This is a genomic window from Liquorilactobacillus nagelii DSM 13675 (genome assembly GCF_019444005.1).
Lineage (GTDB): Bacteria > Bacillota > Bacilli > Lactobacillales > Lactobacillaceae > Liquorilactobacillus > Liquorilactobacillus nagelii.
Genome location: NZ_CP049304.1, coordinates 2,248,523 through 2,363,865 on the forward strand (window position 1 = coordinate 2,248,523; position 115,343 = coordinate 2,363,865).

114 protein-coding genes, 2 pseudogenes, 1 CRISPR repeat array and 1 riboswitch (2 of these 118 running past the window's edge) are annotated in these 115,343 nt (G+C 36.4%); of the genes and pseudogenes, 85 read left to right on the forward strand and 31 right to left on the reverse strand.

Annotated features, from left to right (window positions below; translation table 11 throughout):
* Positions 1 to 179: the 3' end of a DUF1002 domain-containing protein gene (locus G6O73_RS11190; protein WP_083478473.1), read on the forward strand. 817 nt of this gene lie to the left of the window's left edge; the window shows 179 of its 996 coding nt (coding positions 818–996); its start codon lies off the left edge, out of view; its stop codon occupies positions 177 to 179.
* Between the two features lie 507 nt (positions 180 to 686).
* Here the strand turns inward: G6O73_RS11190 and G6O73_RS11195 are convergent.
* The 8 genes from G6O73_RS11195 to G6O73_RS11230 form a co-directional block, all read right to left on the reverse strand.
* Positions 687 to 1,166 (reverse strand): hypothetical protein, encoded by a 480-nt coding sequence (locus G6O73_RS11195; RefSeq protein WP_057885180.1) that lies wholly within the window; start codon positions 1,164 to 1,166, stop codon positions 687 to 689.
* Positions 1,156 to 1,809, reverse strand: coding sequence for an ABC transporter ATP-binding protein (locus G6O73_RS11200; protein WP_057885181.1), 654 nt, complete (start codon positions 1,807 to 1,809; stop codon positions 1,156 to 1,158). The genes G6O73_RS11195 and G6O73_RS11200 overlap by 11 nt, the downstream gene beginning before the upstream one ends.
* 23 nt (positions 1,810 to 1,832) lie before the next feature.
* On the reverse strand, positions 1,833 to 2,513 hold the full coding sequence (locus G6O73_RS11205; protein ID WP_157056649.1) for a hypothetical protein: 681 nt from the start codon (positions 2,511 to 2,513) through the stop codon (positions 1,833 to 1,835).
* Positions 2,488 to 3,195, reverse strand: a complete 708-nt coding sequence (locus tag G6O73_RS11210; RefSeq protein ID WP_057885183.1) for a hypothetical protein — start codon at positions 3,193 to 3,195, stop codon at positions 2,488 to 2,490. Before G6O73_RS11210 ends, G6O73_RS11205 begins: the two co-directional genes overlap by 26 nt.
* The gene (locus tag G6O73_RS11215) at positions 3,182 to 3,985 is read right to left on the reverse strand and encodes a hypothetical protein (RefSeq protein ID WP_057885184.1); all 804 of its coding nucleotides are present in this window, start codon (positions 3,983 to 3,985) and stop codon (positions 3,182 to 3,184) included. Before G6O73_RS11215 ends, G6O73_RS11210 begins: the two co-directional genes overlap by 14 nt.
* Positions 3,986 to 4,043: 58 nt before the next feature.
* Complete coding sequence (locus G6O73_RS11220) at positions 4,044 to 4,343, reverse strand: hypothetical protein (protein ID WP_157056650.1); 300 nt, start codon at positions 4,341 to 4,343, stop codon at positions 4,044 to 4,046.
* A 1,377-nt stretch (positions 4,344 to 5,720) separates the two neighbouring features.
* A complete protein-coding gene (gnd, locus tag G6O73_RS11225; protein ID WP_057885186.1) occupies positions 5,721 to 6,617 on the reverse strand; it encodes a phosphogluconate dehydrogenase (NAD(+)-dependent, decarboxylating) in 897 nt (298 codons plus the stop codon).
* A 30-nt stretch (positions 6,618 to 6,647) separates the two neighbouring features.
* Positions 6,648 to 8,183: a gluconokinase gene (locus G6O73_RS11230; RefSeq protein WP_057885187.1), complete on the reverse strand. Its 1,536-nt coding sequence runs from the start codon at positions 8,181 to 8,183 to the stop codon at positions 6,648 to 6,650.
* 147 nt (positions 8,184 to 8,330) lie between these two features.
* Here G6O73_RS11230 and G6O73_RS11235 point away from each other — a divergent pair, with 147 nt between their 5' ends.
* Positions 8,331 to 9,176, forward strand: coding sequence for a MurR/RpiR family transcriptional regulator (locus tag G6O73_RS11235; RefSeq protein WP_057885188.1), 846 nt, complete (start codon positions 8,331 to 8,333; stop codon positions 9,174 to 9,176).
* A gap of 66 nt (positions 9,177 to 9,242) precedes the next feature.
* On the opposite strand, the gene budA is transcribed toward G6O73_RS11235, so the two are convergent.
* The 10 genes from budA to G6O73_RS11280 form a co-directional block, all read right to left on the reverse strand.
* Entirely contained in the window at positions 9,243 to 9,956 is a 714-nt protein-coding gene (gene budA, locus G6O73_RS11240; RefSeq protein ID WP_235805050.1) for an acetolactate decarboxylase, read from the reverse strand.
* Between the two features lie 84 nt (positions 9,957 to 10,040).
* Entirely contained in the window at positions 10,041 to 10,634 is a 594-nt protein-coding gene (locus G6O73_RS11245; protein ID WP_057885190.1) for a DNA-3-methyladenine glycosylase I, read from the reverse strand.
* Positions 10,624 to 10,956 carry an ArsR/SmtB family transcription factor gene (locus tag G6O73_RS11250; protein WP_057885191.1) on the reverse strand — a complete coding sequence of 111 codons (333 nt, stop codon included), beginning with the start codon at positions 10,954 to 10,956 and terminating at the stop codon, positions 10,624 to 10,626. Before G6O73_RS11250 ends, G6O73_RS11245 begins: the two co-directional genes overlap by 11 nt.
* Positions 10,957 to 10,976: 20 nt before the next feature.
* Positions 10,977 to 11,540: a cadmium resistance transporter gene (locus G6O73_RS11255; protein ID WP_057885192.1), complete on the reverse strand. Its 564-nt coding sequence runs from the start codon at positions 11,538 to 11,540 to the stop codon at positions 10,977 to 10,979.
* A 193-nt stretch (positions 11,541 to 11,733) separates the two neighbouring features.
* On the reverse strand, positions 11,734 to 14,016 hold the full coding sequence (locus G6O73_RS11260) for an FAD-dependent oxidoreductase (protein ID WP_245002959.1): 2,283 nt from the start codon (positions 14,014 to 14,016) through the stop codon (positions 11,734 to 11,736).
* Positions 13,979 to 14,113: an NAD(P)H-dependent oxidoreductase gene (locus tag G6O73_RS12845; protein WP_235805052.1), complete on the reverse strand. Its 135-nt coding sequence runs from the start codon at positions 14,111 to 14,113 to the stop codon at positions 13,979 to 13,981. Before G6O73_RS12845 ends, G6O73_RS11260 begins: the two co-directional genes overlap by 38 nt.
* Positions 14,114 to 14,210: 97 nt before the next feature.
* A complete protein-coding gene (locus G6O73_RS11265; protein WP_057885193.1) occupies positions 14,211 to 15,554 on the reverse strand; it encodes an MFS transporter in 1,344 nt (447 codons plus the stop codon).
* Between the two features lie 6 nt (positions 15,555 to 15,560).
* Positions 15,561 to 16,016 (reverse strand): MarR family winged helix-turn-helix transcriptional regulator, encoded by a 456-nt coding sequence (locus G6O73_RS11270; RefSeq protein ID WP_057885194.1) that lies wholly within the window; start codon positions 16,014 to 16,016, stop codon positions 15,561 to 15,563.
* Positions 16,017 to 16,124: 108 nt separating this feature from the next.
* The gene (locus G6O73_RS11275) at positions 16,125 to 16,634 is read right to left on the reverse strand and encodes a hypothetical protein (RefSeq protein ID WP_057885195.1); all 510 of its coding nucleotides are present in this window, start codon (positions 16,632 to 16,634) and stop codon (positions 16,125 to 16,127) included.
* Positions 16,600 to 17,814 carry an AraC family transcriptional regulator gene (locus tag G6O73_RS11280; RefSeq protein WP_057885196.1) on the reverse strand — a complete coding sequence of 405 codons (1,215 nt, stop codon included), beginning with the start codon at positions 17,812 to 17,814 and terminating at the stop codon, positions 16,600 to 16,602. Before G6O73_RS11280 ends, G6O73_RS11275 begins: the two co-directional genes overlap by 35 nt.
* A gap of 116 nt (positions 17,815 to 17,930) precedes the next feature.
* On the opposite strand from G6O73_RS11280, the gene G6O73_RS11285 reads away from it, so the two are divergent.
* From G6O73_RS11285 to G6O73_RS11340, 12 genes are all read left to right on the forward strand, one after another.
* Positions 17,931 to 18,908 (forward strand): NAD-dependent epimerase/dehydratase family protein, encoded by a 978-nt coding sequence (locus G6O73_RS11285; protein ID WP_057885197.1) that lies wholly within the window; start codon positions 17,931 to 17,933, stop codon positions 18,906 to 18,908.
* Between the two features lie 442 nt (positions 18,909 to 19,350).
* On the forward strand, positions 19,351 to 20,040 hold the full coding sequence (croR, locus tag G6O73_RS11290; protein WP_057885198.1) for a response regulator transcription factor CroR: 690 nt from the start codon (positions 19,351 to 19,353) through the stop codon (positions 20,038 to 20,040).
* A gap of 19 nt (positions 20,041 to 20,059) precedes the next feature.
* The gene (locus G6O73_RS11295) at positions 20,060 to 21,226 is read left to right on the forward strand and encodes a sensor histidine kinase (RefSeq protein WP_057885199.1); all 1,167 of its coding nucleotides are present in this window, start codon (positions 20,060 to 20,062) and stop codon (positions 21,224 to 21,226) included.
* A 71-nt stretch (positions 21,227 to 21,297) separates the two neighbouring features.
* On the forward strand, positions 21,298 to 22,641 hold the full coding sequence (locus G6O73_RS11300; protein WP_057885200.1) for a serine hydrolase: 1,344 nt from the start codon (positions 21,298 to 21,300) through the stop codon (positions 22,639 to 22,641).
* Positions 22,642 to 22,829: 188 nt separating this feature from the next.
* Positions 22,830 to 23,327, forward strand: coding sequence for a DoxX family membrane protein (locus G6O73_RS11305; protein ID WP_057885201.1), 498 nt, complete (start codon positions 22,830 to 22,832; stop codon positions 23,325 to 23,327).
* Between the two features lie 274 nt (positions 23,328 to 23,601).
* Positions 23,602 to 24,225, forward strand: coding sequence for a TetR/AcrR family transcriptional regulator (locus tag G6O73_RS11310; RefSeq protein ID WP_057885202.1), 624 nt, complete (start codon positions 23,602 to 23,604; stop codon positions 24,223 to 24,225).
* Between the two features lie 114 nt (positions 24,226 to 24,339).
* Complete coding sequence (locus G6O73_RS11315) at positions 24,340 to 27,294, forward strand: YhgE/Pip domain-containing protein (RefSeq protein WP_057885367.1); 2,955 nt, start codon at positions 24,340 to 24,342, stop codon at positions 27,292 to 27,294.
* A gap of 81 nt (positions 27,295 to 27,375) precedes the next feature.
* Positions 27,376 to 27,436: riboswitch (Fluoride riboswitch) on the forward strand.
* A 68-nt stretch (positions 27,437 to 27,504) separates the two neighbouring features.
* Positions 27,505 to 28,350 (forward strand): metallophosphoesterase family protein, encoded by an 846-nt coding sequence (locus G6O73_RS11320; RefSeq protein WP_057885203.1) that lies wholly within the window; start codon positions 27,505 to 27,507, stop codon positions 28,348 to 28,350.
* Positions 28,351 to 28,425: 75 nt separating this feature from the next.
* Positions 28,426 to 29,958, forward strand: coding sequence for a MutS-related protein (locus G6O73_RS11325; protein ID WP_057885204.1), 1,533 nt, complete (start codon positions 28,426 to 28,428; stop codon positions 29,956 to 29,958).
* Positions 29,955 to 31,448, forward strand: a complete 1,494-nt coding sequence (locus tag G6O73_RS11330) for a MutS-related protein (protein WP_057885205.1) — start codon at positions 29,955 to 29,957, stop codon at positions 31,446 to 31,448. The genes G6O73_RS11325 and G6O73_RS11330 overlap by 4 nt, the downstream gene beginning before the upstream one ends.
* 247 nt (positions 31,449 to 31,695) lie before the next feature.
* A complete protein-coding gene (locus G6O73_RS11335; RefSeq protein ID WP_057885206.1) occupies positions 31,696 to 32,202 on the forward strand; it encodes a methylated-DNA--[protein]-cysteine S-methyltransferase in 507 nt (168 codons plus the stop codon).
* A 30-nt stretch (positions 32,203 to 32,232) separates the two neighbouring features.
* A complete protein-coding gene (locus G6O73_RS11340) occupies positions 32,233 to 32,889 on the forward strand; it encodes an endonuclease III domain-containing protein (RefSeq protein WP_057885207.1) in 657 nt (218 codons plus the stop codon).
* Between the two features lie 116 nt (positions 32,890 to 33,005).
* On the opposite strand, the gene G6O73_RS11345 is transcribed toward G6O73_RS11340, so the two are convergent.
* Positions 33,006 to 33,455 carry a cupin domain-containing protein gene (locus G6O73_RS11345; RefSeq protein ID WP_057885208.1) on the reverse strand — a complete coding sequence of 150 codons (450 nt, stop codon included), beginning with the start codon at positions 33,453 to 33,455 and terminating at the stop codon, positions 33,006 to 33,008.
* 197 nt (positions 33,456 to 33,652) lie between these two features.
* Entirely contained in the window at positions 33,653 to 34,186 is a 534-nt protein-coding gene (locus G6O73_RS11350; protein ID WP_057885209.1) for a hypothetical protein, read from the reverse strand.
* A 207-nt stretch (positions 34,187 to 34,393) separates the two neighbouring features.
* Between G6O73_RS11350 and G6O73_RS11355 the strand changes: the two genes are divergently transcribed.
* The 12 genes and pseudogenes from G6O73_RS11355 to G6O73_RS11410 all read left to right on the forward strand — a co-directional run bounded on the left by G6O73_RS11355 (position 34,394) and on the right by G6O73_RS11410 (position 45,014).
* On the forward strand, positions 34,394 to 34,705 hold the full coding sequence (locus tag G6O73_RS11355) for a PTS sugar transporter subunit IIB (RefSeq protein WP_057885210.1): 312 nt from the start codon (positions 34,394 to 34,396) through the stop codon (positions 34,703 to 34,705).
* Positions 34,706 to 34,721: 16 nt separating this feature from the next.
* Positions 34,722 to 35,963, forward strand: coding sequence for a PTS sugar transporter subunit IIC (locus G6O73_RS11360; RefSeq protein ID WP_057885211.1), 1,242 nt, complete (start codon positions 34,722 to 34,724; stop codon positions 35,961 to 35,963).
* Between the two features lie 25 nt (positions 35,964 to 35,988).
* Entirely contained in the window at positions 35,989 to 36,315 is a 327-nt protein-coding gene (locus G6O73_RS11365) for a PTS lactose/cellobiose transporter subunit IIA (RefSeq protein WP_057885212.1), read from the forward strand.
* A gap of 11 nt (positions 36,316 to 36,326) precedes the next feature.
* A complete protein-coding gene (locus G6O73_RS11370) occupies positions 36,327 to 37,793 on the forward strand; it encodes a glycoside hydrolase family 1 protein (protein ID WP_057885213.1) in 1,467 nt (488 codons plus the stop codon).
* 31 nt (positions 37,794 to 37,824) lie between these two features.
* Entirely contained in the window at positions 37,825 to 39,687 is a 1,863-nt protein-coding gene (locus G6O73_RS11375) for a BglG family transcription antiterminator (protein WP_057885214.1), read from the forward strand.
* A gap of 164 nt (positions 39,688 to 39,851) precedes the next feature.
* A pseudogene (locus G6O73_RS11380) lies at positions 39,852 to 40,843 on the forward strand (3-hydroxyacyl-CoA dehydrogenase).
* A gap of 204 nt (positions 40,844 to 41,047) precedes the next feature.
* Positions 41,048 to 42,457, forward strand: coding sequence for a C69 family dipeptidase (locus G6O73_RS11385; protein WP_057885215.1), 1,410 nt, complete (start codon positions 41,048 to 41,050; stop codon positions 42,455 to 42,457).
* Between the two features lie 440 nt (positions 42,458 to 42,897).
* Complete coding sequence (locus G6O73_RS11390; RefSeq protein ID WP_057885217.1) at positions 42,898 to 43,185, forward strand: hypothetical protein; 288 nt, start codon at positions 42,898 to 42,900, stop codon at positions 43,183 to 43,185.
* 372 nt (positions 43,186 to 43,557) lie between these two features.
* A complete protein-coding gene (locus tag G6O73_RS11395) occupies positions 43,558 to 44,085 on the forward strand; it encodes a nucleoside/nucleotide kinase family protein (RefSeq protein ID WP_083478455.1) in 528 nt (175 codons plus the stop codon).
* Positions 44,086 to 44,251: 166 nt separating this feature from the next.
* The gene (gene mazE, locus G6O73_RS11400) at positions 44,252 to 44,494 is read left to right on the forward strand and encodes a type II toxin-antitoxin system PemI/MazE family antitoxin (RefSeq protein WP_057885218.1); all 243 of its coding nucleotides are present in this window, start codon (positions 44,252 to 44,254) and stop codon (positions 44,492 to 44,494) included.
* Positions 44,487 to 44,855 (forward strand): type II toxin-antitoxin system PemK/MazF family toxin, encoded by a 369-nt coding sequence (locus G6O73_RS11405; RefSeq protein ID WP_057885219.1) that lies wholly within the window; start codon positions 44,487 to 44,489, stop codon positions 44,853 to 44,855. The genes mazE and G6O73_RS11405 overlap by 8 nt, the downstream gene beginning before the upstream one ends.
* Positions 44,856 to 44,864: 9 nt before the next feature.
* A complete protein-coding gene (locus G6O73_RS11410) occupies positions 44,865 to 45,014 on the forward strand; it encodes a hypothetical protein (RefSeq protein ID WP_157056651.1) in 150 nt (49 codons plus the stop codon).
* Positions 45,015 to 45,352: 338 nt separating this feature from the next.
* Here the strand turns inward: G6O73_RS11410 and G6O73_RS11415 are convergent, their stop codons facing one another.
* Together G6O73_RS11415 and G6O73_RS11420 are read right to left on the reverse strand one after the other, a co-directional pair.
* Positions 45,353 to 45,535 (reverse strand): hypothetical protein, encoded by a 183-nt coding sequence (locus G6O73_RS11415; protein WP_057885220.1) that lies wholly within the window; start codon positions 45,533 to 45,535, stop codon positions 45,353 to 45,355.
* A 14-nt stretch (positions 45,536 to 45,549) separates the two neighbouring features.
* Positions 45,550 to 46,111 (reverse strand): annotated as a pseudogene (locus G6O73_RS11420) (recombinase family protein).
* Between the two features lie 78 nt (positions 46,112 to 46,189).
* Here G6O73_RS11420 and G6O73_RS11425 point away from each other — a divergent pair.
* From G6O73_RS11425 to G6O73_RS11495, 16 genes are all read left to right on the forward strand, one after another.
* Positions 46,190 to 47,566, forward strand: coding sequence for an MFS transporter (locus G6O73_RS11425; protein ID WP_057885221.1), 1,377 nt, complete (start codon positions 46,190 to 46,192; stop codon positions 47,564 to 47,566).
* 9 nt (positions 47,567 to 47,575) lie between these two features.
* Positions 47,576 to 48,436, forward strand: a complete 861-nt coding sequence (locus G6O73_RS11430) for a Cof-type HAD-IIB family hydrolase (protein ID WP_235805053.1) — start codon at positions 47,576 to 47,578, stop codon at positions 48,434 to 48,436.
* A gap of 185 nt (positions 48,437 to 48,621) precedes the next feature.
* Positions 48,622 to 49,587 carry a S66 family peptidase gene (locus tag G6O73_RS11435; protein ID WP_057885222.1) on the forward strand — a complete coding sequence of 322 codons (966 nt, stop codon included), beginning with the start codon at positions 48,622 to 48,624 and terminating at the stop codon, positions 49,585 to 49,587.
* Between the two features lie 17 nt (positions 49,588 to 49,604).
* Entirely contained in the window at positions 49,605 to 50,099 is a 495-nt protein-coding gene (locus G6O73_RS11440) for a cysteine hydrolase family protein (RefSeq protein WP_057885223.1), read from the forward strand.
* Positions 50,100 to 50,122: 23 nt separating this feature from the next.
* A complete protein-coding gene (locus tag G6O73_RS12850) occupies positions 50,123 to 50,260 on the forward strand; it encodes an SAP domain-containing protein (RefSeq protein ID WP_235805054.1) in 138 nt (45 codons plus the stop codon).
* 26 nt (positions 50,261 to 50,286) lie between these two features.
* Positions 50,287 to 50,700 carry a hypothetical protein gene (locus G6O73_RS11445; protein ID WP_235805055.1) on the forward strand — a complete coding sequence of 138 codons (414 nt, stop codon included), beginning with the start codon at positions 50,287 to 50,289 and terminating at the stop codon, positions 50,698 to 50,700.
* 2 nt (positions 50,701 to 50,702) lie between these two features.
* On the forward strand, positions 50,703 to 51,062 hold the full coding sequence (locus G6O73_RS11450; RefSeq protein WP_057885224.1) for an HIT family protein: 360 nt from the start codon (positions 50,703 to 50,705) through the stop codon (positions 51,060 to 51,062).
* 129 nt (positions 51,063 to 51,191) lie between these two features.
* Positions 51,192 to 52,643, forward strand: a complete 1,452-nt coding sequence (locus G6O73_RS11455) for a glycoside hydrolase family 1 protein (RefSeq protein WP_057885225.1) — start codon at positions 51,192 to 51,194, stop codon at positions 52,641 to 52,643.
* Positions 52,644 to 52,695: 52 nt separating this feature from the next.
* Complete coding sequence (locus G6O73_RS11460; protein WP_057885226.1) at positions 52,696 to 53,616, forward strand: alpha/beta hydrolase; 921 nt, start codon at positions 52,696 to 52,698, stop codon at positions 53,614 to 53,616.
* A gap of 150 nt (positions 53,617 to 53,766) precedes the next feature.
* Positions 53,767 to 54,042: a hypothetical protein gene (locus tag G6O73_RS11465; RefSeq protein WP_057885227.1), complete on the forward strand. Its 276-nt coding sequence runs from the start codon at positions 53,767 to 53,769 to the stop codon at positions 54,040 to 54,042.
* Positions 54,043 to 54,166: 124 nt separating this feature from the next.
* Complete coding sequence (locus tag G6O73_RS11470; protein WP_057885228.1) at positions 54,167 to 55,126, forward strand: D-2-hydroxyacid dehydrogenase; 960 nt, start codon at positions 54,167 to 54,169, stop codon at positions 55,124 to 55,126.
* 29 nt (positions 55,127 to 55,155) lie between these two features.
* Positions 55,156 to 55,425, forward strand: coding sequence for a hypothetical protein (locus G6O73_RS11475; protein ID WP_057885229.1), 270 nt, complete (start codon positions 55,156 to 55,158; stop codon positions 55,423 to 55,425).
* A 381-nt stretch (positions 55,426 to 55,806) separates the two neighbouring features.
* Positions 55,807 to 56,703, forward strand: coding sequence for an ABC transporter ATP-binding protein (locus tag G6O73_RS11480; protein WP_057885230.1), 897 nt, complete (start codon positions 55,807 to 55,809; stop codon positions 56,701 to 56,703).
* Complete coding sequence (locus G6O73_RS11485; protein WP_057885231.1) at positions 56,696 to 57,955, forward strand: ABC transporter permease; 1,260 nt, start codon at positions 56,696 to 56,698, stop codon at positions 57,953 to 57,955. Before G6O73_RS11480 ends, G6O73_RS11485 begins: the two co-directional genes overlap by 8 nt.
* A gap of 173 nt (positions 57,956 to 58,128) precedes the next feature.
* On the forward strand, positions 58,129 to 59,088 hold the full coding sequence (locus G6O73_RS11490) for a Dyp-type peroxidase (protein ID WP_057885232.1): 960 nt from the start codon (positions 58,129 to 58,131) through the stop codon (positions 59,086 to 59,088).
* 183 nt (positions 59,089 to 59,271) lie between these two features.
* Positions 59,272 to 59,811, forward strand: coding sequence for a YagU family protein (locus tag G6O73_RS11495; protein ID WP_057885233.1), 540 nt, complete (start codon positions 59,272 to 59,274; stop codon positions 59,809 to 59,811).
* A 355-nt stretch (positions 59,812 to 60,166) separates the two neighbouring features.
* On the opposite strand, the gene G6O73_RS11500 is transcribed toward G6O73_RS11495, so the two are convergent.
* Positions 60,167 to 61,354: a metal-dependent hydrolase family protein gene (locus G6O73_RS11500; protein WP_057885234.1), complete on the reverse strand. Its 1,188-nt coding sequence runs from the start codon at positions 61,352 to 61,354 to the stop codon at positions 60,167 to 60,169.
* Positions 61,355 to 61,783: 429 nt separating this feature from the next.
* Between G6O73_RS11500 and G6O73_RS11505 the strand changes: the two genes are divergently transcribed.
* The 6 genes from G6O73_RS11505 (at position 61,784) to G6O73_RS11530 (ending at position 68,315) form a co-directional block, all read left to right on the forward strand.
* Positions 61,784 to 62,524, forward strand: coding sequence for a gamma-glutamyl-gamma-aminobutyrate hydrolase family protein (locus G6O73_RS11505; RefSeq protein ID WP_057885235.1), 741 nt, complete (start codon positions 61,784 to 61,786; stop codon positions 62,522 to 62,524).
* Positions 62,525 to 62,542: 18 nt separating this feature from the next.
* Positions 62,543 to 63,862 (forward strand): APC family permease, encoded by a 1,320-nt coding sequence (locus G6O73_RS11510; RefSeq protein ID WP_083478456.1) that lies wholly within the window; start codon positions 62,543 to 62,545, stop codon positions 63,860 to 63,862.
* 349 nt (positions 63,863 to 64,211) lie between these two features.
* Positions 64,212 to 65,120 carry a ribokinase gene (gene rbsK / locus G6O73_RS11515; RefSeq protein ID WP_057885236.1) on the forward strand — a complete coding sequence of 303 codons (909 nt, stop codon included), beginning with the start codon at positions 64,212 to 64,214 and terminating at the stop codon, positions 65,118 to 65,120.
* 15 nt (positions 65,121 to 65,135) lie between these two features.
* A complete protein-coding gene (locus G6O73_RS11520; protein ID WP_057885237.1) occupies positions 65,136 to 66,371 on the forward strand; it encodes a NupC/NupG family nucleoside CNT transporter in 1,236 nt (411 codons plus the stop codon).
* Positions 66,372 to 66,409: 38 nt separating this feature from the next.
* On the forward strand, positions 66,410 to 67,333 hold the full coding sequence (gene rihC, locus G6O73_RS11525; RefSeq protein WP_083478457.1) for a ribonucleoside hydrolase RihC: 924 nt from the start codon (positions 66,410 to 66,412) through the stop codon (positions 67,331 to 67,333).
* A gap of 25 nt (positions 67,334 to 67,358) precedes the next feature.
* Complete coding sequence (locus tag G6O73_RS11530) at positions 67,359 to 68,315, forward strand: nucleoside hydrolase (protein WP_057885238.1); 957 nt, start codon at positions 67,359 to 67,361, stop codon at positions 68,313 to 68,315.
* Positions 68,316 to 68,390: 75 nt separating this feature from the next.
* Here the strand turns inward: G6O73_RS11530 and G6O73_RS11535 are convergent, their stop codons facing one another.
* On the reverse strand, positions 68,391 to 69,062 hold the full coding sequence (locus tag G6O73_RS11535; RefSeq protein WP_057885239.1) for a Crp/Fnr family transcriptional regulator: 672 nt from the start codon (positions 69,060 to 69,062) through the stop codon (positions 68,391 to 68,393).
* Between the two features lie 320 nt (positions 69,063 to 69,382).
* On the opposite strand from G6O73_RS11535, the gene larA reads away from it, so the two are divergent.
* From larA to G6O73_RS11565, 6 genes are read left to right on the forward strand one after another with little or no spacing between them, the layout of a single operon-like run.
* On the forward strand, positions 69,383 to 70,666 hold the full coding sequence (larA, locus tag G6O73_RS11540) for a nickel-dependent lactate racemase (RefSeq protein ID WP_057885240.1): 1,284 nt from the start codon (positions 69,383 to 69,385) through the stop codon (positions 70,664 to 70,666).
* Between the two features lie 2 nt (positions 70,667 to 70,668).
* On the forward strand, positions 70,669 to 71,430 hold the full coding sequence (gene larB, locus G6O73_RS11545) for a nickel pincer cofactor biosynthesis protein LarB (protein ID WP_057885241.1): 762 nt from the start codon (positions 70,669 to 70,671) through the stop codon (positions 71,428 to 71,430).
* Positions 71,427 to 72,665 (forward strand): nickel pincer cofactor biosynthesis protein LarC, encoded by a 1,239-nt coding sequence (gene larC / locus G6O73_RS11550; protein WP_057885242.1) that lies wholly within the window; start codon positions 71,427 to 71,429, stop codon positions 72,663 to 72,665. Before larB ends, larC begins: the two co-directional genes overlap by 4 nt.
* Positions 72,666 to 73,370: a D/L-lactic acid transporter LarD gene (larD, locus tag G6O73_RS11555; protein ID WP_057885243.1), complete on the forward strand. Its 705-nt coding sequence runs from the start codon at positions 72,666 to 72,668 to the stop codon at positions 73,368 to 73,370. It begins immediately after the preceding gene.
* Between the two features lie 39 nt (positions 73,371 to 73,409).
* A complete protein-coding gene (gene larE / locus G6O73_RS11560; RefSeq protein WP_057885244.1) occupies positions 73,410 to 74,243 on the forward strand; it encodes an ATP-dependent sacrificial sulfur transferase LarE in 834 nt (277 codons plus the stop codon).
* Positions 74,244 to 74,285: 42 nt separating this feature from the next.
* Entirely contained in the window at positions 74,286 to 75,299 is a 1,014-nt protein-coding gene (locus tag G6O73_RS11565) for a HoxN/HupN/NixA family nickel/cobalt transporter (protein WP_057885245.1), read from the forward strand.
* A gap of 131 nt (positions 75,300 to 75,430) precedes the next feature.
* Here G6O73_RS11565 and lrgB read toward each other — a convergent pair whose 3' ends face one another.
* From lrgB to G6O73_RS11585, 4 genes are all read right to left on the reverse strand, one after another.
* A complete protein-coding gene (gene lrgB, locus G6O73_RS11570) occupies positions 75,431 to 76,156 on the reverse strand; it encodes an antiholin-like protein LrgB (RefSeq protein WP_057885246.1) in 726 nt (241 codons plus the stop codon).
* Between the two features lies 1 nt (position 76,157).
* The gene (locus G6O73_RS11575; protein ID WP_148127091.1) at positions 76,158 to 76,643 is read right to left on the reverse strand and encodes a CidA/LrgA family protein; all 486 of its coding nucleotides are present in this window, start codon (positions 76,641 to 76,643) and stop codon (positions 76,158 to 76,160) included.
* Positions 76,644 to 76,766: 123 nt separating this feature from the next.
* Positions 76,767 to 77,492, reverse strand: coding sequence for a LytTR family transcriptional regulator DNA-binding domain-containing protein (locus tag G6O73_RS11580; RefSeq protein WP_057885247.1), 726 nt, complete (start codon positions 77,490 to 77,492; stop codon positions 76,767 to 76,769).
* An 11-nt stretch (positions 77,493 to 77,503) separates the two neighbouring features.
* A complete protein-coding gene (locus tag G6O73_RS11585) occupies positions 77,504 to 79,249 on the reverse strand; it encodes a sensor histidine kinase (RefSeq protein ID WP_057885248.1) in 1,746 nt (581 codons plus the stop codon).
* A 245-nt stretch (positions 79,250 to 79,494) separates the two neighbouring features.
* Between G6O73_RS11585 and G6O73_RS11590 the strand changes: the two genes are divergently transcribed.
* The 21 genes from G6O73_RS11590 (at position 79,495) to cas2 (ending at position 99,188) form a co-directional block, all read left to right on the forward strand.
* Entirely contained in the window at positions 79,495 to 79,899 is a 405-nt protein-coding gene (locus G6O73_RS11590; protein ID WP_148127089.1) for a hypothetical protein, read from the forward strand.
* 292 nt (positions 79,900 to 80,191) lie between these two features.
* Positions 80,192 to 80,629: a PTS sugar transporter subunit IIA gene (locus G6O73_RS11595; protein WP_057885250.1), complete on the forward strand. Its 438-nt coding sequence runs from the start codon at positions 80,192 to 80,194 to the stop codon at positions 80,627 to 80,629.
* Positions 80,630 to 80,648: 19 nt separating this feature from the next.
* Complete coding sequence (locus G6O73_RS11600; RefSeq protein WP_057885251.1) at positions 80,649 to 81,143, forward strand: PTS sugar transporter subunit IIB; 495 nt, start codon at positions 80,649 to 80,651, stop codon at positions 81,141 to 81,143.
* 24 nt (positions 81,144 to 81,167) lie between these two features.
* The gene (locus G6O73_RS11605) at positions 81,168 to 82,025 is read left to right on the forward strand and encodes a PTS mannose/fructose/sorbose/N-acetylgalactosamine transporter subunit IIC (RefSeq protein ID WP_057885252.1); all 858 of its coding nucleotides are present in this window, start codon (positions 81,168 to 81,170) and stop codon (positions 82,023 to 82,025) included.
* A gap of 1 nt (position 82,026) precedes the next feature.
* Positions 82,027 to 82,863 carry a PTS system mannose/fructose/sorbose family transporter subunit IID gene (locus tag G6O73_RS11610; RefSeq protein ID WP_057885253.1) on the forward strand — a complete coding sequence of 279 codons (837 nt, stop codon included), beginning with the start codon at positions 82,027 to 82,029 and terminating at the stop codon, positions 82,861 to 82,863.
* 18 nt (positions 82,864 to 82,881) lie between these two features.
* Positions 82,882 to 83,193 (forward strand): hypothetical protein, encoded by a 312-nt coding sequence (locus G6O73_RS11615; RefSeq protein WP_057885254.1) that lies wholly within the window; start codon positions 82,882 to 82,884, stop codon positions 83,191 to 83,193.
* 5 nt (positions 83,194 to 83,198) lie between these two features.
* Positions 83,199 to 83,996, forward strand: a complete 798-nt coding sequence (locus G6O73_RS11620; RefSeq protein ID WP_057885255.1) for a Cof-type HAD-IIB family hydrolase — start codon at positions 83,199 to 83,201, stop codon at positions 83,994 to 83,996.
* A 207-nt stretch (positions 83,997 to 84,203) separates the two neighbouring features.
* On the forward strand, positions 84,204 to 84,863 hold the full coding sequence (locus G6O73_RS11625; protein ID WP_057885256.1) for a response regulator transcription factor: 660 nt from the start codon (positions 84,204 to 84,206) through the stop codon (positions 84,861 to 84,863).
* Positions 84,864 to 85,061: 198 nt separating this feature from the next.
* A complete protein-coding gene (locus G6O73_RS11630; protein ID WP_057885257.1) occupies positions 85,062 to 87,845 on the forward strand; it encodes a sigma-54-dependent transcriptional regulator in 2,784 nt (927 codons plus the stop codon).
* Positions 87,846 to 87,889: 44 nt separating this feature from the next.
* Positions 87,890 to 88,339: a PTS sugar transporter subunit IIA gene (locus G6O73_RS11635; RefSeq protein ID WP_057885258.1), complete on the forward strand. Its 450-nt coding sequence runs from the start codon at positions 87,890 to 87,892 to the stop codon at positions 88,337 to 88,339.
* Positions 88,336 to 88,824, forward strand: a complete 489-nt coding sequence (locus G6O73_RS11640) for a PTS sugar transporter subunit IIB (RefSeq protein WP_057885259.1) — start codon at positions 88,336 to 88,338, stop codon at positions 88,822 to 88,824. Before G6O73_RS11635 ends, G6O73_RS11640 begins: the two co-directional genes overlap by 4 nt.
* A gap of 24 nt (positions 88,825 to 88,848) precedes the next feature.
* A complete protein-coding gene (locus G6O73_RS11645) occupies positions 88,849 to 89,655 on the forward strand; it encodes a PTS mannose/fructose/sorbose transporter subunit IIC (RefSeq protein ID WP_057885260.1) in 807 nt (268 codons plus the stop codon).
* 18 nt (positions 89,656 to 89,673) lie between these two features.
* Positions 89,674 to 90,504, forward strand: coding sequence for a PTS system mannose/fructose/sorbose family transporter subunit IID (locus G6O73_RS11650; RefSeq protein WP_083478459.1), 831 nt, complete (start codon positions 89,674 to 89,676; stop codon positions 90,502 to 90,504).
* Between the two features lie 395 nt (positions 90,505 to 90,899).
* On the forward strand, positions 90,900 to 91,655 hold the full coding sequence (gene cas6 / locus G6O73_RS11655) for a CRISPR-associated endoribonuclease Cas6 (RefSeq protein WP_157056653.1): 756 nt from the start codon (positions 90,900 to 90,902) through the stop codon (positions 91,653 to 91,655).
* A 16-nt stretch (positions 91,656 to 91,671) separates the two neighbouring features.
* Positions 91,672 to 93,393, forward strand: a complete 1,722-nt coding sequence (gene cas8a1, locus G6O73_RS11660) for a type I-B CRISPR-associated protein Cas8b1/Cst1 (protein ID WP_057885262.1) — start codon at positions 91,672 to 91,674, stop codon at positions 93,391 to 93,393.
* Complete coding sequence (gene cas7i / locus G6O73_RS11665; RefSeq protein WP_057885263.1) at positions 93,394 to 94,287, forward strand: type I-B CRISPR-associated protein Cas7/Cst2/DevR; 894 nt, start codon at positions 93,394 to 93,396, stop codon at positions 94,285 to 94,287.
* Positions 94,274 to 95,056 carry a CRISPR-associated protein Cas5 gene (gene cas5, locus G6O73_RS11670; RefSeq protein ID WP_057885264.1) on the forward strand — a complete coding sequence of 261 codons (783 nt, stop codon included), beginning with the start codon at positions 94,274 to 94,276 and terminating at the stop codon, positions 95,054 to 95,056. The genes cas7i and cas5 overlap by 14 nt, the downstream gene beginning before the upstream one ends.
* Before the next feature lie 44 nt (positions 95,057 to 95,100).
* A complete protein-coding gene (locus tag G6O73_RS11675) occupies positions 95,101 to 97,389 on the forward strand; it encodes a CRISPR-associated helicase/endonuclease Cas3 (protein ID WP_057885265.1) in 2,289 nt (762 codons plus the stop codon).
* A 12-nt stretch (positions 97,390 to 97,401) separates the two neighbouring features.
* Positions 97,402 to 97,890 (forward strand): CRISPR-associated protein Cas4, encoded by a 489-nt coding sequence (gene cas4 / locus G6O73_RS11680; RefSeq protein ID WP_057885266.1) that lies wholly within the window; start codon positions 97,402 to 97,404, stop codon positions 97,888 to 97,890.
* A gap of 191 nt (positions 97,891 to 98,081) precedes the next feature.
* The gene (cas1b, locus tag G6O73_RS11685) at positions 98,082 to 98,900 is read left to right on the forward strand and encodes a type I-B CRISPR-associated endonuclease Cas1b (protein ID WP_235805056.1); all 819 of its coding nucleotides are present in this window, start codon (positions 98,082 to 98,084) and stop codon (positions 98,898 to 98,900) included.
* A gap of 6 nt (positions 98,901 to 98,906) precedes the next feature.
* On the forward strand, positions 98,907 to 99,188 hold the full coding sequence (gene cas2, locus G6O73_RS11690; RefSeq protein WP_057885267.1) for a CRISPR-associated endonuclease Cas2: 282 nt from the start codon (positions 98,907 to 98,909) through the stop codon (positions 99,186 to 99,188).
* Between the two features lie 187 nt (positions 99,189 to 99,375).
* Positions 99,376 to 100,660: direct repeats of the CRISPR family, unit length 30 nt; unit sequence GATTCTATTTAACTTAAGAGGAATGTAAAG.
* A gap of 298 nt (positions 100,661 to 100,958) precedes the next feature.
* Here cas2 and G6O73_RS11695 read toward each other — a convergent pair.
* Both G6O73_RS11695 and G6O73_RS11700 read right to left on the reverse strand, forming a co-directional pair.
* Positions 100,959 to 101,939, reverse strand: coding sequence for a Gfo/Idh/MocA family protein (locus G6O73_RS11695; RefSeq protein ID WP_057885268.1), 981 nt, complete (start codon positions 101,937 to 101,939; stop codon positions 100,959 to 100,961).
* Positions 101,940 to 101,941: 2 nt separating this feature from the next.
* A complete protein-coding gene (locus G6O73_RS11700) occupies positions 101,942 to 102,610 on the reverse strand; it encodes a ribose-5-phosphate isomerase A (protein WP_057885269.1) in 669 nt (222 codons plus the stop codon).
* Positions 102,611 to 102,798: 188 nt separating this feature from the next.
* On the opposite strand from G6O73_RS11700, the gene G6O73_RS11705 reads away from it, so the two are divergent.
* The 3 genes from G6O73_RS11705 (at position 102,799) to G6O73_RS11715 (ending at position 106,237) form a co-directional block, all read left to right on the forward strand.
* Positions 102,799 to 104,703, forward strand: coding sequence for a PTS fructose transporter subunit IIABC (locus tag G6O73_RS11705; RefSeq protein WP_057885270.1), 1,905 nt, complete (start codon positions 102,799 to 102,801; stop codon positions 104,701 to 104,703).
* Positions 104,704 to 104,757: 54 nt separating this feature from the next.
* A complete protein-coding gene (locus G6O73_RS11710) occupies positions 104,758 to 105,597 on the forward strand; it encodes a MurR/RpiR family transcriptional regulator (RefSeq protein ID WP_057885271.1) in 840 nt (279 codons plus the stop codon).
* 112 nt (positions 105,598 to 105,709) lie between these two features.
* Positions 105,710 to 106,237, forward strand: coding sequence for a GNAT family N-acetyltransferase (locus G6O73_RS11715; protein ID WP_057885272.1), 528 nt, complete (start codon positions 105,710 to 105,712; stop codon positions 106,235 to 106,237).
* Between the two features lie 159 nt (positions 106,238 to 106,396).
* Here G6O73_RS11715 and G6O73_RS11720 read toward each other — a convergent pair whose 3' ends face one another.
* Positions 106,397 to 107,524: an NAD(P)-dependent alcohol dehydrogenase gene (locus G6O73_RS11720; RefSeq protein WP_057885273.1), complete on the reverse strand. Its 1,128-nt coding sequence runs from the start codon at positions 107,522 to 107,524 to the stop codon at positions 106,397 to 106,399.
* Positions 107,525 to 107,939: 415 nt separating this feature from the next.
* Here G6O73_RS11720 and G6O73_RS11725 point away from each other — a divergent pair, with 415 nt between their 5' ends.
* From G6O73_RS11725 to G6O73_RS11755, 7 genes are all read left to right on the forward strand, one after another.
* Complete coding sequence (locus G6O73_RS11725) at positions 107,940 to 108,443, forward strand: phosphatidylglycerophosphatase A family protein (protein WP_057885274.1); 504 nt, start codon at positions 107,940 to 107,942, stop codon at positions 108,441 to 108,443.
* A gap of 150 nt (positions 108,444 to 108,593) precedes the next feature.
* A complete protein-coding gene (gene yjeM / locus G6O73_RS11730; RefSeq protein ID WP_235805057.1) occupies positions 108,594 to 110,093 on the forward strand; it encodes a glutamate/gamma-aminobutyrate family transporter YjeM in 1,500 nt (499 codons plus the stop codon).
* A 414-nt stretch (positions 110,094 to 110,507) separates the two neighbouring features.
* Positions 110,508 to 111,638: a 5-methyltetrahydropteroyltriglutamate--homocysteine S-methyltransferase gene (locus G6O73_RS11735; protein WP_057885275.1), complete on the forward strand. Its 1,131-nt coding sequence runs from the start codon at positions 110,508 to 110,510 to the stop codon at positions 111,636 to 111,638.
* Between the two features lie 462 nt (positions 111,639 to 112,100).
* A complete protein-coding gene (locus G6O73_RS11740; protein ID WP_057885276.1) occupies positions 112,101 to 113,762 on the forward strand; it encodes a peptide ABC transporter substrate-binding protein in 1,662 nt (553 codons plus the stop codon).
* A 413-nt stretch (positions 113,763 to 114,175) separates the two neighbouring features.
* Entirely contained in the window at positions 114,176 to 114,901 is a 726-nt protein-coding gene (locus G6O73_RS11745; protein WP_057885277.1) for a hypothetical protein, read from the forward strand.
* Between the two features lie 60 nt (positions 114,902 to 114,961).
* On the forward strand, positions 114,962 to 115,204 hold the full coding sequence (locus G6O73_RS11750) for a hypothetical protein (RefSeq protein WP_157056654.1): 243 nt from the start codon (positions 114,962 to 114,964) through the stop codon (positions 115,202 to 115,204).
* Positions 115,205 to 115,247: 43 nt separating this feature from the next.
* Positions 115,248 to 115,343, forward strand: partial view of a hypothetical protein gene (locus G6O73_RS11755; RefSeq protein WP_057885279.1) — the 5' end (the start) only. The gene runs 174 nt beyond the window's last position; the window shows 96 of its 270 coding nt (coding positions 1–96); the start codon lies at positions 115,248 to 115,250; the stop codon falls past the right edge of the window.

Here is a 115,343-nt window from a genome sequence, read left to right on the forward strand (position 1 = left end):
TTGCTGCTTCTGGAGTTATGAACCGTCAATCATTTAAAGATCAGGCAAGCAAATTATCACAAAATATTCAAGACAATGCTAAAAATATTTTTAATAAATTAAAAAACAATAAAGGCTTATGGGCTAAAGTTAAACAATTCTTCAGTGATATTGTAACTGATTTACAAAATTTATTTTAACTAATTCTAATGTAAAAATCTCTTGGTTTTAATTAGGCAAATGCTTGCCCTAAATTAACTTCGCAAGGGATTTTTTAGTTTGCTTATCGATATACGCTCTATGACATCTTTTTTCAGGTTGACTAATAGCGGTGTAAAAACATAAATGATCGTTCTAGAATTTCTTGCTGTTTTATTTCGGGGTGCTTTTTGAAAAATATTCGGGCAGGTTCATTCTTGAAAGCTTTAACTTGGTTAGCATATCTACTTTTGAAGTTAGGTGTACATGGTCTGGCTGATTTTCAGATATTCTAAGCTGCTTCATGGAAATCGGCAATTTGCTGAATAATTTTATGTTTATTTAGAGGCGATGATATTTTTATTACAATCAAGGAGGAAAATAATTTAGTAAACCGATGGAGACAGATTTGGTGTTGAAAACCTTGGATTAAGTGTCTTGAGATCAGGCAATAGGTGCTCAAACCACTTGAGCCAAGACGATATATAAACTTTTTATTAGTTATATATCTAGAAATTATTTTTAAAAATATAGTTTTTGTACGTTAAATCACCACTTCTAGTTTTGATTACTAAAAAAAGTGGACCGTCGTAAGTAGGGTCCTTCTGAGTATCGCCACTAAGGGTATTGATTCCTTTATGTAATTTTACGAGCCCTTTCTCTTTTTGATTGTTAACAATAAGATTTTCAAATTGGTTACTTGGCTTCTTATATCCTTCCAATAAATAAAAGTTATCTGCTGATAATGTAATTTCTTTGTCGGTTTTTAACTTAAGGCAAAATTGATATCCAGCTAGACGATGCTTTTGTGTGAATGAAACCGTTTCACAATTTCCAAGTATTTTTTCTTTTTTTGTCACAGCTATACTAGCTACCGTAAAATGTTGATACTTTTTTTGATTGTCATTATTAATACAGATAAGGCCAACTAAGAGAAAAACACAGCAAATTAGTACTCCATAGAATATTAACCTCCTTTTATTTTTCACTGATCTCTTCCTCTCGTATGATACTCCCGTCGCTATAAACAAAAATCTTATCTGCAATTTCTGTCAGAAAATTTTTATCATGGCTAGAAATTAAAATGGTTTTTCCAAGCTTTTTTTGATCTTTAAGCATTGAAAGAAGAAATTGTTGACCTTCCTCGTCTAAAGCATTAGTAGGCTCGTCAAATATTAGAATGTCTGCATCTCCGATTAGAGCCATCGCTATTGAGAGACGCTGTTTCATGCCTAAAGAGAACTCTTTCACCTTACGCTTATCATCAGGTTTCAGTCCAACGTATGAAAGTAATTGCGGAATTTTTTCGGAGTTATGCTTTCCTAAAAGTGCTAAAAGTTCAAGATTTTCTTGGGCTGTTTTATGAATTAATGGTCCGTACTCAGTAATTGAAAATCCGACATCTTGTGCGAATAGAGTGTCTTTCCTAATTTCTTCATTATTTACAACTATTTTCCCACTGGTAGGGCGAACAAAGCCTAAAATCACTTTAAAAGTCATGGTTTTACCAGAACCATTTGGCCCACTAAATCCGTAAATTTTATTTTTATTAATAGTTAAATTAATGTTTTGTAAAATTACTTTCTTTTTGATTTTTTTATAGAGGTTTTTTATTTGAATAACATTTTCCATTAACTAGTACTCCCTTTAATAATTTAGTAAAAATCAATCCGTGATAGTTGTTTTAACAAAAGCACTGCCACGACTGCTATGACTAACAAACTTAACAAATCTAAGAGACTAAAACTATTAAAACGACAAGTCATTAATCTATCAAGCACTGGTATTCCTTTCTTTGTGACACTTAATATAAATAAAGAAAAAAATATTAACTGGACTAAGGTATTTTCAAAAAAAAGTGTACAAATGCTAAAAAAAAGTGTCAAAATAATAAATGTTATTACCAAGTAGAAAAAATAACTCAAGTTCACACCTTTATATAAAGTTAGCAACAGCCATAAGAAGGGCAAAGTGCAGGCAATACTACTGACTAGAAAAAATCCAATGAACAGATATATTTTAAGTGGAACTGAACTAACCAAAGGATAATGTTTTTTCACCAATTCTTGAAAACCATCCCCTATTATTAAAAAAGGTGAAAAGATAAAGAAAAGCCATACAAAAGGGAAACTAGAAATCTGTGACAGCTCAGTAACACCACGTAATAAAGTCATAAAACTCCAGTCACTCCCAGGAGAAAGAAAAGATTCAATCAGAATCAATTGAATAAGCAGAACAAAGATAAGTCTATACTTGATATTGCCGAAAAAGAGATAGCTATTCCTTTTAAAAATTCCCCAGAATAAGTTATTATGCATAGATTTTCCTTCTTTCAATTGTATCGACAAAAAACTGCTGTGTGATATATAGAAAAAAGCTATACAATATGATGTCGAAGGCCCAAGAAATAGGACCTATTTTGATTGACGTTAGTTGCCCTATGCCATGAAAGAAATAAAGCGAAACATTGTAATGTATGGAAATGTAATTATCACCAAAACTCAAAAGGGTAAGTAGAAAGAAGGCATATATTTTATTTAAGAAAAAAGCTGTAAATGCCAAAACAAAATAATATGAAAAAAATCCCATAATGAAGGTACTTCCTAAAAGTAGGGTTACCGTTAAATTTTTAGAATCAAAAAAGAGATTTTGTTTTGAATAAAAAAAGAAAAGCAGACCCCCAAGTAAAATGCCGGATAACAACAGTAGCACATTAAAAGTAATTGAACACATAATAAATTTAACAATTTTATTAGAATCGTTTAAACTGTATACTTCACGGATAGTAGGCATTTTCCAGTTAATCAAAAATAATATTGAGGATAGTGGTAAAATGACGTTTAAAGTATTTGAGGGCTGTAAAATACTAACAGTTATTAGTTGCATAATACCTTTGATATCATTAGCTGTATTTAAAGATAAAGAGGTAGTCAATGTAGTATAAATTAAAAGTGCTACTAAATATCCGAAACAATTGCCCAGCTCTTGTTTTTTTAAAAAATATTTACAATATCGCATTTTTACGCACTCCTAAAACGAAGATCATTTCAACTATTGCCAGTATGATAAAATACATTAACACAACCAAAGTTATTGGTGGGTTATAAACGGGGCTAAAACCAATTATTAGCAACAATGGTGAATAGATTTGGTTAAAAAAAACAGTTGCTAACACGGATATAACAAATCCTACAACAAAACCAGTTGAAATAACTGCAAACTTTTTGTGAATGTAAAAAGATAACATACCTGAAAACAATGAAAAAAGTCCGGCGATAAATCCAGAAAGAATAATATAAAAAACAAAAAGATATAATGGATGTGTGTAGTATAATTTTGAAAAATAAGTAAAGTCTGGCAGGACAGCAGTATTTGAATTTAAAATGAAGTTTGGAATTATATTAGGCAAAAGCAAAAATGTGATTCCAAGATCAATTGATAATAGTGCAGTACATACTACGAAACCATTCAAAAAGCTCAAAAATGACGTTTCTAGTGCATACCGAACTATACTACTGTGTGGCAATTTATAGTGCCAAAAGCCACTTTTTAAGTCATCGTAAACAAGCTGATTTAGCCCAAGTGAACAAAAAAGAGGTAAAGCTAATACGAAAAGAATTGAATATGTTCCATTGGTATCGAAAGTAATCCATTTTGTATAAGGAGTAAAAAGAAAAACAGTATTAATATTTAAATATTCTCTCGTGGGTATAACCGAAAATACAATATGTAAGAAAATAATCAGTAATCCTAGTAAAAAACCGTAGTAATAGCGAAAGTCATTCACTCTTTTAAAATAATATCTCACAAAAATTCCCTTCTAAAAAAAACCATTCTAGTTGAATGGCTTTTTTAATTACAAATTGTCAATCCGCATGCCAAGTTCCATAGGAAGAACCATAACCATAAGAATTAGCCATTATATACGCATTATTTCCAGCCCCATATCTTTCAACTAAATAATTTGTTAGCCTATATGTATGATAGGGATATACGTGATATTTAACTCCTCCAGACACATCAATATTTCCAGTCCTTCCAGCTTTATAAGATTGACCCCAAGCGGTGGCAGTATGCCATGGCCGGCTTGAACTAGTAGATTTTAAATAATAACTAGATTTAGTCCACTTTTGCTGACGATAAGTTTGGTCATTTGGGCTAGTCATTCGAAATTCGAAATGCACATACGAAGTATTAACAGCCAAAGCCATACTGGCTGAGAGACCCATTAATAATAATGAAAAAATAGCCAGAATAAAAAAACTTTTTTATTTCTTTTTCCACTCATTTAGATTACTCCTTTTACTTGACTAACAATACAGGACACAAATATATTTGTCAACTTTTTTTAATAAATTAAACAATTTTAATTTATTAAACTCTTAAATAATATATATCTATTATGAACTATTTTGTGCTTTTCACCTCCTTATGTATCAAATGGTTGTAACATTGAAGATGTTAGTTATGACTAGTCAGGTGCATTTCAGAGTGGGTGATAAAGAAAAAGGAATTTGAAATTGGCCTCCGTTGTGTAGGGCTAATTCCTGGAGATATATTTTGTATCTTTAAAAAATCATTGAAGTCGGTAGATTTTCTTTTGAGGTATATCAACTTATTCTAAGATAAGAAAAAGTTCAAGATTTAATGGTCTTAAGGCGAGATTGGATTGGTTAATCGAAAAACGGAGTGAAATACAAGTTAAGCCAGACTTATCTAAAAATCTCGTTAATTTGAGATTCTTTCGCATATAAACTAGATGTTAGGGACAAGTATAAAAAAATAAGAAGAGTGTCTCAATGAGATGTTCTTCCTATTGTTTCTCTAGATATGCTATTTTTCCTAACAACTAAAATAAAACAGTCTTTCTCAGTCATAACTGATCCAAAACTTTTGATCGCTTGATCAAGTTGGTTTAAGCAATTATCAACGTTGAATTGAGGAATTGCGGATGATCAAAGGGTAGTAAACAATGGCGCCAACGTCAAAAAAAGCCATATCAGGTTGATATGTTTTAGCCACTATGATTTCAAAATCTAAGTTTTGAAATTTTACGCTGATAATTAACAAGGTATTATCTGGATATGCCTGTATATAATTACTATTAAAAAAGTGTGATAATGAATATTTGTTTAAAGAACTAACTTTCTGGCTTATAAAATAATCACCAATTTTTAAGTTGTTTTTGATTATTTTGGAATCAAAGTCGGCATGACTGTTGGTAATGATATCTAAAGGATTATTCTTTACAGGTAAATCAGCTTCATGATCTTCTTAGAACTCATGAGGCCTTATTCCGTGCCTAGCAATTGTTTGCTTTAAAAACTCAATATTAGGGGTCCGTATTTCGGCCATTTGAATCTTATTATTTGAATAATAAAAGGTTTTTAACAGTTTGTCGTCTCTAGTCCCCATATCTAGTAACTGCATATTAGTTGTTAAATAACTTAGAACTATTTTTTGACAATTTCAAGGAAGTATCTCGTTTTTTCAACGACTATCAAAATGTGAAAAGTTCCAATCTTTAATACCATATTTCTTCATTAATTTTTTTCCACTGCATGACCACCAAAACCATTACGCAAAGCAGCAACAACTTTGCCATTTAAGGTGTCTGCTTCTTCTGAACGATAACGCATCATTAAAGCAGCGCTAATAACTGGAGCAGCAACATGCAAGCGAATTGCTTCTTCACTAGTCCAAGCACCTTCACCTGAGGAATGCATGACACCTTTAATTTGTGATAGTTGCGGATCGTGAGCGAATTGCTGCTGAGCAAGTTCCATCAGCCAGCTGCGAATTACTGAACCATGATTCCAGACTTGGGCCACGGCGGCATTGTCGTAAGCATAAGGGGACTTTTGTAAAATCTCAAAGCCTTCACCGATAGCCTGCATCATTCCATATTCAATTCCATTATGGACCATTTTTAAGTAGTGCCCCGAACCAGTTGGCCCAGTGTAGAGATAACCATTTTGAGCAGCAATTTTTTTAAATAATGGTTCAATTCGTGGGAAAACTTCTTTTGGACCACCGATCATAAAATTACCATTGTGTCGTGCTCCAGCCATCCCACCAGAAGTTCCCACATCAAAAAAGTGAATCTTGGCTGTTGCTAGTTGTTTGCCGTGACGAATCGAGTCTTGATAAAATGAATTTCCACCATCAATCACGATATCGTCGGCATCAAGCAGTTTTTCCAACTGATTAATTGTGGTATCGGTTGGCTTGCCAGCAGGGACCATGATCCAAATTAATCTCGGACGTGTTAACTGAGCCACCAGTTTAGCCAAGTTATCCGCAGTTCGCGCACCGTTGCTTTGCGCAACTGATCGAGCAGTAGCACTCAAATCAAACGCAGTGACGTCCACTTGCTGATCAAGCAAATTTTTAACCAAATTAAGCCCCATTTTACCTAAACCAATCATTCCAATTTCCATGAAGATCATCCTTTCTTTTTCACGTTAATATTAATTGAATTTTCGCTGCCAAGCAGTTAAAGCTGTTGTTTCATGGCCTAAGTGGTCTTGCAAGCGTTGATAAATAGTAAATAATTCAGTATAGGATTTTGCGGCTGCTGGATTCGGTTGATAGGTAGTTACCGTTCCACTAAGGGCAGCTGCACTTTGCGCTAAGTCGTCGGTTAAGCCAAGCGCATCCATTCCCAATAAGATTGCCCCAAGACAAGAAGCTTCAATTTGAGCGGGTACTTGAACAGGACAATTGAAAATGTCAGCAATCAATTGGCGTAAGAAGGGCGACTTGGCGAAACCACCACTGAGTACTAATTGTTTTTGACTAAAAGTGTGATTATTAAAGATTTCCCAGACACTGCGGAGGTTAAAAATGATTCCTTCAACGGCAGCTCGAGCCATTTCTGCTCGACTATGTGTTTGGGTCAAACCAATGAAACTAGCACGGATATCAGCATCCCATAAAGGTGCTCGTTCGCCATTCAGAAATGGGAAAAATAATAAGCCATTGGCCCCAGCTGGAATTGTTTGAATTATTTGTAATAACTGTTCATAAGGATCTGCACCAGCTTTTTCCCAGATAATTTTTTCATTAGTAAATAATTTTTCCAATGCCCATCGCAATACGATACCGCCATTATTAACTGGCCCGCCAATGACCCATTGCTGCTGGGAGACTGCATAGCAAAATAAGCGTCCTTGAGGGTCAAGTGCAGGTTGCTTACTGAGCAAGCGGATGGCCGCTGAAGTTCCGATTGATAAGGCGGCTGTCTTTGAGTCAAGGGCATTGACTCCTAAATTAGCTAAGGCGCCATCAAAGGCACCTTGAACAATTGGAGTTGCTTGGGGCCAATTTAATTTAGCCGCCAAGTCAGGACGCATTTTACTAAAAGTTGTGTAACTATCAACAATTGGCGGTAACTGACTTTCTTGAATGCCCGCGATTGCTAGAATTTCTGGGTCCCAATTTTGTTGTTGCCAGTTGAATAAGCCAGTTCCACTAGCAATCGAAATATCCATTTGCCATTTTCCAAATAGCTTCCACAAAATATATTCTTTAATTCCACAAAAATAAGTTGCTTGTTTAAAAATTTTAGGTTGACTAGTTTTTAACCAAATTAATTTGGCTAAAAGTGACATTGGGTGTAGTGGTGTTCCAGTTCTTTGATAAAGCTCATCAGCAAACTCACTTTTTTTCAATTTCGCTGCTGCAGGTGCTGCTCGTGTATCAGCCCAGGTAAGCAAGTTGGTTAGTGGACGATGTAGGTTATCCAAAGCAATTAGACTTTGATTGGCACTGGAAAAACTTAAACCAGCTAAAGTTAATTGTTGTTGTTGGACTGTTCGGAGAATTGCTTGCAATCCAGAAGTAACTGCCATTAGAATTGCTTGTGGATTTTCTTCAGCAGTTCCGGCAACGGATTGCTGTAATGGGTAAGAATGATTGAATTGGGCAACAATCTGGCCATTGGTGCGACATAAAAGTCCTTTAGTACTAGTAGTGCCAATATCAATTCCCAGCATAACGTTCATTTGGTGACCTCCAAGAAAAATTAATCCATTTATGAAAAAAGCAGTCATGATTATATTGATTTTAATGACAAATAATTTCATTTACATTATAATTGAATTGGATAGGATTGCAAGCGCTAAATTTATAAAAAATTGGGTGAAGAAAAAATGGAAGTTAAAATTAGAAAGCGAATTCAGCAACTATATTCCCAGCTTGGAGGCAGCAGTCGACGATTAGCGGATTATTTGTTGCAACATGCTTTAGTAGCGGAAGATTCAGTTAATCAATTAGCTGCTGTTGCCCAAGTATCGCCAGCTACGATTTCGCGGTTTGCTCGCATGTTGGGATTTAAAAGTTTCTCTCAGTTAAAATGGGCCTTAATTCATCAGCTTAATCAAGCTCCAGTTACCAGTAGTGAGGTCAAACCGAATGATTCGCCGCAGCAAGTAGCTCAAAAAGTTTTGCGCGCGAATACGGCTACTTTAGAACAAACATTTGAGTTACTGCAAACAGCTGATTTAAAACAGGCAGTTAAACTAATTGTTCAGTCACAGCGCCTCGGCTTTTTTGGAATGGGTGGTTCCAATATTGTTGCTCAAGATGCATATCATAAATTTTTGAGGGTGCCGCTAACGGTACTTTACGACAGTGAATATCATTTGGCATTAATGCAGGCATCAAGGATGACCAGTAAAGACTGTGCTATTTTAATTTCGCATACTGGAGATAATCGAGATACGTTATTATTAGCGGATGTTTTGAAAAAACAGCAAGTACCGCTGATTGTTATTACCAGTACTCCGCATTCACAATTGACACAAGCCGGGGATGTTTGTTTCTTTTCAATTGCTGAAGGGCTGCATTTTGATTCGCGGGCATTTTTCTCGATGACTTCCCAGTTAGCAATTACTGACTGTCTCTATTTGTTAACAGCTCAGCATTTTGGCTCGCAAGCAGCAGATGTTTTTGAAGAATTACAGCGAACGGTGGCATTACGGCATCAAATTAAATAAAAAAACAGCGATTGCGGAGAATCTAAGAAAACTTCACCGTAATCGTTGTTTTATCTAAACATTTAGTTATTCGGCATTGGCGATGACTGAGGCAATATCTTCGTCCTTATCGAAGTCATGATCCATAAATTCGGCATTATTTACCGGAAAATGCTGTTCTAAGGTATCAAAAACTTGTTTTTCTAAAGTTCCCTGTTTGACTCGGAAGTCAAGAATATGGCCGCCAATCGACAGATCATCAGCCACAAAATGGTTATGAAAACCACCGACTGCTGCTCCATGGAACAACATTGGTGAGTAATAGCTTAATAGGGTTCCCTTAACATCATGAGCTTCAAAAATACTTTGCTTCTTAGCAGTTGTAGCTAAGGTATCAAATGGTTTGGTTGATTTGACAACAGCTCGAGTCTTCATGTAGCTGAAAGTTCCTCTAACTAAAATCGAAAAGAAAGTATTGCAGTTGGGCTTTCCTTCAAGGCTAGCCGCCTCAAAGGCTGCTGGATCGGCGTCATTTAAGCTCCCAATTTTTTGATAATCAGCAAAATGCGAGTTAGCGAAAGGCAAAGTGAAGTCATCCTTCAATAAATTAGCCTTACCAAAACTGTCAAATTGATAAGGTTTGCCATCGACAATTACTACTTCGCCGTCTAAGCCTTCACCGGTGCCAATGCCGGTATCACCGTGAGCCATCAGTTCCTTGAGGGTTAGGGTTCCAGTTAATAAACCGGGAACCAACAATGCTAAAGTACCATGTTGGTAAAGTGCTTTTGTGTTTTTCACGTTTATACCTCCAAAATATATATAGATGCTTTCATTGAAAATCATACCACAATGTAAAATCTTGTGGTGTACAACATAAGATGTTCAGACTTTTTTGATTGCTAAGAAGCAATCAGCTTGGTGATCATTAACTAACCCAGCGGCCTGCATGAAAGAATAGACGACTACTGGACCAGTGAATTTAAAGCCAGCTTTTTTTAAAGTCTGACTAATTTTGATGGCTGTTGGGTCCGTTGCTGGAACTTCGGCAGCAGTCTGGTAATGATGGACAATTGGCTGGTAGTCAATCATTTGCCAAAGATAGTTATTAAAAGTTTGTCCGGATTTGTTAATTTGCGCAGCGATTTTAGCATTATTGATAATTGCTGTTAACTTAGCTTGATTGCGAACAATTTTAGGATTGGCAAGTAGCTGTGGCAGTTTAGGCGCCATCGCTTGAACTTGATAAAAATCAAAATTTGCCAGAGCTTGCCGGAAAGCAGCTCGCTTATTCAAAATTGTTTGCCAGCTTAAGCCAGCTTGCATAATTTCTAGTGAGAGTAATTCAAATAAATGCTGATCATTATGGCAGGGAGTACCCCATTCGTAATCGTGATAAGCTTGCATTAATTGATCTGCTGATTCGGCCCAGCTGCAGCGCTTGATCGGTGCTGCTTGTGGTCTAAATTTATTCTCCATGGCGTTTTCCTCGAATGACATGATCGGCATGAGCCAATGTTTCGTTAACGATATCTAAAATATGTGGATCGTCCAGTTGATAGTAGTTAGCTTTTCCTTGCCGTTTAGCTGAAACTAATTGATGTTGCCGTAAAATGGCCAATTGATGCGAAACGGCAGATTGTTCTAATTTTAAAATTTGCCCCAATTCGCTGACATTTAATGCGCGCTGTTCCAGTAGCTGTAGCATTTGCAAGCGAATCGGATTGCTTAACAGTTTAAAAATTCGCTGTGCTTCTTGCAATTGCTGTTGTTCAATTAATTTAAGCTTGGCTGTTGTGATAATTGTAACCCCCTAGTGAGTTAAAAAAGTCCTAGGATGTGACGAATTAATCCGCTATCCCAGAAAACATAAAAACCAATTACAATATAGCAGATTTTCATCAGCTTGTCCCCATCAGATTCAATGAAATCAGCAACTGCGGGTAAGTCAGCTAGTAAATGAATTAACCAAACGGCAAGCAAGGATAAGCCGCCAATAAAGATTAAGGTAATTAAGAAATTATTGAAACTTTGTCCAACTAGAACTGGTAAAAAAATGGCTAAATTACACCCAGCGCAGACCGAAAGATAGGTTAGAAAAACGTTTAAGACAGGGGAAGACAGCTGTTTTGCTCCATCATCATCGTCATCATCATGAAAAGCCAGGTAAATAGGTAATAATCCTAGGATACCTAATAGCCATTCAGGCAAAAAAACTGCCAATGCTTGTCCAATGAAGTAACTGGCACTCAGTAGAACTAAGTTTCCTAACAAATATCCAAGCATTACTTGTGGTAGCCGATACTTTTTTAACAAGAACAATAACATAAAGAAAAAGTCTAAATTGACACTGATAAAAGTTAATCCCAAAATCCCATAGTTCATACACAATTACTCCCCAGTATATTTATATTAGTTCATATGACTATTTTTTCATATGAACTTTATATCATATATCATACACGGCGGAAATTATTTTGCAATAAGCATAAAAGCCAAATAAAAAGGCCGAACCAAACGATTATTGGCTTAGCCTAATAAACATAACTTATCAGCAAAAATTTCAGGAACTACAAGATTATTTAGCAGTAGCTTTAGCCAATGCCTGCTTAACGACTTGAATCAAAGCATGGCTAGAAACGGTTGCACCGGAGACAGCATCGACATCAGCAGTATTGCCGGCAATCATTTTTTGTGGTAATTCACGTAAGGCCTTCAGACCAATATCACCACTTTCACTTTGTTTTAAGATTTCAATATTTTGGATTTGTTGGTTCGAATAAGTCACACGGACAATAACCTCATTGCCTATCCCAGCATTACTACGTCCCAGATACTGGTTTGTCCCAGTAGTGAAGCCAGTTTCTTTGGTAATATCCGATTGTAAGGAAAAAGAAGTTGCCGAGGAATTTAACTGACTGCTAGACTCGCTAGCAGGTTGATTGGCAATCATTGTTGGTTGCTTTGTTCGAGCGGCATTCTCACCAGCAATTTTTCCAAAGATCAAACATTCAGCTAAGTTATTGCCACCTTGATATAAATTAGCGCTGCAGCCACCAAGTTCTCCAGCTGAGTATAAATGCGGAATTGGTTGTCCAGCTGGACTTAAGACTTCTGAGCGAACATTGCGTCGTGGACCGCCTTGTGTATTCAGCATTGTTTGCTGTAATGCCAGAGCATAATAAGGCCCAGCAGTTAATTTTTTCATTGTCTCTGGCTGGCGTTGGAATTGATCATCACAGTTTTGGTCTACAAAATGGTCAAAAAGCTGATTAGTTTTGACTAAACTGTTGGTTGGTAAATGCAGCAGTTGGGCTAAGTCTTCTAAATTATCAGCTTTAATTAATAAGTCAGCAAAATTATCGACTGGTAGTAGTTTGGCAGCTTGTAAATCGGTAAATTTTTGTTGATCAAAAATTAAATAGGGATGAACATTGTGGACCGGAATGCGCCAAGTACCATGACTAGCTAGGTGACCGTGCCGATTAGGTTCAGTTTCGTTAAAGTAGCGGTTGCCATCGTCACCAATTACGAAAGCACTGCCACTGGCTAAATCGGTCCAAGCAAATAAAATTCGTCCACGTTTTCCAGTTGGCATTTTCAACGTTAAACCAAGTGATTCATAATTATACATATGCCATAAATCAGCACCAACTTCTTGCGCCAAATGAATTCCAGCGCCTTTGTTATAAAGCGTTCCTAATGGCACTAATGATTCGGCAGCCAAGTAATCCTGAATCATTTGTTGGTTGTTTTCAAATCCACCGGTGGCTAAAACAACACCATTTAAAGCCTGAATTTTTAAAGGAACATGTTGGTGATCGATCTCGACACCGAGAATAGTTTGAGTTACTGGATCTTGCAGCAAGTGTTTGGCAGGAGAACTAAACCAAACATCAATTTGTTTTTGCCGTTGAAGAACTTGCTGACGTAGATTTTTCCAAAAAGCACTATCAAAAGTTCCTTGGTGAACTAATAAAAGATCATAGGCTTTTGACCCGGAATATTCTGGATATTCGGGAACCATTCCATGTAACATACCAATTTCTTGCCAATGCGCTTTAACGCTATAAGGTTCTTTGACGTTTAAATATTGTTTGAAGTAGGCGGGCATCTTAGTCATGCCCTCGACATAGGCATCGATAATTTCTTCATCAAGTTCTAACGGATAAGTTAGCTGCTGGTAATAGCTTTTCATTTGATCAAAATCAGTTGCTGATCCAATTACTTGACCAGCATAACGAGTATTTCCACCTTCATGACCTTCAGGAGCAGCATCAACGAGCAGAACCTTTGCTCCAGCATCAGCGGCAAAGCGGGCAGCGGTAGCGCCCGCACCACCAAAACCAAGGACAACCACATCATAAGTTGCATCCCAATTATAGCCAGCGGTTGAACTTTTAGCAGAATTATTGTTGCTTAGGAGCTCGATATACTGTAGAAAATTGTTAAAACAAGTTTCCAAAAAGGCAACCGTTTTCGGGTTTTTCAATTGCAGTTTATTAGTAAATGCACTTTGACAATGCGGTAGCATAAATTCATTTCCCGTTAGAACGTAAGCTTCAACACCAGGAGCATCAAGTACATGGCGCAAGTCCATTTGCGCTCGAACTGTTCCTTGAGCACCAAAAGAAGCACCAACAATCATGATTGGCTTTCTTCTTAAAGTGTGATAACTGGCTGAGAGCCACTCAAGCATACTTTTTAAAGCTGCGGGCATCGAGTGATCATATTCCGGGGTGGCAATGATTAGCCCATCAGCAGCTTCAACTTTAGCAATCAAAGATTTAACTGTAGTTGGAAAATCTTTTAATAAATCTTCATTAAATAAAGGCAATTGTCCGATTTTCTTGCAATTCAATTTCAGCTTGAGAAACAAAATGCTGTTGCATATACTGCAGTAAGTAACGATTATACGAACGTCGATTATTATTACCAACGATTGCGACTAGCTTCATTATAAATTCCTCCAATCATAGGATACTTACATTGATATAATCCATGGATTAGTATAACGCTTCCATACAAATGTTAACAGTTGAGCAAATACATTAACTAATTTTTTCGTTGAAATGCAGTCCAAATAGCAATTAAATCAACTACTAGAATTATTAAAGCGAAAATTAAGCCATGATGGAAACCATTAATTTGACCGCTGCTTGATGCAACAACAATGGTTGAGATAATGGCAGTTCCAGCAGCTCCAGCAAATTGCTGGAAGGTGTTGAATAAGGCATTACCGTCAGCTTGCAGCTTGACCGGCAATTGTTGTAAACCATGAGTCATAATTCCCGGCATACTTAGTGATTGGCCAGTAGCAGCAATTACAAAAATCAGAGTAATTATTAAAACATTTAAGTGATTGAAGAAAAGGCTCAATAATAAGACTGCTGTAAATTGCAATGAAATACCGCAAATAACCGGTCGCTTAGCTCCTAAATGATCGAGCAAGATTCCGCCAAAAGGTGTCAGCAAGGCCCCAACTAAGGCTCCGGGTGCCATCGCCATGCCCGCTTGAAAAGAAGATTGATGAAAAGCTAATTGAATCAGATTGGGAATTAGGAATGAAAGCCCGAGAACAACAAATTGTCCAATGAAGTAACTGCTTAAATGCAAACTAAAGCTAAGACTTTTCAAACTGTTCCAATTAAGAATTGGCGCAGTCGATTTTTGGTAATGAAATAACATAACAGCCAGAAAAATTAGTGCTAGGATGGAGTAAACAACGAATTTTAATAGACTAGTACTTAGAAAACTAAAAGCGGTAATTGAAAGTGAGAAAACGGCTGCAGTTGTTATCCAGCCCCAAAGATCAAATTTGGTTGGATGGAGGGGATGGTGTTGTTCAATCGACCAGCAACCAACCAATAAAGCTACTAAAATCAGTGGAATCATTAAAATGAAAATCATCCGCCAACCCCAAGTATCCGTTAAAACACCACCATAAATTGGCCCAATTGCCGGAGCGGTAGCTGTGACAAAATTGCCTAATCCCATCAATAAACCAAGTTTGTTGGCGGGTGCCTGTTCCAAAATGATATTAAACATTAATGGTAAGCTGATGCCAGTTCCGATTCCTTGGAAAGCCCGACCGAGAATTAGCCAACTTAAGCTGGGGGCAGCAGCATCGATTATTACCCCAAGTAAAAAGCAAGCAACCGAAGTCACGAAAAGTTTTTTAGCTGAAAAGCTGCGTTTTAGAAAAGCTGATAACGGAATCATAGCGGTCAAAACCAAGAGATAGGCAGTTGTTACCCATTGGATTTGAGCTAAAGAAACATTAAAAAGCTTCATTAACTGTGGAAAAGTAATATTCATAGCTGTTTCGATGACGACCCCACCAAATGATAGAATACCGGTGGCAAAAATTGCTGCAGGAAGTTTATAACGTTGTTTCAAAATAAATTACTCCTTATTTGAATTGATGTTTTTGAGATTTTGTTTTAGTTGTTGAATTAATTGAAAAAGTTCTGTTAAGCGGTTATTCGTCAACCCATTTGTCAGTCGTTTTTCAACCGCACTGATTGATTGGTTGACGACAGCTGCCTTTTGCAAACTAGTGGTTGTTAATAAAACTTGTTTTCGTCGATGATCTTTAGCCGATTGTTTCAACCGGATTAAATCATTTTTTTGCATTCGGGCTAAAAGTTCGCTGATGGTTGATTTTCCAAAGCCCAGAGCTTGTTGGAGATCAGATTGGAATATTTCTTTTGTTTGATGATCATACAGATAACTTAGCACCCATTGCTGAGTTTCTGGAATATTACTTAATTCTGCTGCTGTAATTTGTTGACGGGCAACACGGTTTAGTTGATTGGTTAATTGTTTGATTTGAAATCCGATAGTTTGCTGGATGTCCATAGCTAAAAAATCCTCCCAATTAGTTCGTATACGAACTATTCTAGGAGGGCGAAAAAGCAAAGTCAAATATTATTTTTAAGATAGCAACGATTATCATTTTTTAGACACTCAAAGATTGTTAGCCTGCCAGTTTTTGAATAGTGGTTGGCAGGCGTAGATCAAGAAAGGGAGCAAAATAGTACTGCTGGCTTGCGATTCTAATTTTAAATAATTAGTCAAATTGGCTAACAGAGATTGTTGTGTCGGTTTAAATGAGATGATTTCAGGAAATTGATCTCGTAATTGCAGCAAAGAAAAAAATTTATGCTGTTGCTGAGCAGGTAAGATTAAATCAGTAAGCGAAAATTGAAATTGGTAGAATTTAAATTTTCCAATAGGTTGCAAGCGGAAACTTCGCTGTGGCAAAATAATTGCTAGTTGAAATTGACAGATATCGGCAAAATGCTGGTTAATTTGCAGCTTTGCGCGTCCCTGAGTAACATAAATAAAAATTAATTGATCTGACAGTTGGACAGCGGGGGTTGTTTTAAGTATTTGTTCAACAAAAAATTCTTTTGTTGGGACATCATCAGTTAAGTCATAATCACTGCGGGTGTATGGATAGTTTGGCTGTTGCATAGCTAGCACCTCTTTTTTGAATTGCTTTTTTTTGAGTCAAACTGGGGGTACACTGGAATTTTTTTTGGTAGTTTCGGGTAAAGGTATTTAAATCTTGAAAACCAGATTTAAGGCAGATTTGGTTTACTGTTAAATCTGAGTTAATTAAATAATTTTGAGCTAAATTCAAGCTAAGATCAGTTATCAAGCTCTTAAAAGTACAGTTAAAGTCTTTTTTTACTAATTGTTGAATTTTGGTTGGGGCAGTTTTTAAATCAGTGGCTGTTTGAGCTAAATTTAAATTCTCTGAATAATGTTCTAATAGATAGCCGATAATTTTTACTCCATCTAAGGAAACTAATTGATTTTGTAAATTAATTAAATACTGGCGATAGGATTGTGGGGTTTGTTGGTACTGTAAACGAAATTGTTTATAAAAATTGGCCTCAGATTGAAATCCGCAAATTCTCCCAATCGCATTAAGCGATAAATCGTCAAAAATCATCAGTGCAGCAGCATTCCGAATGCGAACTTGATTCAATTGTTGTTTTGGTGTCTGATTGGTTAATTGTTGGATATTTTGCGCAAAATCAGCAGTTGAAATTTGCAGTTTATCGGCGAGTTTTCGAATTGAGAGCTTTTCTTGATGATATATTTGTAAAAGCTGAAGACTTGATCCGGCATTAGATTTAAGTTGAACTTTTCTGGCTTGCGGAATAGCTGTTGTATAAATTGTGCTTAAAAATGCAATCAGTGAAAGATTGAGTTGAGTTAAGCTTGATTTGGTACTTTGATTTTCTGTAACAATCCATCGACAATAATTAGTGATAACCTGTAAATCAGTATCGTTGACCTTAACTATAGGAAAGAATTTTTGGAATTTTTGCATAATTGAATTATAAGCTTGTTTATTTTGAGAGAGTAGGAGAGCCAATCCTAGTGAAAAGCGAATTTCAATTAATTCCAAATGTTGGTGGGAAGTTAGTTGAAAATATCGAATATGATAGGGCTGCAATAAACAAAAATCACCTGCAGCTAGTAACAATTCAGAACCATTAAGGTTTAAAGATGCTTTTCCTTGAACTACAACCAAAAATGCCAATTCATTGGTATAATGTTTCATTCCAGTAGAAAAAAGCGTTCGATAACTAATTTCTAATTCTAATGGGGCTAGCCCAGCTGAAAAATATCTAGTTCGCAATATTAGTCCTCTTTCCAAAAAAAGTGAGTACTTATTATATTTTTGATGATTAGTTACCCTTGAAATTTAGTATACTATATGTGAACTAAAACACAATCGTAAAGGAGCGGATTGAAATGTCAAAGGTATTTGTTTTAGGTGGAACGGGATTTTTAGGTTACTATACGGTCAAAGAATTGCTACGTCGCAACTACCAAGTTAAAACAATGGCACTGCCGCCACTACCTGCCGAGGATCTTTTACCAGCAGAAGTTGATTGCTCATTAGGAAACATATTTAAAATGAAGGATGAAGAAATTATCAAGTTGTTAGATGATTGTGATGGTGTAATATATGCCGCGGGAGCTGATGAGCGAACGACACCCAAGAAGCCTGCAATGAAGTTTTTCTACGAAGCTAATGTTTTACCCACCCAACGACTAGCCCGGTTGGCGAAAAAAGCTGGAGTTAAACATTTTGTGATTTTTAACTCCTATTTTGCAGAGTTTGCGAAACGTTTACCGCAATATCACCTTGAGGAGCAAGCCTATCCTAATATGCGGTTATTGCAAGAGCAAGTAGCTTTTGCTGAAGGTGACGGGGGGATGACGGTCTGCTCGCTACGTTTGCCGTATATTTTTGGAACTATGCCAGGTAGAATGCCACTTTGGACCAGTTTTGTTGATCCTGCTCGGGGTCAAGCTGTTTATCCGGCACCTAAAGGCGGGACAGCTATGGTAACAGTTGAACAGGTAGCTGAAGCAGCTGTGGGTGCATTGGAAAAAGGTCAACATCGACAAACTTTTGCTATTTGTGCTAAAAATATGAAGTTTAAAGAGTTTTATGAATTAATTGTTGAAGCACTTGGCCAGCAAAAAACAACGCAAGTACCGTTAAGTAATTACACTGATCTGCAACCAATTTTTGAAAACATGGACCAACAAGCCGATGAAGCTGGATTGGAGCATGGGATTCATTTGGCAGTCAGCATGAAGTTACAAACAGAAGATTTATATCTTAATCCGCAAGCTACCATGCCAGTATTAGGCATTAAAGATCATGATGTTGTGGCAGCTATTCGTCAAACATTAAAAAAGTGTGTAGCTGGAAAATGATTTTAGTTTTGAGTTAATCCATTAGCTTAACGCGAAGTAATTCAAAGATTCTTTTATAATTTTGCAGGAGAAGTAAGCTAAAGGTCAGATATAGCGGACTTTTGACCATAATTTTGAGATCTCTTTGAGTCAAAGAAATTCACATTGACCCAAAGGGATTTTTTTGCTGTCATAATTTGGGCAAAATAGCAGTTTGCAACGAATAAATTGAGTAATTATGTCAATTTGAGAGTACAATAGATTATTAATTTAAAAATTATTAAATTAATTCCATCGAAATACTTGATTTTAACCAATTCTTTAGATACGATAACGGTGTAGTTTGTTACAATATTGTTATAAAGTGCAATGAGTTAGAAAGATATGATGCACGGTGCTTGGTGAATAATAACGAAGCATGGAGAAAGTTGAGTTAGACAATATTCAATTAAGGAGTAAACTTATGAAAATTTTAGTAGTCGATGATGACAAAGATATTGTAGAATTGCTCAGTATTTACATTAAAAATGAAGGCTATGAAGTTGAGAAAGCTTATAACGGCAAAGAAGCAATAACTAAGTTAAATACGCATCCAGATATTTCATTAATGATTTTGGATATTATGATGCCACAAATGGATGGCATTGAGGTCTTGAAGGAAGTCCGCAAAGATTCACAAATTCCAGTTTTAATGCTGTCAGCTAAAACTGGTGACCTTGACAAGATTCAAGGCTTAATTCAAGGAGCTGATGATTATGTTACGAAACCATTCAACCCGTTAGAAGTTATGGCGCGAGTAAAGTCACTATTGCGTCGTTCGCAGCATAATGTTACTAATGATGTTCCAGATACCTTAACAGTTGGGCCACTGATTATCAATAAAGATTCCCATGAAGTCAAAACCACAGATGGCAAGTCGATTCAATTAACGGCACTGGAATTTGGAATCCTCTATCTTTTATCCAGCCACCCGAACCGCGTCTTTTCAGCAGATGAAATTTTTGAACGTGTATGGCAGCAAGAATCGGTTGTTTCTGCTAAAACGGTGATGGTGCATGTTAGTCATTTGCGTGACAAAATTGAAGCGGCCACCAATGGTGAAAAAGTCATTCAGACAGTATGGGGTGTTGGCTATAAGGTAGAAGTCCGTTAATTATGGAGATGATAGCTAAGTGAAATTAACTGCACGCGAAAAAAGCGAGCTATTCGGTGAAGGCGTGGTCACGGTTATTTTATTGCTGCTCCTTAATTTGTCTGTCTATGTTTTGCTGGATCAAATGATTGAATCCAATCCACAGCTGGCAAATGGAATTTTCCAAATAAAAATGTCTTTATCATTCGGTCCAAATCATATTCGTTTTTGGAGTTGGGGTTGGTTATTTGTTTGTATTATGGTCATTTTAGATGTTTTTGTAGTTTATTGGCGGTTAATGCGGCGGTATCGGCAAATGCAATTGCAACATGTAATTGCGGAACTGCATTATATTGCTAATGGGCATCTTAATCATCGAATTCCTTTTCAGTTACCAGGTGAAATGCAGCGAGTCGTAACCAGTATTAATGCTTTAGTTGACAGTGCATTAAATGCTATGAAAGAAGAACGTCAGATTGAACATTCAAAAGATGAATTGATTACGAATGTTAGTCACGATATCCGGACGCCATTAACTTCAATTATTGGTTATTTAGGACTGATTGAGGATCAGCAGTATCACTCGCAAGAAGAATTGCTCAAGTACACTCATACAGCTTTTGTCAAAGCACGACAAATGAAAACTTTAGCAGATGATTTATTTGAATATACTAAGGTGCGACAATCAACCACGCCATTGAATTTGTCAACGATTGATTTAAAACAATTACTGGAACAATTGGCTGTTTCATTTGAATTGGAATCGCAGAAAAAACAAATGGTAATTTCAACTGATTTTGAAACCGGTCCAATTAAGATGGAGGCTGATTCACAAAAGCTAGTTCGCGTTTTCAACAATTTAATTACCAATGCTTTTAAATATGGGACTGGCGGTGGTCAGTTAATATTAAAGGCTCATCATGTATCAGAGACAATGATTGAAGTCGTGGTCGCAAATGATGGTCAACCAATCCCAAAAGAATCACTGAAAAAATTGTTTGATCGTTTTTATCGCGTTGAGAGTTCACGCTCAAAAGAAACCGGTGGCAGCGGTTTGGGGTTAGCAATTGCGCAAAGTATTGTTGAACTCCATCATGGTAAAATTCGTGCTGAATCAAATGAAAATTGGACCCAATTTATTATTGAATTACCAATTAGGCAAGAAAATAAAACTACAGCAAAAAAAATGGTGGGAAAGGCAGATTAGCCGTTGTCAGGCTAATCTTTTTTCGCTATGCTAGAGTAGATTGTTTAAATGAAGTGAAAGGATCGAAAAAAATGTTATTTAGTAAGGCAAAAAAATTTTTGATTGGTTTGGTAACAGCAACGACAGCGTTTGCTGCCTTGGCAACAACTGGAGCAGCAACAACTCAAGCTCAAGCAGCTACAGTTAGTGATACACCGGCATCCGGATTGAGTTTAGATGTTAAAGCTGCAATTGCAGTCGATGCCAACACTGGACAGATTATTTATAGTAAGAATGCTTCACAGCCCTTGGCAATTGCTTCAATGTCAAAGCTGATTTCAATTTATTTAGTTTTACAAGCAATTAAACAAGGAAAATTATCCTGGAATGAGAAGATTCCGGTTGATGAGGCATCATATAAAGTTAGTCAAAACACTTCATTATCAAATGTTCCTTTGCTTAAGGGTCATAAATACACGGTTAAGCAATTGTATCAAGCTAGTTTAATTTATTCAGCTAATGGGGCGGTTATGACCTTAGCTAATGCTGTTGCTGGTTCGCAAAAGGCTTTTGTTGATCAGATGCGAGTACAACTGAAAAAATGGGGCATTAATGATGGCGAGATCTATACGACCGCGGGGTTACCAAATAGCGATGTTGGCAGTGCTAAATATCCTGGAGCAGCTAACAATGCAGAAAACAAACTTTCAGCAGTTGATATGGCGACCGTTGCCCGTAATTTATTAAAAGCTTATCCAGAGGTTTTGCAAACTACCAGCATTGCCCGGATGAAATTCAACAACGGGACAACAGAAACTCAAATGGAAAACTGGAACTGGATGTTAAAAGGCTTGGCTAAGTCATATACTGAGTTGCCAGTTGATGGGTTAAAGACCGGGACTTCTGATTCAGCGGGTGCTGACTTTACTGGGACAGTCCATAAAGATGGCCATCGGATTATTACGGTTGTTTTAGGTGCACAGCATAAGAATGATCAAGACGCTTCACGTTTTGTCCAAACACAAAAATTGATGTCTTATGTTTATGATAATTTCACTTATACTAAAATTAATAAAGGCAAGAGTTCAAAAGGGGCTAATTCCTTACCGGTCTATCATGGTAAACAATTAACAGCCCAAGTGGTAACTGGTGAAAATAGTAACATTTGGATTAAACGTGGCTTAACTACCAGCAATTTACAAGTTAAACTAACTGGTAATAAGAAACTTTATAAAAATGGCGGTCTAGAAGCACCAATTGCTAAAAACAAACAAGTTGGTAACTTGGCTTTGACAATTAAAGGTCAAAAATTACAATTCTTGAATGGTGATACTAGTTTGAACTTAACAGCTACCAACCCACAAGCAATTCAAAAAGCTAATATCTTCGTTATCATGGGACGAGCAATTAAGAACTTCTTTACTAATCTTTTCTAGAATAAAATTGTTATCTTATCGGAATTGAGCGGGAACAATAACCTTGGGAAAAGGCAATTGTTCCCGCTTTTTTAGTATCAGTTATTTTTATAACAAAAAGTAAGTGAAAGCAGTTGACACACGTAATCTATGCGGTAAAATTAAATTGTGAAATAATTCATAATCTTATTCAATGGGAAGTGTTGGTTATGGTAAAGTGGTTACGTAAGTCGAAGAGTGCGATGGTAATTTTGACAATTGTCCGTATTTGGTTGGGATATATGTGGACAATGGATGGTTTCGAGAAAGTCTCTGCTGGTTTTAGTGCTAAGGGTTTTGTTGGCATGGCAATTAAGAGCCCAGTTTTGACACCTGAAAAAACGCAAGCATTTGGCTGGTATACAAGCTTTTTGAAAGAATTTGTTATGCCACATATCTCCTTGTTCAGTACCATGGTTGCATGGGGAGAATTGTTTGTTGGCTTAGGTTTAATTTTTGGAACTTTGACAACAGCAGCAGCCTTTTTCGGAATGATGATGAACTTTTGTTATTTAATGGCAGGAACTGTTTCGGTTAATCCAATGTATATCTTCTGGGAAATTTTCATTTTGGTTGCAGGATTCAATGCCGGAAAGATTGGATTGGATCGCTGGATCATTCCATTTTTACGGGAAAAGGTACCGTTTTTGAAAAAATCAGTTGAATGAATTAGTAGCGATTGATTATTGCAATTTTTTTAAAAATTTTATTTGGAGACTAACTCAGATTTGAGTTGGTTTCTTTTTTTTCCAAGAAACTGAGATTTTAGTGTTTACTTTTCGGCTTAAAGTGGTACTATATATTTGTTTCAGTACCATGGATATTAATTATCGACATTAGTTGAGCGCAAAATAGTTAAAATAACCATACAAGGAGGCGAAGCAACAGCTTGAGTAATGCGAGCTGTGAGCTCATCATCAAAAAAAATCAGCAGGAATCAAGTTGGTTTTTATAGATGGGGTAGGAATGGCGATGAAAATAAGTGATCAAGAAATGTATACGGCAATTATTAAATTAATTGAACAGCAGGGTTTAAAATTTACGATGGCTGATTTAGCACGTAAACTGCATACGAGCAAGCGAACGATTTATCAACGATTTTCCAGCAAGGAACAACTAATTTCAGCGATGATTGATTTTTTATTTAAAGATTTGACTATTCGGGGAGATAAGTTGAGAAGTGAGCTTCATTTATCAGCCTATGAAAAAATTAAACGTTACGTTGATCAATTTCCGACACTTTACCCGATTGGCTGTATTTTACAGTATTCATCTGAAATTGCTCAGCGATATCCACAGCAATGGCACAAATTTCAAGGTGAAGTTGATCAAATCAGTCAAACTTTTTATCGAATCTTGATTAATGACCCGCAAACGCGAGAACTAAGCAAGACAGAAAAGCAAATGTTGTTGTTGATGCTCCAAAAAACAACACGAAGTTTACTAAATGGACGTTTTTTGATGCAGCAGCAGTTGGACTTTTGGGAAGCAATTGATGCAATGCAGGAATTATTATTTCATGGAGTATTTGGTGGGAATCAACCAAAGATTTCGCAAGGTTTGTAAAAAATATGTTCTAATGATCACCGTTTGATTTTTCATGGATAATTAGTGTATATTATGGATTATTGATATAGATAATAAAAGAGATAATGAGAGGTTGAGGTGAGTAGCTTGAAAATGGTCAAAGAAGAATTCAAGCATATGGGAGAGCATAAATTGTTAATTGCAACGATTTGTGCAATTATGATTATTCCATTCTTGTATTCGGTATTCTTCTTGAAATCAGTTTGGGATCCCTATGGTAACTCTGGTTCTTTACCAGTTGCAGTTGTCAATGAGGACCAAACGGTATCTTATAATGGGAAGAAAATGAAAGTCGGGGAAGACTTAGTTAAAAAGTTGAAAAAAAATGATGATTTAGATTGGCATTTTGTTTCAGCAAAACAAGCTAAGTACGGAATTAGTCACAAAAAGTATTATATGGTTGTAACAATTCCTAAGAATTTCTCTAAAAATGCAACAACTGTTTTGGACAAAACGCCCAAGAAAATGCAGTTGAAATACAAGACCAACGATTCACTGAACTACATTGGTAAAGTTATCAGTGAAGAGGGTGTTAAGCAGTTAAATGCTGAAGTCCGCAAGAGTGTATCAACAGCTTATGCCAAGACGATGTTTGCAACAATCAAAAAAGTTGGCAAGGGATTCAGTACGGCAGCTAAGGGTGCTGATAAATTAAAGACCGGTTCGAATACTTTAACTGATGGAATCAATACCTACACAGCTGGAGTAAAGAAGGTCAACGATGGCGTAATTGAGTTGCAGACTGGAGTGGTTCCGTTAAGTTCAGGTGTTTTGAAGTTAACAACTGGTGCAACGGCTTTAAGCAGCGGTGTTCAAGAATACACTGCTGGAGTAGATAAAGTTAATACCGGTACTCAGAAGCTGAATAGTAGTACAGGGACCTTGGCTACTGGTGTTGGTAAATTAGCTAGTGGATCGAATAGTTTAGCTAGTGGAGTTGGAACTTACACTAATGGGGTCAGCTCACTTTCAAGTGGCTTAAATCAGTTATCTGGTAAATCAAGTGAATTAAACAGTGGAATGCAACAACTTGTTAATCAAACGAGTCAATTACCATTAGCAGCATCTAGTCTGTATGTAACAAACACTTTGCTTAATGATAATATTCAAACAATTGCCAAAGATCTGTTGACCAAAGAAAATGATATTTCAAATCAAATATCTTCTACAAAAGACAAACTTGACACTTCAAATCAACAGATAAAATCTTTGCAAGATGAAATTACTTCTATGCAAAGTGATTTAGTTTTGTTAAATAAAACTATTTCATTATTGTCACAAAATAAATCTTTAATAGAATCACTTCCTGCAAAAATAAGTAGTTTAAAAGACTTGCAAAGTAGTTATCAAAAAACTTTGCAGTCAAATTTGAGTGGAATTGCTACTAATTCATCAACTTTAGGAAGTGTTTCAAAATCGTTAGAAACTACTAACCCTGAAGCTGCTAAACAAATAGCGGAAATTGCTCAACAAAATGTACAGTATGTTTCTTCTATAAGTAGTGCTTCTACAAATTTAAACAGTAAGTTAACCGATATTCAGAGTGGATTGGAACCTTTATTAGATTTGGTCAATAATTTGGATATAGAGAAACTTGAAACTGCGAATACAGATTTGACCAATTTAATGAACAACTCTCAAAAGATGTTGTCAGAAAGTTCAAGTATGACTTCTGAGTTTAGTCAACAATTAGAAGAGCTAAGCAATGAATTACAAAGTTCTGATAATAAGGAAAAATTAAATAATTTTGTTTCTCTTTCTAGCTCAGCACAGTATGCGGCTGCGCAATTTTATGCAAAGACATTTAATTTAACAGCAAGTTCATTGCCTGCAGTTAATGCAAATTCTCTAACGACAGAAAACAGTATTAAGCAAAGAATTAGTGAGTTAACATCAAACTCACCAACTACCTCTGCAATCAATCAATTAGTTTCAGGTGTCTCTGCGTATACTTCTGGTGCTGATAAAGCTGCAACTGGAGCAAACACATTGGCTGCCAATAATAGCGCATTGAACTCTGGTGCATCGCAACTTTCTAGTGGTCTAGGAACACTCAACAGCAATGTTCCAACGTTAGTTTCGGGTGTTAGTCAGTTAGCTTCTGGGACACAGACTTTGTCTAACAATAGTTCAACTTTGAATAGTGGAGCTTCACAATTAGCTAGCGGATTAACGACTTTGAATAATAAAGTTCCGACATTAACATCTGGAATTAACCAATTAGCATCAGGAACAAGTCAATTAGCGGCTAATTCTGATAAATTATCAACTGGTTCAGCTAAGTTAACAACTGGCAATAAAGCGTTAGCTAAAGCCTTGAATAAAGGTGCTAAGCAAGTTAATGCGGTTAAAACTTCGAATAAGACAGCTAATATGTTTGCCGCTCCATCTAATTTGAAGCACAGCAACTACAGTAAAGTACCTAACTATGGTTATGCTTTAGCTCCATATATGTTATCAGTTGCTTTATTTGTTGGTTCACTGGTCTTCAACTTAGTTTACCCAATTCGGCGGATGTCGTCAGATGGCACTGGAACAGAATGGTTCTTAAGCAAAGTTACTGTAGGTTTCTTAGTAGCAACGGGTAATGCACTGATTGAAACAATCTTTATGATGATTTTTGGATTGGTCCCGATGCATCTGCCATCAATGATTATTAACGCGTTATTCTTCTCATACTCGGCAATGTTCCTAATCATGTTTATGTCGATGCTTGGCAATAATCCAGGACGATTCCTAGCAATGATTTTGCTGGTTATCCAATTAGGTGCTTGTGGGGGATCATTCCCAATTCAAATTACCAATGGGATGAATGGTTTCTTCCAGGCAATTAACCCATTCTTGCCAATGACTTATTCAGTTCTTGGCTTCCGTCAAGCTTTGAACTCAGGCCTAGGGGAACATCAAGTTATAGTTTCAGTTGGAGTGCTGTCAGCCTTCATTATTGTCTGCCTCTTCTTATTGTGGTTGACGATGACAACCTTTGTTAAAAAGGGAATTGTAACTTATGAAGAAAACAAACCAGATAGCAACTATCCGGGAAACTAGGGAATAAGGCAAATGTAAAAGTATGGTAAAGAGCTAGTTTGAAAATTGACTTTTTGAGTTAGCAATGTGATACTTGACTCAGAAATAAAACGTGATGGTGTTCACGGATAACCATTGTAAAATTAATGACACCTATCTTCTTATCGAATAAGGAAGGTAGGTGTCATTTTTTGTCGTCAAAAGGATTTTTAGGCAATGGAGATGAAAATTTTGAGTAGAAGCTTGTGTTTGATTGCTGATGTTCATGGAAATGCATCAGCTTTGGAAGCTGTTTTAAAAGATGCTGCAAAGGCAGGTTGTACTGATTATCTATCAGTTGGAGATATTGTCAAGCGGGGGCCCCGACCACAGGAATGTGTTGATTTACTGAGACAAGTCAAAACAAAATCTTGGGTAATGGGTAATCATGAAAAAACGTACCATGACATGTTGGCTGATCATGATCCTCATACGCAAGGAGCCAAGAGAATCATGGAAATAATCTTAAATGCTTACGATTATTTTTATTTAAATGATTTAACTTATCAATGGCTAGCAAACTTACCGTATTTGCAAATTTGTCAATTTGAGGGCCTTAAAATTGCAATCATGCATGCTTTGCCCAATAAACCTTGGGGAAATGAAACCAATCCTCGGAGTGACCAAGAAAACTTTGATCAAATGCTGAAAAAGTCAGCGGCAGATTTGGCAGTCTATGGTCATACACATAAACAGTTAATGCGTTATTCTACTCAAGATCGGTTGGTAATTAATCCCGGTTCGGTAGGAATGCCAACAACGAGTGGAACATGGCAGCATAATAACTTAGCGCAATATACCATTTTAAGGTTAACGGGTGCTGATGTCTTAGAGATCGACTTTAGAAGAGTGGCTTATGATATTCAATCCGAAATTATGACTGCTTGTGAAAGAAATCTGCCATATGGAGATCTCTACTGTGATTTATTACGTACTGGTGAGTACACTTATTCAGTTGAACGGATTGAAGAATACAATCAGCGGTATCAATATGATTCAATTACAAATTTCAAGGAATATTTTGCTTGGAAAAAGTGATGGTGTTCACTTAAAAAAAGATGATGACACCTAGGCTAGAATTAGTCTGGGTGTCTTTTAATTGAGGTGAAAGAGATGGCTAATAGTATTTTATTTTTAAACCCGAACCAGCGACCGCAAACATTATTAAAAACAGAAGCTTTCTATAAGGATTTAAACTTGCTTTCTTTGTTTAAACAAATTCAGAAAAAAACTGGTTATCGACTGGAACCTTTCTGTTACCAGCCACTAAATAATGAAAAAGAAATTAGATATCGGCAGCAGACTTTTCGTGATTTGCAAGTAACAAAAAATTTTAAATTATTTGCTGATTTAGTTAATGAGATTAAGCAGATTAATTATAGTTTAGAAGGATTACAGCGAATAGAGCCCTTGGAATATCGGCAACAACAGTTGCTTTTATTATTGTCGCGACAAGAACAAGTGGTGAAAAGTTTTGTTCAACAAGCAGCCCAAGTTAAATTACTTTCACCCGGCCTACGACGGTTTTTAAGCGGACTGAAAGTTTACTTAGCTGCCGAGACAACGAAAGAGTTGCAGGGACGATTGGAACAATTGAATGCACAGCTAGCAAGTATTACTTATCGTTTGATTGTCAAAGGACGGTTAGTAAAAATTCAAAAAAATCCTGAAACGACACAATCGATGAGAGAAGTTTTTGAGAAGAATTTTCAAGGTTTATTTGAAACAACGAGAGACATTGATAAGGCAGTGAAGATAGATCCAGTGGAACATGAATTTGGATTAAATAATGTTCAGTCGCAGATTTTTAGATTATTACCGCAACTTTATCCGCAAGAGTTCAAACTGTTAGCAGATTTTTACCACCGCTATCTGCACTATGCGATTCCTGAGCTAAATCAAGTCTGCCGAGAACTTGAATTTTACTTGGCTTGGATAGCAGTTGAGAGCCAACTTAGTCAGCACCAAGTAAGCTTTTGTTTGCCACAAATTAAGCAAACGGGAGCGGAACAAGTTAAGGCTAGTTTTGACTTTGAACTAGCGGCAACAAGTTGTCATAAAGAGGAATTCAAGCTAGTAACGAATGATTATTATTTGCCAGAAAAGAAATCATTTTTAATTATTTCAGGGCCTAATCAAGGGGGAAAAACAACTTATGCGAGAATGGCGGGGATTAATTATTATTTGACAGCCTTGGGAATTGCCATTCCCGGAGAAAAGGCCAGCTTAAAATTACGTCCTAAGTTGCTAACGCATTTTGAACGAGAAGAAACAGCAGCTAAATTAACTGGATTATTGGCAGCTGATGTTGAACGGATTCATCAAATAATTACGGTAGCAGAACAACGAAGCTTTGTTATTTTGAATGAATTGTTTTCTTCAACAGCAGCTAAAGATGCGGCAGTCTTGGGGAAGAAGGTTTTAGCTTTGTTGCAAGCTAAAAAAGCTGCAGGAATATATGTGACCTTTTTGGAAGAACTTGGGCAACAGCCAGCAACAGTTACGTTGATGAGTCAGGTAAATCAAAAAGCAGAGCGGAGTTTTAAAATAATTCCGGCCCCGCTTGATAATCAGGTATATGCTGATTTGTTGCTTGAGAAATATAATTTGACAATTGCGGCAATTGAAAGGAGTTTGAAAAAATGAAAGTTCAATTAATCGACTTGACTGATTCATTTGCAGTGCCGTTTAAAATGACTTCGACACAACAGCTAACTTATCAAGACTTGGAATTAGAGCCGGTTCTTTCAACTATGGCTAAAAATGATGAGCAGATCCAACAAGCTGTTTTAACTGGCTGGTTTTTATCGGTTCTCGACGAATCGCAGCTTAGGTATCGGCAGGCGGCCATTCGGGATGCACTAAGAAATGCTGAGATTATTTCAGCATTGTACCAACTTAGTGAGACCACGATTCTACAAGTCATTGATGAGGGCTGGGGATTGTTAATCGGGTCAGCGTCATATCAAGTTTCTAGCAAAGCAAATTTAATTAAGGTTTTCCTACAAGCTATTAAACAAATTAAAGAACAGGCAGCTAATCGATGGGAATCAAAGGCTTTTAAGCAATTTTTTCAACGACTAGAGCAGACATTTTCTCCAGAAAAGTTAAATCAGATGAATCGAGTGATTTCCAGTCTGGAAGCTTATTCACCTAGTTATGCTTTTTCGACTAGTTTATTGGCTGGATTGCAAGGCAATATGGCAGAACTTGATTATTATGCAAAGCAAAATCGAGCTGCGGAAATTTTTCGGGATGTTCAGACACATTTGAGTAGTAAATTTGTTAGTTTTGTAGTTGGTGACCGCGACGATAATAGTTCGCAAGCATTGGGGCGGTATGAGAATCGAGCAATGTGGAGTTTAGCAACTGAGGTCAGCAATACCTTTTTTGAATTGCGACATTTTTTCAATGAATTACGGGCACAATTAGCATTTATGCAAGGCGTAATTAATTTGAAGCGGACGTTACCAGCAAAAACTCCGACAACATTTGCAGAATATTCAACTGAAATTAAAATAACAGATTTGCGCAATGTGGTTTTATTGCTTAATCATTCTGCTGAACAGGTGATTGGAAATAGTTTTATTAGTAATGAACGGCCTTTGTGGATTATCTCTGGAGCCAATCAGGGTGGCAAGACAACCACTTTACGCAGCTTAGGGCAGGCGCAACTGATGGGTCAAAGTGGAATGTTGGTTACTGCACAAAGCTTTAATTGTAAGCACTTTAGACAGGTGGTAACTCACTTTAAGCGTGAGGAAGATACTCAATTGAGTGCTGGAAAATTGGCTGAAGAATTGCAACGAATGCAGTTAATTATTGCTGATTTGCATCAACCAGCCATGGTTTTGATGAATGAGTCTTTCTCATCTACTAATGAACATGAAGGTTCAATTATTAGTTCTCAAATCATGGCTGGATTAGTCAATAGCGGGGTAACGTTAATTGCTGTAACCCATCAATATGAATTTTCCCAGATGATTGCCAACTATTCAAAGATTAAACCGCTTTATTTTCGAGCTGAGCGACGAACTGATGGCCAACGCAGCTTTAAAATTGTTCCAGGGCAGCCACGCGAAACGAGTTACGGAATTGACATTTTTAATCGTTTTTTTAGTTCACCAACAAGTTGAGTGAATGGGTAGGTGGTAATGATGAGAGGATCCATTAAAGTTTACAAGAAAAAGATTTTTAAATGGTATTTAGAATTTTTGATTATAAAAATGTTGTTGTTTTACTAAGCTAATAGCTTCTAAAGCTCAAGCTGAACTGAAATTAATCGAAGTCTGTTATACTTAACTTGCTGAAGCTAACGCAATTAATTGTTGTCGTTTTTTTAAAGCAGTTTCGAATAGTATTAAGATTAAGGAGAGCTAACCTATGCTATATCGCAAAAAATATAACTCGATTCTAGGTGAGATTACCTTATTGGGGGATGAAAGCTATCTCTATGGTGTCTGGTTTGAACGACAACAACATTTTGGTGCTGGATATAAAATGGACGAGATTAAGACAGGTGAGACCAAATCACTTCAACAAGGTACAAATTGGCTGGATCAATATTTTGCCGGTGAACAGCCATCGACTAATGATTTGCCATTAAAACCGGAAGTGACGGCTTTTCGGAGACGAGTTTTAGCAATTTTGCAGACAATTCCTTATGGTGAGCGAATTAGCTATAAAACAATTTCTGATCTACTTCAAACAGACAAAATTTCACCGCACAATTTATCACGAGCAGTTGGCGGAGCGGTGGGTCATAATCCAATTTCAATTATCATTCCCTGTCATCGTGTGATTGGCAGTAACGGAGCCTTAACTGGTTATGCCGGCGGGATTGAGCGGAAAGAGTTTCTGTTGCAATTAGAACGAAAAATCAAGTCGTAGAGGTAAATGATGTAGCTGGTGATACAGTAGATGGCAAAAGTAAATGTAAATAAATTATATAATCGATTGTTGGCAAAGATGGGTCCACAAGGTTGGTGGCCAGCTGACACTAAACCAGAGATTGTCGTAGGAGCTATCTTGGTGCAAAATACAAATTGGAAAAATGTTGAAAAATCGTTAACTAATTTACGAAAAGCGACTGCCTTCGATCCTACTGCAATTAGTCGATTAACACTTGAAAATTTAGAGCAATTAATTAAACCAAGTGGATTTTTTACTAGTAAAGCGCGAGCAATCCATGAAACTTGTCAATTTTTCAATGAGTTTCAATGGGATTATCCACTAATAGTTAAGCAGTATGGCAAGCAACTACGTAAACGATTGTTGGATATACCGGGAATTGGTCCTGAGAGTGCAGATGTATTTTTGGTATATGTCTTTGATTTGCCAGTATTTATTGCTGATAAGTATGCTCGGAGACTTTTTGGCTTTTTACTAGGGCAATCATATGCTAATTACCAAGCACTAAAAAATAGTGTTAGTTTACCAGCCAATTTTTCACGGCTTGAAGCCAAAGAGTTGCATGGTTTAATTGACGAGTTCGGTAAAACGTATCTGAAAAATGAAGCAACATTCCAAAAAAGTTTTTTAGCATGTCAAATAACTGAACTTGTCGATAATAATTGAATATAGCTAAAAAGGTAGCTCAATAAGCCAAAAAGTTTATTGAGCTACCTTTCATGTTTTTAAAAAATTAATTTAAGAGAAGCTAAATTAGCATCGTCAAAAAAGATTTCATGACTTTATTCACCGGTGCCCTCTAGTGGGCCTTCCTGCTGAATCGCGTCATCTTTGGTCTTTTCATCAGTTCCCTTGGCGTGTTTTACTGGAGAATAAATTGAGAAGACTTTCATAGTTTTATTACCAGCGTTAATTACATTGTGCCAAGTATTATCTGGAATAATTACTGCTTCACCAGGATGAATCTCACGGTCAATCGTCAATTTGTTTTTATCTTTGCCCATTTGAACGTGACCCACACCGTCTACTAAATAAATGAATTGGTCATTGCCATGGTGAATTTCCATTCCGATATCCCCACCACCAGCTGGAATTGCCATCAAAGTGACTTGAAAATGATCACCCGTCCACAAAGTAGTTCGATAATTGTCATTAGCTAAGGCAGCGGCCTTTAAATCTGGAGCGAATGGTTGTGGGCCATAATCTTTAAGTTCTAAGTGCTTTTCAGTCATTTTACTGCTTCCTTTCTATACAAATTAAGTATAACACATTATTTGAGATGAACCATAAAAAATGTTTTGGCTAACCTAAAAATAAAAAATGTTAAAAAAAACTCAATGATATTGTAGTGATTTCCAAGAGATATATTTGCTGATAACTCTTGGAGGTCAGTTTAATACTACATCATTGAGTTTCTTTAAATTTAAACTTACCAATGTTGGACAACGGTTCCGTTTGGCAGAACATAATAACCAGCTGCTGGTGTAACTGAATTATTCGGATAAACTTCAATATAAAAAACAGTTTGACCATTGTAAGTCGTTGTACCATTATCTAAATATTGTGCTTTTGGGTATTTTGTTTGTAATTGTTGACTTAAAACATTGATTGCTGCTGTTCCATTGGTCACACTACTAGAACTACTGGTCTGTGAACTAGCTGTTTGTGAAGCACTATTACTTGTTTGACTAGAACTTTGAGAAGCGCTACTGCTAGAAGTTGTTGCTGTCGTAGCAGTTGTACTTGAAGTTGTTGCTGCTGAATCGGAGCTTTGAGCAGCTGAACTAGTTGACTGAGCGGTACTGGTAGAAGATTTATGACTGGATTTTTTGGTTGACTGAACTTTTTCAGTGGTTGAACTTTTTTCACTGCTTGCTGAGCTGCTTTGAGCGTTTGAGCTTCCGCAACCTGCTAATCCTAGAAGTAAAACTCCGGCAATAGTGAAACCCCATATTTTTTTCATAAGAAACTCCCCTTTCGCTACACTACCCTTATTTTATAACAAAATAAGCTGTTTGCACAATTAAGGCAAAGCATTAAACAAATTGAAATTTAAAATTTCCTCAGGTTTACTTAATTCCTAACCAATTAGGAACCAAATGTATTTCAAGAAAATGATAGGGTTTTCTAAAATAAGAATGTAAGGAAATAAAAGATGGAGGTCAGGATTATGACAGAAAAAGAATTAAACGTATTGTTGGTGTGTGGAACAGGTGCTTCTAGCGGATTCATGGCAGCTAATATGCGTAAAGCGGCTAAAAAAGCAGGCTTAACTATCAAAATTCAAGCACGCAGTGAGTCACAGTTAGAAGATATGATTGATGACGTTGATTACTTATTAGTTGGTCCACATTTGTCCTATAAGGAAGCAGAGTTGCGGGCAACAGCTGACGCGCATCAAGTTAAGATGGGAATTATCCCACAAACGATTTATGGAACTTTAAATGGTAAAGCAGCACTAGAATTTATGCAAGCGCTGTAACAGGGGGGGACTTTTGATGCAAACTAAATTATTAAACTTTATGCAGGAAAAATTTATTCCCAAGGTTAATAAGATTACTAATAATGCTTGGATTAAAGGAATTCAGCAATCGATCATTTCGATTTTGCCTTTTATCTTGGTTGGTTCGTTAGTAACACTGATTATGCTTCTTAATAATATCAAGTCCAATTTGATTCCGGATTTGAATGATATGAGTACTTTCACTTTTGGCATGTTGGGATTGTTTTTAGCTTTCTTAATTCCATATCACATCTTAGAAAATTATAAAAATGAAAAGAAAATCTTAGCCGGCTTTACCGCGTTAGCTTTGTATTTGATGTTAATTAAGCCAACTTTTGTCAGCGATGTCAGTTATATCAAATTTGAATTAGCGCGTTTTGGTTCTGGCGGGATGTTCTTATCGATTGTTGTCGGTTTGGTAGTTGCAGCAGTGATGTTATTAGCAGCTAAATTTTCCTTCTTTAGTGAAGATACCGTTCTGCCAGATTTTATTGTTACTTGGTTTGACTCTTTGATTCCGATTGCTGTTTTGATTTTTATGGGTTGGTTAGGTTTAACAATTAAGAATGTTGATATTTTCAAATTCATTACTTGGGTCTTTTCGCCATTATCTTTTGTAGGTCAGAGTTATCTTGGCTTTGTCTTAATTGTTTTCTTATATAGTTTCTTTTATTCTTTTGGAATCAGTACTTGGGCTTTATCACCAATTGTGTATCCAGTAATGTTCAGCGGAATTGCTCAAAATGCTGCTTTAGTTAGCAAGGGCTTGGCGCCAACTAACATGACAACTTATGAAGTTTTTTATTCCGCTTTTATTGCTGCGGGTGGTTTTGGTTTTACCATCACACTTTCAATTATGATGATGCTCTTTGCTAAATCACAGCAGTTGAAAACAATTTCGCGAGCAACTTTTCCAGCTGTAATTTTTAACATTAATGAACCACTGGTATTCGGTGCACCAATTGCATTTAATCCAATTTTGATGGTTCCAATGTGGATTAACGGTTTATTAGTACCACTGATTGCTGGTGCAGCGATGAAATTGAGCATGGTACCGATTCCGGCTAAAGTATTCCAGTTATGGTACATTCCGTTCCCAATTTCAACTTATTTAACCACGGGGATTAAGGGTGTTATCTTATTTATCCTATTGTTTGTTATTACTTGGATGGTTTACTTCCCGTTCTTCAAGACTTATGACAAACAGTTATACACTCAAGAACAAGCTAGTAAATAATTTATCATGAAAGGTGTTAAGAGAGATGGAAGATATTGAAAAAAAACAACAAATTGCCATGCAGATTATTTTAAACGCAGGAGATGCACGTAATTTTGCCATGCAGGCACTTGATCAAGTTGCTGAACATGATTTTGCCCAAGCAAAAAATCTGCTTAAACAGGCTAAAGAAAAAATAACTTTGGCACATAATGCGCAAACTGATGAAATACAAGCAGAAGCAGCTGGTGAAACAGCAATTTACTCACTGCTATTCAATCATGCGCAAGATACTTTAATGACGGTGATTTCCGAAATTAATTTGACAGAAAAAATGATCAAGATTGTTTCCTCATTAGTTCCCAAGAATTAAGGGGTGGTTTGATGAAGATTGAAAAATTCCCAGCTGATTTTTTATGGGGCGGGGCGGTTGCTGCCAATCAAGTCGAAGGTGGCTTTGCTGCAGAAAACAAAGGACTTTCACAGACTGATGTCTTACCATATGTTAATCAAAAAGATCACAAAAAGATTAAAAAGATTACTGCGCAACAGGAGATAGTTGAAAATTTACAAGCAAAAGATAAGATCTTTCCAAGACGATGGGGAATTGATTTCTTTAATAAGTATCGTCAAGACTTGGATTTGTTTGCGGAGCTAGGCCTGACTGCTTTTCGAACGTCGATTGCGTGGAGTCGGATTTTCCCTAACGGTGATGATGCTGTAGCGAATGAAGCTGGTTTAGCATATTATGATCATCTTTTTGCTGAAATGGAAAAACGCCAGATTACCCCGGTTGTCACTTTGTCGCATTATGAAATGCCTTTAAAGTTGGTAACTGAATATGGTGGTTGGAAAAATCCACGGTTACTTGAACTGTACCTTAAGTTTTGCAAAGTTGTAATGAAGCGGTACCCCCAAATTAAGTATTGGGTTACTTTTAATCAAATTAATTCAGCATTAAATGATGCCTATTCAGCTTTAGGAATCTTGAAGGATGATTATTCGAATGCAGCTGATTTTGAAAGAGATAAGTTTCAAGCACTACATTATCAGTTATTAGCGACGGCTAAAGTTGTTGAGTTTGCCAAAAATGAGCTGCCGTCAGTCCAAGTGGGGAGCATGGTTTATGATATGACTTCTTATGCAGCAACGACTGATCCTAAAGATGTGCTGGCGAATCAGGACAATCTTTTGCAAGCTGATTTTATGTCAGATGTTATGGTTCGTGGAGAATATCCGGCTTATATTTTAAATTATTTGCGGCGAAATAAAATTTCATTTAATCCTTCAGCAGCTGAATTGACAACTATCAAACAAAATCCGATTGCCTTTTTAGGTTTAAGTTACTATTTGACTACAGTTACTCACCATGATACCGTTCCATTATTGGCCAGAAATTCTTGGAACATGGGAACCGACACCTACAATCCACTTTTACCAAGTTCTGATTGGGGCTGGCAAATTGATCCAGTAGGATTAAGGATTGCTTTGCGGCGCTATGCCGATAAATACCCGCATTTACCGTTAATGATTTTGGAAAATGGAATTGGTCATCTTGATCAGCTTACGGCAGATGGAAAAATTCATGATCCTTATCGGAGTGAGTATTTAGCAGCACATTTGCAACAAGTTTCCGCGGCAATTGCTGATGGTGTCCCGGTAATTGGATATTTTGTCTGGTCACCAATTGACATTATAAGTTCAAGTACTTGCGAGATGCAAAAGCGTTATGGCTTGATCTATGTTGATCAAGATGATTATGGTCAGGGTTCACAACAGAGAATTCGTAAAGACAGCTTTACTTGGTATCAACAATTTATCTCTCAACATCGTAGGGAAAAAACCAATTAATCTGGTTTAAAAAGTCCAAGGAGTGATTATTTTGAACGATCGGTTGCGGATGCTGGTGATACAGCTTAGCAATGAAAAATGGCAGACAGCGCAGCAACTAGCTCAACAATTAGAAGTTACCCCGAGAACAATTAGAAGTTATATCGCTAAACTTAAAGAAAATGGGGTCCTTTTACAGGCATCGCATACAAAGGGGTACCGGTTGCAAAATCAAACTGATAGCCAGTTTTTAAATGAAGTATCAATTGGACCAGAAGCACGGCGACGAGAATTTTTGGTTGCCTTGCTGCACTATGGCTCGATTGATTATTATCAGTTTGCTTTGGAACATCATGTCGAGGATACAACGGTTGCTAAAGATATTAGTCTGCTTAATCGTAAATTAAGTTCATATACAGCAAAGATAGCTGTAAAGGATTATGTTGCTGCCTTGGAAGCAAACGAAGAACAGGTACGTCAGATTTTATTAGATCAACTTTATCAAGAATCTGCGACAGCTGGATTTAATGTTCAGGCATTACGCCATTATTTTCATTTTAAATTTAATTATGATGAATTAACGCAGTTTATTCGACAACAATTAAAGCAAAATGATTTGGTTTTGAATGACTATAATTTTACCAATTTTGTTTTTCATTTATTGGTGGCAATTGACCGTAACCAAAAGCTAGGGAAAACTATTCAACCAGAAATGCAGGCTTCAAACCAGTCGCAAAAAGTAATCTCGGTTTTAGTTGTCTGGTTGCGCAAAAGCTACGGTTTAAGTTTATTGATTGAAGATCAGCGTTATTTGACGTTGTTACTCGATAATACCGCTCAAATTTCGTGGAAGAATCATGAATCAATTAGGAAATTGGCAATAATGGTCAATGAAATTCTACAAGAAATCAATCTACGTTATGAATTGAACTTAAATGATGAACATTTTGTTGATCGTCTGCTGTTGCATGTAGCGAACTTAGTTAATCGAGGCCATTGCAGTCAATTATTGCAACATCAGATTCCCTTGGTGCATCATATAAAACAAACTTATCCCCTAATTTATGATGTGGCCGTTTTCTTTGTCAGTCAATTAGCCAAAAAGATGGGTTTGGCTTTAGAGTCAGACACAGAAATTGCCCTAATTGCGATTCATTTTGGCTTGTACATTGAAGATTCGCTAATCAACTCGGATACACTAACAATCAGTTTGATTTCTCCAGGATATCAGGAGTTGCGTCAAAAAATTGCTAATAAAATTAGTGCTAGTTATGGTAAGCGGGTGGTTGTTAAAACTTATAGTGATGATCAACGTGTTGATAAAAGTGGTTTGGTTTTAACGACCGATCCGACAATACAACGTCCTGGATATTTGCTTGTTTCTAATTTTTTTAATAGCCGTGATCGAGCAAACGTTACCGATAAAATTGACCATTATTTGCAGAAAAAAAGTGACTTACGTTTTGAATACTTTTTGAGTAAGTGTTTGAGTGAGGAACATTTTCAAATTTCCAGGTCTTTTGCTGATAAGAAAAGTTTTATCGAACAACGGGGCAATGATTTGCTTAAAACAGGTTACATTGAAGCTGATTTTTTAGGTGATGTCCTTAAAAGAGAATCAATGTCTTCAACTAACATGCTTAATGGAGTTGCTATTCCACATTCGTTACAAATTGGAGCAAATCGCTCGATAATTGACATTACAATTTTCCCATCAGGGGTGGTGTGGGATCAAAATGCTGCTCCAGTTGAGATTGTAGTTTTATCTTGTATCAAGGCTAGTGATCAAGCAATTTTTGGTGATTTTATGGATCACCTAGTTAAAATTACCAGCAATTCTAAACTATTTAATCGGTTGAAAGAAAGCCGTAGTTTCAACGATTTTCTCCATGAATTGCGGACTATTAGTAAATAATCTAAACAAAGTACTTCAAATTTATGGAAAATCCTAAATTTGAGGTACTTTTGTTTATTTAAAGTAAGCATTATTACTGTCGAAATGGTAAAGCCGTGCTACAATCAAAGAGGTTAAATGTCGTTGATTAAATTGTAAGCGTTTTATTAAAAGAAAGAGGCGATATCATGTTTAACAATGTTACAGTTGCTGGTAGTGGTACGTTAGGAAGTCAGATTGCTTTTCAAACAGCTTTTAAAGGTTTTGAAGTTACTATTTATGATATTAGTGATAAGGCATTGGAGAATGCGAAACAAGAAGTTGCTGATTTAAGTGAACGTTACATTGAAGAAATCAAAAGTTCAGAAGAAAATTATCAAGCGGCCATTAAAGATGTCAGTTACAATGCCAATTTACTGCCGAATATTAAACAAGTCTTTACCAGCAGTACTAATGAACAAATTGGCAAAGTTTTTTCAGCAGGTAAGCGGATCAAATATAGTAAGGATTTAGCAGAGGCAGTGGCAGATGCTGATTTAGTGATTGAAGCGATTCCAGAAAATGTCAAAATCAAAACCGAATTTTACACACAATTAGGTGAAGTTGCTCCAGAAAAAACCGTTTTTGCGACGAACTCGTCAACTTTGCTGCCGAGTCAATTTGCTGAAGTTACTGGCCGACCGGAAAAATTTTAGCGCTACATTTTGCCAATGAAATTTGGCATAATAATACCGCTGAAATCATGGGTCATGCTGGAACTAATCATGATATCTATGATCAAGTTGTTGACTTTGCTAAAGAAATCGGGATGATCCCAATCAAAGTGAAGAAAGAACAAGCGGGCTATATTTTGAACTCGATTTTGGTGCCGTTGCTGGACGCAGCCCAGTTATTGTACGCCAATCAGGTAGGAGACCCAGAAACGATCGATAAAACGTGGATGTTGGCAACTGGTTCGCCTCAAGGCCCATTTGGTACGCTCGATGTTGTCGGCATCAGGACAGCTTACAACATTGTAAAAAATTATGCTGAAACAACGGGAGAAGACCGCTATGAAAGAGTTGCTAAACTCTTAAAAGAAGACTTTATTGATCAAGGAAAACTTGGTGTGTCAACTGGTGAAGGCTTTTATAAGTATCCGCATCCACGGTATAAAGATCCGGATTTCTTAAAGTAAAGGAAATTATTATTTAGAAGGTTAAAAGTCAATCTTAGTTAAAAAGCTGCTATTAGCGTTAATTTTTAACGCTAATAGCAGCTTTTGTATAGAGATTGAATGAAAGCCTTACCTAATTATTTAAAACTAAGCAATTCAACTTTTTTAAAATTAATGAGAAAGGGTATAATAATAGTAATAGTCTAAAAAGGAGTGGCAAACACGATGGAAAAACGAGTTAAAGGTTCATGTACAACAATTTTGGTCGGGAAAAAAGCTTCAATTGATGGTTCAACGATTATTTCACGAAATGATGATGGTCATGAGGCACTTGATCCAGAACGTTTAGTGGTAGTTAATCCAGCCGAGCAGCCGCGGCATTATCAATCAGTGATCAGCAAGGTCCAAGTTGAATTACCGGATAGTCCATTACGATACACCTCGATTCCGAATTCTATTTTGAAGGATGGAATCTGGCCGGCAGCTGGAATTAACAGTGACAATATTGCAATGTCGGCTACGGAAACAATTACCACTAATTCACGTGTTTTAGGGATTGATCCGTTTGTTGCAGGTGGCATTGGTGAAGAAGACTTGGTAACTTTAGTGCTGCCATATATTCACAGTGCTAAAGAAGGCGTAACTCGGTTAGGTGCTTTGCTCGAAAAATACGGTACTTATGAACCAAATGGGATTGCCTTTTCAGACAAAGATGAAATTTGGTGGCTGGAAACAATTGGCGGACATCACTGGGCTGCTAAACGGATTCCGGATGATGCCTATGTAGTTGCACCAAATCGGATGAATATTGATGATTTTGATTTTGCTGCAGCTGATACAATGGCTTCTGCAGATTTAGAGGAAATGATTGCTAAGTACCATTTGAATCCTGATTTTAATCGAGTAAACTTGCGGCATATTTTTGGTAGTTCATCCATTAAGGATACGGTTTACAATAATCCGCGAGCTTGGTATGGTCAAAAATATTTTACGCCAGAAGTTGAACAGGATCCAATGGAACAGGATTTACCCTTTATCTGTCATGCTAATCGTAAAATCTCAATTGAAGATGTCAAATTTGTATTGAGTTCACATTTTGAAAATACCAAATACGATGTTTATGGTTCAGGTTCCGAGTCTGACAAAACTTTATTCCGTCCAATTGGAATTAACCGAAATCATGATGTTCACATTTTACAGATTCGCAATGATGTACCAGCTGAAATTGCGGGGATTCATTGGATTGCGTTTGGGGCTAATACCTTTAATACCGTAGTACCATTTTATGCTAATGTTACCGATACTCCAGCTAGCTACAAAGATGCCAATGGAACTTTCAATTTAAATCATATGTACTGGCTGAGTTGTACAACTGCGCTGTTAGGTGACACTGATTATGATTTTTATGTCGATATGCGCAATAGTTATGAATTAGCGGCAATGAGTGCTTACCGTAAAATTGAAAATGATACTGATGCTGCTTTAAATCAGCATCAAGCAGATGCACAAGAATATTTGGCAGCCGCAAACCAACAGTTGGCGGATAAAGCAATGGAACTGCAGACCAAGTTACTTGGTGATATGGTAATCGCCGGTTCTGAAAAAATGAAATTACGATATAACTTGAATGATTAGTTTTCCAGTGTTAAGTTAGAACTTAACCGGACATTGCCGTTTTACGACGGTAGCATAGATAAGAAAAGAGCTGTTCTTTAACCTTTTAAGGTTGTGAACGGCTCTTTTTGGATTGTTCGGGTCTCCGTCAAACCATATTGGTAGAACCGTGAAGTCCTCTGAATAGGTGGCTTCATTATTTTACAATTAAAAGAATTCTGGCATAAACTTTGTTTTTTAATTGCTTCTTGGATTTGGTGAGCTGTTTCATAGACATATTTAAGCTTTGAATTAGTACTAAGCCCTAAATCAATCAGGCTCTGTTGCGTCATATATTCGTTAAGCCCTCTGAAGTATTGTGTTTTTGAACGATTGATTTTTAAAGCCTTATAGATACGACTATGCTTATCGCCTTGTTGCAAATATGTCGTATGGTTGGAGTGGAAATTTAGGCATTTAAAATGCCATCTAATTGGAGTTTTGATCAGTTTACGGAATACATAGCAGGCTCAACTGGGATTGATATTGATCAAGATGCTGCTTCTGGAAAAGATCAAGGGGTTTCGAAGACGACTGACACTATGACTAATAAAAATTCTGCCTTCTTCGAACAATTGCAAAAAGTTGAAGAGCAGGCAAAAAAATATGTAAGTGATTCTACTTCAATAACTGAACGAATCGCTCAATTTTATAGACAATTTGATTATTCATCAGCAGAATGGATTCCAATTGCGGGAGTGCTAGAATAAAGTATGGTTAAATACAGTGAATTTAGCATGAAACATTTCAAGCGATAGAGACTTTAAGCCTTTATACGAAGACGCAACTGGTATTCAGATTGGTACTTCACATATGATGGCCGCTTTAAATGCACTCTTATTTTGGAAAACACTTTCCAAAAAGAAGAACAGTTACAAAAACCTACTGATCATTACATGGTTAAGTCTATTCTTAGTGGTTGCGTATACACCGGAGGACTACTGGACAACTAAAAACGTATATGGAGCGCAAATGTTTTGCTCACAAAGTATTAAAATAAAAATAGTTAGAAAGAATTATGTACTTACTACACAGAGCCATACTTAAAATAAATATACTTAATTTCAGGAGGATTGTATATAATGTCAAAAATAATAGTTATCAGTGGCTTAACTGCTGGAGGCAAAACAACCCTTGTAAACTCGCTGGCACGAGAATTAAAAAATAGTAAAATCATTTCTTTTGATAATTATGATATTGATCAATTGCTTTCTGCACCACCACTCAATAAACCATTATCTCAGACAATTAATTTGTATGACATTCAAAATATTATTTCAGCAGTAAATTCAGCAAGATATAAATATGACTATATTCTTGTTGATTATCCTTTTGGTAATCGTCACGAATTATTTAATCGATTAATCGATTTAACGGTATACATTAAAACACCTCTTGACATTTTGCTAGCGCGTCGTATACTTCGAGATTTTTCAAATAAGGATATCAGTACTGTTAATAATTATTTAAATGTATATTTGAAAACTATAAGACAAGTTCTCATTGAAAATGAAAATTTCATAGTAGATACTGCCGATCTTGTTTTAGCTGGTGAAGCACCATTGGCTACTGAAGTAGAAAAAGTAATTGGTACCATTAAGTCACTTTAAGATCAATACCTAGATTTTTTTCTTACATTTTCACTATAGATAATAAAACACAAAAACCTTGTTTTAAATAATTAATTATCAACACAACTTGAGTGTAGGTACATAATAATATTGTTCGCTTAATAGAGTAATTACATATATAATTACATAAAGGAGATGATTATGTATGACTGTAAAAACTCGAAAACAAGGTAATTCAATAATGATTACCATCCCTGCAGAGTTTAATATTGGGGTCAATGCTGAATATGAGCCAATAATTGATGTGAATGGAGTTATAAGTTTTATGCCAGTACGAAGTAATTTATTTAAGCAAAATCCAGACTATGACTTGCGGAAAGCAATTAATGATGAAAAGATCCCTGATAATGGGAATTTAGTTGGAAAAGAGGACTTTTGGCATGAATAAAGACATGCCAAAACAAGGTGATTTAATTTGGATCAATAGTGAGCCAAATTCAGGGCATGAGTATGGGGCTCATGATGTAAGTGTCGGCAATACGCTTCGTCCTATGTTAGTAATGAGCGATCTTGCTTATAATCAGCGAACGGGAATGATCGTTGGATTTCCAATAACTCATACTACACATATAAACAAGCCTTTTCAGTTTGAACTTTCAGGGCACAAGATTAGTGGTCATGTTATTTTGACAGAGCTTTTAGGCTATGATTATCTAGCACGAGCGGGGGAAACTGTAGATCATGTTAGCACGAAAGAACTTTTTCAAGCTAAAAGAGCTGTTAAGGATATATTTGGATTTCTAGATTAGTACATAGAAATGTATGCACTAATTTTTTTGCAGGTGCGCCGAACCCATTTTCGAGGAAAATATCACGTAGAAAAAGAAGTTGGTATTCTATTAATGACAATGAATTTAACGAAGTTGGCAGGAATTTTGATTAAAGCAGCTGCCAATTTTCCACGCTAACAATTGGCTTGTTAGTTTTTTTCCAGCCACATTTTTTTGCATAAAAATAGACTCTCTAGTTAAAGAGAGTCTATGAGTGGAGTGGATTGATTAAGTCCACATTTAAAAGGTTTAACCCCATTGAATATTACTATCTCTATTTCACATAATATCATTTTCCAACCACTAAAACATTAAATCTTCTCCCCTTTTGCTAAAATCTAGAAAAAAAGACTTGAACAAGTTTTTAATCAAATGTCCATTCAAGCTTTCTTGGGTTAACCGTCTTATTAAGAATAAGGCCAAAACACTACTCTTTATTTTAAATTGTATGCTAATATTGTAATTAGATTTAATTACTAATGGTAAGGCAATTCTGAAAGTGATACAAAAAGATTACTCGTATTTGTTTTTTCAGAAGAAGCTTTAGTAATATTAACATTTGTTGTTGTTTCAGCTTGAGCTGAGCTACCAACTGTTCCAACAAGTAATCCCCCAGCAAGCAATGACAGTGTTACAAAACTAATTAATTTCTTTTTCATAGTCTAACCGTCTCCTATCGATATAAAGTAACCGGTGCAATTTCCAACATTCTGGCAAGCTGTCTCTTCGTGAGATCAGCTTTTTTTGATCTAATAATTTACAAGCTTCATTGTAAATATAACGTTTTTGGCGGTTAGGAGAAGCTGGATCATACTCACGGACTTTGCCTTTATATTTACCTTGTTTTTTAGCAATCTCAATCCCTTGTCGTTGGTGTTCACGAATTGTTTCGCGTTCTTCTTGAGCAATATATTTATAAAGATCCACGATAATATTAGTAATCAGGTTGCGCAGATTAGGGTCCTCAATATCGGCAAAGCTTGGTAAATTAAGGACATTCGTAGCGCCTTGTTGGCGACTTGCTTCAATAATATCGGTCGGGTCTTTCGAGTTGCGACCTAAACGATCCAGGCTAACGACAATTACTTCATCATCATCACGCAAATAGTTCAGCATTTCTGGTAGTTGGGGCGTTCAGTATCTTTACCAGAATTTTTTTCTTGGAAGATTTTGTTCACTCCAGCGCTTTTTAGTTGTTCAAGGTTAGGTCTGATTGAAATTAATTTCACAAATATTTACAGTATTTTTACATAAATAACTAAAAAATGATACATTCAATCCTTATGATAAAGGTTAAAGGAGGGATTGATTAAATGTCAAAAAATATTAATCCATTTTTAGTTACCGATCAAAGTAAATTAGGCAAGTTTCATGTTAAAGCAATGTTAATTACTGGAATGGGAGTTTTATCGGATGGCTATGGGCTATCTTCAGTAGCGGTAATTTTACCAATTATTTTAACTAGTCTTGGTGGGGAAGTTACGGGCTTAACGACTTCATTTCTCTCAGCAGCACCACTAATGGGAATGATTGTGGGTTCCTTGTTATTTGGCTACTTAGGCAATTCTGGACGTAAAAAGTATTATGGAATTGATGTACTTTTAATGACAGTTGCCACTTTATTATCAGCGATGTCAACCAATATTGTTTTTTTAATTATTACGCGGTTCTTTTTTGGAATTGGAGCGGGAGCTGATTATGTTTTATCACCTACAATTTTGGGTGAACATTGTAACGCCAAAGATCGGGGGAAATTAATGTCGGCGGGTTTTGGCCTAAGTTGGACGATGGGAGCAATTTTTGCTGTCTTAGTGGCAATGACTTGTTCAGCATTAGGGTTATCAGGTGAATTGACTTGGCGAATCACTTTAGGAATGGGTGCATTACCAGCCGCATCGGTAATATACTTACGGCGCCATTTACCTGAAACACCGCGGTTCTTGGCTCGGGTTCAAGGCAATAATCAAGAAGCTGCTGAGGTTGTTGCGGCTAAGACGAAGCAAGCAACAACAAAATTAGATGTTCAACAAGACCACCAAAGTGTCCAGTATTATTTACAAAAAGAAAAAGCTGCAATTATTAAAGCTTCGCTGTTATGGTTTTTGGCAGATATTGCCGGATACTCAACCGAACTTTACGGACCGTCTTTGATTGCTAAAGGGCTCGGATTATCTTCAACTTCATTCTCATTACTGACGCATGTGTTGTTTTCTGTTCCATCGGCGATTTTAGCAGTTTTTCTAATTGATTCACTTGGTCGCAATAAATTACAAGCTCTAGGTGCCTTTCTGGCTGGCTGTGCTTTAATTGGTTTCAGTCTTTTAGGAACGTCAGGAATAATGGGACCGTTTATCATGTTTGGAGCCTTTTCGTTTTTTGATAATCTTGGACCTGGTTCAGTTGTTCAGGCGGGAATTACGGGAATTGAAATTGCCAGTACCAAAGCTCGTTCAATTGTTCAGGCAATTACGGTAACGGCTGGGCGCTGTGGTGCAATTTTAACGGCCTTTGTCTTTCCATCATTATTTAAATATTTTGGTGAGACGGTCTCAATGTGGTTTTTGATTGCTATTTTATTTATATTGACAGTTGCCAGCATAGTCTTACTGCCGGAAGCTAAGAATCGTTCTTTGGAAGACTGTGCACAAGAAGTTATCGGTCAAGAAGGGTCAATGGGGCAACCACTCTAAAAATTAATTTTGGCAGGAAAGAAGGCGAAAACTATTTCAATTAAGTTAGCAGCAATTGATATTGATGGGACTTTAGTAAATTCTGAAAAAAAACTGACGACAGCTGTTAAAGCAGCAATTGCAGCTGCAAAGCAAGAACAGCTAAAAATTGTAATTTGTACTGGTCGCCCGTACACGGGGGTGAAATCGCTTTTAACTGAATTAAAACTGCAAAATCAAGCAGATCAATATGTAATTTGTTTTGGTGGTGCGCTAGTTCAAACAACTAACGGGCATATCATTAATTTGCAGCCGCTAGCATATGAAAGCTTTTTAAAATTAGAAGCATTAGCAAGTATGCAACAATTACACTTTCAAGCGGTTGCCCGTAAGCGAATTTATACCGCTAATCGTAATATCAGTTGTTACACGGCATATGAAAGCATAATTACTCAACAAGAGATTTCTTATCGAACTCCAGCCGAAATGCCCAAAGATGATTTAATTAAAGCAATGATTATTGATGAGAAGAGTAAAATTGATTCATTATTGCAAAATTGGTCAGCATTTGCGCCACTCGAAAAAGAGATTAATTTCTGCCGAAGTTCACCTAACTATATTGAAGCTAATGCTCTTGGTGTTAATAAGGGATCAGCATTGCAATTACTTTGTCAGTATTTGAAATTGCAACCAGCAGAGGTGATGGCAATTGGGGATCAAGGTAATGATTTGAGTATGCTTGAATATGCTGGCTTAGCGATAGCAATGGGCAATGCAACCGCAGAAGTTAAAGCAGCAGCAATGTTTGAAACCACTGATAATGATCATGATGGTGTCGCTCAGGCGATTAAACAGTTTTGTTTGAATAAAGTATTAGGAACGGCTGATTGACAGGATTTTAATAATACAGCTTGAGCTAATTCAACTAGCCACTAACGAACGTGATTCGTTAGTGGCTTTTAATAGTTGCAGAAAATTTACCAAAACAATTCGGGTGACAGATTGGTAAGTTAGATTTGACAGGATTGAAAAAACGCCTATGATAAAATAAAAGAAAATTTTGGAGGTGTTTTATTTTGAATATTGGTTATTATTCTGCTTCAACCCCGATCACAGCACTTTCGCCTAAACGATTTCAGCGAGCAGTCGATTTTTTGCAACAGGAAGGGGTTAAATTAACTGCTGGATGTTTGACGGGAAAGCAGGATGATTATCGCTCAGGTTCAATTTTTGAACGGGCACAGGAAATAAATCAGCTGATTCATAATAATCAAGTTGAAATTATTATGGCAACAATTGGAGGAACAAATACAAATTCCGTTTTACCATATATCGACTATGCTTATTTAAAACAACATCCTAAAACCTTTGTTGGTTATTCCGATGCGACAGCATTATTGTTGGCTGTCAAAACTCAAGTTCCGCAATGCCGTGTCTTATATGGGCCAGCTTTGGTAGCATCATTTGGAGAATGGCAGCCATTTGTCGGGATGACGTGGCGTTATTTTAAGCAAATTTTATCTGCTAGCAGCAATCAAGTTGTTCGTTTAAATGCCCCAGATTTTTGGTCAGATGAACATTTGAATTGGGAAAATTTTGAACGTCCTAAAGAACAATGTGCTAATGTTTGGCATTATACACGCCAACCAGTTTTAGAAGGCCGGTTGATTGGCGGAAATCTAAATACAATGTCTGGAATTATCGGTTCCAAGTTTTTTCCAAACTTGTCAGCAGAAGATATTTTATTGATTGAAGATGCCGAAAAGGACGCGGCGACAGTTGAAAAAAATTTTGCTATGTTAAAAAATGCTGGTGTTTTTGATAAAATCAAAGGAATTATCTTGGGTAAGCATGCTTTGTTTGATGATCTGGGTTCACACAAAACACCGATTGAAATTTTACTAGAAGTGGTTAATAATCCACAGTTGCCGATTATTTATGACTATGATTGCTGCCATACCGTACCGATGTTGACAACACCTTTGGGAGCACGAGTGTTGATTAATGCGCGAACAATGACGATCGAATTTGCTGATTTTTAGTGTGATTGGAGGAAAAGATGATAAATAATCAAACCGCATTATTAGTAATTGATGTTCAAAATGGTTTGGCTCAAGCGGCAGACTTTAATTCATTGATTGCTAAAATTAACCAGCGAATTAAAAGTTATCGTGAGAAAGACCAACCAATTATTTTTATGCAGCATACTGATGCAGAGTTACCATATGGATCTCCTGCTTGGATGCTAGCAGCGGAATTAGCTGTTCAAAATGAAGATCAGATTTTTTTGAAATATCATTCAGATTCCTTTTTTGAGACAGGTTTGCAGAACTACTTAACTAATCGGCAGATAAATCAGCTTGAAATTTGTGGATTGCAAACAGAGTATTGTGTTGACACAGCGATTCGTGTGGGTCACCATTTAGGCTTTAAAATTAAAGTTTTATCTGGCTTGCATACAACCTTTGATACCCCATTACTTTCTGCTGCAGTTGCGATTAAGTATCATGAAGATATTTGGAACAATAGTTTTGCTAAAGTGGTTCAGCGGTAAATTTAATCTTGCAGGAGTTGAAAATGGAAATTTTAACACTGAATAAATTTAAACAAACTTATTATTATAAAACGGAATTAATTGAGCTTTGCCGCGAGTATCATTTGCCAACGAGCGGAACTAAAGCAGAATTCAACCAGTTCGACTATCAGTTAATGTAAAAAGATTGACTTATGAGCAGCTTACTTTGAATACCAAGGTAGTTGGCTCAGGTTTTTGTTTTAATGCAGCTGCACGAAAGTTCTTTGCCGAGTATTTTGATCAAAAAAATTTTTCATTCAAAAAAGAAATGGCAATTATTAAACGACGGGCGGAAGTTAATCATGACACAACCTTAACGATTGGCGGCTTATTGGCAGAATATCAAAAATTGGCCTCTCCAACTAATCGATGTATGGTGGCTGAAGAAGCTACTTATCAATGGAATCACTTTGTCCGAGATTTTTGTCAAAGTCCTGAAAGTAAATTTTTTAAAGCAAAAATGAAAGTAGCAGCAATTTTATGGCAACACTGCAAGCAATCAAAAATGTCTAAAAAATATACCAAAGAATTAACAAACAAATACGCTGCTGAAATTGCCCAATTCAAAATTAAGGAGTAAATATGGGAAATGATTGTATCTTTTGCCAGCGTGAAAAACTGCAGATTGTGTTGGAAAATCAGTTGGCAGTGGCATTTTGGGATCTTCATCCAGTTAACCCGGGTCATTTGTTGATTATTCCTAAAATGCATCGACTAGATTATTTTGCGCTTCAATCGGTTGAATTGCTGGCAATAAATGAGTTGATCCATCAAGGAAAGCAATTGATTGACCATCGATATCAGCCAGCTGGTTATAATCTGGGAGCTAATATTGGTGAATATGGTGGACAAACTATCATGCACTGTCACTTGCATTTGATCCCACGTTACATTGGAGATGATCCTGTACCTGCGGGTGGTGTTAGAAAGTTATTGGGGTAATCATTTAAAATGAAGTACTTTAATTAAATTTTAAATAAAATTCTAAAAAGCCAGCAGCTGAAAGCCTTTTATTGTTATGATAATAATAGAAAAATTAATTATTGCCATTAACAGAAAGGGGTATTTCAGATGGGATTTAGAAAAAATTTTCTCTGGGGTGGTGCCGTTGCGTCTAATCAGATAGAAGGCGGCTGGAATCTTGGCAGCAAGGGGTTATCTGTCGCGGATGTTGCTCAGTATCGACCGCAGTTGGACGTTACGGACTATCAGCAGCAAGTTGGTGTCACGACAGCTGACATTCAGGTCGCAATTAAAGCCCAGTCGGCTAAAGACTATCCAAAACGTCGTGGAATTGACAGCTATCATCGTTATCAAGAAGATATTGCTTTATTTGCTGAAATGGGTTTCAAAACACTGCGCTTTTCGATTGCTTGGACCCGACTTTTTCCCAATGGTGATGAATTAGAACCGAACCCAGCTGGAATCAAATATTATCAAAATGTAATCAAAGAACTTAAAAAATATCAGATTGAACCACTGGTTACCTTATCACATTATGAGATGCCGTTGCATTTAGCAGTTGAACGAAATGGCTGGGCTGATCGGCGAACAATTGCTGATTTTGTCCGCTTTGCGAAAGTTTGCTTTGAAAACTTCAGTGATGTTAAGTATTGGCTGACATTTAATGAGATTGATAGCGTTACACGTCATCCTTTCACGTCGGCTGGAATTATTCCCGATCGGACAGCTAATTTAATTCAAGCGGAGTATCAAGCATTGCATCATCAATTTGTTGCTTCGGCAAAAGTAACTAAACTTTGCCATCAATTAATTCCTGAAAGCCAGGTTGGCTGTATGCTAACTAAAGTAACGACTTATCCGGCAACCGCTAAACCAGAAGACGTTTTAGCGGCTTTTAATAAAAATACGTTGAACTACTTTTGTGCTGATGTACAAGTTAAGGGTGAGTATCCACAGTTGATTCAGCAATTTTTTAAGAATAATCAAATTGAATTAACTGTTTTGCCAGAGGATTTAGCAATTATTCGCGAGAATACAGTTGATTTCATTTCTTTCAGCTACTATATGAGTATGTTGGCGGCAGCTGATGAAAGCGGGATGGAAATGACTAGTGGTAATACGGTTTTAGGCGGTAAAAATCCTTATTTGGAAACAACTGAATGGGGCTGGACAGTCGATCCAGTCGGTTTACGAATTTCATTGTTGGAATTATATGATCGCTATCAAAAACCGTTGTTTGTGGTCGAAAATGGTTTAGGAACCCATGATCAACTAACCCAGGATGGTAAAGTTCATGATGATTATCGCATTAAATATTTCAAGTCGCATTTAAGCGAAATGGCAAAGGCAGTAGCAGCTGGAGTTGATTTATTAGGTTATACTAGCTGGGGACCGATTGATTTAATTAGTGCTTCAACCTCGCAAATGTCCAAACGTTATGGTTTTATCTACGTTGATCAAGATGATAATGGCAATGGAACCTTAAATCGTTATCGTAAGGACTCATTTTACTGGTATCAAAAAGTGATTGCAACAAATGGTCAGAGTTTGGCGGAATAAAGTACAAAGGTTTTGGATAAAATGAGAAGTTTCAACTTTAGAAGGCGTAAATTTGCAAAAAAAGAAAATAATTTTTAGTTTAATTGCAATTGTGATAATTGGTGGAGTTTTAGGTGGTTGGTATTTGCAACGTAGTCAGCGAATTTCTCTATCAAGTAGTCGCGCAGCTATCCCTACGATTTATCTTCCAGGCTCAAGCGGTTCTAAGAATGCGACGCAACCGATAATTAATTATGCTCGCCAGCACTTGAAAGAGAGCAGTCAACAAACGGTTAAGATTGCTTTTGATGGTAAGGTTACTTATCCAACTAATTGGAACCCGACCAAAAGAGCAACGATGATTCAAGTGTTATTGCCAATGCCCCAGCATTCTAAAGGTGGCAAAAGAAAGGTTAAAATGCCGTCAAACAATAATTTCCAAAAAGGACAGCAGAATTTTTTCTTGCCGACTGGACAAATCAAGGGGATGCAGCGTTTATTGGCAAACCTTAAATCACATTATCGAATTAAAGAGATCAATGTGGTTAGCCATTCAGCTGGTGGAGTAATGTTTTTGCAGACTTTGTTAACAACTAAATCAACAATAATGCCACAAATTAAACATTTTATTCCGATTTCTGGACATTTTAATGGGTACATTGGGGATAATAATCGTGGTACCAGTCCTAATACGAACTATCTAACTAGCAGTGGACAGCCTAAAATCATGACCGAGCAATATCGGCAGTTGCTCAAACAAAAAAGTAATTTTCCGAAGCAGACTCAAGTTTTGAATATTTATGGTGATTTAGGCAATGGTTCGCATTCAGACGGAACGGTAATTAATGAATCTTCGCGGTCATTGCACTATTTAGTTGGCATGAGAAACACTAATTATCATGAAAGAAAGTTTACCGGGTCGCAATATCGACATGGTAAACAAGTTGGTAATCGGCAAATTCAGAAATTAGTTTTTAAAACTTTATATCGTTGAATAATGCTGAATATCCCTTGATATAATAGTTCTAAGTTAATTTTTTAAAAGGAGTGGCTCAATGATTGATTGGAAATATGGTGGTTATGTTTTAGGTTGTTGGCTAATAATGACTTTAGCAGCAAGTTGGGTCATTTTTTTAGCACCAGTTTGATAATTAAATTGATCTTGTTGGGAATTGAGATTGCTTTTTTGACTTTCTTGACATCATCTTTTGAAAGAAAACATCCAACCTTGCGTGAAAAGAATCGTCGGCCCACTCTGCCATATGTCAAATTAATAACTTTTGTTATTGTGCTGGTCGTTTTGTTTATGGCAGGCGATTATGTTTTTAACAAATTAAGTCCGTTGCTGAATTTGGTATTTGTTTTTAGTCTGTGCAGTTTTCCACAGGTTATATCTGGGTTGTTTTCCACGGTAAAATAACTTAAAAAAGATATTACTGGCGTCTATAATGTTGGATGCCTATAATTTAATTACAGACCGAGTGTTTCAATGAAATTGACTTGTTGAATGGGCTGGTCTAGTTAATAAAAAGTGAGGTACTGTTATGAAAATCGTTGATTTAGATGGCTACGGATTAAATCCAGGTGATTTGAGCTGGCAAGGATTTGAAGAACTCGGCGAATTTACCACTTATGATCGGACTGGGGATAATCAGCAAAAAATATTGGAACGAATTGCTGATGCCGATGCTGTTTTAACTAATAAAACTCCTTTGAATCGGACGATAATTGAACAAGCACCTAATTTAAAATATATTGGAGTTTTAGCAACCGGCTATAATGTGGTTGATGTAGCAGCTGCCAAGGAAAATGATGTTATTGTAACTAATATTCCCAGTTACAGTACAGCTGAAGTGGCCCAACATACAATAGCTTTATTATTAGAAATTACCAATCAGGTTGGCTTGCATGCAACTGCAGTTGAAAACGGTGAATGGACTCATGCCAAAGATTTTACTTTTTGGAAGCAGCCGCTGATCGCTTTACCTGGGAAGACAATGGGCTTAATCGGTTTTGGACATATCAGTCAAGCGGTTGCCCAGTTAGCTCATGCATTTGGAATGAAGGTCGTTTTTTATAATCATCGTCCGCGCAAGTTCAATGAAGCTTGGTTGCAGCAAGTTTCACTGTCCGAATTGTACGCGAAGTCAGATGTCATTAGTCTTCATGTTCCGCAAACGAAAGAAACTGAAAAAATGATTAATCAAGCGGCAATTGAACAAATGAAAGCTGGAGTGATTTTAATCAACACTGCTCGTGGTGGTCTATTAGATGAAGCAGCAGTTGCTCAAGGTCTGAATAATGACAAAATTTATGCTTTAGGGGCAGATGTGGTTTCTGAAGAGCCAATCAAGGCTGAAAATCCTTTGTTGAAAGCCAAAAACATTTATTTAACACCACATATTGCTTGGGCACCGACCGCAGCTCGATCACGTTTGATGAAGATTGCAGTTAATAACTTAGCTAGTTTTCAGGCTGGAAAGCCAATTAATGTAGTGAGCTAAGTGAAACTGCAATTAAGAGGTAATGATAAATGCTCAAAGCAGATAAACAAAAATACCTACTAAATTTTCTGGAAAAACATCCCAGCTTAAATAAGACTGAGCAAGAAATCATTGCCGAGACTATAGAGAAACTTGCTACTCCAAAAGTTGTGCAAACAAGAGAGATAGTCAAGCTAACCAAATCTCTTGAAAAGTTGTCCTTAACAAATAATCTATCAAATGAGGGACGGATTTTATTAAAAGAGTTAAATCGGGATAGCTGGATTGATGGTATACTCTATAATATGAATCTTTTTTGATCCTAGTAAGCATCATAACTAGCTTTTCCAGGCAAGCCGCTTTAAAGACGAAACATTGGTAAAAAAATGATATTTAAGTCACCCTGTAACCTAGCCAAAGGTGCATAGGGCGACTTTTTATTTATCATGGATTGCTTTGAGCAGTACAAAAAATAAGCTTGATCATGAGATTGTCTGGCAGTTATTCATTGATGGAGAAATCTTGTTCTACATAACCTTGAAAAGAAAAAGACAGCAAGCTATTTGTTAACATTTCATTTTTAGGAGCACTAATTGTTTTAGTATTATTTTTTATGTTAGTAATTAAATAATTTGCTTGACTAGCGACTTTTATCTAGCTAACTTTGTTATACTAGTAACAAACATAAAAGGAGTGAAGAAATGCTACAAATAAATGATTTGACAAAAACTTTTGGTCAAGTAACAGCTGTTGATCATGAAAGCTTCCAAGTCAAACCGGGGGAAATTTTGGGGCTAATCGGTCAAAATGGTGCCGGAAAGACGACAACATTTCGGATGATTTTGAATTTTCTAACGCCAGATAGTGGACAGATTACTTGGGGTAATCAGCCGCTAAAACAGGCAGATTATGATCAAATTGGTTATTTACCAGAAGAACGTGGGCTATATCCTAAAATGAGTGTCGGTAATCAAATTACCTATTTTGCTAGATTACATGGGATGAAGCCAGCCGAGATTCGTCAGCAGATTCCACAATGGATGGAACGTTTTCAAGTTAAGGGTAAGCTGACTGATAAAATTAAGGATCTTAGTAAGGGTAACCAGCAAAAAGTTCAGTTGATTGCTACCTTAATTCATATGCCGAAGCTGGTTATCTTAGATGAACCATTCTCTGGACTTGATCCAGTAAATGCGAGTTTATTAGAGGATGGAATTTTGATGTTGCGTGATGCCGGTTCAGCCATCATTTATTCAAGTCATGACATGGGGAATGTGGAAGCAATCTCTGATCAATTAGTGATGTTGCGCAATGGACAAGTTGTTCTCAGTGGAGCTGTTAGTGATATTCGTCAAAGTTTTGGTCGGACCAAGCTTTTCTTAGAGTCTAATTTAACCCAAGAACAATTAAAGGCTTATCCAGAAGTTAAATCTGTCAAACAACGAGGAGCGGAGTTGGAATTAACTCTTAGTGATCCAGCTGCGGGACAAAAAATCTTTGCAGCAGCAACTAAAGAAGGGTATATTCCTGAATTTCGTCAGGTACCACCATCACTGGATGAAATTTTTCGTTTGAAAGCAGGTGCAGCTGATGAATAAGTATTGGATCGTTACAAGTCAAGTTTATCGTAAAAATTTAAAAAGTGGTTCTTGGTTATCATTAGTTTTATCGCCATTAATTTTGTTGGCAATTGTCATTGGGATTGGTTGGTACTTCGGCCAGAATAGTCAACCGGCGCAAGTAGCGGTGGTGACGGATAATCCTGTGATTGCACAAGCTTTGAAAAAAACAAATGATGCTGACATTCATTATCAACATTTATCTGCAACTCAGGCGAAAAAAAAGTTAACCAACGAGAGTATTACCGGTATCTTGACCATTAAGACTCAACCAACCATTTCAGCAAAATACATCGAATTAGCCAATGCAGAAACAAGTGCAGATTTGAGTAAGATGCGAACAGCGCTCTCCAGTTTGAAAACCAGTCAAACTGCGAGTCAGTTAAAATTGACACCAGCACAGCTGCAGGCATTAATCACCCCAGCTAAAATGCAAAAAAAGACGGTTTCTATTGAAAATGGAAAACAGGTTACTAAAAGTAATTCAACCTCGACGGCTAATTACGCCTTTGCAACGGGATTGACAGTCTTTATTATGTTGATTATTACTGTGTATGGTCAGATGCTGGCACAAGAAATTGCGACTGAAAAAGGCTCACGTATTATGGAAATTTTATTGAGTTCGGTTAGTGCAGCTACCCAATTTTTCGCTAAATTAACGGCAATTTTATTGTTGCTGGTAACGCAATTAGCGATTTATGCTGTTGCAGGAGGTCTAAGTTGGACTTGGCTAAAGCACCAATCGTTTGTCAAAGAAATTTTACCATCGGTTGATTTATCAGTTCTTTGGTCAACAACTTCACTAATAGCAATTTTATTCTTTATTATTGGAACAATGACTTTTGCAGTTTTAGCCGCCTTGTTGGGTTCATTGGTAGCAAATCAAGAACAAGTTAATACAGCAGTTATGCCAATTTCCCTGTTAGCCTTGGCTGGCTATTTTCTATCACTGATGGCCCAAGCTGGTGATTCAATGTTGATTAAAGTTTTCAGTTATATTCCCTTTATTAATGTCGAATTAATGCCAGTCAGATTGGCATTACAACATACAACTTTGTTAGCTGCTGGGATTAGTTTAGCAATTGCGGTAATTTTCTTAATCGCCTTCACTTTCATGGTGGTTAAAGTTTATCAGACCAACGTTTTAGTTTACTCAGAAGCAGGAGTTATCAAAGCTATGCGGCAATCTTTTCGAATTTGGCAAGCAGAACGAAAAAATCAAAAAGATTAATTTTTAATTGAGTAATTAGAGAAAAAAGTTTGATCAAAAAGGATCAAACTTTTTTTTAGTACAAAAAATAGCAAGTATTAGTGAATACTGGGGCTTTTTTTAGTAGCAAGTGTTAATATTTAATTGAGAAACTTATTAGATGATAAAATTTAAAAAATAAAGGAGAAGATATGATGACTGTTGATCCTCAAAAAGCACAAGCTGTCTGGAAAGATGTTGGTGAAAATGTCCAATTTACAGTTTTGAAATTAAAACGAGACGATCAAACGAAGGCTCAACAAGCAATTCAAGAATTTGCTGATCGCTATCAAGCAATTATTCGTTCATTAAGAATTCGTTCAGCAAAACCTGGTGGCGATTCTGATTTGAAGGTAACTTTAGGATTTAGCAGTAGTGCTTGGGACTACTTATTTCCAACAGCAGCTAAGCCCAAAGAGCTTGAATCTTTTGCAACTCTGAAGGGTACTAAATACCAAATGCCAGCAACTGAAGGCGATCTTTTCTTGCATATTCGGGCAGATAGTGAAGCTGTTGTCTATGAGGCTCAAACTGACTTTCGGCGTTTTCTTCAAAATATTACAACGGTTGTTGATGAAACGAAAGGATTTCGTTATTTTGAAGGTCGAGCAATTATCGGTTTTATCGATGGAACCGAGGTCCCCGCAGTTGAGGAAGCTGCTGAGTATGCTTTGGTTGGTGATGAAGATCCAAAGTTTATAAATGGTTCCTATGCCTTTGCCCAAAAATGGTTGCATGATATGGATTTTTGGAATCATTTAAAAGTTGAACAACAGGAAAAAGGTGTTGGCCGCGAAAAGTTCACTGATTTAGAGTTAGCGGAAAAAGATAAGTATCACAATGCGCATAATATTAGTTCGAAGCTGGAGATCAATGGTGAAGAAAAAAAGATTGTCCGAATGAATGTGCCATTTTCTGATCCAGCAGCTGGCAAAACCGGGACTTACTTTATTGGTTATGCGCGGCATTGGCAAATTATTAAGCAGATGTTGCAGCAAATGCTAGATACATCAGATTTCTTATTGAGCTTTTCGACGATTTTATCGGGCCAAGTTTTCTTTATTCCATCACGTGATCTGTTAAATCAAATTGCAGCGGGTAAACTGAATAAATAATATTATGTTGACGATGTAAAATGACAATTAATCTAAAAATAATTTTTTGTTTTGTGAGAGTACATGATGATAGGCTTTAAAACAATAAATTTTCTTTAGGAAAAACTAATGTTTTCGGTTGCAAAACATTGACAAAAAAATCACAAACTAATATGCTATTAATTGAGAGAGGAAGTTGATAGCATGTTTAATTTAACAAAACCCAAAGCGTCTTTGGGGGCAATTGTATGGAAGAGTATTTGGTATGGCTTTATTGCTGGAATGATTTCTGGAATGGTTAAAATTGGTTGGGAGAACATTTTACCACCACGGACGATTGCTCGAAATCTAACTAATCCACCACAACACTTGCTGGAACAAATCGGCTTTTCAGCTAAAACGGTTCATGCATTTGTTTATTATTCGACTGATCAGAAAGTCTTTTATGTTGCACTGTTGATCCATTTCGGTTTTTCAATTGTATTTGCAGCATTGTTTTTATTCTTGGCCCAATATTGGAAAGCAACTACATTATGGCAAGGAGCTGCTTACGGAATTGTCATTTGGATCGCATTTCATTTGATCCTTTTGCCAGCTTTAGGAACAATTCCAGCTCCATGGAATCAACCATTTGATGAACATTTCTCAGAATTCTTTGGGCATATTGTTTGGTCATGGTCAATTTATGCGGTAGCGGTATGTTTGGCTAAAAACGACAAGAAACATGTTTTAATCAATTTATAAATTTAATATTGACTTATAAAAGTGCAGCCTTAGTGGATTATAATCAAACCACTAAGGCTGCACTTTTATTTAACATATTAAGACAAAAAAAGAGACCAATGTTTTAAAAGATTAGAATATTCGCCTCTGTACTGGCACCAAATGTGTTCAGATTATCCGTACGAATAGAAAATATATTTTATTTATGAAACTAATTTAGCTTATTTTTGAACGAAAATCAGAATATTAGTATCACGTCAAGGGTTTTTAAAGCGCCTAAGATAAGCTGAATACTAATTTGAAGCTGTTAAGAAGTATATATAGATTTTATTAAGATTTGTCCAAACCATATTTTAACTACACTTACTTTAGGCAACTAAAATTGACGAAGACCATGTAAATAGACTTGTTTATCGGTTTGTTGAACAGCTTTAACATCTTCTAAGGGATTGTTTTTTAGAACGATGAAGTCAGCAAATTTACCCGTTTCTAAAGTACCATAATCAGCTTGAATCTGACATAGTTCTGCCGAATTAATGCTTGAGCATTGATAAGCTTGTGCGGGAGTCATCCCCAACTTAGTTAATAATTCAAATTCGGCCGGTGTTTGATCAAAACCATTAAAAACAGTTCCGGCATCGGTGCCACAGGTGAATTTGACTCCTAATTGATAAGCACGAGTCAGATTTTTGTAGGTGTCATCCAAAGCATCAGCGGCTTTGTTCAACTCCCAGGATGGAATTTTGTTTTTTCCATATTTAGGAATTACCCATTCGGCGATTAGAGTTGGAGTTAGATAAGTATCTTGTTCAACCATTTGCTGTGCTTCTTTGGCAGTGACATAAAAACCATGTTCAATTGAATCAGCATGGGCATCCAAGGCATTTTGAATTCCCGGGTTGCCTTCTGCATGAACCGAAACTCGTTTGTGTTTATGGTGAGCTTCAATAATTCCAGCAGTCATTTCTTCAGTTGAAAGCTGAGGATCATCCATGAAATCGCTGGGAGTCATCACTCCGCCAGTTGCAACCATTTTGATGTTTTGGGCACCATTTTTTAAACCTTGGCGAACAGCTTTGCGCATTTCATCAGGAGAGTCTACTTGGTAGGCTGCACCCGGAGCATCTCCGTGACCACCTGTCATTACAAAAAGGCGACCAGAAGGCATAATTGTTGGAACGTCTGTTAACAACCCCTTTTGTTGCATTTTACTTAATTCGATATCCAAATCAAATAAGCAGCCGCACTCACGGATAAAAGTAACGCCAGATTTTAATAGTTCGCGCAAATGTTGATATGCCAGTACAGTAGTTTCAACTTGAGACTTGCCGAAACCACCATCAAAGGCTTGCGGATCAAGACTGATGTGAGTATGAACATTGATAAAGCCTGGCATTACATATTGACCATTTAGATCAATGGTTGGAATATCAGAAGGCAGGTCACCATTACCGATTTGCTGGATACGACCGCTGGCCTGGTCGACAGTTATCCAAGCATGAGCTAAATTCTCTTGGCTTTTCCCATCAAACAACATTAAATTTTTAAAAGTTATTAATCCCATAAAATCTTCCTCGCTAAAATTTAGTTAAGAAAAATTATACTCGCTTTTTTTGAAAATAAAATTATAAACTTAATAAGCATAAAAATATTTTTGTGATGCTTTTTTCTTACTAGTAAAATAATTAATGGGTTATTGATGACAAAAGATTACTAAACACCAAAAGTGCCATTAGATAAGGCTGAACACTGGAATTTTAAATTAAAATGAAAGCAGAGTTTAATAAACTGTTTTTTTAAAACTCCAATCATTAAATTGTGCATCAATGAATTTGTTAGTAAAAAATGCCGAACTATGTAAAACTTATTTTCTATTTTTTAAACGAAATGCTTCGGAAATTTATTAAACCATCTTAATCAAATTATTCGGTTGATATAATTAACATCTCATGATATATTTAATTTCATTATTTTGAAAGCAGGGATTGAACTTATGAAACCGATTATTGCCTTGACGGCTGACTCATTGATTGATCATTCAGCGGTTATTAATCAGCACGATGCTGACATGGCCCCGACAGCGATTAAAGAAGCTATCGTGGCTGCCGGAGGAATTCCAATTATTTTACCGTTCTCATTAACTACTGAACCCGATGAAGCGCAACTCAATCAACTAGTTGATTTATTTGATGGCTTACTGCTTCCTGGTGGCCCGGATGTTGATCCAACTTTTTTTGGGGAAGAACCAATTCCACAGATTGGACGAACCGCTTATCGCAAGGACGCTTTTGAGATTGCTTTAATAAAAAAAACTCGTGCCGTTCATAAGCCTATTTTTGCTATCTGTCGAGGAATTCAGGTTTATAACGTAGCTTGTGGTGGTACTTTATATCAAGATTTAGCAACGCAAGATACAGCTTATGCTATTCGCCATGCCCAAGCAGCTCCGGGAAACTTTCCAACGCATCATGTTCGAATTGCTCAAGATAGTCGGTTAGCCAAACTTTTGGGCAATAGCAGTTATGTTAACTCACGTCATCATCAAGCTGTTAAGCAACCAGCGCCAGGCTTGCGGGTAGTTGCTCAGGCAGCAGATGGTGTAATTGAGGCACTTGAGTCAATTAATGATGACAGCTTTTTAGGGGTCCAGTGGCATCCTGAAAACATGTGGCAAGTGCAAAAAGAACAATTTGCTTTTTTTGCCGATTTAGTTGCACGAGCAGCAGCTAACTAATTATAGGGGGAGAATTACATGGAAAAAGTTACGCAGGTTACAAAAGAAAAATTAGGTTTTGCAAGTATTGTGTTGTTAGGGATTAATGGCATTATTGGTTCTGGGATTTTCTTATTACCTAACGTAGCGGCAGCTGCCATGGGGACAGCCGGAATTTTTGTTTTGCTGCTGGATGCTTTATTGGTAATTTGCTTGGCATTATGCTTTGCTCAAGCAGCAACCCATTTTGATCAAGATGGCGGACCATATTTATATGCAAAAGCTGCCTTTGGCGATTTTGTCGGTTTTGAAGTTGGTTTTGTTACCTGGGCGATTCGAATTATTGCTGAAGCGACGATGGCAGTTGCCTTTCAAACTTTACTGGCCGGAGTTTGGCCAGCAGTGAAGTCGGGTTTTCCAGCGATGCTGACAACTACAGTTTTAATTGTTGGTTTGGCGTTCATGAATATTGCAGGCGTTCGTGTTTCTAAATATGTCAACAATGTAGTGACGGTTGCTAAGTTAGTGCCTTTAGTTTTGCTAGTGGCCGTAGGAATTTTTTTCATTAAAGGAGATAATTTTACACCGCTATTCCCTGATGGACATTATACTCCGGGATCATTAGGAACTGCAGCAGTAACGATGTTCTATGCCTTTAGTGGTTTTGAAGGTTTGGTAGTAGCAGCTGGTGATATGCGCCAGGCAAAACGCAATTTACCAAAAGCAGTGGCGTTAGTTATGGTCTTAGTGGCTGCCTTTTACATTTTGATTCAAGTTGTTTGTACAGGAATCTTGGGTAGTGATGCTTTGGCTAAAACCAGTACACCAATTCAGAGTGCTTTTGCGCATTTTGCTGGTGGCTTTGGTAATGCTTTGGTTCAAGCTGGATCATTAGTCTCAGTAGGTGGTATCTTGGTTGCTTCTTCGTATGTAACACCACGTTCTGGAGTAGCGTTGGCCGAAAATAAAATGATGCCAGCAGCCTTGGCAAAACGTAATCGTCATAATGCTCCTTGGGTTTCAATCTTGGTTTCAATGGTTTTAGGACTATTAATTTCTTGGTCAGGAACCTTTACTTACTTGGCCCAAATTAGCGTTATTTCACGTTTTGTTCAATATATTCCAACAGTGATTGCTGTTTTGATTTTTGCTAAAAAATATGGTAAAAATTCGAAAGGATTTAATTTGCCATTAGGTCCGGTTATTCCGGTAGCTGCATTAATAATTTCTGGTTGGTTATTATGGAACGCCTGGTTAGCAGATACTAATCATTTACAATTTATTACTGGTTTTGGAGCTTTATTGGTAGCAGTACCATTTTATTTCTTGACGAAACACTATTCAGTAAAAGAAGATTAGTTAATCTTGAAAGAACGTTTTTAAATTGAGTTTTAAGACTCAACTTAAGGACGTTCTTTTTTCGAATGTTAATTTATTGGTGACTAAAAGTAATAAAAACCTCTAATTTCAAGATTTTTGATGAAAAAAAGCTCATATTTCGGTCTGTTTTGCAAAAAATGGTATGATAATAACAATCATGATTTTGGCTTTATCATTTAAGTAAAAGATCAGTTTACTCAAAATTATGAAAATTTTATAAGTTTTGGTTCAAAGGCAGGTGAGAAAATAGAATTCATTCCTTGATAACGCTTTCAAAAAATGATACGGTTTTTTTGGAGATAAAATTTAAAGCAAGTGAGGGATTAATTTGAAACAGATTACGATTTTAGGAAGTTTGAATATTGATACGACACTTAAAATTGATCGTTTTCCGCTACCTGGTGAAACGGTTGAAGCGATCAACAAAAGCAGCACAGCTGGCGGTAAGGGAGCTAATCAAGCAGTAGCGGTCGCTCGGCTGGGTGCTAAAACAATTTTTATTGGTTGTGTTGGTCGAGATAGCTCTGGTGAGTATCTGATTGAAGCTCTAGAAGAAGAAGGAATCGATACCGCAAATATTCTGCATGATGAAGAAGCGGGTACTGGGACCGCCAATATTTTATTAGATGAAGCTGGTCAAAACAGTATTGTAATTTATGGTGGAGCTAATCGTAAGCTTACTTCAGCGCAAATTCAAGCAGCAGCAGGACAAATCGCAACTAGCGAATTTTTGGTAGCTCAATTTGAAACTTCAACAGCAATGACGCTTGAAGCATTTAAAATTGCTCATCAAAAAGGCGTTAAAACAATTTTGAATCCAGCACCAGCGCACGAAATTGCACCAGAATTGTTGCGAGTGACGGACTTAATTGTTCCTAATGAAATTGAAAGTCGTTTGCTTACTGGAATTGAGATTACTAATCAAACGTCAATGGAACAAACCGCTGCGGCATTTCGTAAAATGGGAGTTAATAATTTAATTATTACCTTGGGCAGTCGGGGTGTTTATTATGCCAGTGAAGATCAATCGGTTTTAATGCCAGCGTTTAAAGTTAAAGCTGTTGATACGACAGCTGCCGGAGATACTTTTATTGGAGCATTAGCAGCAAAATTAAATAGTGATTTTAGCAATCTGGCTGAGGCAATTAAATTTGCACAAAAGGCCAGTTCAATCACTGTGCAGCGTTTGGGAGCTCAAGTAGCAATTCCAACGTTGGCAGAGATTGAGGAAAATTAAAAGGAGGCGGAAGCTTTGTTAGTAGTATTAAATATTTTAGGGGTACTTTTCTGTGTGGCAGTGGCTTACTTATTTTCCGTAGACCGCAAACAGGTTGATTGGCGTTCAGTCGGAATTGTCTTATTATTAGAAATTTTTCTAGCGTGGTTTTTGGTTGGATTCCCGGTTGGACGAATGATTGTTAAGGCAATGGCTGATGGTTTTAACTGGTTGGTCGAAATTGCTTATGATGGAATCAAATTTGCTCTACCAGATTTTGTTTCTAAACAATTTGGCGGAACAGCCGATTCGATGAACTTTTTGACGAGTGCTTTATTACCGATTTTATTAGTAGTGCCATTATTTGATATTTTAACTTATATCGGGGTTTTGCCATGGATCATCAAATGGATTGGTAAATTCTTATCCTTCATTACTGGTCAGCCAAAATTTGAAGCTTTCTTCTCAGTTGAAATGATGTTCTTAGGTAATACCGAAGTTTTAGCTGTTTCTAAACAACAATTGCAGCATATGAGTAAGGAACGAAATTTAACGTTGGCGTTAATGTCAATGAGTTGTGTAACGGCTTCAATTTTAGGTTCTTATATGCAGATGATGCCGGGTCAATTTGTTTTAACAGCTGTTCCATTGAACATCTTAGGTGCAATTATTATTACCAGCATTTTAAATCCAGTTAAAGTGACAGAAACTGAAGATAAAGTATATGGTGTTCAACAGACAGCTGACAAAAAAGAACCATTTTTCTCTTTCTTAGGCGATTCAATTTTAGGAGCCGGCCGTTTGATTTTAATTATTCTCTTTACGGTTATTTCCTTTGTAGCTTTGGCATCATTGATCGATCATTTATTAGCTTTGACAACCTTAAAATGGTTATCATTGGAAAATATCATGGGAATCTTTATGTATCCATTTACCTTGTTAATGGGCTTTGATTTTAGTAAAGCATTTGATTTGGCACGTTTCATGGGAACAAAATTGGTTACAAATGAATTTGTGGTTATGGGTGAAGTTTCAAAAGAAGTTATGCATCATCAAGGGATCTTCGCTTCAGCTCATGCGCGCGCGGTTTTGACGGTTTTCTTAACCAGTTTTGCTAACTTTGGAACTTTAGGAATGATTATCGGGGCTTTCAAGGGCTTAGTACAAAAAGAAAAGGTTGATTATATTTCAGGTCAAGTACCACGGATGTTATTATCTGGAATTTTGGTTTCAGTCTTATCAGCTACCTTAGCTGGGTTGTTTATTTGGTAATTATCTAATTGTTTGATCTTGGATGGGAGGTCATCAGGATGAAAAAAATGCCGCTTATTTTAGATATGGATCCTGGAATTGATGATGCAGTTGCTTTGGCGATTGCTTTAACGGATCCTGAATTTGAAGTCAAGTTGGTAACGGCGGTTGCTGGCAATGTTAGTGTTGATAAAACAACTTTGAATGCTTTGAAGTTAGTCGAATTTTTCAATCGTTTAGATGTACCGGTTGCCCGTGGAGCAGCCAAACCGTTGCAAAAAGAATTTGTTGATGCTTCATATATTCATGGAGCTAGTGGAATGCCCGGCTATGAATTTCCGGCAGTAACCCACCAAGCAGATTCACGAGATGCAGTCAGCGCGATTTATCAAACTTTGTTAAATGCAAGTGAACCATTGACAATTGTGGCTACTGGCGCTTACACCAATATTGCCCAGTTATTGTTGGATCATCCTGAGATTAAGTCCAAAATCAAACAGTTGGTTTTGATGGGAGGCTCATTGTCGGGGGGCAATGTTTCTTCGGTCGCAGAGTTTAACGTTTTTACCGATCCGGATGCAGCAAAAATCGTCTATGAAAGTGGTTTGCCAATCGTAATGATTGGCTTGGACGTTACTCTGAAAGCTTTGGTGAATAGTGAAACACTTGAACAGTTGGCTAAGTTAGGTGAACCTGGAAAGATGCTGCATGGCTTGATTACCTATTACAAAGATGAGTATGCCGGTGGGAAACCCCTGCATGATGTCAATACTATTTTTTATTTAGTACATCCAGAAGCCATTAAGACTAAAAAGTATCCAGTTTATGTTTGTACCCAAGGACCAGCTCAAGGAGCAACCATAGCTGATACACAAAATCGTTGGAGTAATGGCAAAACTAATGCTCTAGTTGGTTTGGATATTGATGCAGCTGCTTTTAATCAATGGTTGATTGAAAAAGTTAAACAAATGGCGGCAAAGTAACGACTTTCACTTAGGAGGAAAACCGATGGCACGAAAAAAAATGATTTTGGACTTAGATACTGGAATTGATGATGCTTTAGCTATCGCCTATGCAGTGGCTGATCCAACAGTTGATTTGATTGGTATTATTGGTTCTTATGGCAATGTTTATGTTGAAGATGGCGTTCAGAATTCATTAAAAATTTTGGAATTATTGGGCGCAACTGATGTTCCCGTTTACCAAGGATTGGCGCATTCTTCTGAGTCGGATCACTTTGATCGGATGCCGATTAGTGCTGAAATTCATGGACAAAACGGAATTGGAGAGATTGATTTGCCAGCACCAAAACGCCAACCGGAAACGGGTGATGCGATAGATTTCTTCATTAAAGCGGTTGAAAAATATCAGCAAGATTTGATTTTAGTGCCGACCGGTCCGTTAACTAATTTGGACGAAGCAATTAAACGAGCACCAAATTTAGTTAACCAGATTGGTAATATTACCCTAATGGGTGGGGCAGTCACAGTTCCCGGAAATGTAACTAATGTCGCTGAAGCCAATATTAATCAAGATGCAACAGCTGCTGATCATGTTTTTCGGCAAGCGCCTTTGATACAAGTGGGATTAGATGTTACTTTACGAACACTACTAACTCGCAAGGAAACCCAACAATGGCGGGAATTAGGAACAAAAGCCGGCCAAGCTTTTGCTGATATGGTTGATTATTATATCAAAGCCTATGAAGTTACTAGCCCAGATCTGCATGGTTGTGCTTTGCATGATCCATTTGCCGTTGGCGTAGCGATTGATCCGAGTTTTGTTGAAACAATCGCTTTGAACATGTATGTAACAACTGATGAAAAGTATTATGGTCGAACAACTGGTGATCCAGCTCGGTTAGCTGAACCGAATCCAAATGTTAAAGTAGCTGTTAACGCTGATGTTGATCGTTACTTAGCAAGTTTTATGGAACATTTAACCGGACTTTTTGCCCAAAAATAAAAACAATATCATGTAAACTGCCCGTCAAAGAGTGACAAAAGTCCTCATCCTTGACGGGCAGTTTTTTTTAGTTATTTAGATTGAAACATAATCCAAAAGATAATTCATATTTGTAATAATAAATTTTCGATTTTTGATATCAATAATTCCTTCATCACGTAAATCACTTAAAATCCTGGTAACTGATGATCGTGAATTTATTCCACAGAAACCAGCAATATCCTCGTTGGTAACCACAAAATCAATTAATACTCCTTGATGGTTGGCTAAACGAATACCAAAAAGATCGGTCAACTGATATAAGAAAGCACAGACGGCATCGTGCTTTCCACCCATAATCATTCGCTGTAACCGGACAATATTTTCTGAAAGCTTAGTCCGGTAGTATTCCTTAACATAGTTATTTAATTCATCATTTGTATTGACCATTTTCCAAAATTTAACTCGATCTATTTTATAGAATTCAGCGGTTTGAGATTCAACGCGAACATTAAAAGGCTGATCAGTGTATTTAGAGACCTCATCACGCAACAGACTCAAAACATCTGGTTGGGTAATATAAGACAAGTTAAATTCTCGACCATCTTGCAAAATGATGGATGTTTTTACAATTCCATGTTTCAGCACATAGGTACTGTTTTCCTCTAACCCATGATAAGTCAAATAAGTATGTCTTTTTTTTGTGATCACTGGAAATTTATTTGCCTGCAGATAATTCATCAGGTACTCAGTATGAGTCATGACCATCCCCATCAATCTCCTTAAGTCATAGATTATATATTTAAAAAAGCTGATTGTTATTATAAGTTGTCAGTCTTAAAACAATTACCATTTTTTAATAGCAGAGTCAATCAAATTTTTAAAGCTAAACAACAAAAGTAATTTTAAACGCATTTATTTAATTGAAAACTTCAAATAAAACGTACTTAACTAGCACTCATTTATTTGTAACATTTCATACACCAAGATGTGCCAGTGATTAGTGGTACATAAAATACGTTTGCCAAATTATTTAAGCGAATATACTCGGTAAATGTATTCAAGAAATGAAAGGAAGAGTTAGTAAAATGGTTGAAATAGATTTGCCATATGACAAGCAAATTATTACTGCAAAAATTCCCGCAGCTAATTTTGCTGGAAAACTTGTTTCACAAGCAGCTGAGTTCAAAAATCCATTGTCAGAAGAAGAAACAGTGGAGCGCTCACTTAATGAACCAATTGGTTCGCCGAAATTGGAAGATTTGGCTAAAGGAAAACACAATATTGTAATTATTTCTTCAGATCATACCCGTCCAGTTCCTTCACGGATTATCACGCCAATTTTATTACGGCGGCTGCGTTCCGCAGCACCGGATGCACGAATTCGAATTTTAGTTGCAACTGGTTTTCATCGTCCTTCTACACATGAAGAGTTGGTCAATAAATACGGTGAAGAAATTGTTGCTCATGAAGAAATTGTGATGCACTACTCACAACGCGATGAAGATATGGTCAAAGTTGGTAAACTGCCTTCAGGTGGTGATTTGATTGTTAACAAAGTTGCGACTGAAGCTGATTTGCTGATTTCAGAAGGTTTTATTGAGTCACATTTCTTTGCTGGCTTTTCTGGTGGTCGGAAAGCTGTTTTACCTGGAATTTCATCATACAAGACGATCATGGCAAATCATTCGGGAGAATTTATTAATGATCAACATTCACGGACGGGAAATTTGCAGCACAATTTGATTCATCAAGATATGGTTTTTGCAGCTAAAGCTGTTCATCTGCAATTCATTTTAAATGTGGTTTTAGACGAGGATAAGAAAATTATTGGCTCGTTTGCCGGTGACTTAGAAAAAGCTCATCGTAAGGGAACTGAATTTGTGGCTTCTTTGTCACAAGTTGAACCAATTGAGTCGGATATTACCATTTCAACTAACGGCGGCTATCCACTTGATCAAAACATTTATCAAGCTGTTAAAGGTATGACTTCGGCTGAAGCAACCAATAAACAAAATGGAACTATTATCATGGTTGCTGGTTGTCGTGATGGTCACGGTGGCGAAGGATTCTTCCACAATATTGCTGATGTCAGCGATCCAAAAGAATTTTTGGAACAGGCAATTAATACACCACGGTTAGAAACTGTCCCTGATCAATGGACATCACAGATTTTAGCGCGAATTTTGGTCAATCACCATGTAATTATGGTTTCTGATTTGGTTGAACCAAATTTAGTTACTAAGATGCATATGGAGTTAGCTAAATCACTTGATGAAGCTTTAACAATGGCTTATCAACGTGAAGGTCAAGCCGCTAAAGTAACAGTTATTCCTGATGGCCTCGGGGTAATTGTTAAGCGTCCGCAGTAAGCATGAAAAAACAAAAATTAGTTCAACTTTTAAAACAGGTAGCTCAGCAACAGACAACAGTAGAGCAAGCTCTGGATCAGCTCGATAACCCAGGTTTTTTGGATTTAAATTATGCCAAGATCGATACTAATCGCTTAAAACGAACTGGAGCACCAGAAGTAATTTATGGTGAAGGGAAAACTGCAAACCAAATTAGTGGGATTGCACAAGCAATGATTACCCAAAAAACAAACATTATCGTGACGCGAGTTACAGCCAAAAAAGCGGCTGAGGTTCAACAGCAGGTGCCACAACTTAGATATCTTGCAGTTGCTCGAATGCTGCTCTTTAAAGCGGTGCTACCTAAATTAGCAGTTGGTTCAATTGCTATTGTGACCGCGGGCACGTCGGATCAAAAGATCGCTGAAGAAGCTGCAATTACGGCTGAAATGTATGGTAATCAAGTTGAACGTGTTTACGATGTTGGCGTAGCAGGCATTCATCGGTTGTTTGCCAAGCTAGAAGTAATTCGTTCAGCACAAGTGGTGATTGTCGTTGCTGGAATGGAGGGGGCTTTGGCTTCCGTTGTAGCCGGATTGGTTAGTAGCCCGGTAATTGCTGTTCCAACCAGCGTCGGCTATGGAACAGCTTTTAACGGTGTTACTGCACTATTAACAATGCTTAACAGCTGTGCAACTGGAGTAACGGTGGTCAATATTGATAACGGCTTTGGAGCTGGTTATTCGGCTAGCAAGATTAATCATCTTGGAGGTGATGTTCAATGAGAACTCTTTATTTAGAGCCCTTCTCAGGTGTTAGCGGCAATATGTTACTAGGTGCTTTATTTGATTTAGGACTAGACTTTTCACGATTTAAACAAGAACTCGCCAAGCTTAATTTGTCAGGATATCAACTGTCACTCGAAAAAACAACGCAGTCAGCAATTGCCGGCAGTTTGTTTCAGGTTGAATTAAATGGATTATATGCAGGGCAGAGAGTCGATGAGGGAGTTCAACATCATCACGGGCGAAACTTAGCGGAAATAACCAAAATAATTCAAGATTCTAATTTAAAAACGATCATCAAGAAATCATCACTAAAAGTTTTTAATGAAATAGCGCAAGCTGAAGCGAAGGTCCACGCTAAAACCTTGTCAGAAATTCACTTTCATGAAGTTGGGGCAATTGATTCAATTGTCGACATTGTGGGCTTTTTTATTGGAATTGACCTAATGAAAGTTGAACGAATTATTAGCGGAACATTGGTGGATGGCAGCGGCACAATTGAAGCAGCTCATGGAACAATGCCGGTACCAGTTCCAGCTGTTATGCAAATGCGACTGAATAGTGAGGTGCCATTTCGGCAACGCTTGGACGTGGCAACTGAATTAGTTACGCCGACGGGTTTTGCAATTGTTAAGCAAACTGCTGCTCAATATGGTGCGCTGCCGACTGAATTATTACCAGAAAAAGTTGGGTATGGATTCGGCACCCGAACAACGGGGCATTTAAATGCTTTACGGGCTCAATTGCTGACTTCCAAACCAAGTCAAAAAGAAACATTGGCTCAAAGTGATCAGGTAATTGAACTGCATGCCAATATTGATGATCAATCTGGAGAACAATTAGGTTTTGTCTTAGAGAACTTAATTGAAGTTGGTGTTTATGATGCCTATTTTACGCCAGTTTTTATGAAGAAAAATCGTCCAGCCTATCAACTAACTGTGATTTTTAAACCAGCAATGCTGGATCAGGTTTGTGAGTTAGTGTTGCAGCAGACTTCGTCATTTGGTGTCCGCTGGCATCAATTACAACGCCAACTGATGCAGCGAAGCTTCACTAAAGTTATGACTAAGTTTGGTAAGGTAAGCTTAAAAATTGGTCAAAAAGGTCAGTTTAAAAAGGTTGCTGTTGAATATGATGAAGCAGCCAGAATTGCCCGAAAAAACGGGTTGAGTGTTGCTGAAGTAATGCAACAAGCACTACAAGTGTATGATAAAAAAATCAATGAGGTGAAATAAGTGATACATCAGTTATTAGCAGAATTTATGGGGACAGCTTTAATGATCGTTTTTGGTGTGGGAGTCCATGCTGATACAGTTTTAAATGATACAAAATACCATGGTTCAGGACATTTGTTTGCAATTACGACTTGGGCATTTGGAATTAGTGTTTCATTGTTTATTTTTGGCAATGTAACCATTAACCCAGCAATGGCTTTAACCCAAGTTTTATTAGGAAATATGACTTGGACAGTTTTCTTTCCCACAGCAATTGTGCAAGTTTTGGGTGGTGTGGTTGGATCGGTTATTGTTTACATCATGTATGCTGATTCATTTAAACACTCATACGGCAAAATTGATAATGTGACAATCCGGAATATTTTCTCAACGGCACCGGCAGTTAGAAATTTACCGCGTAACTTTTTTGTAGAATTTTTTGCAACCTTTGTCTTTTTAACTTCGATTTTAGCAATTTCGCAATATAAAACTCCAGGAATTGTCCCGATTGGAGTTGGCTTGCTGGTCTGGGCTATTGTAGGGGGCCCTACTGGGTTCGCGATGAATCTAGCGCGCGATATGGGACCACGGATTGCTCATGCAATTTTACCACTGCAAAACAAAGCTGATAATGATTGGCAGTATGGAGTTTTAGTTCCGGGAATTGCTCCATTTGTTGGGGCAGTAGCGGCGGCACTGTTTGCTAAATATTATTTAGGAATTTAACGAGAAACTTTTTATTTACAATGGAAGGGTGTTTATCTTATGAATGAATTAAATGTTAAAGAAACAAAAATTAATGAGTTGTTAGCTAAATATGATCGTGTTTTAGTTGCTTTTTCAGGTGGGATTGATTCAACGTTGGTTTTAGATGCAGCTTTAAAAGTTTTAGGTTGTGAAAAAGTAACAGCAGTGGTTGCTAATTCAGCACTGTTCACTGATGAGGAATTTAATAAGGCAGTTAAGTTAGCCCAAGATTTAGGTGCAAATGTTAAAACTGTGGAACTTGATTATTTAGCAAATACTGAAATTAAAAATAATACCCCAGCTTCATGGTATTGGATGAAAAAGATTTTTTATCAGAAGTTGAATGAATTGAAAGCTGAATTGAATGCTACGGTTGTCTTAGATGGGATGATCATGGATGATAATGATGATTTTCGACCAGGATTACGGGCGCGTGATGAAGAAAAGGCTGTTTCAATTTTACAACAGGCAGATATTTACAAACCCGAAGTTCGTGAATTAGCTGCTCAGCGAGGACTTACTAATTGGAATAAAGTCGCTAGTTGTTCAGTTTCTTCACGGTTTTCGTATTATACGGAATTAACTTTGCCAGCAATTAAGCGAGTAATGAAATCTGAAGCTTATTTACGCGGGTTAGGCTTCTTGACTGTTCGAGTCCGAGTTCAAGACTCAGCTGCCCGGATTGAAGTCCCAACTGAACAGGTACTTAGTTTGATCAACCAAATGAGCACGATTAATCAGCAATTAAAAGCTTATGGATTCCGTTATGTAACTTTAGATTTACAGGGCTTTGAATCTGGACGGATGAATGAAGAATTACCAGAGGCTCAAAAAACAGCTTTGGTGGGTTAGTCTTAATTCCGCTGGGGTTTGAGATGAAGCAAGGAGAAGAATGTGAAAAAAAGTGCAGTCAAAAAATCAATCCCTTTTTATTTAGCAGTTTTAGGGATACATCTGTTGGGAATTTTGTTAATTGCTTATGCAGCTAGAAAATCCAATAGCTTTTGGGGCTTAGGTCTGTTGGCTTATTCATTGGGTTTGCGCCACGCTTTTGATGCTGACCATATTGCCGCAATTGATAATACAGTCCGTAAATTGATTCAGCAACAGAAAAAATCTTGCGGTGTTGGTTTCTTTTTCTCGTTAGGTCATTCAACGGTTGTTTTTTTGCTGGTCATTTTAATCAGTATTTCTTTGAAATGGGTCAAACTCAAATTGCCATTTTTTGAGAGTATTGGTGGATTAATTGGTTCACTGGTTTCGGGAATTTTTCTGATAGGGATTGCAATTGTTAATCTGATTGTTTTGCTCAGTCTATGGCGTTCATTGAAACTAATGCAACAAGATGAAGTCAAGGAAACTGAGTTAAATCAATTGCTAATATCGCGTGGGTTTTTACTACGGTTGATTTATCCCTTATTTAAATTCATTAGTTGTGAATGGCAAATGTATTTTATTGGTTTCTTATTTGGCTTAGGTTTTGACACTGCCAGTGAAATTGGTTTAATTGCGATTTCAGCAACTGCTGCTCAAGCCAACACTTTTTCAATGGGAATTTTAGCCTTGCCAATTTTATTTGCAGCGGGGATGAACTTAATGGACACAACTGACTCGGTAATGATGTCAGGAGCTTACAGTTGGGCCTTTGCAACGCCTAAAAGAAAAACTGGCTATAACTTAGTGGTTACGACAATTTCAACAACAGCAGCGTTTGTCATTGGAATTTTAGAACTAATCCAAGTGGTCATTAATACTACCGCCGTTAAAGGAAAGCTATTGCAGGCAATTGCAGGGATCGATCTTAATTGGTTGGGGTATGGATTGTTTTTCTTATTTGTAGCAGTTTGGAGTATCTCTTATCTAATATGGCATTTTAGTCAAACACCAAATATTGGTATTAAGCAGTGACTTGACTAGACAATAAAAATTGACGTAGCATAGACATTTGTTTTCGAAATCAAGCACGCTTTAACATAGCAAGAAACTAAGGCTTTGAGCAGGTTTTTCAACTCAAAGTCTTAGTTTCTTTTTATTCAGGGTTAAAAAATAATTTTACTGAAAATTGGCACGATTAGATCAATTACAACGCCGATAACAACCACAGCAATTGCTGCCATTGATCCTTGAACTGAACCTAATTTTAAGGCATAGGCTGAACCAATTGTATGACCTGAAGTTCCTAGACCTAAACCAGCACCAATTGGGTCGGAGTTTAAGCGGAAAGTTTTGACCAGCCAATCACCCAAAGCATAGATGATAACGGCATTTAAAATACATGCCATGGCTGTAACTGCTGAGTTGCCACCGATTGAAGCGGAAATTGGCAAAGCAATCGCGGTTGTAGCAGCTTGTGGCAGCATCGATTCAATCGCTGTTTTGCTCAAGCCCACCAATTTTGAAACGCCAACAATAGCAGTTAATGAGATTACTGAACCAACGACTAACGCGGCTAAAATTTCAACCCAATATTTTTTAATAACGTCGTTGCGTTTATATAACGGAATTGCAAAGGCAATTGTTGCTGGGTTTAAAAACCAGAAAATCAAATCACCACCGGGCTTGTAAGCAGTAGTATAAAAACTAGCAGTACTTTTACCCATTAGGGCAGCTAAAGCAACGAGGATAGCAATCCCAAGGACCATGGCAACGAACAGCGGTTGGAAGAAGAATAAGCCATGCGACTTTTTAAATAACCATTGACCAATCAAATAAACAATAACGGATAAACAAATTCCAAAAAATGGTGTTGTAAAAATGGCTGACATATTATTCTCCTCCTTTGGCATGTTGGCTAACTGACATTTTTAACGTATTCAAAGGGCGGAGCGGTTTTGAATGTGGTTTAGTTGCCAAGTCTTTGATAGCATGGCGACACCAGATAAAGAATTTAGCAGTATAAGCGGTTACTACTAACAAAATAATTGTTGATAAAATGATAACTAAAATCAATTGCCATCCCTGCTGTTGCATGATTTTTAGATTTGCAGCTAAAGAAATTCCAGAGGGAACAAACAAGAAGCCGATAATTCCGATTAAAAAGCTGCCAACTGAGTCGACCCATTCCAGCTTGATAATGTGAAAAGTTAATAGTAGATAGAGTAAAATTAAACCAATGACTGGAGCTGGAACAGGAAATGAAGCCGGAAACAAACTCGAAATAGCATTAGCAATAAATAAAATAACAGTGTAAATTCCAAGCTGAGCTAATAATGAAGCAGCTTTTTTTGATGGGGTTTGTTTAGTGGTTTTCATGTTGATCATCCTTTCCTTTTTTCATCATTAGCATACCCGAAAAAAGAAAAAAAGCGTCGTTTTTGCGGTGAATTGCAAAAATCAACACTTGAACTACCCTGATTAATTGTTGAATGAAAGCTATTACATTTGTAATTTTTGACGTAAAGGTTTAATAAAAGACCGGCCAACTGGCAATTTTTGTTGGTTGGTCATTGTTAGTTGGTAAGTATGATTGAACCAAGGCTGAACTTCACGAATACAGTTAAGGTTCACTAAAACGCTGCGGTGAACTTGAATAAATTGCTGGGGATTCAAACGTTGCTTTAACCAATTTAGCGTTTCATGAGCTGAAAATTCATCATCAACCGTCGTAATCGTAAGAACTCCGTTATTGACCGCAGCTGAGATAATTTCTTTAGTTGGGACAACGGTAGTTTTTTCTTCTTGGGTGACCGTAATAACAGTTGGATAATCAGGCTCAGTTGGTGAAGTTGGGCTACTTTTATCAGCTAGCAAAGCCCCAGCCTTGGCGACTGCTTGATTAATTCGGTCTTGTTCAAAGGGTTTGAGAACATAATCTATGGCATTGATATTAAAAGCATCAACCGCATAATTATCGTAGGCAGTGGCAAAAATAACCAGCGGTGGCTGAGTTAATTGTTGCAATTCTTTGGCTAAAGAAAAGCCGTTTTCATCATTAAGTTCAATGTCAAGAAATAAAAGTTCAATCTGATTTTTTAATAGCAGCTGCAAACCAGCAGCAATTCCATCAGCTTGATAAATCTGCTCCACGGAGGAGTTTTGCTTTAAAAGATATTCTAGTTCATTCCGAGATAAGGGCTCATCATCAACTAATAAGACGTTCATAAGTTTTCACCTCAATTTTTGGTTGCTAAAACAGTTGTTTCTGCTAATGGAATCAACATCTTTACAGTCGTTCCTGCAGTACTGCTGTTAATTTGTAAATGACTATCGTTACCATATAGACCAATCAAGCGATGATTTAGATTAACCAAAGCTGTCCCGGTTCCAGTTGCTGATTCTAGAACTTGGTTTCCCAATTTGTTGATTAATTTATCAGGAATCCCAATTCCATTGTCGCTGACAGCGATCAAAATTGCTTGTTGCTGTTGCTGAACACTGATTTTGATTTGATTGTTAGTTTTTCGACCAACAAAAGCATGTTTAACGGCATTCTCAACTAAAACTTGCAAACAAAACGGGGGAACCTTTACTTGATCATCGGTTTGAATGTCATAGGTAACTTGGTACTTATCGGGAAAACGTGTTTGTTCAAGTGACATATAAGAATTAACATGTTCACGTTCTTGTTGTAATGGAATTTGTGTTTCGCGAACTCCCTGCAAACTAGAACGGAAGAAAGTGCTGAGTTGGAGCAAAGCTGTTCGAGCTTTTTCAACATCAGTTCGCATTAAGGAATTAACGGTATTGATGGCATTAAAGAAAAAATGCGGGTTAATCTGAGCTTGCAAAGCTTTAATTTCAGCATCACTAACTAATTTTGATTGTTCTTCAGCAATTCCTAAAGCTAATTGACTGGAAAAAATTGAAGCCAAACCGCCAGCCAAGTTTTCCTCGACTGGCGTTAAGCGTTCAGCTTTAGTGAAGTACATTTTTAAAGCACCTAAAGTTTTTCCATTGACCTTAAGCGGCAAAACAATCGCGGAAGCTAAGGGGCAATCAGCATGAGGACAGCCGATTTCTTCTTTATGATAGGCATAGCGAGCTTGGCCGCTAGCAATAACGTGCTTGGATAAATCAGTCAAGACAGCTTCTTTAGCTAAGTGATGATCTTGACCAGCCCCGACATGTGCCAGTACGTTAACTCGGTCGGTAATTCCAACGGCATCAAAATTAGTATATTTTTTGATGATTTCACAGACCTTTTGAGCAGAATTAATATTTAAACCTTGGCGAAAATAGGGCAGAGTTTTGTCGGCCAAACTTAAAACGTCATGGGTTTGAACGGCTTTTAATTGCTGCTCATTAGTTAAATAAGCATTGATAATTGAGATAAAGACAAAAGCTCCAATACTATTAAGCAGCATCATAGGAACAATAATGAGACGCACCAAAGCCAAACCACTGAAAATGCCAATAAACAGCATCTGAATTCCTTCGGCACAAACTCCCAACACTGCAGTAATCCATGGACCAGGATAAGTTAGATTTTTTTTCAAAAAGTTACCCGCAGCACCAGTAAAGAGCCCCGCTAAAATTGAACTTGGAATGTAAAAGAAGTCAGAAAAATTTCCCTGAATTACGCGGTGAATCCCTCCCAGCAAACCGACAATACTACCAACTAACGGACCGCCAACAATCCCAGCGACTGTAATGACTAGAGTACGAGTATTAGCAATTGAATCTGATTGTGGCAGGGCAGTCAGAAATGGTGTTTGAATTAAAGTATTGTTATGAGTAATTTCAACACCAGTTAAATTGGAAATAACGGTAAAAACAGTAAATATTGCAATTAAAGCACATTTAGCTTGTAAGTTATTTTGCTTGATCAATCGACGAAAAAAGCGGACGTTGACCAATAAAAAAGCTAGTACCAGAATAATTCCCAACCGTTGGAGCAACAGGACAAATAATGTAAACATTGGACACCCCCAAGTAAAAATTTCGGTTGAATTCACTTCTATCCTAGCACGACCTGGTAGGGAAAACTACTTTCGTAAATAAATGCTGTTTATATTTCTTTATTTAATCAAAAGTTATAAAATGTGATGGCGGAGAATTTAGCGAAGATAGGAAGCATGTACATATAGTAATAAGCTAAATTGCTGATTAAGACATGTATCCAGGGACTTTTAAAACAATTTTAAATAACAAGGATGGTGGCAAAGTGTCATTTTTCTTTATCCAGCAAACTCGTTTTGAGCAGTACTTCAAGCAACAACACCCCAAAACGCAATATGATCCGACTAAAGTGGTTCTGGCAATTAGTACGATTAAAACCAAACCAATCATTAATTGCCTATATCTGAGTGATGATTTATTTTTTGCCGCTCGCTACCATAGCGGCTTAGATTATTTTGCAGATGGTTTTAGTTTAACAGGAACACAGATTAAAAAAATGTCATTGCATGAAGAGCTATTGTCAGTCAAGTTGACGATCGAAACAAACGTAATTTTAAAAAACGGTCAACCAATGATTTTAAAATTAAATTTGCCCAAACTAAATCGAACACCGTGGCATATTCGTAACTTAAAAAAACTGCGACTGCAATTTGCCGCCAAGAAGAACTAAAGACTAGTCATTGCAGTTAGTCTGTGTATTCTGGTGTATTTATAATAAAACATTGTTATTAGTGAGTCCGAGACATCTCAAAGTCCCGGACTTTTTGGATCTTTTAATGTCCAAATATGCGCTAAAAAATAGTTAGCTGGCTTACGATGTTAAGGCTCGATCACTACTTTTTTTGCCTTAATTTTTTCTAAAAAAGTGACAAATGTCATGAGTAAATAATGATTTAAGTCACGTTAAAACGATTTCATGAAATGTTAAGCTTTATTTAAGAAATCAAGAAAGGAGGTAGAAAATGAAATATTTATTGTTGGTCAGTCATGGAGAATTTTCGCAAGGATTAAAAAGCTCTTTAGCCATGTTTGCAGCTGACAAAGTCGAAGAAGTTGTGGCAGTTGGTTTAAAAAATGGTGAGTCAGTTGAACAATTAGCTGACAGGTTCAAGCAGCAATTAGCTGAATTGGGCACGGGCAATTCATTTGTTGTTCTTGGCGATATTATTGGTGGCAGTCCGCTGACAACTGTCTGTAATGTTTTAGCCCAAGCAGATATCTTAAAACAAACAATTGTTTTAGGAGGGATGAATTTGCCAATGGCTTTGAATGCGGTAATGCTTAAAGATACGTTAAGTGGAGCCGATTTTGTGCAGGCTGTTTTAAGTGAAGCACAATCCTCACTCAAAGAGTTTAAACCAAGCAGCGATCTTGATGACGATGATGATGAGGATATTTAGTTGTAAGGAGGAGTTTAAAATGACCGTTTCTTTTGTAAGAATTGATGATCGAATGATTCATGGGCAAACAGTAACTCGCTGGGCCAAAGAGTTCCCTTGTGATGGTTTGATTGCAGTAAATGATTTAGTATCAAAAAATGCTGTTTTAAAGGATGCTTATAAGGCAGCTTCTGATAAAAAAACTTTTGTTTGGTCTAAAGCTGCTTGGCAGCGTAAATGTCAACGAGTCTTAGATTCAAAAGATAATTATTTTTTGATTACGAAAAACCCAGTAGATATGAAAGAAATTTTGGTTGATCAAGGTTTTGTGCCAAGTGAAGTAAAAGAAGTAATTGTTGGGCCATGTAATGATCGTCCCGGAACAACGAAATTAGGAAATAATCAGTCAATTACACAAGAAGAAGCTGCTGCAATTGAGGCAATTGAAAAGGCTGGTTATCGGGTGAAGTTTCAGTTATTACCAGATGTTTCAATTGGTTATTGGGATAAATTCAAGAGCCAGTTTGGGTATTAAATTTAAACAAAGGAGAAATTCACTATGACAATTAGTTGGGTTCAAGCAGCTATTCTAGGAATATTTGCTTGTTTATCATCATTGCCAGGAATGGCAGGAACTTCAATTGGTAACTATACCTTGGGACGTCCATTAGTCGGCGGACTGGTATGTGGAGTAGTTTTAGGAGATATTAAATTAGGTATTATGTGTGGTGTTGCGATGCAGCTGGTTTATATTGCACTTGTTACCCCTGGTGGGACTGTTTCTGCAGATGTACGCGCAATTTCATATATTGGAATTCCTTTAGCGATGGTTGCAATTCAATCACAGGGATTGTCGGCAACTTCAACCGCCGCAGCTAGTTTAGCAAAATCAATGGGAACCTTAGTTGGAACAATTGGAACCGTTTTATTTTATGGGACAGCTACCCTGAACTTAGTTTGGCAGCACATGGGTTGGCGTGATGTTGAAAAAGGCAATTTTAAAAAATTATACGGGGTTAACTGGGGCTGGCCATGGATTTCACATTTACTTTTCTCATTTATTCCAACTTTAGTTATGTGTAAATGGGGAGCAGATGCAGTTACAGCTTTAAAGACAGCTTTACCAATGGATGGGATTCCAATGAAGACGTTGTTCACAGTTGGGGCGATGCTTCCATGTGTCGGAATTGCAATCTTATTAAAACAAATTGTTGAAACTCCAATGGACTTTGTACCATTCTTTGTTGGCTTTACTTTAGCAGCATCATTATCGATGAACTTGGTATCATGCGCGGTTGTTTCTTTAATTTTCGCTTTGTTGTTCTATAACTTGGAAATGGCTAAAAATGCTCACGCAGTTGCTCCAGCAAGTGGTGGAACAGTCGATGACGACGATGATGATGAGGAGGATATCTAATATGGCTGATAAAAAGATTAGTAAAAAGACGTTGATGAAGTCCTTTCATCATTGGTATTATGGCAACTTAACCTGCTTTTCTCAAGAACATATGCAGACCTTTGGTTATTTGACTTCAATGTTGCCAATTGTGGAAGAACTCTATGATAAAAAATCAGAACAAGAAGAAGCGATGAAAACTTATACCGCCTTCTTTAACACCGAACCACAAATCGGCTCAGTTGTTGTTGGAATCACAGCTAGTTTAGAAGAGGCTCGAGCTAATGGTGCCGAAGGAATTGATGGTGAAACGATTAATGGTTTACGTGCTGGTTTGATGGGACCATTAGCCGGCATTGGTGACTCAATGATTGTCGGAACTTTGATTCCAATTATCTTAGGGATTTCATTAGGCTTATCAACTGGCGGTTCGCCAATTGGGGCAATTTTCTACATTATTGTTTGGAACTTGCTAGCTTATTTTGGAATGAAGTTTGCCTATTTTAAAGGTTATGAAATGGGTGATAAAGCCGTTGAGTTCTTGGTTGGTGCTCAAGGTAAAGCAATTCGCCGGGCAGTTTCAGTTGTCGGCGGGATGGTTGTTGGTAGTGTCGCTGCAACTTGGGTTTCAGTTAAAACATCATTTGAATTGAAAAATTCTTCTGGCAAAGCTTATTTAGTTTTACAAGATAAATTAGATGCTGTTTATCCGGGATTATTGACAGCCGGCTTCATTATTTTCTGTTGGTGGTTAATGGCTAAAAAGAATATCTCACCGGTTAAGGTAATGCTGCTTTTAGTTGTAATTGCTTTTGTCGGAGTTCTGTTAGGCATATTCAACCCAGGATTGAAGTACTAAAGGATAGGGGGAGTAACGTTGAAAAAACAGGAAATTATTAAAGGATATCAGACAGAAATTCTATATCAGAAACATATGTTGGAAAATCTTGGCCGCTGGTTTTCAATTTTTTTAGGCAGCGTTGGGATCGGAATTATCGTTCTTTATTTTTTCCCGGCAGCGCATCTCCTACTATACATTTTAGGAATTGTATTAATTGTCATCGGTTTGTTGGGAATGTTAGTCTTAGGTTATGGGATGTATCGCGGGAATCGTAATTTACAGTTAGTAATTAATGACTTTAAAAGCAAGTTTCCAGCAGCATCAAGCATGACAAAAGCTAAGGAGTAAGAGCAATGTTTCCTAAATTGATTTTCAGTGATTTGGATGGGACTTTATTAAATAGCCAGCAGCAGATTACCCCCCGGACTCAACAGGCAATTTTGGCAGCAATTGCCGCTGGAAGTAAATTTATTCCGGTATCGGCACGAATGCCAAGCGCAATTACACCCTTATTACAGCAAATGAAGCTGGTGACACCTTTGATTGCCTATAATGGTGCCCTAATTTGCAATGCTCATAGGGAAAGTATCAAATCAATGGAACTTCCAGTCAAGACAGCGCAAAAAATTTGTGCTGATGTAGAGAACAAATTCTCACAGTTAGTCTGGAATGTTTATGGAGAAGATTCCTGGGCTGCAGCGAGTACGGATCACTATTGGGTACCACACGAAGAACAAATTGTCGGTTTGAAAGCACAGCGCTTAGCGACAACAAGTGCAATTGCGGACTTTAAGCTAGTTCATAAGGTTTTGTTGATGGGTGCACCTGAAGCCATTAAACAAGCGGAACCGTTAATCAGTCAGCGATATCCCGCCTTGTCAATTGCTTGTTCTTCACCTAATCTGATCGAAATCACGGCTGGTGGTGTTGAGAAAAAGCAAGCTGTCAGTTGGTTGATGAACTATTATCAAGTTGAGCCGAACGCAGCGATTGCTTTTGGTGATAATTATAATGACCTGGGAATGCTAGCGGCAGTAGGTACCGGTTATGCTATGGGCAATGCACCTAGTCAAATTAAAACTCAAATTCAACATGTAACGGCGGATAATGATCATGATGGAATTGCTGCAGTTTTACAGCAATGGTTTTAAGTGTATTGAAGAAAAAAATCTGTATTGAAAAGTGTATTATTGTAAGCTAACATGTATTGAAAAATAGCGAACCTGTTTTGTTTTAATGAAACAGGTTCGCTATTTAGCTTGTAATCATAGGTATCCAGTTAGTTGGCATCAAATTTGCTTATATATTTGTAGTAGGTTTATTGGAGACAGCCAATCTCACAATTGGAGGGGAATAGCATGATTAAGATTTTAATTTTGACTAAGCAAGAATTAATTGGGGAATCTATCAAACTGGTCTTATCTGCACATCAGGATCTGCAGGTTAAGCTGGCAGACAACTGGCAGACAGCACCAATTAAAAATGATATTATTATGCTTGATATGGGATTGTCTGATACCGAATGTTTAACCTGTATCCGTAAAACAGTTGGGGATGCAGCTAAATTAATGATGCTACAATTAACGGGCTGTGGGTGCACTTTATATAATTTTTCTCAAGTAAATTGTTTAGGGTATTTACTGCAATCACGAAAAGTTTCATTAACCGAACTTTATCCGGAAATACAGCGCGTTTGGCAGGAAAATTCAAAGCAAACGGCTGCGTTTCCACAAAAAGTTGTTAAGCTTTTTTCACAGGCAATTGATAAATCTACTGGAATGTCAGTTCCGGCAGCCTCTGTAGCGGAACTTTCCGCATCTGAATGGGAAATTATTCAAAAAATCAAATTAGGTTTATCAAATAAAGAAATTTCGCAAAAGCTTTTCTTGTCTGAGGGGACTGTTCGTAATTATTTGTCGAACATTTTGTCAAAATTAGCTTTGCGTGATCGAACTCAACTGGCAATTTGGGCTTTACAAAATGAAGGAATAATGGCGCAAACAACTAGCTTAGCCTAGAGATAAAATTTTTTAATAGTTTTAGAAAGCGTTTTCAAGAATAACCTATGATTAATACTAACTTCTTTGAATTGTAACCATGGCAAAAATATATTTTGCTTAAAATTTGTTTTTCCGAATGTGATATGCTTGAATTTAAATATATTCTATTTTATTTTTTAGGGTTTAAAAAGTGTGTTAGAGAGTGAGGGTTGAGCTTTGAAGCGAATTGAAAGAGTTTACCAGCAGTTATTGCAAATTTGGCAATCGGCTAGTCGTAATACTTTGTTGCAAGAACAGGGAACAACTACGGCAAAATTAGCTGATTTGATGAATCTAGCGCGGCCCAACGTTTCGGCAGATTTAAATCGATTAGTGCGTTCAGAAAAAGTTTTGAAAGTTAAAAGTTTTCCAATTAAATATTTACCGAGTCAAGTTGTTATCAGCGTTTTGAAATTAGAAAAATTGAATTATTTTGAAGTTGATAGTTTAACAGAATTAGTGAATAAGCAACAAAACGTTACTCCACTAATTAAAAACCAAGCAGTAGCTGTCAAGGGGAAAAATCCATTGACAGAAATGATTGGTTATCAGGGGAGTTTGCGAAAAGCTGCTTCACAAGCCAAAGCGGCGATCATGTATCCGCCGCATGGTTTACATATGATGCTGGTTGGGCAAACTGGGGTTGGTAAAACATATTTTGCTAACAAAATTTTTTCCTACGCGCAGTATCGCGGTGTATTTTCAGATAATATTCCTTTTATTTCTTTCAATTGTGCGGATTATTATCATAATCCACAGTTATTGTTGGCGACACTTTTTGGGCATGCCAAAGGGGCTTTCACTGGAGCGGATCAGGATCAACCAGGATTAGTTGAACAAGCCGATGGTGGCATCTTACTGTTAGATGAGGTTCATCGGTTGCCACCCGAAGGACAAGAAATGCTGTTTTATTTTATTGATAACGGCGTTTTTAAACGTTTAGGTGAGAGTCAAAAAAACCGACGAGCTAATGTTTTAATTATTTGTGCTACAACTGAGGATCCACATTCGACTTTGCTAAAAACCTTCTTACGGCGAATTCCAATGACAATTGAGATTCCTCCGCTAAACGAGCGACCATTAAGTGAAAAAATTGAGCTTGCAAAATTTCTATTTCAGCAGGAAGCCAAACGAATTAAGAAGAATTTGAATGTTAGAATTGATGTCTTTACAGCATTGATGACAGCAGATAACTATGGAAATGTTGGTGAATTAAAGTCGCAAGTGCAATTAACTTGTGCTCAAGCTTTTTTAAATAGTATTGATGCAACTGAAGTGACAATTGAGTTAAATGATTTGCCAGAGGATTTACGCAAGCATTGGTTGAGCAATCCGGCTAAGACAAGGCATCAAGTTGAACTCTCACGTTACTTAGACACAAACACTTTATTTGAAGTTGGAAAAAAGACGGTTACTGTTGAAAAAGACAATATTTATGAACTAATCGAAAATAAAGTTCATCATTTAAAACGTCAAGGAGTTTCAAATGAAAATATTCATCAATATATTATGACTGATTTGCACCTGCATATTAAGCGTTTCTTCCGCCAGCCGTTAACTAATGTCAAATTAAATAAGTTTGTTGATCAGAAAATTTCCAGCTTTGTAGTTCAACTTAAGCAAATTGCGGAAAAGCAATTACATGTCCAGTTAGATCAACGGTTTGTTTATTATTTGAGCATGCATATTGATGCTTTTTTTAAACGTGGCAACCAGACTGAATTATTGTTGAAAAATGAAGTTGAAAAAATAAAAAAAACTCATGCAGCTGAATATCAAGTTGCTTTGATTTTTCAAAAAGAAATTATTACGACTTTTGCGGTAAAAGTACCAGATATTGAAGTTATCTATTTAACGATGTTGCTTAGCTCAATTCGTAGTTTATCAGAAAAAAAACAAGTTGGTGTATTAGTGGTGGCACACGGCACTTCGACGGCTAGTTCAATGGTCAAAGTGGCAACTGATTTATTAGGAAATGGCAACATTGCAGCTTTGGATATGCCCTTGACGGTTTCACCCAATGAAATATTGCAGCAAATGGCAACAATGTTAGAAAAATTAGATCAAGGAAAAGGTGTCTTACTATTAGTCGATATGGGGTCATTAGCGATGATGACGCATCGACTGCAGAAAAAAACAGGGATTAAATTGCGAGTGCTCAGTAATGTTACGACTGCAATTGTGTTAGATGTTTTACGCAAAATTAGTTATGTCGACATGGACTTAGATTCAATCTACACCTCAATTCAACAGGATTTAGCCCAATTAGTTACGAATAAAATTGCTGCACCCAAAGGCAGTAAGATGATTTTATCAATTTGTATGAGTGGTAGTGGAACTGCCCAGAAATTAAAGAAAATTGTGATGCGAATTATTCAGCAGTCACAACAGGCCGAAAAAATTCAAGTTAAAACAGTTTCAGTCTTGAAGATGACCGAACTAATTCCTAAATTAGCTGAAGAGTACGAAATAATTGCTGCGGTTGGGACAAAACGTCCCAGCACAGCCATTCCTTATATCTCATTAGAGGAATTAATTGCTGGCAATGGTGAACAGCGATTGATGTCGATTATCATGCAACGACCTGAGAATGAACAGCTAGTTGAGGAACAAAATGTAGTTGTTTCCAGTATGTGTGAGGACGTACTAAAGAAACATTTAATATATTTAAATCCATCTATTGTTTGTAAATTATTGCAAAATTGGTTACAGCAGCTGCAATTACAGTTAGGATCGGACTTTTCAAATAGTCAGCAAATCAAATGTATTGTTCATACAGCTTTTGCGTTAGAGCGTTGTTTACGCCAAAAGTCACTACAATATCAAGAAGAACCAACGATTGAAGTACAGCATACTTTACCAGTAGTTCAACAAACATTGAATGCCAGCATTGCATCTTTGAAAATTGAACTTTCTAAAGATGAATTGTATTTGATTACCGAATGTGTCTTGAATTATTAACAGTTTTAATTGCAGCATTAGATAAGAGATGAAGGTGGAGAAAAATGGTTGCAATCATTGTTGCTGGTCATGGGCGAATCGCTGCTGGAATGGTAGAAGCAGCAAAAATGATATTTGGTGGGAAACCGAGTTTAGAAGCAATAACTTTTGAAAATAAGGAAGGAATCGAAGATTTAAAACGGCATTATCAATCAGCTTTGGTTAAATTTATGCCAGAAAAAGAAATTTTGTTTTTGATTGATATTTTTGGCGGTAGTCCATATAATGCGGCAATTCAACTGGCATATGGTAAAAAAGGAATTGAGGTCTTAACCGGAGTTAATTTACCATTATTGCTGGAGGCTTTGAGTTTGCAAAATCAACCCGGAATAACTGTTAAACAATTAGCTGAGCATTTAAAAAAGTATAGTCAGCAAAGTTTTAAAATTTTTTCGGAGGAAGTTAGAAAAACGGAAATTAGCCGTCAAAATCAAGTAGAGGATGATTTATCATGAAAATTACAGTTGCTAGAATTGATGATCGCTTTATCCATGGTCAAGTTTTGACAAAATGGATTAAAACTTATCCTGCTAAACGAATCATTGTGGTCAGTGAAGAAATTGCTAATGATCCTATGCGTAAAATTTTAACTTTATCGGTTGCACCAACAAACATTAAAGCTAGTGTTGTTACACCGGCAAAAATGGCCAAGGTCTTTAAAAATCCCAAGTATGATCAGACAACTGCGATGTTATTATTCGGCAAACCCAGTGAAGTGGTTGAATTGATTGAAAATGGTGTTCCAATTACGAGCGTTAACGTTGGTGGAATGCGCTTTGATCAAGGAAAGTTACATCTGACTGAATCGGTTAGCGTGACGACAAGTGACCTGCAGGCATTTGAAAATTTAGCAGCTAGAGGAGTTAAATTAGAACTACGTCAACTACCAAGTGATCCACGACATGATTTTTTGAAAATTCTACGAAACAGTCAAAAATAAGCTTAAGGCAACGGAGGGATCAGGATGAATACCGGTCAAATGCTATTAATATTATTGATTGCGGGAATAGCCGGTGTCGGTTCGGTGCTTGATGAAGGACAAATGCATCGGCCGCTAATTGTCTGTCCGCTAATTGGATTGGTTCTAGGTGATTTAAAAATGGGCATTATCCTTGGCGGACAGCTCGAAATGATGGCATTAGGCTGGATGAATGTCGGTTTGGCAATGGCGCCAGATACAGCCCTTTCTGCAGTCATTTCAACAATTGTTGTTATTACAACTCATGCATCAATCGGAGATGGTATTGCCTTGGCAGTACCCTTAGCTGCTGCTGGTCAAATGCTGACGATTTTTGTGCGGACAATTGTTGTTTTCTTAGTTCATCAAGGTGATAAATTCGCCAAAAAAGGAAAGTATCGTGCAATTGAAGCAATGCATCTGTTTGCGATGGCTATCCAGGCCTTGCGCGTAATGATTCCAACAGCAGGAGTTATGATTTTGAATACAAAAATTGTTGAAGCTTGGTTGAATGCAATTCCCAAAGTTATTAGTGACGGTTTACAAATTGGTGGTGGAATTATTGTTGTGGTTGGTTATGCAATGGTAATTAATATGATGGACGTTCCTGACTTGAAGCCATTTTTTTATTTAGGATTCTTATTTGCTGCCTTTACTAACTTTAACTTGGTTGGTTTTGGTGGGTTAGGGTTAATTTTTGCAATTTTATATTTGCAACTGGAATATCGGCAACCTAAAAAAACCCTTTCAACTGAAAAAATAAGAACGACTGATACTAAGGCTGATGATAACGATGATGAATTGGATGATTAAGAAAGGGGGCGATGTTCAGTGGCGGAAAATTCAACAAGAAACGCAAAGAAAACTCTATCCAATAAGGAATTAACCAGTATGTATATTCGCTCTTGGTTTTTATTGGGGTCATTTAATTTTGAGCGGGTTCAGAATATGGGCTTTTGTTTTGTAATGATCCCAGCAATAAAAAAATTATATGCGCCGGGAAAAGAACGCAATGAAGCCTTGGAACGGCATATGGAATGGTTTAATACCCACCCTTGGCTGACAGCACCAATTTTTGGTGTTACAGCAGCGATGGAAGAAGAAAAGGCTAATGGTGGAGAAGTAGATGGCACCGCAATTGCCGCAATGAAGATTGGCTTGATGGGACCTTTGGCTGGAGTGGGTGATCCATTATTTTGGGGAACAGTTCGACCGGTGCTAGCAGCGTTAGGAGCGGGGATTGCGATGACCGGCAGTTTATTAGGTCCGCTGATTTTCTTTGTTGCGATTAATACAATTCGACTAGGTTGCAAATGGTATTTACTACGTTATGGTTACTTAAAAGGTAATGAAATTATTCAAGATATGGCCGGGGATCGAATTAAAAAATTAACTCGCGGAGCAGCGATCACCGGTTTGTTTACAATGGGAGCTTTAGTTTGTAAATGGACAACCATTAACATCCCCATTGTAGTTACGAAGATTAAAGGAAAGACCACCACAGTCCAAAATATTTTAGATTCGGTGTTGCCAGGGATGTTGGCCTTAGTTTTAACATTGTTTGTTGCGTGGTTATTGAAAAAAGGTGTCAATCCATTATTAATTATTATTGTGATTTTTGGAATTGGAATTTTAGGAAAATGTTGTGGATTTCTGGAATAAATAGAAGACAGCTCATCACCAGCAATTACTTGTTGGTGATGGGCTGTTGATGTTAAAGAATGTTTTTTTGATTGCAACTGTTAAAGCAGCGATTAATAGTACTAGAAAATTAGTTTTTTAATTTTTAAACTGTTACAGCTGATTTGAACAAAGAAAAGTATCATTTTGAAACTTTTCTTGAATAACTTTGTTGAAAAGCATATTTTAATAGTAAGTATGAATTAATTTATTTAACATTATTGGAATGTAAAATGTATTATGTTTTTTATGTTAATCATATTTAAATCTAACTTTACAGGAGTTTTACTTAATGATTTTTACAATTATTAAATAAAAAATATTATACATGGAATTGAAAAATTTAATTTTATTTTATATCATTATGATGAAAGGAGGTGAATTATTATATGAGGTTTTCAATAGAGTTAAAATTTGTTTCACCCAAGGCAAAACCAGTTAAATTAAAAATTAGGTATCAAGAAGCATTTTTGTATCTTTTGAAGTCGGGGTTATCGCATGTAGATCCGAATTTATTTTCTTATCTGTATAGAAAAAATACGCCGAAACTGTTTTGCCTTGCGGCTAATTTTCCCGATGCAACATTTTATGCTGACTCGATAACTTTAGGTGAAAAAAATAATGCTTATTGGCAATTAAGTACAGCGGATGCTAAGTTGGGGTTGTCTTTTTATAATACATTGATGTATCTGTACAAAAACGGTCCATGGCCGTTTGGAAAATGTCTTAAAGTGATGTTTGGTTCACCATTTCAAATTAAAGAACCCGTAATTGTGACCAATGAAATAAAAGTCAAAACCTTATCACCGTTGGTTGTAAGAAAAGATAAGCGACTATTTTTATCAGGAACTAAAGATGCAAATTTAGAGCAGTTCAATCAAGTGTTACAAGGAAATATGCAAAGCCGTTTTAAAAACTATTATCCAAAAGAAATAAGTCATATGATTGAAAATATGACTTATTTACCAATAAAGACCCGCAAAACAGTTATTAAAACTTTTGATATAAATATCGAATCAACAGTAGGTGTGTTCTCTTTAACTGCAGATCCAGTTTTGCTGAGCCTTTTGGTGAAAAACGGTTTAGGCATTCGAACGGGAAGCTTTTCAGGCTGTTTAAAAGTTATTCATTAAGGAGGTGAATAAGGTAATGCAAGAAGTTATTGATACAGATCAAAAAATTTGTTTTAAATCGCAAGGCGGTTGGCTAGAAAATGCTGGAATTATTGGTTTGATCAGAATTTTAGATGCTGAAGATGTTAGTATTGAAAATAATTCATTGTACGTAAAAAAGAAAGCGCTTAATTATTTTGCTGAAAAATATTTTGAATTTTTTATTAAAATCTATGGAGGACAAACTCGAGTAGCTAGAATTATAGACTTTAAGGTAAAGATAGAGGAATGGCAGAATATAGATGAAAATAAAGCAGATCCTGAAATTATTTATAATCAGTTAGATAACTGGTATAAAAATTGTTTGAAATATTATATTGCCTCAGGAAGTTTTAAAAAAATTAGTAGTTTGTTTCCGCCAGATTTTGATAGTACGTTAGCTTTAAAAGATTGCAGTAAAGACTTGCAAAAACTGAAAAAGTTAAAAAAAGACAATCAGGGTTTCAATGAAGTATTGCAGCAACTTATTCCTAAATTACAACAATTTATTGATTATTTTTCGATTCCAAAAGCTAAAAAATATTTTATGGCTAAAACACTTTCATATATTGTGATTAATAATGCATGGGGTGGAATTTCTTTTTTTAATCCGCAAACTAAAACGCCTGATTTGTATCAGGATTATGAAGATGCTTTTGTTAAGCCAGTAGTTGAATATTTGAAAGCAGATCATCAAAAAGATGTTTATCGATGTGCAACGTGTGGTCGGCCAATAAAGAAACAGAAATATTCATATAGCTTTTTGAATGGGGTGGGTTACGATACTAATCGCAAAACGAGCAATGCTTGGCTTTTTAATAATGATCAGTTTATGTGCCCACTTTGTCATTTAATGTATTCAGCAGTATCAGCAGGGTTTAACTATGATAACAGACATCAAGGCATTTTTATTAATCAAAATCAAGACATAGAGTTACTGAAAAATGCAAATAATAAAATTATTTTGGAAATGAAACGAGCAGTTGAAAAAGAGCAAATTATATCTCCTTGGAGAGCATTTGCATTATCATTTCAAGAAATGTTTGCCAAATCTAGCAGTTATACATTGGCTGACATTCAGGTTGTCAGTTATCAAAATGGACAGTATCGGTTTAATTTGGTTCCTAAAAAAATTGCTAGTGTTTTAAAAAAAGCTAGCGAAAAGCCTTTTTCAAATAGACAAAAAACAGTTGCTTTGTTATCAGTTTTAAATTCAGCATACATTAAAAATTTCCAAGGTCAAAGTTCACTTCAGATATATGATGCAATGTTAAAGCTGTTATTGGTTTCAGCTAATTTGAATTCGCTGATCAGTGATGTTTTGCAATTGAAGATAGTTAGGCATCAAGACTTGCATGTCACAGTTGAGCAAATCTATAACTTAATTCAAATTAATTTAATTTATTTTAAGGAGATGAGTAATTTGGCTTTAACAGATGAAGAACTAAGAAAGATGCGGGGCAGCGGAAAAAATCTGGGTGATGGCTATGCAAATACAAACAAAAGACAAACTTTAGCATATCGTTTGTTACAGGCGCTAAAAATTCAAAATAATGATCAATTTATGAATATTCTTTTGGATGCATACCTTTACCAGAAAAAATTGGTACCCAAAAATTTTATTCAAAAAATGAATTCACCAGAAGAATTTAATCAATTAGGTTATGCCTTTATTGCAGGATTAATTCCAAATGATAACAAAAATGAGGAGGAGAAGTAGATGAAGAGTAAAGGATTAACGTTAACAATCTTAATGCAAGCAGCAAGTGCTAACTATGGAGAAAGTTTGGGAAATATTGCTTCCTTGAAAAAAGTGACTCGTGGCGATGGTTATCAATATACTTACATTTCCAGACAGGCTTTGCGTTATAACATGATTCAACAATTAGGCGAGCCACTTGCTACATTATCAGCAGAAGGTTCGGGGGATAAAAAGGTTATTCAGTTCGATAAGAATGCAACAATTAAAGATTATCCAGAAATTGATTTTTTTGGTTATATGAAAACTGCTACAAATAAAAACGCGCATGTGCGTTCAGCTAAAGTTCGACTTTCTAATGCAATCAGTTTGGAACCTTTTCGCGGCGATACTGACTTTTTAAATAATATGGGTTTGGCAGCTAGGATTAGAAAAGATAAGAATGATGAATCAATCAATAATAGCTTAGCACAGTCAGAAATTCATCATTCTTATTATCGTTACACTGTAACTATTGATTTAGATCAGATTGGTATTGATGATACGGATGAAATTGAAATTGATAATCAAGAAAAAGCGCGTCGAGTAGCAAAATTATTAGATACTGTTGCTTATTTATATCGTGACATTCGTGGCCGGCGTGAAGACTTTAAACCACTTTTTGTAATTGGCGGAGTTTATAACATCAAGAATCCAGTTTTTGAAAATATTTTAAATATTAAAAATAATTCAATTCTAATTGAACCTTTAAAGGACGTTATGACAAAGGAGATTAAAGATCAAACCAGGGTTGGTGTTGTTTCAGGACAATTTGATAACACGGATGAATTAAAAAAAGAGTTGAACGCAGTTTCGGTTGCAAAATTTTTTGATTCATTAAAACAGAAAGTAGCTGATTACTATGAAGGCAATTAAGATAACTGCTTTTCAAGAATCTGCAAATTATAAAGTTCCAATCAGTCATGATTTTCGAGAAAGCTACCCTTTGCCACCCTATTCAACAGTTATTGGAATGGTACATTATTTATGTGATTTCAAAGAATATCATCCAATGAAAATCAGTATTCAAGGATCATATGGTTCAACAACAAGTGATTTATATACCGAATATGAGTTTAAAAATGGAATGAAATTTGAGCCTAAACGTCATCAGCTTAGCGTAAATGGCTTTGGTATTAGTCGCGGGGTAGCACAAGTTCAATTGATGACGGATGTTAACTTGGTGTTGCACGTTATTCCTGAAGATCAAGCAGAAGTGGAAAATATTTATAATTGCTTGAAGTATCCGCGGGAATATCCAAGTATTGGTCGAAGAGAAGATTTAGCAGTTTTTGAGAATGTTGAAGTCGTAGAGGTATCTCAATGTCGTTTGAGTAAAGATCTTTATTCAGGTGAATACGCAAATGGTACACAGCAGGGCTTAAGAAAGAATTGGGCTGCATATATTCCAAATGAAATTCTAAACAATAGTCTTGATTTTTCTCATCGTGATAAACATGAAACGGACATTGATACAGGTACTAAATACAGTCTTAATAAGGTTTATTCGTTGGTAAAAACAAGAAAAAACAAACCGGCAGAACGACGTTGGGAAAAACATGAAGTAGTTTATACAGAATTTTCAATTTGGCAAGATGCAGTGATTACGGCAGATGATGAGGGAGATGCAATTTTTGCTGTCTGACAAACAGAGTCGCCTAATTGGCGGCTTTTTTAGGAGGCCTAAAAATGGACTTTTTAGCTAAATCAAATGGTGAAACTTTAAGTGAACATACAGAGAATTTATTAATTCAGTTTAAACTTTTGAAGAAATTTTACCCACAAGCATTAAGCGAGGACGAATGGAACATTTTACTATTAGCTTGTAAATACCATGATTTAGGCAAAATGAATAATAAATTCCAAGATAAAATAAAAAGTAAAAGACGAGGAATGGAAAAAGATGAATTACCTCATGGTTTACTAAGTGCGTCATTAATTCCGTATAGAGAATTACGAGCATTGTATCCTATTAGTGACTTGAGAGCACTAGCTTATTCTGTCGCTCTTCACCACGAAAGAGATTTTTCGGAATTTGATCAGGATGATTATAAAAGAGAGGTTAGATTACTAGCAGAACCTGCTGATAATTTTGATTTTAATAGAATCGGATTACATCAGATGCTACCTCAAGTACCTCCTGGCAGATATTTTGAATTTAAAACGGTTATAGGTGCTACTAAGGAACCTGATACTTATAGAAAATATGTTAAAACAAAAGGACTTTTGAATAGAATTGATTTTGCAGCTTCAGGTTATTATCAAGTTGAATTTCCTGACAATGGTTATTTGCAGGAACATTTGCAAGAAAATGCTTTAGAAAAGTGGCAAAAAGAGCAACCGGATGCAGATTGGAATGAAATGCAAACTTGGATGGGCAAGCATATTGAAGATAACGTTATGATTATTGCTCAAACGGGAATGGGTAAAACAGAAGGCGGGTTGCGTTGGTTAGCAAATGATAAAGGGTTCTTTACTTTACCACTTAAATCAGCAATAAATAGTATTTATGATCGAATTAAAAATGAAATATTTGAAAAAACTGAGGAATCAAAAAATTATGTAGGAATTCTGCATTCTGATATGCAACAGATTTTGCTTGAAGAATTTGAGAAAAACGATGATTTTGATAGCTCAAATTTAAATGACTATAAAGCTTATTTAAATGAAAACCGAGGCTGGTCGTTGCCATTAACAATAACAACGTTAGATCAAGTTTTTAATATTGTTTATCATTATCGTGGATATGAACCTAAGTTAGCTACTTTAAGCTATTCAAAAATTATAATTGATGAAGTTCAAATGTATTCGCCAGATTTGTTAGCATATTTGATTTATGGGCTAAAGATGATTCAAAAATTGGGTGGAAAATTCGCTGTGATGACAGCAACACTAGCCCCATTTGTTGTGGACTTGTTTAAGAAGAATGGCTTAGAATTCATAATGCCGACACATCCATTTTTATTGCCGGAATTTTCGCAACGTCATTCAGTTAAGATTTTACATCATCAACTGAATGCTAATGATATTAAGAACAGTTTTCACAATAATAAAGTATTGGTTATCTGTAACACAATTAAGGAGGCAGTTTCATTATATGACGAGCTATCTTTTCAATTAAAAGATAATGTCAAATTAATTCACAGTCGATTTATCCGGAAAGATCGTCAAAGGTTAGAGAAAGAAATTACTAATTTTAGTAGTAAAGAAATTAAGAAATTTGGAGTTTGGATTGGTACTCAGGTGGTAGAAGCTTCGCTCGATATAGATTTTGATGTTTTATATACTGAATTATCAGAATTAAATAGTCTTTTTCAGCGAATGGGACGTTGCTATCGTCGACGTAATTTTGATAGGACAGGATACAATGTTTTTATTTATGATGGGGGAGAAGAGTTACCAAGTGGTGTGCATGAATCTAGTCAGCGTTCAGTTTATGATTATGAAATGTTTTGTCTATCTAAAAAAGCAGTTGCTAATTTGAATGGCCAGCTTAGTGAGCAAGATAAAATGGATTTAATTGAAAGAACTTATACCATGAAAAATCTAAAAGACAGTTCATATTTAATAAAAGTACGAGATACGTTTGAGTATCTAGATGCTTGTTCCAATGATCATAAATCTAAACAAGAAATTGCAAAAGAGTTCAGAGACATTGAGTCTGTTACGGGCATTCCTCAAAAAATAGCTGATGAGAATGAGGCCCTGATTAAGCGATTGAATGAATTATTGCAATCAAATAATTATCAGAAAAATCAGTATGAGATTACAAAGTTAAAAAATGAAGTCTTAAATCTGACAGTGCAAGTCCCATCTTATTTATTTTATCGAAAAAGAAATGATATTGAAGTAGGACTTGTTGAACTCTCGCGTTATCAAAAAATTCCAATTATAAGTGACGAATATGAATATGATAATAATAAAGGCTTGAGCTTGAGCCCTAAAAAAAAAGAACATGAATTTGATAATATTTTTTAAGCAGGTGATCACATGAAAATTACGGGCAATATGGTTAATTATTATTTTGTTTGTACGCGCAAGTTATGGCTATTTAGCCATCAAATTCAATTTGAAAATGAGAATGAAAATGTTAGGTTAGGCAAAATATTAGATGAAAAAAGTTATGGTCGTAATGAAAAACATGTCATGTTGGATAATGTTGTAAATTTAGATATGATTGAGAATTGGTCGGTAATTCATGAAATAAAAAAAACAAGGGCAATTGAACCTGCTGCTGAATGGCAACTTAAATATTACATGTATTATTTAGAACAAAAAGAAATTCAAGTAACAAAGGGAATTCTGGATTACCCTAAATTAAAACAAAGATTTGAATACCATTTAACTGAGAAAGATAGGAAAAAATTACAGAGTTATATGGAGAATATCAAGGAAATTGTAAGGAGAAAAACTGCTCCAAAGGTAATTTCTCAATCAATTTGCAAGTCGTGTGCTTATTATGAATATTGTTACGTTTAATGAACAAAGCTGGTGATTAATTTGGAAAGTTATTATTTATTTTCTAGCGGTAAACTTTTTCGTAAAGATAATGTGATTAGATTGCAAAGAAATGATGGCAAATATAAAGACTTAAAAATAGAAGTTATTAGAGATTTATATTTATTTGTGAAATTGAAACTAATACTAAATGTTTAAACTATTTATCGCAAATGAAAATCCCTGTGCATTTTTTCAATTATTATGGATATTATACTGGTAGCTTTTACCCACGTGAACAAAATGTGTCAGGTACACTTTTAATTAAGCAGGTAAATGTGTATCAAGATTCAACTAAAAGAATAAAATTAGCTCAGAAATTTGTTTTTGGTGCAGCTGAGAATTGCTTAAGAAATTTAAAATATTATCAACGACGGAATAAAGACTTGATGACAGAGATAAATCAAATTACAGCCTTAGAGAAAGCTATTTTTAGGACAGTCAGTATACCAGAGTTAATGGGGGTTGAAGGTGATTTTCATCGAATTTATTATTCTGCATGGCAGAAAATTTTTAGTGAGGATATCGACTTTGATAAGAGGGTTAGAAGACCACCCGATAATTTAGTTAATGCACTGATATCATTTTTAAATATGATGACTTATAGTGTCTGTTTATCAGAAATATATGTAACTCAGTTGAATCCAACAATCAGCTATTTACACACATCACTTGAACGTAGGTTTTCTTTAGGTTTGGATATTTCTGAAATTTTCAAACCATTATTAGTAGATCGAATAGTTTTTAATTTAATAAATAAGGGGGTCATTAAAGAAGACGATGTAGAAAAGAATTCAAATTATTGTTATCTAAAGCCTATATCTTTGCGCAAAGTAACACAGATGTTTGATGAGTATCTTCAGAAAACAATCACGCATCGTCAACTCCATAGAAAAGTTTCATATCGCCGACTTATTAGATTGGAATGTTACAAGATTATTAAAGATTTAATGGGAGAGGAAGAATATCAACCTTTTAAATTATGGTGGTGATTTTAGTTGTATATAATATTAGTTTACGACATTGCTTTAGATCAGAATGGAGCTAAAGTTTTGAGACATGTTTTTAAAATTTGCAAAAAATATCTGAGCCATGTGCAAAAATCGGTTTTTGAAGGGGAACTTACCAAGTCACAATTACAAAAATTGACTACGGAGTTGGATAAATGGGTCAGAAATGATAAAGATTCGATAATTATTTTTAAAAATCGAAACAAAAATTGGCTTGATAAAAAATTTATTGGCCTAGATATGTCTGATGAAACATCAAATTTTTTTTGAATTTAACTTGTCTGTCGACCTCAAATAGTTCAAATCTATGGGGGGACTGACAGAGAAGATGAAGCTTAATTTATTAGGCTTGAAAGAAAATATGGGAAAAGGTAATATTTAAATATAGACAATAGGTGAGATGGTCGACAGAATGTAGATGAAAAGTATTGATTTTATAGGGATTTCAATGTATATGGATTCTATTTAACTTAAGAGGAATGTAAAGTCATCATTTTCTACTGTGTCACTGCTTTTAGGCTTGATTCTATTTAACTTAAGAGGAATGTAAAGAGAGAAAAAAGTGAGGTTTACCATGCAGTTGGACGGATTCTATTTAACTTAAGAGGAATGTAAAGGTCTGCTGGGCATTAGAAAGAGAATTCTTTTGACTAGATTCTATTTAACTTAAGAGGAATGTAAAGTTAGGTACTAAATTAACCTGCCCTAATGAATTGAAATGATTCTATTTAACTTAAGAGGAATGTAAAGAAAACTGAACTAGACGGTGTAAATGGTGTATCGGTTCGATTCTATTTAACTTAAGAGGAATGTAAAGTTTCGATTGCTGGCTCAAAAAACTGTCTAGCCGGTGATTCTATTTAACTTAAGAGGAATGTAAAGAAAGTTTTAGGAGCCTGGGTTGACACTCTTGTAAGGGATTCTATTTAACTTAAGAGGAATGTAAAGATAGATCTGGCTACCGTCTATGTTAGAAAACCACGATTCTATTTAACTTAAGAGGAATGTAAAGAGTATCTTTTTGAGACGATTAGCAGCATCTGCCGCTGGATTCTATTTAACTTAAGAGGAATGTAAAGTTTAAAGAAACGAGGTTCATTAAATGAGAGTATACGCGATTCTATTTAACTTAAGAGGAATGTAAAGTGTTATTTTTCATGCTTATGGTAAGCACCGGGATAATGATTCTATTTAACTTAAGAGGAATGTAAAGACATTTCATCATAATTATTTGAATTATTTGTTTTAGATTCTATTTAACTTAAGAGGAATGTAAAGGAAGAAACGCAGGCAGAACAAATTCAATTACGAACATGATTCTATTTAACTTAAGAGGAATGTAAAGCATCTAATTCATGCAGGCAAAACAAGTTGGCTGGCAGATTCTATTTAACTTAAGAGGAATGTAAAGACGAGCAATCCAGTGCCGCTTTTAGTTGGCAATTACAGATTCTATTTAACTTAAGAGGAATGTAAAGCTAAACGTAGCTGTCATACCGTCTGGATAAGTTACGATTCTATTTAACTTAAGAGGAATGTAAAGACTATCTTACCGTCTTTTTCATTCACTTCATATTTGGATTCTATTTAACTTAAGAGGAATGTAAAGCATTTTGCAAACTCAGCTAATACTTCGAATTCTTCTGTGATTCTATTTAACTTAAGAGGAATGTAAATGTGGCAACTGGAGCAAAACGGTAGAGGCAGAAACTGATTCTATTTAACTTAAGAGGAATGTAAGTTATACTACCTGCAGGTTGAGTAATTCTTGCTCCCATATTTCTTATAAATTCTAACCAAAATGCCGATTAATATTCTGCTGATACCATATTTTCTCGTAATCACAGCCTTAACTTCAGCATCATTAAGGTACTCTTTGACTGCTATAGCTTTATTCTCAATACTACTTTTGTCATAATAAATACCCCTAAAGTCGAAACGTAACTTTAGGGGTAAAATTTAATTTTCTGATTTAAAAATCAAAAATAAGGTTCTAGATCATTAGATTAAAGCTTTAAGTACGTGTTTTTTACACTGCACTTAGTCAAAAGGATATTTCATACCCCAAGCATTTCTTACACTATCTAGAATATGAGCAACGTCGCGTGAAATTGCCAGCTGACCGTCATCATGTCCATTAGCAATATAACGTTGCATATCGCGAACCTCATATCGTAAAGCCTGCGTACCATCACCAGAGCTCAAAGTCTCTGTAGTTTGGTCATGGGCATCTGCAGTATAGGTGATTTCGGCACTTGTAGCACGTGGATAATTATTAATTTCAACATAACCTTTTGTACCTGAAACTACTCCGCGTTTTGGTTGCTTTGCCCGCATTGAGAGTGCCATCACTGCTAATTGTTCTTGATCATTTTTTAGAATAATCCCTGACTGTTCATCAACGCCTGTTTCAAAAAATTTAACAGTAGTTAACGTTGTATTTGGCTGAGATGCCAAGAAAGTTCTTGCGAATGCTGTAGCATATCCCCCAATATCAAGCAAAGCGCCACCAGCTAAATCTTTATTGAAGAAACGATTTTTAGGATCATAATCTTTTAAACTACCAAAATTAACTTGAACTAATTTTATTTCTCCTAATTTACCATCGGCAATAACTTTTTTTACTTGATCAAATACAGGCATATGATATAAAGTTAGCCCTTCAGTTAAAATCAATCCTTTTTTGGCAGCAATTGCTTCAACTTCATCAAATTGCTTTGCATTGACGGTAATCGCTTTTTCGCAAAAGACGTGTTTACCAGCCTCTAAAGCTGCTTTGATATATTGATAATGGTAGGTATGCGGAGTAGCAATATAGATTACATCAATAGCTGGATCATTGATCATTTCATTAGCATCAGTGAAAGTTTTGGTGATATGTTTTTCATTGGCAAACTTTTCTAGCATTTCTTTATTAACATCTGCAACAGCGTAAACTTCCCCATTGACATCATTTAAGGCATCAGCCATTTCATGTGCAATCCAGCCAGTACCAATCATTCCCCAGTTGTATTTTTTCATAATTAATCTTCCTTTCTAAATTTGTGTAGATTTCCCAACTCATCAAATGTTATTGCGAGCGTAACCAAATTCTCAAAAAACGAAGTGGCGACTACACCATTTAACTGTGTCAGCGAGCTATTGATATTAATGATGTTATCCCAATTGCTTGAGTAACAATCTATTAAGAGGTTGCCGGATGGTGTGCGGGCATAACCTGCGATCTCTTTTGCTAATCGTACTTCATGTTTAAGATGCAATCGCTCAAGCGCTTTTTGGATAGGTATTAAAGCTTTTTCCATTATTTCTAGTGTTAGTGGAATTTGCGGACTAAGCTGCTTGGTAACTCTTTGGAAGGGAGCTAGAATGATGTATTCATCAGCAAGTTCAGCATTAATTTTTTCAAATAAATGAATACCTCCATTGCTTTTTAACGCGTTCAGGTTAGTATCCAGTGAATCACAACCATCAAAAGCAAGATCAATGTGTGAAATTTCATCGGTATTAGTGATAGCAAGTCCCAACGATTCACAGTATTTTTTTGTTGCTTCTGAAGGAGTACAAATTGTCAGATTTAAATGCGATTGAGAAACGATTGCTGAAGCAAGCTTGGCAACATTACTTCCACCGCCTAAACTAATGGACATTTGCGGTTTGATTAAGGATAAGGCTTCTTCAATTAGTGGAACCAAAAAAATCACCTCTTTTTATTTAGTTTCACAAAAACATATATTATGAAATTAATTTACAAAAATATGATAATACACGAAAATTTGTTTGTCAACAGTTTGAATTTACAGTTGACATCATAATAAAAAACGGTTACATTATAATTGCAATTAATTTCACTAAAAATAAAAATGAGAAAGAGGTTTTCACGATGGCGGTACTAGATATTCTAAAAAAAGACATCATGATTCTGAATCTAAAGGCAAAAACTAAAGATGAAGCACTAAAAGAAATGAGCAATTCGCTTTTTGAGAATGGCTTAATAAGCAATAAGGAAATCTTTGAAGCGGATATTTTCAAACGTGAAGCAGAAGCAACAACTGGTATTGGTGACGGAATTGCAATGCCACATGCGAAGAATAAGGTGGTAAAAGAAGCAGCAGTTTTATTTGCTAAAAGTGAAGCTGGCATTGAATATAATTCGCTTGATGGTAAACCGGTACATCTGTTTTTTATGATTGCAGCACCAGCTAATGCTAATAATGTCCATCTTCAAGCTTTAGCAAGTCTATCATCATTACTGTTAGATGCTAATTTAATTAGGGATTTAAAAAAAGCAACTACGGCAGATGAAGTTCAAAAATTATTTAAAAATGCTGCCCAAAAAAATCAGCAGGATTCGCTGAAAAATGCATCGCAAAAAGAATTACCACTGATTGTTGCAGTGACAGCTTGCCCAACCGGAATCGCGCATACTTATATGGCGGAATCAGCTTTGTTGGACGCTGGCAAAAGAATGAATGTCAGGATAAGAGTTGAAACAAATGGTTCCGAAGGTGTTAAACATCGCTTGAGCGCAAACGAAATTGAACAGGCGGTGGGTGTAATTGTTGCTGCCGATAAAAAAGTTGAGGTTGAGCGTTTTTCAGGGAAAAAAGTTTTACAAACAGCAGTAGTTGATGGAATTAAAAAACCTGAAGAACTTATTCAACAAGTTTTAGAAGGCAAACCAGCAATTTTTGAAGGAACTGGAGTTGGTAATAATTCGGCAAGTCAAGATAGCAAACAAGATGGTATTTGGCATCATGTCTACCAAGATTTGATGAGTGGAATTTCAAATATGCTGCCTTTTGTTGTGGGTGGTGGTATTCTGATGGCTATTTCTTTTTTACTTGAACAATCTTTTGGAAAGACTTCAACGGCATTTGTCTTCCTAAATTCACTCGGAACAAATGCATTTAGTTTTTTAATTCCAATTCTAGCGGGCTTTATTGCTTTTTCAATTGGTGATCGACCAGCGATGATGCCAGGCTTTGTTGGTGGTTATATGGCAACCCAGGCTAGTGCGAGCATTGTTAAATCTACGGGTAGTGCTGGCTTCATTGGTGGAATAATTGCCGGTTTTATTGCTGGATATTTAATCTTATTACTCAAGAAACTTTTTGTTAAGTTGCCAAAGTCTTTAGATGGATTAAAACCAATGATTATTTTCCCAGTACTTGGATTATTTTTTGTTGGTACGCTGATGTTTTTTATCATCGATCCGATTTTTTCGGTAGTTAATTTATTTTTAGTACATTTCTTAACAACTATGGGAACTGCCAACGCAATTTTATTGGGGGCAATTCTTGGTGGAATGCAGGCTGTCGACTTGGGTGGACCGGTAAATAAAGCTGCTTACACGACTGCAATTGGTGTTCTAACCACAACTGGAAATGGTAGCATGATGGCTTCAGTAATGGTGGGGGGGATGATTCCACCTTTAGCAATTGCAATTGCAACTACAATTTGGAGAAGCAAGTTTACTGCTGATGAACGTAAAGCTGGCATTAGTAATTATATTTTAGGAATTTCTTTTATAACAGAAGGAGCAATTCCATTTGCAATTGCTGATCCCGTAAGAGTGATTGGTTCTTGTATTGTTGGTTCAGTAATCGGCGGCGGCTTAACCCAATTATGGAAAGTAAGTGTACCAGCGCCTCATGGAGGTTTGTGGGTAGTTTTGCTTATGCATAATCCAATGTACTTTATCTTAGCTTTGATAATTGGAGCGCTTGTAGCTGGCACGATTTATGGTATTTGGAAACCCAAAAAAGCAGTGGCTTTTGATAAATAGATGATATTATATAAGTAATTCTATTCTAAGCAGTTGTTTGGAGGGTAAAGTTTAATGAGTAGTGAAAATGTAATTGATATGATCTATAGTAATCTGAGTGCAATGACCCAAACTGATAAAAAAATTGCTCAAAGTATTTTGAAAAATCCTGGAGATGCAGTCAATTATACAATTTCAGAACTAGCCAGTAAGTCGTCTGTCAGTGAAGCTTCAGTTTCTCGGTTTTGTAAAAATCTCCAGTTAACGGGGTTTCATCAATTAAAGATTGAATTAGCTAAAGTATCTGATGATGAATCAAGTTATTATAAAGTTGTTAATATTGATAATATTCAGCAAGCAATAACTAACATTAAAGATAATAAGAATTCAGAAATTTCAAACACTTTAGCCAGTATTGATACCTCAACGATAAAAAAAGTAATGAAATTAATTGAAAGTTCTAGAATTTTCCAAATCGCTGCTGAGGGGAATACCTTTCCAGTAGTTGAAGATGCATCTTACCGTTTTAATCAAATTGGTATTTTAACAATTTGTTCGGAATCTTGGGAAACATCCATTGGTCAAACATTAAATTTGGCAAGTGATGACGTACTAATGGTTATCTCTAATTCAGGTGAATCGAAGCGGCTATTAAAGCAAATAAGGATTGCAAAGAAAAAAGGTATTAAAGTTATTGCTATCACAAATCGAAATGATTCACCAATTGCGTTAGAAGCAGACTACCATTTGCGAACAGCTGTTAGACAAAAAGTATTACAATCGGAATATTATTTTTCCAGAGTTGCTGCAATGACCGTAGTTGAAACAATTTTTTTACTGCTAATTGCTAAAGATCGTAAGCGATTAAGTCGAATTACGGAACATGAAGCTATTATTTCAGATACGAAGATTTAAATTGAGTAATCAAAAGAAGCCAATTTTATTGATTCGATTAATTTAGTTTTTCAAAGTTGGAAGTAACGGCTAAGACTCAACTGTTGAAGAGGTTTTCTTGAAGGAGTTTGTGATGGATATAAAAATCATAACCAAGGATAATGAAGAGGGGCTGTTGCTGTCCAATAATCCTTTTGCTATTTCAGGTGAATTAGTTGTTAAAAGAAATAGTGATTGTTGGAGCTATGATATAAAAAGGTATTCGCAAGCTAAAGTGCGCCGGCAAACTTTCCCTGATGAAAATTATTCATTAAAAGATGTAAACAATACCGGCTTCGCTTTGGGTGCTTTTGACAATAATCAACCAATTGGCTTGGCAATTTTTCAAGACCAGCGGACTAAGTATTTATACCTCGCCGACTTGAAAGTAAGTAAGAAATATCGTCGAAGGGGCGTTGCAAAGTTATTATTAAATAAAGCAAAAAAATTAGCCGAGGCTCAAAAATATTTGGGCTTTTGGGTGATTGCACAAAATAACAATCTGGGAGCATGCCTTTTTTATCTGAAGTACGGTTTTATCATCGGCGGGCTTGATACAAAAGTATATGATCATTCTTCTCAAGCCGAAAAGCAAAATGTTCATTTTTATTATGATTTCTAGTGATGGTAGATTCGGTAAAAAAGCTTTGAGATAAGGATTTCTAAAACTATTCAGCATATAATCCAAAGCAAGTTAAATAAACTTTCAGGGTCTAAGCCTTGAAAGTTTATTTTTTCTGGAAGTATTAAGCGTTTAAATGCTAGTGGATAGTTTGAAAAATCAAGCTGGTTGGTAGTCAGGGTCAATAATCAGAACCGGTTTGATTACCTCACCTGAGATGGAGGCTTGGTTTGCTTCGTTAATCTGTTCAATTGAATAAAATTTTTCCAAACGATCAAAGGGAAATTTGCCGGCTTGCCAAAATTCAATTAATTCAGGAATAGCTTTTTGTGGAACAGCTTCCCCCATTAAGACTCCTTTAACGGTTTTTTCATATGAGGTCAAATCAGCAAAGGGATGATCAATTTTGAATTCGTGACGCGTCACAGCTAGTGGAGCAAAAACCCCACCAGATGCTAGGGCTTCAAAGGCTTGCTGCATGACCGGAGTTATTCCAGTAGTATCAATAACATAATTTGCACCACCATCAGTTATTTTGCGAATTTCTGCTACTGGGTCACTTTCTTTACTATTAATGACAAAGTCAGCACCAAGACTTTCAGCAAGTTCCAGTCGTTTAGGAACAATATCAACACAGATAACTTTTGAACAACCAGTAATCTTAGCCGCCATTAACGCACCTAAACCGACAGCTCCAGTGCCAAAAATTACTAACGATGAACCAACTTCGGGTTTTAGGCCATTGAAGACTGTACCTGAGCCAGTTACGAAGCCACAGCCTAAGGGTCCAACTTTACGCAAGTCAATTTTTTTATCGATAACGGTTACATTTCGATCGTCAACAATCGTTTCGCTAGCAAAGGATGACTGATTAAAGAGCATTTTAACCGGAGTCCCATCTTCAGTGAAAAAAGGTACAGAATCATCGATTCGAGTTCCTTCCATATTTAAGCGATTCCAATTTACACAAGCCGCAGGACGTCCGTTAAGACAATTTTTACAGTAGCCATCATAATCATAACAAAGAACGACATGATCACCGGGTTTGGTAGAACGAACCGCTCGACCAACTTCGGTAACAATTCCAGCACCTTCATGGCCTAAAACAGCAGGAAAAGGGAATTGGCCACCTTGACCATTGCGGACGGCTTCGTCGGTATGACAAATTCCACTAGCTACCATATGGACACGGACATCGTGTGGAGCTAATTCTTCGGTAATTTGCAGTGTTTTAATTTCAAAATCTTTGTCGGTGCCGGAAAGTACGGCAGCTTTAATTTTTTTCATTAGTAACAACTCCTGATTTTTAAATTAGTTATTACTGATAACGTTATCAATTAATTATTATCTTAAAACAAAATAAAAAGATTGCAAGCTTTATTTTTAAAAGGCTTTCATTAAAAATGTGAAGTATAATGCGAATTTAGTTAAGTAAAAAATTACAGCTGAAAATTAGCGAAAAACTGCACAAATCAGTTCTGTAATAAATAATTGAAAATTTCAATAATTTATTATAATTTCAAAAAATTGTTTTAATTATCACAAGGGTTTTAAAAAATAATAATGTGAAATTTTGAACTAAAAACCAGATATTTAATTAAAATTTAATTTTTGATTGAAATTTAAAAACGATGATTTTTGAAGAAAAAGTGATTTTACTCTAGAATAAGAAATGTAATTATAATCGAAAGGAGTCTTTATAATGAACGATCCAAAATTTAAATATCCTGATAAAGCTTCATATAAATTTGTTACTGATTATTTTAAATCTAAAGGGGTGGAAGCAGAGGACATTGCTTCAATTACTTATAATATCCAACGACAATATGTGCCCGGTCTTGAGATGCAGGAAGTAAGTGATGCAGTTATCGATGTTTTACACAAACGTGAGGTTTTAAATAACGCAATGGTGGGGATTGTTTTAGATCAATTTGCAAGTCAGCACCAATTACCAGAACCACTGCAAAGTATTGTTGAAAATGATAGTGGGGTTTTCGGCGTTGATGAATTGTTGGCAGAAGGCGGGATTTCTGGAATTTATGGCAAAATTGCAACGACAAATTTTGGATATCTAGATAAGGAAAAACATGGGATATTGAAGCAACTTGATCATCCTAGTGAGGGAAATGTGAATACTTTCTTGGATGATATCATTGCCGCGGTTGCTGCAGCTGCAGGAGCAAAAATAGCTCATGCGCATGCTTAGAATTAATTTTTAAATTAAAATTATTCCGTTGAATTTGATTGGCCTAATTAAATTCAGCGGATTTTTATTGACATCTTGGCTAATCATGGTAAGTTAGAAACTATAATTAAATTATGGTTAAATAAGCATGAAAATATTAGGAGAGAAAAGATGCCGATTAGTAAGAAAAAACAGTTGACGCTGCTAAGTGTCCTGTTGATGATTTTTACCTCAACATTCGCTTTTGATAATACCTCAATTGCATATTATACGATGGGATATGCTGGAATTATTTGGTATATCTTAGCAGCATTATTGTTTTTTGTACCCTCAACACTTATGTTTGCTGAGTTTGGAGCAGCCTTGCATGAACAGCCGGGAGGAGTTTTTGCTTGGCTGGAAAATTCATTAGGCCTGAAGTGGGCTTTTATTGGCGGTTTTATTTGGATAGCATCGTGGGTCATATTAATTGTCTCGACCGTTTCTAAAATTTGGATTATGTTATCAACTACTATTAGTGGTTCTGACCAAACAGGCAGTTGGCGGCTGGGTAATCTAACGTCCACACAATTTATTGGTATTATTAGTATTTTATTTTTTGTGTTAGTGACAGCCATTGCCACCCGAGGACTAAAAAAAGTGGCTCATTTAGCAGCAATTGGAGGAATTGCCGCGGCCGTTTTAACTGTCTTCTTTTGTTTAGCCAGTCTAGTATTGCTTGCCAAAAATGGATTTCATTTAGCCGAACCAGTTAAATTACCACAAACATTCATTAAATCACCGCGAGTCGGTTATCAGTCGACCAGTCAGATGATTTCTTTTTTAATCTTTGCGGTTTATGCATATGCTGGGATTGAAGCAATTGGTGGTGTATCTGATCAAATGAAAAATGCCAAAAAGAATTTTCCACTTGCTTTAGGTTTAGGTGCTTTGTTAATTAGTTCTGCATATGCAGTGATAATATTTCTTTGGGGAGCTTCTGCTAATTGGCAAGAAGTCTTTCATCGTTCTGGGGTAAATCTTGGAAATACTACTTACGTTTTAATGAGTAATTTAGGCTATCAATTGGGTCATCAGTTTAATTTAACACCTAAAGCTACTCAAAGTCTTAGCTTTTTCTTTGCACGTTTTGGTTCGTTAGCCATGCTTTTGAGTTATCTAGGCTCTTTTTTTGTAATAGTTTATATGCCAATCAAATCATTCATTTTGGGCACGCCCAAAAAATTATGGCCGAAAGCTTTGCCAAAACTAAATCGCTATAATATGCCGGCTAATGCTATGTGGTGGCAAGCATTGATCGTAGCTTGTTTGATTGGATTAACTTCTTTTGGCAATAAATCAGCAACAGCTTTTTATAATATTTTGACTTTGATGGACAACCTTTCTTCAACTTTGCCCTATCTTTTTTTGGTGACAGCTTTTCCTTTCTTTAAAGCTAACCAGCAGTTGTCTAAGCCATTCGAGTTATTTCATCGAAAAAGTAGTAGTTGGGCAGTAGTTATTTTAGTTGATTGTTTATTACTGTTAGGTGTTGGTTCAACTATGTATTCAGCTGTGGTTGCGCAAAATTATATGGACTTATTTTTAGAGCTAGTTGGACCGGTTCTCTTTGGAATTATTGGATATGCACTTTACTTGCTCTACTGTCGTCGCCGGCAAAATTCAATTTAATTTTTAGGCTTGACAATTAAATAGCATAAGATTAGAATACAAACAACGTTGTTATCTAATTTTAATTAATTGGATCTTTTGAGAAGAAGAGTAGCTGGTGCGTTGTTTTACAGAGAACCTGTGGAAGCTGAGAGCAGGAACTAACAAACTGGTGAAGATGAGCTTTGAAATAGAAATACTTGGTGCAAGCCAAGTATTCGGTAGGAACCGTTAACTTCCCAGATATAATTAAAGTATCGTTGAGGTGTCATTAGACACGAAAAAGGGTGGTACCGCGTTTCGTTCGCCCCTTGTTGATTCGGTTTATACTGGATTGATGAGGGGCTTTTTCTTTTGGTAAAATTTGAAGCTTGGAAATTAGATAGGGCAACGGAAATACATTTAACGGTAAAATTTTGAAAGGTGGAAATTTAGATGACTAATACAACAGCAACCAAATTACATTATGATATTGTTGGTAGTTTTTTACGACCAGCAGAATTAAAAGCGGCACGTGAAAAATTTAAAGCAGGAGAAATTTCTGTGGCTGATTTGCATCAAGCAGAAGATCAAGCGATTGAAGATTTAGTTGCAAAAGAAAAGGCTCACGGATTGAAAGTGGTAACCGATGGAGAATTTCGTCGCAGCTGGTGGCATTTGGATACTTTTTGGGGATTTTCAGGTGTGAAGAAGATTGAAAGACAACAGGGCTATACTTTCCATGATGAAGAAACACGAGCAGAGTCTGCTCAAGTCAGTGGGAAAGTGGCATTTAGTTCAGATCATCCAGATTTAGCAGCCTACAAATTCTTGCATACATTGACTGTAAATGACCCAGAAATTTCAGATCGCCAAAGCATTCCGGCACCAGCACAGTTGTATGCTGAATTAATTCGAGGCGAGAAAAATCGGCAAGCAATTGCAAAATATTATTCGAATGAAGCAGATTTAGTTGCTGATATTGGTCAAGCATATCATGATCTGTTGCTGGCATTATATGATGCTGGTTGTCGGGATGTGAAATTTGATGACTGTACTTGGGGAATGATTGTTGATGACAATTATTGGAAAAATCGTATTCAGGAAGGTTTTAGCCGAGATGAATTAGCTGAAGCCTATCTTAAGGTAAACAATGCTGCATTGGTTGACTTGCCAGAAGACTTACAAGTTACAACTCATGTCTGTCGCGGTAATTATCATTCTACTTGGGCAGCAGCTGGTGGATATGCTCCAATTGCTGATTATCTATTTGCTCGCGAGAATGTCAAATCATTTTATTTGGAATATGATGACAGCCGCTCAGGTGATTTTGCTCCACTAGCAAAAGTTGCAGCTGGCAAAGATGTGGTTTTGGGTCTGGTCACTAGCAAACACCCTGAGCTTGAAGATTCCCAGACATTAATTAAACGGGTTGAAGAAGCCAGTCAATTTGTACCACTGGAACATTTAGCTCTTAGTACCCAGTGTGGTTTTGCTTCAACTGAAGAAGGTAATAAACTGACAGAAAAACAACAGTGGGACAAGATTGAATTAGTAATTGATGTTGCCAACCAAATTTGGAAATAGTTTGTGTTGACATTTGTAAACTAGATTGCTATAATAAAGCTAAATTTGTCAAAGATGAGTAACTGGTTAATGTTTCTTTCAGAGAATCCCAGTAAGCTGAGATGGGATAGTAACGAACCAGTGAAGATGGTCTTACCATAATTTTCTGTAGTGAGTTCGATGAATAAGCGACAGACAGGTGTGCCTGTTATAGCATACAGGTTTTGAATGACCTTTTGAGGATAATCAGGGAGACTTGATTATTAAAAAACGAGTGGTAACGCGAAAACATCGCCTCGTGACTAGTTAAGATTAGTCAGGGGCTTTTTATTTTGGGGAAAGAAGTGACTAGCTATGTGTTGTTTGAGACAACAAAAAATTCGCCGCTGGCTGGCGTTATGGCATGGATCAGGTTGGTGGAAAATAGTGATAAATAATTTTGAAACTTAAAAATAAAATTATTTATGAAGGAGATTTGCAACAATGAATCAAAAAAGGCGCAAAATATTTTGGGGTGGACTGATTGCAGCCATTATCGTGATCATTGGAGTTGTTGGTTGGCAAAGCAGTACTAAAAATAAACAGAAAAGTACAACCAAAGCAACCAAACAGACAATTAATTTAGCAGCCAGTTATACAATTACTTCACTGGATGTTGCTAAAATTACTGATCGTACATCATTTAATCAAATTGATAACGTGGGCGAGGGTTTATATCAATATGATAAAAATGGTAATGCCTTGAAGGCTTTAGCCATCAAGACAAAAGTTTCGAAAAATAAAAGAATTTATACAATTAACATTCGCAAAAATACTAAATGGAGTAATGGTGATCTAGTAACAGCCAAAGATTTTGTATACTCATGGCAACATGCCGTTAATCCCAAAACAGCTAGTCAATATACCTACCTTTTTACTAACATTAAAAACGCTGATCAAATTATTGCGGGAAAAAAGGCCCCGACAACTTTAGGAGTTAAGGCAACCGGTAAGTATCAGTTGAAAATTTGGTTAAATCGACCACAATCTTATTTTACTAAGATTTTAGCTCGAGAAACGTTATATCCAATCGACCAACGAGTCGCTAAAAAATACGGCAGTAAATACGGCACAAGCTCTGCTAAGACGGTTTATAACGGACCATTTGTATTAACTGGTTGGAATGGAACCAATGATACCTGGCAGTTAAAGAAAAATTCAAAGTATTGGGATCGCAAGAAAGTCAAATTAAGTTCGATCAAATATCAAGTAGTTAAAGATCCAGCAACAGCGTACAATCTGTACAAAACAAACAAATTAGATTTAATGACTCTAACTGGTGATCAGATTAAGCAACTTGCAAATAATAAAGATGTGGTTAAACGAAATTTAGCTGGAACAGAATATTTAGAATACAATGTTCGTAAAAATAGTCCAGTAGCCAATAAAGATGTGCGTTTGGCAATTTCACTTGCATTAAACCGGAAAGAATTAATTAACAATGTTTTGCAAAATGATGCAAAATCAGCTAATAGCATTGTACCAAGCAACTTTGTCAAGAATCCACAGACCGGAACAGATTATATTAAAGAAGTAAAAGTCAAAAATACCACTAGTTATAATTTAGAGTTAGCTAAAAAGCTGTTTAAAAAAGGCTTACAGCAGCTGAACAAAAAGGAACTGACGGTCACCTTGATGATTGGACCCGATGATAGCACTAAAAAGACTGCTGAATTTATTCAGAGTCAGTTGGAAACACATCTTAAAGGTTTGACGGTTCAGGTCAAGACGATGCCAGTCAACGTCAAGCTTGCACGGCGGGCTAGCGGGGATTTTGATTTAGATTTAATTGGTTGGACGGCTGACTTTGCTGATCCGATTACTTTCTTACAGATGTTCACTTCTGATAGCACACAAAATCATCTTGGTTGGTCAAATGCTAAGTATGATAGTTTGATTAATAATGCTAATCAAAAAGATGCGGGCAATGTTAATCAGCGCTGGTCGGATTTAGTTAAAGCCGGTAAAGTGCTGAATCAAGAACAGCCAATTACCCCATTATACGAGATGAATACGGTTGACTTAGTAAATTCGCACTTGAAAAATATTGTATATGATAGTGTTAATGGACATTATAGTTATAAAGAAGCTTATTTAAGCAAGTAATGGTATAAATTTAGACGACAAACTTGTAATTTATGCTTAAATGGGGTTTAATAAAAATTAAAATAGAGTCTCCTAATTTTAATTAGGTGGATGAATGTCAAAATTATCAGAAACAACATGGAATCGTCGCTAAAAAGTAAGAGTCTGCCGTGAAATCACGTACTAGCTATGAGTAATTATGACGTTGATTGGTGGATGCTAAAGCTTTTGGTAATTAGCATGTAAGATCTCTATTTGAAAATCTAAGTAAATTGTGGTCGATGCACTGTTAGATGCAGTTCTCACCAGCTTTTGACTTTAGTCGTTGACCTAGCTTGATATTGCGATGACGTTCGCAAACTAAATTTGAATGCTTTAATTAGCTGATGACGTCTAGTTCTGTTACAGAACTAGACGTCATTTTTTTTAGGAAGGTGGATAACATTAAAGTTAAATTATTGAATAAAACGCAAGAATACGCCAATTTAATGGAATTAAGATTAACTCCTGAGCAAACCAGATTGGCAAATCGTTTAAATTTGCCAGAAATTTGTGATGTTATGGGTTCAGGAGATGACTTTATTTCAAGAATCAGCCAAAAAATGTTTTTTTGGCTGATTTGTTCTCGAGAAGATCTGCTATATTTGCAAGAAACGATTCAAGATGCTTTTGTGGATGAAAAGTTGGTTAAACGAATCTATCAATTGGTACCTAAAAATCGTTTAACTGTTGAAAAAGCTCTAAAAGATAAGCACTCAGTATCTTTAGCAGCAAAAATTAAGGTAATTAAGAATTTAGTCAAAGAGATTTATCTGATAAAATCTTGGGAATACTTTGGTTCAGACTTTGAAACAAGAAGTTATGGTGCGTCTTTTTTGAATTTCTTTTCACAATTTAACAATCTTCTATCGGAAGATAATTATTTTTATTGTAGAAGAATTTTACAACATCTTTATCATTTAGCTGTAACTGAAAAAGTTGTTGACAATCAAGCTACTGTAGAGAAGTTATGGGTAATTGTTTCTCCTTTGCTGGCTGAAGGCTCAACCAGCAAGAACTTAACCGTAACAACCATGATTGATCAACTATTTAGAGACCTAGTAGTTTTTTTTAAGGAACTTGAAGTTCAAATTGGTTGGTTAGTTGGAGTTATAAATTAAAAAAAAGCTTTGGGTAAAGGAGTCAAAATTTGTTATCCCCAATATGGGCAGGAATTTGAAATGATTGCTGGACAAGATTTAGTAGCTTGTTTAAAGCAAGGTTCAAAAAAAGTTGTGTGGCTAGAGGATCAACAAGGCAAAGATATATTTGATGTTTATCTGAAATTGGGAATATCAGCAACTAAAAATACGCAATCAACAGTTTTATTGTTCCAGTTGATGGCCCAGTCAGGATTATTTGTTTTGGCTAAAAAATTTACTACACAACCACAATTAAATATTTGGCAAGCAAAACTGGAATAATTATTTCAGTTTCTTCTATTTGATAGAAAGGAGCTCCTCCAGAATGAAAGAATTAGATTGCAAACTAAAAATCGAATATCTACTTGATGATTTAGACTTAGCTGAACAACGTAATGAAACTTATCATGGTGCATACCAG

What these genes read in the sequence shown, in the direction of transcription:
- G6O73_RS11350 (WP_057885209.1), bottom strand. Translation starts at nt 34,186, where the DNA reads ATGAAAAAAATATGGGGTTTCACTATTGCCGGAGTTTTACTTCTAGGA.
- G6O73_RS11450 (WP_057885224.1), top strand. Translation starts at nt 50,703, where the DNA reads ATGGGAAATGATTGTATCTTTTGCCAGCGTGAAAAACTGCAGATTGTG.
- G6O73_RS11605 (WP_057885252.1), top strand. Translation starts at nt 81,168, where the DNA reads ATGACAATTAGTTGGGTTCAAGCAGCTATTCTAGGAATATTTGCTTGT.
- G6O73_RS11470 (WP_057885228.1), top strand. Translation starts at nt 54,167, where the DNA reads ATGAAAATCGTTGATTTAGATGGCTACGGATTAAATCCAGGTGATTTG.
- G6O73_RS11335 (WP_057885206.1), top strand. Translation starts at nt 31,696, where the DNA reads ATGCTATATCGCAAAAAATATAACTCGATTCTAGGTGAGATTACCTTA.
- G6O73_RS11495 (WP_057885233.1), top strand. Translation starts at nt 59,272, where the DNA reads ATGTTTAATTTAACAAAACCCAAAGCGTCTTTGGGGGCAATTGTATGG.
- G6O73_RS11530 (WP_057885238.1), top strand. Translation starts at nt 67,359, where the DNA reads ATGGCACGAAAAAAAATGATTTTGGACTTAGATACTGGAATTGATGAT.
- cas5 (WP_057885264.1), top strand. Translation starts at nt 94,274, where the DNA reads ATGAAGGCAATTAAGATAACTGCTTTTCAAGAATCTGCAAATTATAAA.
- G6O73_RS11625 (WP_057885256.1), top strand. Translation starts at nt 84,204, where the DNA reads ATGATTAAGATTTTAATTTTGACTAAGCAAGAATTAATTGGGGAATCT.
- G6O73_RS11600 (WP_057885251.1), top strand. Translation starts at nt 80,649, where the DNA reads ATGACCGTTTCTTTTGTAAGAATTGATGATCGAATGATTCATGGGCAA.
- G6O73_RS11365 (WP_057885212.1), top strand. Translation starts at nt 35,989, where the DNA reads ATGGAAGATATTGAAAAAAAACAACAAATTGCCATGCAGATTATTTTA.
- cas1b (WP_235805056.1), top strand. Translation starts at nt 98,082, where the DNA reads ATGAAAATCCCTGTGCATTTTTTCAATTATTATGGATATTATACTGGT.
- cas7i (WP_057885263.1), top strand. Translation starts at nt 93,394, where the DNA reads ATGAAGAGTAAAGGATTAACGTTAACAATCTTAATGCAAGCAGCAAGT.
- G6O73_RS11415 (WP_057885220.1), bottom strand. Translation starts at nt 45,535, where the DNA reads ATGAAAAAGAAATTAATTAGTTTTGTAACACTGTCATTGCTTGCTGGG.
- G6O73_RS11645 (WP_057885260.1), top strand. Translation starts at nt 88,849, where the DNA reads ATGAATACCGGTCAAATGCTATTAATATTATTGATTGCGGGAATAGCC.
- larB (WP_057885241.1), top strand. Translation starts at nt 70,669, where the DNA reads ATGAAAAAACAAAAATTAGTTCAACTTTTAAAACAGGTAGCTCAGCAA.
- G6O73_RS11720 (WP_057885273.1), bottom strand. Translation starts at nt 107,524, where the DNA reads ATGAAAAAAATTAAAGCTGCCGTACTTTCCGGCACCGACAAAGATTTT.
- G6O73_RS11710 (WP_057885271.1), top strand. Translation starts at nt 104,758, where the DNA reads ATGAGTAGTGAAAATGTAATTGATATGATCTATAGTAATCTGAGTGCA.
- G6O73_RS11695 (WP_057885268.1), bottom strand. Translation starts at nt 101,939, where the DNA reads ATGAAAAAATACAACTGGGGAATGATTGGTACTGGCTGGATTGCACAT.
- G6O73_RS11325 (WP_057885204.1), top strand. Translation starts at nt 28,426, where the DNA reads ATGGCTAATAGTATTTTATTTTTAAACCCGAACCAGCGACCGCAAACA.
- G6O73_RS11285 (WP_057885197.1), top strand. Translation starts at nt 17,931, where the DNA reads ATGTCAAAGGTATTTGTTTTAGGTGGAACGGGATTTTTAGGTTACTAT.
- G6O73_RS11490 (WP_057885232.1), top strand. Translation starts at nt 58,129, where the DNA reads ATGACTGTTGATCCTCAAAAAGCACAAGCTGTCTGGAAAGATGTTGGT.
- G6O73_RS11395 (WP_083478455.1), top strand. Translation starts at nt 43,558, where the DNA reads ATGTCAAAAATAATAGTTATCAGTGGCTTAACTGCTGGAGGCAAAACA.
- G6O73_RS11370 (WP_057885213.1), top strand. Translation starts at nt 36,327, where the DNA reads ATGAAGATTGAAAAATTCCCAGCTGATTTTTTATGGGGCGGGGCGGTT.
- cas4 (WP_057885266.1), top strand. Translation starts at nt 97,402, where the DNA reads ATGAAAATTACGGGCAATATGGTTAATTATTATTTTGTTTGTACGCGC.
- G6O73_RS11230 (WP_057885187.1), bottom strand. Translation starts at nt 8,183, where the DNA reads ATGAACGTTATGCTGGGAATTGATATTGGCACTACTAGTACTAAAGGA.
- lrgB (WP_057885246.1), bottom strand. Translation starts at nt 76,156, where the DNA reads ATGTCAGCCATTTTTACAACACCATTTTTTGGAATTTGTTTATCCGTT.
- G6O73_RS11355 (WP_057885210.1), top strand. Translation starts at nt 34,394, where the DNA reads ATGACAGAAAAAGAATTAAACGTATTGTTGGTGTGTGGAACAGGTGCT.
- G6O73_RS11455 (WP_057885225.1), top strand. Translation starts at nt 51,192, where the DNA reads ATGGGATTTAGAAAAAATTTTCTCTGGGGTGGTGCCGTTGCGTCTAAT.
- G6O73_RS11640 (WP_057885259.1), top strand. Translation starts at nt 88,336, where the DNA reads ATGAAAATTACAGTTGCTAGAATTGATGATCGCTTTATCCATGGTCAA.
- G6O73_RS11275 (WP_057885195.1), bottom strand. Translation starts at nt 16,634, where the DNA reads ATGCAACAGCCAAACTATCCATACACCCGCAGTGATTATGACTTAACT.
- G6O73_RS11330 (WP_057885205.1), top strand. Translation starts at nt 29,955, where the DNA reads ATGAAAGTTCAATTAATCGACTTGACTGATTCATTTGCAGTGCCGTTT.
- G6O73_RS11405 (WP_057885219.1), top strand. Translation starts at nt 44,487, where the DNA reads ATGAATAAAGACATGCCAAAACAAGGTGATTTAATTTGGATCAATAGT.
- G6O73_RS12850 (WP_235805054.1), top strand. Translation starts at nt 50,123, where the DNA reads ATGGAAATTTTAACACTGAATAAATTTAAACAAACTTATTATTATAAA.
- G6O73_RS11740 (WP_057885276.1), top strand. Translation starts at nt 112,101, where the DNA reads ATGAATCAAAAAAGGCGCAAAATATTTTGGGGTGGACTGATTGCAGCC.
- G6O73_RS11410 (WP_157056651.1), top strand. Translation starts at nt 44,865, where the DNA reads ATGTATGCACTAATTTTTTTGCAGGTGCGCCGAACCCATTTTCGAGGA.
- G6O73_RS11245 (WP_057885190.1), bottom strand. Translation starts at nt 10,634, where the DNA reads ATGGAGAATAAATTTAGACCACAAGCAGCACCGATCAAGCGCTGCAGC.
- G6O73_RS11300 (WP_057885200.1), top strand. Translation starts at nt 21,298, where the DNA reads ATGTTATTTAGTAAGGCAAAAAAATTTTTGATTGGTTTGGTAACAGCA.
- mazE (WP_057885218.1), top strand. Translation starts at nt 44,252, where the DNA reads ATGACTGTAAAAACTCGAAAACAAGGTAATTCAATAATGATTACCATC.
- G6O73_RS11315 (WP_057885367.1), top strand. Translation starts at nt 24,340, where the DNA reads ATGGTCAAAGAAGAATTCAAGCATATGGGAGAGCATAAATTGTTAATT.
- G6O73_RS11210 (WP_057885183.1), bottom strand. Translation starts at nt 3,195, where the DNA reads ATGCGATATTGTAAATATTTTTTAAAAAAACAAGAGCTGGGCAATTGT.
- gnd (WP_057885186.1), bottom strand. Translation starts at nt 6,617, where the DNA reads ATGGAAATTGGAATGATTGGTTTAGGTAAAATGGGGCTTAATTTGGTT.
- G6O73_RS11480 (WP_057885230.1), top strand. Translation starts at nt 55,807, where the DNA reads ATGCTACAAATAAATGATTTGACAAAAACTTTTGGTCAAGTAACAGCT.
- G6O73_RS12845 (WP_235805052.1), bottom strand. Translation starts at nt 14,113, where the DNA reads ATGAAGCTAGTCGCAATCGTTGGTAATAATAATCGACGTTCGTATAAT.
- croR (WP_057885198.1), top strand. Translation starts at nt 19,351, where the DNA reads ATGAAAATTTTAGTAGTCGATGATGACAAAGATATTGTAGAATTGCTC.
- yjeM (WP_235805057.1), top strand. Translation starts at nt 108,594, where the DNA reads ATGCCGATTAGTAAGAAAAAACAGTTGACGCTGCTAAGTGTCCTGTTG.
- G6O73_RS11595 (WP_057885250.1), top strand. Translation starts at nt 80,192, where the DNA reads ATGAAATATTTATTGTTGGTCAGTCATGGAGAATTTTCGCAAGGATTA.
- G6O73_RS11235 (WP_057885188.1), top strand. Translation starts at nt 8,331, where the DNA reads ATGGAAGTTAAAATTAGAAAGCGAATTCAGCAACTATATTCCCAGCTT.
- G6O73_RS11270 (WP_057885194.1), bottom strand. Translation starts at nt 16,016, where the DNA reads ATGGACATCCAGCAAACTATCGGATTTCAAATCAAACAATTAACCAAT.
- G6O73_RS11585 (WP_057885248.1), bottom strand. Translation starts at nt 79,249, where the DNA reads ATGTTTACATTATTTGTCCTGTTGCTCCAACGGTTGGGAATTATTCTG.
- larC (WP_057885242.1), top strand. Translation starts at nt 71,427, where the DNA reads ATGAGAACTCTTTATTTAGAGCCCTTCTCAGGTGTTAGCGGCAATATG.
- G6O73_RS11485 (WP_057885231.1), top strand. Translation starts at nt 56,696, where the DNA reads ATGAATAAGTATTGGATCGTTACAAGTCAAGTTTATCGTAAAAATTTA.
- G6O73_RS11675 (WP_057885265.1), top strand. Translation starts at nt 95,101, where the DNA reads ATGGACTTTTTAGCTAAATCAAATGGTGAAACTTTAAGTGAACATACA.
- G6O73_RS11385 (WP_057885215.1), top strand. Translation starts at nt 41,048, where the DNA reads ATGGAAAAACGAGTTAAAGGTTCATGTACAACAATTTTGGTCGGGAAA.
- G6O73_RS11360 (WP_057885211.1), top strand. Translation starts at nt 34,722, where the DNA reads ATGCAAACTAAATTATTAAACTTTATGCAGGAAAAATTTATTCCCAAG.
- G6O73_RS11635 (WP_057885258.1), top strand. Translation starts at nt 87,890, where the DNA reads ATGGTTGCAATCATTGTTGCTGGTCATGGGCGAATCGCTGCTGGAATG.
- G6O73_RS11620 (WP_057885255.1), top strand. Translation starts at nt 83,199, where the DNA reads ATGTTTCCTAAATTGATTTTCAGTGATTTGGATGGGACTTTATTAAAT.
- G6O73_RS11575 (WP_148127091.1), bottom strand. Translation starts at nt 76,643, where the DNA reads ATGAAAACCACTAAACAAACCCCATCAAAAAAAGCTGCTTCATTATTA.
- G6O73_RS11610 (WP_057885253.1), top strand. Translation starts at nt 82,027, where the DNA reads ATGGCTGATAAAAAGATTAGTAAAAAGACGTTGATGAAGTCCTTTCAT.
- G6O73_RS11505 (WP_057885235.1), top strand. Translation starts at nt 61,784, where the DNA reads ATGAAACCGATTATTGCCTTGACGGCTGACTCATTGATTGATCATTCA.
- G6O73_RS11705 (WP_057885270.1), top strand. Translation starts at nt 102,799, where the DNA reads ATGGCGGTACTAGATATTCTAAAAAAAGACATCATGATTCTGAATCTA.
- G6O73_RS11255 (WP_057885192.1), bottom strand. Translation starts at nt 11,540, where the DNA reads ATGAACTATGGGATTTTGGGATTAACTTTTATCAGTGTCAATTTAGAC.
- G6O73_RS11725 (WP_057885274.1), top strand. Translation starts at nt 107,940, where the DNA reads ATGAACGATCCAAAATTTAAATATCCTGATAAAGCTTCATATAAATTT.
- G6O73_RS11715 (WP_057885272.1), top strand. Translation starts at nt 105,710, where the DNA reads ATGGATATAAAAATCATAACCAAGGATAATGAAGAGGGGCTGTTGCTG.
- G6O73_RS11510 (WP_083478456.1), top strand. Translation starts at nt 62,543, where the DNA reads ATGGAAAAAGTTACGCAGGTTACAAAAGAAAAATTAGGTTTTGCAAGT.
- larE (WP_057885244.1), top strand. Translation starts at nt 73,410, where the DNA reads ATGAATGAATTAAATGTTAAAGAAACAAAAATTAATGAGTTGTTAGCT.
- G6O73_RS11425 (WP_057885221.1), top strand. Translation starts at nt 46,190, where the DNA reads ATGTCAAAAAATATTAATCCATTTTTAGTTACCGATCAAAGTAAATTA.
- G6O73_RS11345 (WP_057885208.1), bottom strand. Translation starts at nt 33,455, where the DNA reads ATGACTGAAAAGCACTTAGAACTTAAAGATTATGGCCCACAACCATTC.
- G6O73_RS11440 (WP_057885223.1), top strand. Translation starts at nt 49,605, where the DNA reads ATGATAAATAATCAAACCGCATTATTAGTAATTGATGTTCAAAATGGT.
- G6O73_RS11535 (WP_057885239.1), bottom strand. Translation starts at nt 69,062, where the DNA reads ATGGTCATGACTCATACTGAGTACCTGATGAATTATCTGCAGGCAAAT.
- G6O73_RS11220 (WP_157056650.1), bottom strand. Translation starts at nt 4,343, where the DNA reads ATGACTAGCCCAAATGACCAAACTTATCGTCAGCAAAAGTGGACTAAA.
- G6O73_RS11500 (WP_057885234.1), bottom strand. Translation starts at nt 61,354, where the DNA reads ATGGGATTAATAACTTTTAAAAATTTAATGTTGTTTGATGGGAAAAGC.
- G6O73_RS11200 (WP_057885181.1), bottom strand. Translation starts at nt 1,809, where the DNA reads ATGGAAAATGTTATTCAAATAAAAAACCTCTATAAAAAAATCAAAAAG.
- G6O73_RS11735 (WP_057885275.1), top strand. Translation starts at nt 110,508, where the DNA reads ATGACTAATACAACAGCAACCAAATTACATTATGATATTGTTGGTAGT.
- G6O73_RS11580 (WP_057885247.1), bottom strand. Translation starts at nt 77,492, where the DNA reads ATGAACGTCTTATTAGTTGATGATGAGCCCTTATCTCGGAATGAACTA.
- G6O73_RS11475 (WP_057885229.1), top strand. Translation starts at nt 55,156, where the DNA reads ATGCTCAAAGCAGATAAACAAAAATACCTACTAAATTTTCTGGAAAAA.
- rihC (WP_083478457.1), top strand. Translation starts at nt 66,410, where the DNA reads ATGAAAAAAATGCCGCTTATTTTAGATATGGATCCTGGAATTGATGAT.
- G6O73_RS11305 (WP_057885201.1), top strand. Translation starts at nt 22,830, where the DNA reads ATGGTAAAGTGGTTACGTAAGTCGAAGAGTGCGATGGTAATTTTGACA.
- G6O73_RS11750 (WP_157056654.1), top strand. Translation starts at nt 114,962, where the DNA reads ATGATTGCTGGACAAGATTTAGTAGCTTGTTTAAAGCAAGGTTCAAAA.
- G6O73_RS11340 (WP_057885207.1), top strand. Translation starts at nt 32,233, where the DNA reads ATGGCAAAAGTAAATGTAAATAAATTATATAATCGATTGTTGGCAAAG.
- larA (WP_057885240.1), top strand. Translation starts at nt 69,383, where the DNA reads ATGGTTGAAATAGATTTGCCATATGACAAGCAAATTATTACTGCAAAA.
- cas8a1 (WP_057885262.1), top strand. Translation starts at nt 91,672, where the DNA reads ATGCAAGAAGTTATTGATACAGATCAAAAAATTTGTTTTAAATCGCAA.
- G6O73_RS11390 (WP_057885217.1), top strand. Translation starts at nt 42,898, where the DNA reads ATGCCATCTAATTGGAGTTTTGATCAGTTTACGGAATACATAGCAGGC.